This is a genomic window from Streptomyces sp. ADI95-17 (assembly GCF_003846175.1).
Lineage (GTDB): Bacteria > Actinomycetota > Actinomycetes > Streptomycetales > Streptomycetaceae > Streptomyces > Streptomyces sanglieri.
In genome coordinates, this window is the sequence record NZ_ML123046.1 from 944407 (window position 1) to 1059749 (window position 115343).

At 71.8% G+C, this 115343-nt stretch carries 94 protein-coding genes and 6 pseudogenes (1 of these 100 running past the window's edge); 51 read left to right on the forward strand and 49 right to left on the reverse strand.

The window, feature by feature from the left end; genetic code table 11:
• Positions 1-934: beta-ketoacyl-[acyl-carrier-protein] synthase family protein (locus tag EES42_RS18000; protein WP_241196438.1), on the forward strand; the 934-nt coding region annotated here is incomplete at its 5' end.
• Positions 935-1335: 401 nt separating this feature from the next.
• Here the strand turns inward: EES42_RS18000 and EES42_RS18005 are convergent.
• Positions 1336-1944 carry a hypothetical protein gene (locus EES42_RS18005; RefSeq protein WP_206433497.1) on the reverse strand — a complete coding sequence of 203 codons (609 nt, stop codon included), beginning with the start codon at positions 1942-1944 and terminating at the stop codon, positions 1336-1338.
• Positions 1945-2277: 333 nt separating this feature from the next.
• On the opposite strand from EES42_RS18005, the pseudogene EES42_RS18010 reads away from it, so the two are divergent.
• A pseudogene (locus EES42_RS18010) lies at positions 2278-2457 on the forward strand (IS5/IS1182 family transposase); the annotation flags it as partial.
• Between the two features lie 7 nt (positions 2458-2464).
• Here EES42_RS18010 and EES42_RS18015 read toward each other — a convergent pair.
• Positions 2465-3061: a hypothetical protein gene (locus EES42_RS18015; RefSeq protein ID WP_124719205.1), complete on the reverse strand. Its 597-nt coding sequence runs from the start codon at positions 3059-3061 to the stop codon at positions 2465-2467.
• 133 nt (positions 3062-3194) lie between these two features.
• Between EES42_RS18015 and EES42_RS18020 the strand changes: the two genes are divergently transcribed.
• A complete protein-coding gene (locus EES42_RS18020) occupies positions 3195-3383 on the forward strand; it encodes a hypothetical protein (RefSeq protein ID WP_124719206.1) in 189 nt (62 codons plus the stop codon).
• Between the two features lie 593 nt (positions 3384-3976).
• On the opposite strand, the gene EES42_RS18030 is transcribed toward EES42_RS18020, so the two are convergent.
• Together EES42_RS18030 and EES42_RS18040 are read right to left on the reverse strand one after the other, a co-directional pair.
• Positions 3977-4492 carry a hypothetical protein gene (locus tag EES42_RS18030; protein ID WP_124719208.1) on the reverse strand — a complete coding sequence of 172 codons (516 nt, stop codon included), beginning with the start codon at positions 4490-4492 and terminating at the stop codon, positions 3977-3979.
• A 371-nt stretch (positions 4493-4863) separates the two neighbouring features.
• Positions 4864-5316: a MerR family transcriptional regulator gene (locus tag EES42_RS18040; RefSeq protein WP_241196439.1), complete on the reverse strand. Its 453-nt coding sequence runs from the start codon at positions 5314-5316 to the stop codon at positions 4864-4866.
• On the opposite strand from EES42_RS18040, the gene EES42_RS18045 reads away from it, so the two are divergent.
• Entirely contained in the window at positions 5315-5509 is a 195-nt protein-coding gene (locus EES42_RS18045; protein ID WP_124719209.1) for a hypothetical protein, read from the forward strand. The two genes, EES42_RS18040 and EES42_RS18045, sit on opposite strands and share 2 nt — an antisense overlap.
• A gap of 4 nt (positions 5510-5513) precedes the next feature.
• On the opposite strand, the gene EES42_RS18050 is transcribed toward EES42_RS18045, so the two are convergent.
• Positions 5514-6275 (reverse strand): maleylpyruvate isomerase family mycothiol-dependent enzyme, encoded by a 762-nt coding sequence (locus tag EES42_RS18050; protein WP_124719210.1) that lies wholly within the window; start codon positions 6273-6275, stop codon positions 5514-5516.
• Between the two features lie 92 nt (positions 6276-6367).
• Here EES42_RS18050 and EES42_RS18055 point away from each other — a divergent pair.
• From EES42_RS18055 to EES42_RS18065, 3 genes and pseudogenes are all read left to right on the forward strand, one after another.
• Positions 6368-6926 (forward strand): annotated as a pseudogene (locus tag EES42_RS18055) (IS5 family transposase); the annotation flags it as partial.
• A gap of 26 nt (positions 6927-6952) precedes the next feature.
• The gene (locus EES42_RS18060; RefSeq protein ID WP_241196440.1) at positions 6953-7486 is read left to right on the forward strand and encodes a methyltransferase domain-containing protein; all 534 of its coding nucleotides are present in this window, start codon (positions 6953-6955) and stop codon (positions 7484-7486) included.
• Between the two features lie 407 nt (positions 7487-7893).
• Entirely contained in the window at positions 7894-8793 is a 900-nt protein-coding gene (locus EES42_RS18065; RefSeq protein WP_164495259.1) for a peptidoglycan DD-metalloendopeptidase family protein, read from the forward strand.
• Between the two features lie 186 nt (positions 8794-8979).
• On the opposite strand, the gene EES42_RS18070 is transcribed toward EES42_RS18065, so the two are convergent.
• The 11 genes from EES42_RS18070 to EES42_RS18120 all read right to left on the reverse strand — a co-directional run bounded on the left by EES42_RS18070 (position 8980) and on the right by EES42_RS18120 (position 22877).
• Positions 8980-9522, reverse strand: coding sequence for a DapH/DapD/GlmU-related protein (locus EES42_RS18070; RefSeq protein WP_164495260.1), 543 nt, complete (start codon positions 9520-9522; stop codon positions 8980-8982).
• A gap of 170 nt (positions 9523-9692) precedes the next feature.
• On the reverse strand, positions 9693-10676 hold the full coding sequence (locus tag EES42_RS18075) for a LysR family transcriptional regulator (protein ID WP_124719212.1): 984 nt from the start codon (positions 10674-10676) through the stop codon (positions 9693-9695).
• A gap of 98 nt (positions 10677-10774) precedes the next feature.
• Positions 10775-10912, reverse strand: a complete 138-nt coding sequence (locus EES42_RS47600; RefSeq protein WP_323180827.1) for a hypothetical protein — start codon at positions 10910-10912, stop codon at positions 10775-10777.
• Positions 10913-11031: 119 nt separating this feature from the next.
• On the reverse strand, positions 11032-12681 hold the full coding sequence (locus EES42_RS18085; RefSeq protein ID WP_124719214.1) for a bifunctional aspartate transaminase/aspartate 4-decarboxylase: 1650 nt from the start codon (positions 12679-12681) through the stop codon (positions 11032-11034).
• Between the two features lie 144 nt (positions 12682-12825).
• Complete coding sequence (gene aspT, locus EES42_RS18090; RefSeq protein ID WP_124719215.1) at positions 12826-14502, reverse strand: aspartate-alanine antiporter; 1677 nt, start codon at positions 14500-14502, stop codon at positions 12826-12828.
• A gap of 229 nt (positions 14503-14731) precedes the next feature.
• A complete protein-coding gene (locus tag EES42_RS18095) occupies positions 14732-16294 on the reverse strand; it encodes a mucoidy inhibitor MuiA family protein (RefSeq protein ID WP_124719216.1) in 1563 nt (520 codons plus the stop codon).
• Positions 16295-16302: 8 nt separating this feature from the next.
• Positions 16303-18378, reverse strand: coding sequence for a DUF4139 domain-containing protein (locus tag EES42_RS18100; RefSeq protein ID WP_124719217.1), 2076 nt, complete (start codon positions 18376-18378; stop codon positions 16303-16305).
• Positions 18379-18448: 70 nt separating this feature from the next.
• The gene (locus tag EES42_RS18105) at positions 18449-19096 is read right to left on the reverse strand and encodes an isochorismatase family protein (protein ID WP_124719218.1); all 648 of its coding nucleotides are present in this window, start codon (positions 19094-19096) and stop codon (positions 18449-18451) included.
• Between the two features lie 39 nt (positions 19097-19135).
• Entirely contained in the window at positions 19136-20776 is a 1641-nt protein-coding gene (locus tag EES42_RS18110; protein WP_124719219.1) for a (2,3-dihydroxybenzoyl)adenylate synthase, read from the reverse strand.
• Entirely contained in the window at positions 20773-21978 is a 1206-nt protein-coding gene (gene dhbC / locus EES42_RS18115; protein ID WP_124719220.1) for an isochorismate synthase DhbC, read from the reverse strand. The genes EES42_RS18110 and dhbC overlap by 4 nt, the downstream gene beginning before the upstream one ends.
• A gap of 68 nt (positions 21979-22046) precedes the next feature.
• Positions 22047-22877 carry a 2,3-dihydro-2,3-dihydroxybenzoate dehydrogenase gene (locus tag EES42_RS18120; RefSeq protein ID WP_124719221.1) on the reverse strand — a complete coding sequence of 277 codons (831 nt, stop codon included), beginning with the start codon at positions 22875-22877 and terminating at the stop codon, positions 22047-22049.
• Between the two features lie 226 nt (positions 22878-23103).
• Here EES42_RS18120 and EES42_RS18125 point away from each other — a divergent pair, with 226 nt between their 5' ends.
• From EES42_RS18125 to EES42_RS18165, 9 genes are all read left to right on the forward strand, one after another.
• On the forward strand, positions 23104-23283 hold the full coding sequence (locus tag EES42_RS18125) for a hypothetical protein (protein WP_124719222.1): 180 nt from the start codon (positions 23104-23106) through the stop codon (positions 23281-23283).
• The gene (locus EES42_RS18130) at positions 23280-23519 is read left to right on the forward strand and encodes a phosphopantetheine-binding protein (RefSeq protein WP_124719223.1); all 240 of its coding nucleotides are present in this window, start codon (positions 23280-23282) and stop codon (positions 23517-23519) included. The genes EES42_RS18125 and EES42_RS18130 overlap by 4 nt, the downstream gene beginning before the upstream one ends.
• Entirely contained in the window at positions 23516-24367 is an 852-nt protein-coding gene (locus EES42_RS18135) for a siderophore-interacting protein (RefSeq protein WP_124719224.1), read from the forward strand. The genes EES42_RS18130 and EES42_RS18135 overlap by 4 nt, the downstream gene beginning before the upstream one ends.
• A gap of 103 nt (positions 24368-24470) precedes the next feature.
• Positions 24471-25469, forward strand: coding sequence for an ABC transporter substrate-binding protein (locus EES42_RS18140; protein WP_124719225.1), 999 nt, complete (start codon positions 24471-24473; stop codon positions 25467-25469).
• On the forward strand, positions 25466-26488 hold the full coding sequence (locus tag EES42_RS18145) for a FecCD family ABC transporter permease (RefSeq protein WP_124719226.1): 1023 nt from the start codon (positions 25466-25468) through the stop codon (positions 26486-26488). The genes EES42_RS18140 and EES42_RS18145 overlap by 4 nt, the downstream gene beginning before the upstream one ends.
• Before the next feature lie 62 nt (positions 26489-26550).
• A complete protein-coding gene (locus EES42_RS18150) occupies positions 26551-27480 on the forward strand; it encodes a FecCD family ABC transporter permease (RefSeq protein WP_241196464.1) in 930 nt (309 codons plus the stop codon).
• Positions 27477-28262 carry an ABC transporter ATP-binding protein gene (locus EES42_RS18155; RefSeq protein ID WP_124719228.1) on the forward strand — a complete coding sequence of 262 codons (786 nt, stop codon included), beginning with the start codon at positions 27477-27479 and terminating at the stop codon, positions 28260-28262. The genes EES42_RS18150 and EES42_RS18155 overlap by 4 nt, the downstream gene beginning before the upstream one ends.
• A gap of 1 nt (position 28263) precedes the next feature.
• The gene (locus tag EES42_RS18160; protein WP_124719229.1) at positions 28264-38232 is read left to right on the forward strand and encodes a non-ribosomal peptide synthetase; all 9969 of its coding nucleotides are present in this window, start codon (positions 28264-28266) and stop codon (positions 38230-38232) included.
• Positions 38229-39650 carry an MDR family MFS transporter gene (locus EES42_RS18165; protein ID WP_124719230.1) on the forward strand — a complete coding sequence of 474 codons (1422 nt, stop codon included), beginning with the start codon at positions 38229-38231 and terminating at the stop codon, positions 39648-39650. The genes EES42_RS18160 and EES42_RS18165 overlap by 4 nt, the downstream gene beginning before the upstream one ends.
• Positions 39651-39676: 26 nt before the next feature.
• Here EES42_RS18165 and EES42_RS18170 read toward each other — a convergent pair.
• Positions 39677-40597 (reverse strand): annotated as a pseudogene (locus EES42_RS18170) (LysR family transcriptional regulator); the annotation flags it as partial.
• Positions 40598-40709: 112 nt separating this feature from the next.
• Between EES42_RS18170 and EES42_RS18175 the strand changes: the two are divergent.
• The 5 genes and pseudogenes from EES42_RS18175 (at position 40710) to EES42_RS18190 (ending at position 44840) form a co-directional block, all read left to right on the forward strand.
• The gene (locus tag EES42_RS18175; RefSeq protein ID WP_124719231.1) at positions 40710-41276 is read left to right on the forward strand and encodes a YciI family protein; all 567 of its coding nucleotides are present in this window, start codon (positions 40710-40712) and stop codon (positions 41274-41276) included.
• Positions 41277-41365: 89 nt separating this feature from the next.
• Positions 41366-41530: a hypothetical protein gene (locus EES42_RS44755; protein WP_164495261.1), complete on the forward strand. Its 165-nt coding sequence runs from the start codon at positions 41366-41368 to the stop codon at positions 41528-41530.
• Complete coding sequence (locus tag EES42_RS18180; RefSeq protein ID WP_124719232.1) at positions 41530-42555, forward strand: NAD(P)/FAD-dependent oxidoreductase; 1026 nt, start codon at positions 41530-41532, stop codon at positions 42553-42555. Before EES42_RS44755 ends, EES42_RS18180 begins: the two co-directional genes overlap by 1 nt.
• Positions 42556-42608: 53 nt before the next feature.
• Positions 42609-43340, forward strand: a pseudogene (locus EES42_RS18185) (molybdopterin-binding protein); the annotation flags it as partial.
• 294 nt (positions 43341-43634) lie between these two features.
• On the forward strand, positions 43635-44840 hold the full coding sequence (locus EES42_RS18190) for an IS110 family RNA-guided transposase (protein ID WP_124719233.1): 1206 nt from the start codon (positions 43635-43637) through the stop codon (positions 44838-44840).
• A gap of 48 nt (positions 44841-44888) precedes the next feature.
• On the opposite strand, the gene EES42_RS18195 is transcribed toward EES42_RS18190, so the two are convergent.
• Positions 44889-45413: a hypothetical protein gene (locus tag EES42_RS18195; protein ID WP_124719234.1), complete on the reverse strand. Its 525-nt coding sequence runs from the start codon at positions 45411-45413 to the stop codon at positions 44889-44891.
• A gap of 237 nt (positions 45414-45650) precedes the next feature.
• Between EES42_RS18195 and EES42_RS18200 the strand changes: the two genes are divergently transcribed.
• Positions 45651-46286: a DUF1345 domain-containing protein gene (locus EES42_RS18200; RefSeq protein WP_124719235.1), complete on the forward strand. Its 636-nt coding sequence runs from the start codon at positions 45651-45653 to the stop codon at positions 46284-46286.
• Positions 46287-46290: 4 nt separating this feature from the next.
• Here the strand turns inward: EES42_RS18200 and EES42_RS18205 are convergent, their stop codons facing one another.
• Both EES42_RS18205 and EES42_RS18210 read right to left on the reverse strand, forming a co-directional pair.
• A complete protein-coding gene (locus EES42_RS18205; protein WP_346775397.1) occupies positions 46291-47706 on the reverse strand; it encodes an outer membrane protein assembly factor BamB family protein in 1416 nt (471 codons plus the stop codon).
• A gap of 745 nt (positions 47707-48451) precedes the next feature.
• A complete protein-coding gene (locus EES42_RS18210) occupies positions 48452-48922 on the reverse strand; it encodes a GreA/GreB family elongation factor (protein ID WP_124719237.1) in 471 nt (156 codons plus the stop codon).
• A 205-nt stretch (positions 48923-49127) separates the two neighbouring features.
• On the opposite strand from EES42_RS18210, the gene EES42_RS18215 reads away from it, so the two are divergent.
• Positions 49128-49748: an L-threonylcarbamoyladenylate synthase gene (locus EES42_RS18215; protein WP_124719238.1), complete on the forward strand. Its 621-nt coding sequence runs from the start codon at positions 49128-49130 to the stop codon at positions 49746-49748.
• A 189-nt stretch (positions 49749-49937) separates the two neighbouring features.
• On the forward strand, positions 49938-50093 hold the full coding sequence (locus tag EES42_RS44760; protein WP_164495262.1) for a DUF6131 family protein: 156 nt from the start codon (positions 49938-49940) through the stop codon (positions 50091-50093).
• 17 nt (positions 50094-50110) lie between these two features.
• Here EES42_RS44760 and EES42_RS18220 read toward each other — a convergent pair whose 3' ends face one another.
• Complete coding sequence (locus EES42_RS18220; protein WP_241196441.1) at positions 50111-51028, reverse strand: LysR family transcriptional regulator; 918 nt, start codon at positions 51026-51028, stop codon at positions 50111-50113.
• Between the two features lie 185 nt (positions 51029-51213).
• Here EES42_RS18220 and EES42_RS18225 point away from each other — a divergent pair, with 185 nt between their 5' ends.
• A complete protein-coding gene (locus tag EES42_RS18225) occupies positions 51214-52554 on the forward strand; it encodes an MFS transporter (protein ID WP_124719239.1) in 1341 nt (446 codons plus the stop codon).
• A 55-nt stretch (positions 52555-52609) separates the two neighbouring features.
• Entirely contained in the window at positions 52610-54262 is a 1653-nt protein-coding gene (locus EES42_RS18230) for an amidohydrolase (protein ID WP_124719240.1), read from the forward strand.
• Positions 54263-54351: 89 nt separating this feature from the next.
• Here the strand turns inward: EES42_RS18230 and EES42_RS18235 are convergent, their stop codons facing one another.
• Entirely contained in the window at positions 54352-56115 is a 1764-nt protein-coding gene (locus EES42_RS18235) for an aldehyde dehydrogenase family protein (protein ID WP_124719241.1), read from the reverse strand.
• A gap of 194 nt (positions 56116-56309) precedes the next feature.
• Between EES42_RS18235 and EES42_RS18240 the strand changes: the two genes are divergently transcribed.
• Complete coding sequence (locus EES42_RS18240; protein ID WP_124719242.1) at positions 56310-57488, forward strand: PucR family transcriptional regulator; 1179 nt, start codon at positions 56310-56312, stop codon at positions 57486-57488.
• Between the two features lie 36 nt (positions 57489-57524).
• On the opposite strand, the gene EES42_RS18245 is transcribed toward EES42_RS18240, so the two are convergent.
• Positions 57525-57977: a MarR family winged helix-turn-helix transcriptional regulator gene (locus tag EES42_RS18245; RefSeq protein WP_124719243.1), complete on the reverse strand. Its 453-nt coding sequence runs from the start codon at positions 57975-57977 to the stop codon at positions 57525-57527.
• A gap of 112 nt (positions 57978-58089) precedes the next feature.
• Here EES42_RS18245 and EES42_RS18250 point away from each other — a divergent pair, with 112 nt between their 5' ends.
• The gene (locus EES42_RS18250; RefSeq protein WP_124719244.1) at positions 58090-58755 is read left to right on the forward strand and encodes a non-oxidative hydroxyarylic acid decarboxylases subunit B; all 666 of its coding nucleotides are present in this window, start codon (positions 58090-58092) and stop codon (positions 58753-58755) included.
• Positions 58756-58768: 13 nt separating this feature from the next.
• Positions 58769-60280, forward strand: a complete 1512-nt coding sequence (locus tag EES42_RS18255) for a UbiD family decarboxylase (RefSeq protein WP_124719245.1) — start codon at positions 58769-58771, stop codon at positions 60278-60280.
• 384 nt (positions 60281-60664) lie between these two features.
• On the opposite strand, the gene EES42_RS18260 is transcribed toward EES42_RS18255, so the two are convergent.
• Together EES42_RS18260 and EES42_RS18265 are read right to left on the reverse strand one after the other, a co-directional pair.
• The gene (locus tag EES42_RS18260) at positions 60665-61852 is read right to left on the reverse strand and encodes an amidohydrolase (protein ID WP_124719246.1); all 1188 of its coding nucleotides are present in this window, start codon (positions 61850-61852) and stop codon (positions 60665-60667) included.
• A gap of 29 nt (positions 61853-61881) precedes the next feature.
• On the reverse strand, positions 61882-62997 hold the full coding sequence (locus EES42_RS18265; protein WP_206433498.1) for an MFS transporter: 1116 nt from the start codon (positions 62995-62997) through the stop codon (positions 61882-61884).
• Positions 62998-63237: 240 nt separating this feature from the next.
• Between EES42_RS18265 and EES42_RS18270 the strand changes: the two genes are divergently transcribed.
• Positions 63238-63750 carry a nucleoside deaminase gene (locus tag EES42_RS18270; protein ID WP_124719247.1) on the forward strand — a complete coding sequence of 171 codons (513 nt, stop codon included), beginning with the start codon at positions 63238-63240 and terminating at the stop codon, positions 63748-63750.
• Between the two features lie 57 nt (positions 63751-63807).
• Here EES42_RS18270 and EES42_RS18275 read toward each other — a convergent pair whose 3' ends face one another.
• A complete protein-coding gene (locus EES42_RS18275; RefSeq protein ID WP_124719248.1) occupies positions 63808-64212 on the reverse strand; it encodes a DUF5997 family protein in 405 nt (134 codons plus the stop codon).
• Between the two features lie 58 nt (positions 64213-64270).
• Here EES42_RS18275 and EES42_RS18280 point away from each other — a divergent pair, with 58 nt between their 5' ends.
• Positions 64271-65068, forward strand: coding sequence for a LysR family substrate-binding domain-containing protein (locus tag EES42_RS18280; RefSeq protein ID WP_124719249.1), 798 nt, complete (start codon positions 64271-64273; stop codon positions 65066-65068).
• A gap of 80 nt (positions 65069-65148) precedes the next feature.
• Here the strand turns inward: EES42_RS18280 and EES42_RS18285 are convergent, their stop codons facing one another.
• From EES42_RS18285 to EES42_RS18300, 4 genes and pseudogenes are all read right to left on the reverse strand, one after another.
• Complete coding sequence (locus tag EES42_RS18285) at positions 65149-66477, reverse strand: geranylgeranyl reductase family protein (RefSeq protein WP_124719250.1); 1329 nt, start codon at positions 66475-66477, stop codon at positions 65149-65151.
• Between the two features lie 251 nt (positions 66478-66728).
• Positions 66729-67073, reverse strand: a pseudogene (locus EES42_RS18290) (LuxR C-terminal-related transcriptional regulator); the annotation flags it as partial.
• A 6-nt stretch (positions 67074-67079) separates the two neighbouring features.
• A pseudogene (locus tag EES42_RS18295) lies at positions 67080-67364 on the reverse strand (DedA family protein); the annotation flags it as partial.
• Positions 67365-67554: 190 nt separating this feature from the next.
• Positions 67555-68502, reverse strand: a complete 948-nt coding sequence (locus EES42_RS18300; RefSeq protein WP_124719252.1) for a DUF3048 domain-containing protein — start codon at positions 68500-68502, stop codon at positions 67555-67557.
• 712 nt (positions 68503-69214) lie between these two features.
• On the opposite strand from EES42_RS18300, the gene EES42_RS18305 reads away from it, so the two are divergent.
• Positions 69215-70660 (forward strand): helix-turn-helix domain-containing protein, encoded by a 1446-nt coding sequence (locus EES42_RS18305; RefSeq protein WP_124719253.1) that lies wholly within the window; start codon positions 69215-69217, stop codon positions 70658-70660.
• Between the two features lie 60 nt (positions 70661-70720).
• Here the strand turns inward: EES42_RS18305 and EES42_RS18310 are convergent, their stop codons facing one another.
• The 4 genes from EES42_RS18310 to EES42_RS18325 form a co-directional block, all read right to left on the reverse strand.
• Positions 70721-74206 (reverse strand): M28 family peptidase, encoded by a 3486-nt coding sequence (locus EES42_RS18310; protein WP_124719434.1) that lies wholly within the window; start codon positions 74204-74206, stop codon positions 70721-70723.
• 241 nt (positions 74207-74447) lie between these two features.
• Positions 74448-74987 carry a hypothetical protein gene (locus tag EES42_RS18315; protein WP_241196442.1) on the reverse strand — a complete coding sequence of 180 codons (540 nt, stop codon included), beginning with the start codon at positions 74985-74987 and terminating at the stop codon, positions 74448-74450.
• A gap of 195 nt (positions 74988-75182) precedes the next feature.
• Positions 75183-76391, reverse strand: a complete 1209-nt coding sequence (locus EES42_RS18320; RefSeq protein ID WP_241196443.1) for a serine/threonine-protein kinase — start codon at positions 76389-76391, stop codon at positions 75183-75185.
• A gap of 243 nt (positions 76392-76634) precedes the next feature.
• Complete coding sequence (locus EES42_RS18325; RefSeq protein ID WP_124719255.1) at positions 76635-77120, reverse strand: Lrp/AsnC family transcriptional regulator; 486 nt, start codon at positions 77118-77120, stop codon at positions 76635-76637.
• Positions 77121-77349: 229 nt separating this feature from the next.
• Between EES42_RS18325 and EES42_RS18330 the strand changes: the two genes are divergently transcribed.
• The 7 genes from EES42_RS18330 (at position 77350) to EES42_RS18360 (ending at position 85975) form a co-directional block, all read left to right on the forward strand.
• Complete coding sequence (locus tag EES42_RS18330; RefSeq protein ID WP_124719256.1) at positions 77350-78327, forward strand: alpha/beta hydrolase; 978 nt, start codon at positions 77350-77352, stop codon at positions 78325-78327.
• Entirely contained in the window at positions 78320-79549 is a 1230-nt protein-coding gene (locus EES42_RS18335; RefSeq protein WP_124719257.1) for an acyltransferase family protein, read from the forward strand. The genes EES42_RS18330 and EES42_RS18335 overlap by 8 nt, the downstream gene beginning before the upstream one ends.
• 25 nt (positions 79550-79574) lie before the next feature.
• On the forward strand, positions 79575-80909 hold the full coding sequence (locus EES42_RS18340; protein WP_124719258.1) for a sensor histidine kinase: 1335 nt from the start codon (positions 79575-79577) through the stop codon (positions 80907-80909).
• Positions 80906-81577: a response regulator gene (locus EES42_RS18345; protein ID WP_124719259.1), complete on the forward strand. Its 672-nt coding sequence runs from the start codon at positions 80906-80908 to the stop codon at positions 81575-81577. The genes EES42_RS18340 and EES42_RS18345 overlap by 4 nt, the downstream gene beginning before the upstream one ends.
• A gap of 274 nt (positions 81578-81851) precedes the next feature.
• Complete coding sequence (locus EES42_RS18350) at positions 81852-83006, forward strand: glycosyltransferase family 4 protein (RefSeq protein ID WP_124719260.1); 1155 nt, start codon at positions 81852-81854, stop codon at positions 83004-83006.
• Positions 83007-83244: 238 nt separating this feature from the next.
• Positions 83245-84750, forward strand: coding sequence for an FUSC family protein (locus tag EES42_RS18355; RefSeq protein ID WP_124719261.1), 1506 nt, complete (start codon positions 83245-83247; stop codon positions 84748-84750).
• Positions 84751-84889: 139 nt separating this feature from the next.
• Positions 84890-85975 carry a lactonase family protein gene (locus tag EES42_RS18360; protein ID WP_124719262.1) on the forward strand — a complete coding sequence of 362 codons (1086 nt, stop codon included), beginning with the start codon at positions 84890-84892 and terminating at the stop codon, positions 85973-85975.
• Positions 85976-86057: 82 nt separating this feature from the next.
• Here the strand turns inward: EES42_RS18360 and EES42_RS18365 are convergent, their stop codons facing one another.
• Entirely contained in the window at positions 86058-86981 is a 924-nt protein-coding gene (locus tag EES42_RS18365; protein ID WP_124719263.1) for a sirohydrochlorin chelatase, read from the reverse strand.
• Between the two features lie 119 nt (positions 86982-87100).
• A complete protein-coding gene (locus EES42_RS18370; RefSeq protein WP_124719264.1) occupies positions 87101-88177 on the reverse strand; it encodes an N-acetylglucosamine kinase in 1077 nt (358 codons plus the stop codon).
• A 137-nt stretch (positions 88178-88314) separates the two neighbouring features.
• Here EES42_RS18370 and EES42_RS18375 point away from each other — a divergent pair, with 137 nt between their 5' ends.
• Positions 88315-88992 carry a uracil-DNA glycosylase gene (locus EES42_RS18375; protein ID WP_124719265.1) on the forward strand — a complete coding sequence of 226 codons (678 nt, stop codon included), beginning with the start codon at positions 88315-88317 and terminating at the stop codon, positions 88990-88992.
• 108 nt (positions 88993-89100) lie between these two features.
• On the opposite strand, the gene EES42_RS18380 is transcribed toward EES42_RS18375, so the two are convergent.
• Positions 89101-91677 (reverse strand): alpha/beta hydrolase family protein, encoded by a 2577-nt coding sequence (locus tag EES42_RS18380; RefSeq protein WP_241196444.1) that lies wholly within the window; start codon positions 91675-91677, stop codon positions 89101-89103.
• Between the two features lie 456 nt (positions 91678-92133).
• The gene (locus EES42_RS18385; RefSeq protein WP_124719267.1) at positions 92134-93222 is read right to left on the reverse strand and encodes a WD40/YVTN/BNR-like repeat-containing protein; all 1089 of its coding nucleotides are present in this window, start codon (positions 93220-93222) and stop codon (positions 92134-92136) included.
• A 217-nt stretch (positions 93223-93439) separates the two neighbouring features.
• On the opposite strand from EES42_RS18385, the gene EES42_RS18390 reads away from it, so the two are divergent.
• Complete coding sequence (locus EES42_RS18390) at positions 93440-94156, forward strand: cupin domain-containing protein (protein ID WP_124719268.1); 717 nt, start codon at positions 93440-93442, stop codon at positions 94154-94156.
• Here EES42_RS18390 and EES42_RS18395 read toward each other — a convergent pair.
• Positions 94144-94680, reverse strand: coding sequence for a GNAT family N-acetyltransferase (locus tag EES42_RS18395; RefSeq protein WP_124719269.1), 537 nt, complete (start codon positions 94678-94680; stop codon positions 94144-94146). The genes EES42_RS18390 and EES42_RS18395 overlap by 13 nt on opposite strands.
• 170 nt (positions 94681-94850) lie before the next feature.
• On the opposite strand from EES42_RS18395, the gene EES42_RS18400 reads away from it, so the two are divergent.
• Together EES42_RS18400 and EES42_RS18405 are read left to right on the forward strand one after the other, a co-directional pair.
• The gene (locus EES42_RS18400; protein WP_124719270.1) at positions 94851-95240 is read left to right on the forward strand and encodes a hypothetical protein; all 390 of its coding nucleotides are present in this window, start codon (positions 94851-94853) and stop codon (positions 95238-95240) included.
• 71 nt (positions 95241-95311) lie between these two features.
• Complete coding sequence (locus EES42_RS18405; protein ID WP_124719271.1) at positions 95312-96409, forward strand: NADH:flavin oxidoreductase/NADH oxidase; 1098 nt, start codon at positions 95312-95314, stop codon at positions 96407-96409.
• 46 nt (positions 96410-96455) lie between these two features.
• Here the strand turns inward: EES42_RS18405 and EES42_RS18410 are convergent, their stop codons facing one another.
• A complete protein-coding gene (locus EES42_RS18410; protein ID WP_241196445.1) occupies positions 96456-96869 on the reverse strand; it encodes a hypothetical protein in 414 nt (137 codons plus the stop codon).
• A gap of 321 nt (positions 96870-97190) precedes the next feature.
• Here EES42_RS18410 and EES42_RS18415 point away from each other — a divergent pair, with 321 nt between their 5' ends.
• The 5 genes from EES42_RS18415 (at position 97191) to EES42_RS18435 (ending at position 103164) form a co-directional block, all read left to right on the forward strand.
• Positions 97191-98276, forward strand: coding sequence for an ABC transporter substrate-binding protein (locus EES42_RS18415; protein ID WP_124719272.1), 1086 nt, complete (start codon positions 97191-97193; stop codon positions 98274-98276).
• A gap of 173 nt (positions 98277-98449) precedes the next feature.
• Positions 98450-100027: a sugar ABC transporter ATP-binding protein gene (locus EES42_RS18420; protein WP_241196465.1), complete on the forward strand. Its 1578-nt coding sequence runs from the start codon at positions 98450-98452 to the stop codon at positions 100025-100027.
• A gap of 19 nt (positions 100028-100046) precedes the next feature.
• Positions 100047-101021, forward strand: a complete 975-nt coding sequence (locus EES42_RS18425; RefSeq protein WP_124719274.1) for an ABC transporter permease — start codon at positions 100047-100049, stop codon at positions 101019-101021.
• Complete coding sequence (locus EES42_RS18430; RefSeq protein WP_124719275.1) at positions 101018-102079, forward strand: ABC transporter permease; 1062 nt, start codon at positions 101018-101020, stop codon at positions 102077-102079. Before EES42_RS18425 ends, EES42_RS18430 begins: the two co-directional genes overlap by 4 nt.
• Before the next feature lie 53 nt (positions 102080-102132).
• Positions 102133-103164, forward strand: a complete 1032-nt coding sequence (locus EES42_RS18435) for a LacI family DNA-binding transcriptional regulator (protein WP_124719276.1) — start codon at positions 102133-102135, stop codon at positions 103162-103164.
• Here EES42_RS18435 and EES42_RS18440 read toward each other — a convergent pair.
• The gene (locus EES42_RS18440; RefSeq protein ID WP_124719277.1) at positions 103157-106180 is read right to left on the reverse strand and encodes a carbohydrate binding domain-containing protein; all 3024 of its coding nucleotides are present in this window, start codon (positions 106178-106180) and stop codon (positions 103157-103159) included. The two genes, EES42_RS18435 and EES42_RS18440, sit on opposite strands and share 8 nt — an antisense overlap.
• Positions 106181-106496: 316 nt before the next feature.
• Between EES42_RS18440 and EES42_RS18445 the strand changes: the two genes are divergently transcribed.
• Positions 106497-106913: an acyl-CoA thioesterase gene (locus EES42_RS18445; RefSeq protein WP_124719278.1), complete on the forward strand. Its 417-nt coding sequence runs from the start codon at positions 106497-106499 to the stop codon at positions 106911-106913.
• A 145-nt stretch (positions 106914-107058) separates the two neighbouring features.
• Positions 107059-107439, forward strand: coding sequence for an ArsR/SmtB family transcription factor (locus tag EES42_RS18450; protein WP_124719279.1), 381 nt, complete (start codon positions 107059-107061; stop codon positions 107437-107439).
• Positions 107440-107441: 2 nt separating this feature from the next.
• On the opposite strand, the gene EES42_RS18455 is transcribed toward EES42_RS18450, so the two are convergent.
• Both EES42_RS18455 and EES42_RS18460 read right to left on the reverse strand, forming a co-directional pair.
• Positions 107442-108863: an FAD-dependent oxidoreductase gene (locus EES42_RS18455; protein ID WP_124719280.1), complete on the reverse strand. Its 1422-nt coding sequence runs from the start codon at positions 108861-108863 to the stop codon at positions 107442-107444.
• 78 nt (positions 108864-108941) lie between these two features.
• Complete coding sequence (locus EES42_RS18460) at positions 108942-109628, reverse strand: DUF305 domain-containing protein (protein ID WP_124719281.1); 687 nt, start codon at positions 109626-109628, stop codon at positions 108942-108944.
• Positions 109629-109785: 157 nt separating this feature from the next.
• Here EES42_RS18460 and EES42_RS18465 point away from each other — a divergent pair, with 157 nt between their 5' ends.
• Entirely contained in the window at positions 109786-111276 is a 1491-nt protein-coding gene (locus EES42_RS18465) for an LVIVD repeat-containing protein (protein WP_124719282.1), read from the forward strand.
• A gap of 111 nt (positions 111277-111387) precedes the next feature.
• Here EES42_RS18465 and EES42_RS18470 read toward each other — a convergent pair whose 3' ends face one another.
• The 6 genes from EES42_RS18470 to EES42_RS18495 form a co-directional block, all read right to left on the reverse strand.
• Positions 111388-111567 carry a hypothetical protein gene (locus EES42_RS18470; RefSeq protein WP_124719283.1) on the reverse strand — a complete coding sequence of 60 codons (180 nt, stop codon included), beginning with the start codon at positions 111565-111567 and terminating at the stop codon, positions 111388-111390.
• 69 nt (positions 111568-111636) lie between these two features.
• Positions 111637-112338, reverse strand: a complete 702-nt coding sequence (locus tag EES42_RS18475; protein ID WP_124719284.1) for an HAD family hydrolase — start codon at positions 112336-112338, stop codon at positions 111637-111639.
• A gap of 77 nt (positions 112339-112415) precedes the next feature.
• Positions 112416-113114, reverse strand: a complete 699-nt coding sequence (locus tag EES42_RS18480; protein ID WP_124719285.1) for a phosphatase PAP2 family protein — start codon at positions 113112-113114, stop codon at positions 112416-112418.
• A 33-nt stretch (positions 113115-113147) separates the two neighbouring features.
• Positions 113148-114083, reverse strand: coding sequence for a M56 family metallopeptidase (locus EES42_RS18485; protein WP_124719286.1), 936 nt, complete (start codon positions 114081-114083; stop codon positions 113148-113150).
• 86 nt (positions 114084-114169) lie between these two features.
• Complete coding sequence (locus tag EES42_RS18490) at positions 114170-114763, reverse strand: DUF5134 domain-containing protein (protein WP_124719287.1); 594 nt, start codon at positions 114761-114763, stop codon at positions 114170-114172.
• A gap of 139 nt (positions 114764-114902) precedes the next feature.
• Positions 114903-115343 carry the 3' portion of a phosphoenolpyruvate hydrolase family protein gene (locus tag EES42_RS18495; RefSeq protein WP_124719288.1) on the reverse strand. The gene runs 384 nt beyond the window's last position, so the window shows 441 of its 825 coding nt (coding positions 385-825); its start codon lies beyond the right edge, outside the window — the gene reads right to left on this strand; the stop codon is at positions 114903-114905.

The following is a 115343-nucleotide window of genomic DNA, read 5'->3' on the forward strand; positions in this document are numbered from 1 at the left end:
CGAGCCGGTACGGCTCGCCGTCGTCATCGGTACCGGTACCGGTGGTGTCCTCACCACTCTCGGGCAGGACGACATCTTCGAACGCGCCGGGATGCGCCGGATGTCACCGTTCACGGTCCCCATGCTGATGCCCAACGGGCCGGCTGCCCGGGTGAGCATGGACCTCGGTGCGAAGGGAGGAGCCAGGACTCCGGTGAGCGCCTGCGCGTCCGGGGCGGAGGCCCTCGCCCTGGGGCAGGACCTGATCCGCAGCGGCCGGGCGGACGTGGTCGTCGCAGGTGGGGTGGAGGCATGTCTGCATCCCTTCACCATCGCGGCATTCGCCCAGATGAAGGCCCTGTCGACGCAGTCCGTGGACCCGGAGACCGTGTCCCGCCCGTTCGACGTCAAGCGGTCCGGGTTCGTCATGGGCGAGGGCGCGGGGATGATGGTGCTCGAACGCGCCGAGTTCGCCCGGGCCCGTGGAGCACGTGCCTACGGCACGCTGGCCGGCAGCGCTGTGAGTTCGAGCGCGAACCACATCACGGCCTCCGACGCGGACGGTCAGGTCTTCGCCATGGAAATGGCGTTGAGCGACGCCGGACTGGCTCCGACGGACATCGGGCTCGTGCACGCCCATGCCACCTCGACGGAGTCCGGTGACCTGGCGGAGGCCGAGGCGATCGGCCGAGCGATCGGCAGCCACGCCGCGGTGACGGCGACGAAGTCGATGACAGGTCACATGATGGGCGCGTCCGGAGCGGTGGGCGCCATGGCCGCCTTGTTCGCGCTCAGGGACGGCATGGCGCCGGCCACGCGCAACCTCGACGAACTCGACCCGCGCGTGGAACTGGACGTGGTCCGCGGTGAACGGCGCAGCGGTCAGTGGTCCGCCGTGCTGGCCAACTCGTTCGGGTTCGGCGGACACAACGTCGGTCTCGTCTTCACCAAGTGACTGCGAGCCCTTGACCGCCATCCGGACGACTTGGGCCGTCAGACCTGGTGGCTGCCCGGTCCGGCCCAGGGGCGGTGATGCGCCGACTCCCGTTCGGCCGCCGAGACGGCCGCTCTGGTGGTGACGGTCTGCTGCTTGAGAGGCGGCGGCGGATGGGTATGACGGGGCCACAGATTGCCTCTGTTCCGTCGGCCGCAGAGTGTCTCCGCCCCGCCGGCCGCAGGCTGGCCCGTCGCAGCTGGGGCGCCGCCGGTGCCGGCGACGTTCGTACGACCCGCGACCCGCGACCCGCGACCCACGGCCCCCGGTCCTGACACCGCATGGCGATCGTCATGCTCGTCCGACGTGTCGCCCGCTGCTGGGGCAGGCACCCCGCCCGGCCTGCGCGAGCGTGGGATCGGTCACCGTTGGGAATCCGGTGTCTCGCGGTGCGGTTCGATCTCCGGGGTGGGGGAGCCGCCGGGCAGGTGGCTTCGTTGGTGGCTGAGGGTTTGGCCGAGTCGTTCTGCCAGTTGGGGGACGGTTGCCGGGGGCAGATACATCTCGGCGCCTGCGTCGAGCAGACGGCGGACGGGGCCCTGGTAGCTGACTCCGAGTTCGTCGTCCTCGATTTCGGTGACGACGATCCGGGCCGTGGGGAACGCCGACCGCAGGTTGCCGATCAGCTGTGGGCTGACCGGCGGCACCAGCAGGACGTCGGCCGAAGCGGGGGCCGCGTGCATGTCGAGCACGATGTAGTCCGCGCCGAGTTGGTCGGAGAGCGAGGTGCGGGCCGAATCCGACAGTTTCATCGCGGTCACCACGACCGTGACGCCCTTGTCGGTGGCCGACGGCTCCTCATCGGCCGCGCCGGGCGTGACCGGATCGATGACGGTGCCGATGACTACGGTGCCGGCGTCCCCGGTGGCGGCGACGTCGGCACCGGGGACGCCGGAGATCCTCGCGACCGGTTCGCCGTCCCGGGTGATCAGCAGGTCCTCCCCGGGGGCGATGGCGTCGATGCGTGCCATGACGTCCTCGGGCAATCGCGTCGCGTCGATCCCACGCGCGGCGTGTTCGTCAGTCATCGGGTGTGGCACGGGGCATGGGCAGAAGCCCGGTGTGCGGCCCGGGATGCCTGTGGTGGCGGGCCCTCCGGAAAGTGAGCGGTACCGGCCGGCCCGGTCCGATGGGTGCGGTGGACTGAAGGGGAAACGTCCTCACAGCGGCCGATCCTCCCATACCCAACAGGCGATGACCGGGTACTCAGGTGCGGTGATCCTTTCCACGATCCGCGTCAGTTCGCCGGTGACACTTGGCCCGCCGGACCCGAAAGAGCCGTTGTTCCATACCCAGCGTCTCTCGTCGAGCGCACGCGCGCCTGGCAGAAGGCCTTTCGTCGGCTCGCCCGCTGCTACGAGCACCGCCTCACCGTCATCGACGCCGTCTTCGGCCTCGCCGACGCGATCATCACCGTGCGCAGCCTGATCCGGCGGGCATGGACAACCCCTCGCTGGGACGAACGCCCGAACCACCGACCATGATCCGCGCCTATCTCCGTGACGGTGGCCCAAGCCTCTCCCGCTCGGCGTAGTAGAGCCGCCTGTGCATGTCTTCCGGGGCGGGGTCGGCGGACAGTTCGGCGAGGCCCTCACGGGAACTGACAGGAATGGATATGTGCAGTTGCGCGAGCTCTGCGGCCACCTTCGCGAACAGCTCGTCATCGTCGAATGCGATGTCGTACAAGCAAGCTTCGGAGAAGGTCTGCCCGCCCAATTCCCAGTATGTCAACTCCGTGTCGACCTTGATGACCGGAGGTGGCTGCTGGTCCTTCTGCTGCTGCGGGTGCAGCCAGTACCCGTAGAAGTTGCCGTCCTCGTCCTGGGCCACGGCCTTCAGATACCTGGCCATCTGCTCGGACGCCGCACAGTTGGCCATGATGTCAGGATCCACGCGCTCCTTCTCGCTGAGATAGCTGGTGTCGGTCAGCGGGTGTTGGGCACCGGGCTCCAAGATGGTGATGCCGAACTGCTCGAAGGGATGGCCACGTCCCTCCCACTGGGCTGTCGCCAGGAGCCGTACGTCCTCGGGCACGGGACGTCCGCCCAGCCGCTCCTGGGAGAACTCTTTCAACCGCTCGTCAAACACAGATGAACCCTCTCGCTGCCCAGATGACTCCTCAAAGGTTAGGAGGCGCCTCTGACAACCGGTGACCCGCGGCCGGTGACGGTCCAACGGGTGCGGCGCACCAACAGTGAGGGCGCTCGGAGCGCCGAACTCCTTGATCAAGAAACCTGCACCTGTCCTGTCCGACTGTCCCCGCCGGCACGCGCCCATCCGCACGAGCTCCGAGAAAGGCATCGAGTACCTGACGCAGGTGCTCGACGCCCGCAGGGGATCCGACACCACGAGGACGTGGAGCCGCGAGGACCTGGAGCGTTCGCTCGACCTCGCCCGCATCTGCGTGTGACTCGGCGCGGGCGGCTAGCCTCGCTGCATCGCCCGGGGTGGTGAGGGGACGAGGCGACGCCGTGGGATCGGTCGAAGGGGGCGTCCGAACCGGTGGTGCTGCGGAACCGGTTGTGATGGTCGACCGTGGCGCTTCCACGATGGCGGACCACCAGAACTGGCCGCGCTGACGAACTCCTGGCCGACCTGCTGCAATGCCCAGTAGCGCGGCTCGATGGGAGTTTGATTCACCACGAGTCGGCCGATTACGTCGGGAGTCACCACCAGCGTCCCCCACGAACCCGAGTGGTCGCCAGGGTGTGCTCGATGTCGGCCCACACCGCGCTGCCGGGCCCGGCGGACCCGTTGGAGACGGTCCGTTCGGCGTACTTGTCGGCGCAGTTGTCGCTGACCAGCGCTCGGTGATCCGTCGTCGTACCTGGCAGTTCGCCGACGTGGTGGAGTTGTCCGTACAGGCGCCCAGCGACACCATGCCGGTACTCCCGTTCAGCTTCGGCCGGACCAGGCACTGGCCGTCCTTGAGAGCCGCGAACCGATGGACCCCGTCGATGAGCGGGGCGGCATGGGCAGGTTCGCGACCATGCAACGGGCGGTTCAATACTCGTCGGCGAGGCCCTGGAGATCGACGGGCTGAGTTCTGTCGAATGTCACGAGGATTCCGTGGGGGTCCGCCAGCCGGAGTCTGCTCTCGGTGAAGCGGATTGACCAGGTCTGGTCGGCCCACACCGTTGCCTCGGGAGCCGCGATCGGCAACTCGGGAAGGTCCAGCCAGTTCAGCTCGTCGGGTGTGAGCTCGAAGTGCCGTTCACGGAGTCGGGTGCGGCAGTACTCCAGGGCCTGGTCGACGAAGACGCCGAAGCGGCTCACAACGTCGTGAGCGAGCTGGAGGGTGGACTCGTCCGGCGGGGCTGCCGGCTCGATCACCAGACTCACGGCGATCCGGTCCGCGCCTGCCGACTCGGTGAAGCAGCCGGTCCAGCAGGCAAGCGCCGGAGGGCTCTCCGTCCGGCTCAGCGTGAGCCCGGCGACATGCAGGGCAGTGGGCAACTGCGGGTCGAAGCACGGAACTTCAGTGCCCGAGCCTCTCGGTGGTGCGCCGTTCCCGGACATGGACCCAGCTTAGGTCAGGTCCGGCCATGGCGAGGACCGCATACACCTGGTCCCGGAGACGGTGTGCATCGGACGAGGTGCCGCGTGGGGTCGTGTCGGTGCGCCTCCCAAGACGCAGCCAGGGCGTGTATCGGAAGTGGATCTTGAGCGTGAGGTGATCTTGGTTCGTGGCACGTGGAGATCTGACGGATACACGGTGGGCGTTGCTGAAGCCTCTGTTGCCAAAGGGCAAGAAGGTGGGCCGACCGCCGATATGGACGCGGCGGCAGCTGATCGCCGCGATCAACGAGTGGCCGTGACCAGCACACCGCTTTCGCCCACTGACTACGGGCGGCCGACTCGCATCGCTGCGACACGTCGAGCGCATGCGGTCAGGCGGGAAGGCGGACCGCAGCGTCCGTGCCGATGCGATCTGCCACCATCTGCCGGAAATGGGCACACTGGGAGAAGTCCTCGTGGTCGCAGCCGAGGGCACATTCGATCATTCCCAAAGACGCCTGCGCGGCCGCAATACGGGAGCGAAGCATCTCGGCCTCTTCACGCAGGATGTCCCCGCGCTTGGCGGGGTCTGCGGCAGCGACCAGGGAGCGGATGATGCCGAGGGGGAGTCCTGCCTCTTTGGCGCGCAGGATGACGGCGGCGCGTGTGAGGCCGGCGCTCCCATAGCGGCGGCGGCCAGCGTCGTCGCGGGCGGGGGCGAGCAGTCCCGTCGCTTCCCAGTGACGCAGGACGTGCGTAGCCAGACCGAAGCGTTCCGCGAGAGCGCCGATGCCCATCGGCTCGCGCTCACCGCCGACAGGCGTCGTGTGCTTGCTTGACTTCATGCCGACACCAGGAGCACTTTACGGAAAGCCTGGTCGTAGCCATGCCCGCTTCCCGGCCGAGTCGGCAGTGCTGTGGGAGGCGCTCGGGACCGAGCTGTACGAGGCCGTACTGGCCGTCCGCCCCGCGGAGGCGGAGCTGTTCGCGATGTTCACCGACGCGGACGGCATCGAGGCCGTCCGCCGGCGGTATTGACTGGCTACTCCTCGGGCTCCCAGGCGATCAGCTGCTCGAACACCTGCTGGTCGCCCTCGATCTTCAGGTCGCTCAGCGTGCGGCGGCCCCAGACGAAGAGGAGCAGCTGCTCGGCCGTGCCCGTGGCCGAAGCGGAGGCGGGCGCGGAGCCGTCCGTGAGGGGTGCGGGCCAGGCGCCGGTGCCGTCCAGCGCTAGGAGCCAGGAGCGGCCCTCGGTGGCGTGGTAGTGGATGGTGGCGGCCTCGTGCGGCCAGGCCGCCGGGGTGGAGTTGCAGGTGTCGAGAAACTCGGCCACGCCGTCGATCGCGACGTCCGCCGGCATCGGCTGCACGGCGCCTGCGGCGAGCTGGGCGTCGTAGGTGTGCACCAGCAGCTCGTGCACCCGGCGCCGGGCAACGCCCCAGGCATTCGCCGGCGACACGCCGGCGCGCCACCACGCCCAGCACTCGCGCTCCGGGCCGGCCTCGCGCAGCGTACTCAGCAGCAGCTCGTTCGACTCGGCGTACCAGGCGAGCAGCGCGTCGAGCTCGCGCGGCACCTCCGCGACATCCTTGGCCGGCGGAGCCTCGGCCGGGCCCGCGGTGACGATCGCGGCCCACCAGCGCTGGCCCGTACCCAGGTGCTGCACCAGATCGAACAACGTCCACTCGGGGCAGGATGGCACCGGCGCGTCAAGGCTGGGCGCGGCGGCAACCGCACTCCGGAACGCGGCCGACCGCTCGTCGATCAGTTGCAGCAGGGCGGAATACTCAAGACTCTCTGTCACATCGCTTACCTATCACCCCAGCTCAGCCGACTGCACCCTATTTTCCAGGCCGTCAGCTGCGGGACCGGCACGAGGCCGGGGTGCGGGGCCGGCTGCACCAGGTGCTGCTGACCGAGCTGCACGTGCCGGGAAGCCGGACTGGTCCCGGGCGGTGATCGACGGCTCCCACCACCAGGCCCGTCGGGGCGGCCCAAAACCGGGCCGAGCCCGGTCGACCGTGCCCGGCCCGGCTCGAAGCACCACGTCATCACCGACGCCGGCGGCACCCCGCTCGCCATCACCCTGACCGGTGGCAACCGCCACGACATCACCCAGCTGCTGCCCCTGCTCGACGCGATCCCGCGGATCCGCGGAGTGACCGGTCGCCCCCGTCACCGGCCGCGGCAGTTGTTCGCCGACCGAGGCTACGACTTCGACAACTACCGCCGGCCCCTGTGGAAGCGCGGCATCAAGCCGGTCATCGCCCGACGCGGAGTTCCGCGCGGCTCCGGCATGGGCTCGGTCCGCTGGGTGGTCGAGCGGACGAACGCGTGGATCCACGGCTTCCGACGGCTACGAATCCGCTGGGAGATCCGCGACGACATCCACGAGGCGTTCCTGAAGCTCGCCTGCTGTGTGATCACCTACAGGCGAGTCCAGGCATTGTGTTAGTTCCTCCGAGTCGCGGCCCGGTGCTCATGACCAAGGAAACGGATCAGAGAAGCCAGTCGCCGGACGGCCTCATCGCGCTGCTCGATTCGGCCGACCGGAGGCCGGGCGCCAACGAACTGCGGGCCCTGTCCTACGCCTTGCTCGGATCCGGACCCGGAATGGCCGCCGTGGACGTGGGCTGCGGCGCCGGACGGGCCGTTGCCGAGCTGACCGAGCGGGGTGTGAAGGCCGTCGGCGTAGACCCGAGCGAGCGCATGATCGCCATCGCCCGCGGACGCCGGCCCGAGGCAGACTTCCGGATCGCGGGGGCGTACGAACCACCGCTGGCGGACGCCTCGGTGGACGGTTACCGCGCCGACAAGGTGATCTACGAACTGGCCGAACCCGAGCGGGCGTTGACAGAGGCCCGCAGGGTCCTCAGGCATGGAGGGCGGATCGTGCTGCTCGGCCAGGACTGGGAGACCATCATCGTCGACTCCGCCGATCCGGCCCTCACGCCGAGTGATGCCTTGCGCGGAGTCGACGGTAAGAGTGGTCCCCTCTTCCGGCGCAGGTCCTGACGCCCTGGCCGCGGTGGGTATGCGACGTCGCCTCGTGTACGCCTGCCGATCCGATGCTGCTTCGACGCCGTCGAGCAGCCGGCGCATGGCCCCGTGGTGAACGATCCTGTCCGGCATACGACAAGTCCAGGACTCGGACCGAAGGGCGAACTTCGGGCGTCGCCAGGGGGTGACCGCATAGCAGGGGTGAGGAACTCCTGGTGTGGTTCAGCCCTCGCGGAGGGCACATGGGTGTCCCGTACGCGGGCCCTGGAGTACCACTCCCCGCTCTGGCATGCTCGCGTCAAGCAACGCGCGTAGAGCGATCAGGAACTTGAGGAGGACGGGACATGTGCGAGCAGTGCGGTCCGGCCGGCGGTGCGGCGGAAGAACCGGATGGCCTCCGGTCGGCGGGCCCGTCACGCAGAATGCTGCTGGTCGGTGTCGGTGCCGGACTCGGGGTGGCGTTGACGGGCGTACCGGCCCTGACCTCGTCGGCCTGGGCGGCGACGCTCAAGGACGGCCGGTGGTGCAACCCCGCCCGGGGTCACTTCCCCGCAGGCGGTTACTACGGGGCCCCGCGCGGTCCCTACCCGCACGCCGGTCAGGACGTCACCAACTCGACGGGCACGGCCGTCTATGCCGCGGCCGCCGGCACCGTGGTACGTCGCGGCACCGGCGTTCTGTCGGGGCGCACCGGGAACGGCCTGGTCATCGCGCACGGCGGCGGGCGGTACACCTACTACGGGCACCTCAGCGCGTTCCGGGTCCCGCTCAATGCGAAGGTCACCGCAGGGCAGCGCATCGCCGACATGGGTGCCACGGGCCATGTGACCGGCCCCCACCTCCACTTCGAGACCCACAGCGGAGGGTTGGGATCCACGGTCAATCCGGTCTCCTACCTCGCCGCCCGCGGCGTGGACCTGGGGGGTGGCTGGCCGACCATCGGCCCCGGTGCCGTGGGTGCGACGGTGAAGGCCGTCCAGTATCTGATCACCCGGCGCGGCACCACGCTGGTCACCGATGGCAACTACGGCTCGGTGTCGGTCAACGCGGTCAAGCAGTTCCAATCGTCCCGTGGTCTGGTGGCGGACGGTCAGGTCGGACCGAAGACCTGGCCGAGCCTGGTCTACTCGCTCAAGCGGGGCAGCTCCGGAGCGCACGTACGCGGCCTTCAGGTGGTCCTCAACAAGCACAGCGCGGGACTTGCCGTCGACGGTGACTTCGGCGCCGTGACCAACTCCGCCGTCCGTGCCTACCAGAGCGTCAACCGCCTGGCCGTCGACGGGCAGGCAGGCCCCAAGTCCTGGGAGACCCTTGTCGGGTGATGGCCCGACAGTTGCGCATGCGCCGGACGGGGGCGGGCGGGGTGGGGGCATTGTTCCGCCTCGCCCGTCGGCGCAGCCGCATTCCGGCAACTACTGTCCACTATGGCGCTGTTGGCGACGAGAGGTGGCTGTGTGAGGTGATGTGGCTGTGCCGTGACGGTTGGGTCGTTGCTGCGGGCGGGGGCGTCACCACTGGCGGCGTACGGTCGCTTTGCTGCCGGTCACCAGGCTTGCCGGTGGAACGTCATCGGCCACGACCGCGCCGGCGGCGATCACGGCATCACGGCCGATGCTGACACCGGGCAGGATCGTGGCGCCGGCACCGATCCACACGTTCTCCGCCACGTCGATGGGTGCGCCGGTGAGGTACAGCCGTCGCTCCTCGGGATCGACCGGGTGGCCGCTGGTGATGAACGTGACCTTCGGGCCGATCATCACGCGCTGGCCGAGCCGGATGCCGGCGTAGTCCAGGAACGTGCAGTTCTGGTTGATGAACACGCGCTCGGCAAGGTCGAGGTTGAGGCCGTGATCCGTGTAGAAGGGCGGATAGATCGTTACTCTCGGCGGCAGCGGCTTGCCGAGGATCTGCTCGAACAGTTCTGCTTTGCCCGCTTCGTCATCGAAGGGCAGGACGTTGAGGCGGGAGGTGAGCTCGGTGACCTGTAGGACTCTCTCGGCCATGGCCTGGAACTCGTCGCTGTGGATGCGCATGAGACGGTCGCTGGACATGCCGCGACTCCTTCTGGGTGTGCCGGGTGGCTGGGCTGGACTGAGCAGGGCCGGACGGGACCGGATGAGAGCGGGTGGGACTCGCTGGTTGCTGACGGAGGCGGACGTCGGGCAGCCCGGTCGAGTCACCTTCGCCGAGGTCGAGGTCGAGGTCGAGGTCGCATTCGCGGTCAGGGGCGGGGTCGCGGTCCGCGAGCGTTTTCGGTGTTGTCGCCGCCGCGTTGTGGCGTCGTTGCCCAGGACGGGAGCCAGGCCGTGTCGGGGAGTCTTGGCAGGGTTCCGAGGTGGGCGATCACGCCGCGGAGTTCTGGATGCGGATTCGCACTCGGGAGGATGAGCGAGAGCGGGTACGCGAGGATCGGGTCGACGACGGGGATGCGGCGCAGGTCGTGATGGGTCGGCCACATGTACCGGTCGCGTGCCCCGACCAGCGTGGCCACGTCCGTCGACTCCGCGAGGGTGTCCAGGAGCACTTCGTCTCCGAAGTGCGGGCCCGCCGCGTCGATGCGCAGGTCGAAGGCGGTGGCGAGTTGATCGTAGAAATCCGCCCATTCGCTGCCGGGTGCGATACCCGGCACCCAGATCCGGTGCTTGCGCAATTGCGGCGGCGTCAGCCTTCGCGCGGTGGCGAGTGGATGTCTCGGGCCGACGAGAAGCTCCAGCGGGGTGTCGAACGCGTGGATCATCTGCAGGCCGGGCGGCAGCGCGGCCGGGTCGGTGACGGTACGGAACGAGGCATCGATGTCGCCTGCTTCGATGGCGGCGACCGCCACGCGCGGGTCGTTGACTCTGAGGGTCACCACGTCCAGATTGGTTTCGGGATGCGACCGCCAATAGTCGTGCAGAACGACGGCCTGCGCGCTTCGCAGGCCCAGAACATCGATCCGAAGGGCCCGGGAGCCGGGCCTGACCGCGGTGATGGCGCGTTCTACACCTGCGACGATGCTCTGCGCATGGGGGAGAAGAGCCTGACCGTCGAGCGTCAGCTCAACCCCTCGGGCGGTACGTGTGAACAGGCGGACTTCCAGCTCGCGCTCCAGGGAGGCGATCCGCTTGGATACCGCCTGCTGTGTCACGCCCAGCTCGTCGGCCGCATGCTGGAACTGTCCGAGTTCGGCCGCCCGGACGAACGATCGCAACGTGTTGGTGTCCACTGGCCCATCCTAGGTGCGCCCAACCAATCGTTGTGGCTCGCCGGGGATCGGTTGGTTCGCGCTGGGACGGGGCGCCGCGGGCGGCGCCCCGCAAGGCACTACGCGCCCGGATCCCAGGCCAGGAGATGGTCGAAGAGGCGGCGGACGCCGTCGAGCTTGAGGGAATCCATCGGGATACGGCCGTAGAAGGCCAGGACCAGATCACCGGCCGTGCCCCGGGCCGAGGCGTCGGCCATGTCCGGGGCCTCGTCGGCAGTGGCGACGGGGTTGGCGCCGGGCAGGGACAGGCGGGCGGGCCGGGCAGGGGGAGAGGTGGCGGGCCCCGCGGCGACGGTGGTGGCTCAGAAGACGGGGGTCAGGACTCCGACGCCCGCCACTCCTCCGCGTAGTTGTTGAAGATCTCCCGCAGGTGATGCCCGATCTTCAGGTAGTCCAGATCGTCCAGGTTGGCGAGCGAGACGCGGACCGACCACTCCGGGCCCTCGAAGCCGCCCCCGTTGAGCAGCACCACGCCTGTCTGCTGGGCGAGGCGGAACAGTGGGTCGATGGGCTCGTAGTTCTTGTCGAGGAAGGCTGCGAACGATTCGCCGTGTTCGAGTTGGGCCTGTGCCATCAGGTCCAGCTCGATGTAGTAGCCGGCCCGGTGCGGATCGTTGGCGATCTTCATCCGGGCGCCCTCCAGCAGGAGTTGGAGGCGCTGCTGCACGATGGCGCGGATCCGCCGCTTGTAGGCCTGGCCCTCGTCGAGCATGCCGAACAGGGAGAACAGGGAGAGCATGACCTGCTGCGGGAGCGAGAGGCCCGCGGTGTGGTTGAGCGAGACCTGGCGGGAGTCGGCGACCAGCCGGTCGATGAATTTGATCTTCTCCGGTTCCAGGCTCAGCGTTCCGTACCGCCTGCTGAGGCTGTCCTTGTCCGCCTGCGGAAGGGAGGCGATCCGTGCGTCGATGACGTTGTCGTCGTGCAGGCCGATGACGCCCAGTCGCCAGCCCGTGCAGCCGTAGTGCTTCGAGTACGAGTAGACGAGGAGGGTGTTGCGGGGCAGGTCGGCGGCGAGGGACCGGAAGCCGTCCACGAACGTTCCGTACACGTCGTCCGTGACGATGAGCAGGTCCGGGTTCTTCGTCGCGACGATGTCCTTGAGCTGGTCCGTCACCCGTCGGCTGAGGGCCAGGGAAGGCGGGTTGGAGGGGTTGACCAGACAGACCAGCTTGATCTCCGGGTCCGCGAGCTTGTCGATCTCCTCGGCCGGGTAGCGCCACTCGCGCACGCCCACCTCGGCGAACATGTTGGCCTCCACGTACGTCACGTCGAACTCGTACGTGTCCAGCTCGGGGATCTCGATGTACGGGGTGAACACGGGGACCATCAGCGCGATCCTGTCGCCCTTGTGCAGGATCCCGTTCTTCATGAGCGAGTCGAAGATGTAGCACATGGCGGCGGTGCCGCCCTCGGTCGCGAAGTACGAGAAGTCCCCGGCCGGCGGCTCCTTGGCGAACAGCTCGTCCGCGACGTAGCCGCGGACGATCTCCTGGGTGTGGTGCAGGATGCGGTCCGGCACCGGATAGTTGTCGCCGACCGAGCTGTCGGTCAGTTCGTGGACGAAGGCGTCCTTGTCGAAACCGAAGCGCGACACCGCGGACTCGACGCATTTCTGGAGGAGTTCGATGCCGGGAAGGCCCGGGTGCTGCCGTACGAAGGCGTCGAAGCGGTCGCCGGAACCCACCAGCTCCGGCATGCCACCGAGGTTGTCAGCCGTCCACACGCGGCGGGATTCGGTGACTGCGAAGCAGCCGAGCGCGTAGAACGCCTCACGGGGCCCGGTGGCGACCCAGTTCGGGTTGCCGCGGCCCGCGTTGAGCATCTGGACACTCGACTTGTCCTTCTGGCCGGGCCTGTCGGCCTGTGCCTCCTGGGCGAGTCCGATGAAGACGTTCTTCAGCTCGAAGGGGGACAGCCGGGCGTACTGCTGGATCTGCTCGCGGGTCAGGCTCGTCTTGTGCATGGTGTTTTCCTTACGTCCTTGTGTCCGTGAGGGGCGCTCAGTGGTGGAGTAGGCCGATCGCCACGGTGAGGTAGACCAGCAGCTCGGGGTGGGGCTGGAATTTGCTGCGATTCACGAAATCGCCCCCCGGGGCTCTCCGATCTGTCAGGAACCGAGGATGCCGACGAGCACCGGGCCGGTCAGGGGGAGCAGGAAGTTGGAGAGGGCGTAGGTGATGGTGTAGCCGAGCATCGGCACCGACGACTGCGCCACCTGGGTGACGGCGGTGATCGCGGGCGTGGAGCACTGCTGGCCCGCGATGGCGCCGATGAGGAGCGGTTTCTCGATGCGGAGGAGCTTGAGGCCGACGACGAGCGAGATCGTCGCGGGGATCAGCACCATGGCGATCCCGGCGAACGGCAGCAGCGCCCCGTACTCCTTGAGCAGTGGCCAGGCCTGCGGTCCCGACACCAGACCGGTGCAGGCGATGAAGACCGCGAGCCCCATGTCCTTGATGGTGGCGGCGGCCTGCGGCGGGAACGCCCCGAAGGTCTGGCTGCGCGAGCGGAACCAGCCGAAGAGCAGCCCCGAGACGAGACAGCCGCCGCCGGTGCCGAGGGACAGCGGTACGTCGCCGAACTTCACCACGACCTGTCCGAGCAGCGAACCGGCCGCGATGCCGAGCCCGAGGTAGATGAAGTCGGTGGCGTCGTTCCTGACCACGGAGCCGAGCTTCGCGACCAGTTTGTTGAGGCCCGAACGGGCACCCACCAGGGTCAGCACATCACCGCGGTGCACGACCGTGTCACCGTTCGCGGGCAGTTCCTGACCGGTGCGCGTGACGTCGGTGACGTACACGCCGGCCGAGAGGAACTCGGGATTCTCGCGCTGGATCCGGTCGATCGTCTTGCCGTCGTTGGACTTGCGGGTGATCGACACCTGCTCGGTCGCGAGAGGGGAATCGAGGCCGGGGACGCCCGGTGTCTCCGGGCCGATGAGCCGCCCCGCCTCGATGGTCTGCGCGCGCCGGCCGACCACGAGGACCAGGTCGGAGAGGGTGAGCCGGAGATCGGGGGAGGGCGTGAGGACCTTGCTGCCGCGCTTGACGGACTCGATGGTGATCCGCTCGTCGAGGGCGGACTCCAGGTTTCCCACGGTACGGCCGTCGGCGGTGGTCACCAGATACGTACGGCCCACCATGGTCGGCAGTGCGGGGCGCTCGTCCGGTTCCAGGGTGCCGCTGCTGCGGGTGCGCTCCCACAGTTCCCGGGCGGCGTCGCGCAGGTTGATGCGCAGCATCATCGGCATGATCTGGCTGGTGTAGAGGACGATCGTGATCAGGCCGAAGAGGTAGCAGACCGTGTACGCGGTGGCGACGTTGCCCTGGTACTCGGATACCTGCTGGGCGGTCAGACCACTGAGTTTGCCGATGGACTCGGTGGCCGTACCGACGACGGCGGACTCGGTGGCGGCACCGGCCAGGATGCCGGAGGCGGTGCCGACGTCGAGGTCGAACCCCTTGGCGAGGCCGAAGGCGATGCCGAGGGCACAGACCAGTTCGATCCCGCACAGCACGAAGAAGCGCAGGCTCTTCTTGTTGAGGTTGCGGAAGAACTGGGGCCCGGCCATGTAGCCGAGGGCGAAGATGAACAGCGCGAAGAACACGGTCTTCACGTCGTCGGAGACTTGCGCCTTGGTCCAGGCGCCGAGGAGCAGGGAAACGATGAGCGTTCCGCAGATGCCGCCCAGTGTCAGCGGCCCGACACGCAGCTTCCCGAGAAGGTGGCCGAGTGCGAGGCTCGCGAACAGAACGAGCTCGGGGTGGTCCTTGAGTACTCCCACGGCGGCTCAGCGAATCTCATATAAAGAAATATGGGGCATGGCTGGACAATAGGTGACGGTTCGTGGTGCCGCCACGCGACGCCTGCGGCAGTGGTCATCCGGCGGCGAATCGGGCGCAGTTGAGGCGCGCCTGTGCGGGACCGCTGCCGTACGAGGGAAGGTGTTCCGGCGGCCGGGCCCTGTTCACCGTGGGGCCGTCGCCCCGGCCGCCGGCCGCCGGCCGCCGGACTCAGAGCCCGGTGACCTTGGCGCTCGCCGACAGTTCGTAGGCCAGGGTGACCGTGCGGCGGCTGCCGGGCGGGAGGGGGATGTCCCAGCGGGCGATGCCCTCGGTGTCGACCGTGTCGGGGGCCGGGGAGCAGGAGTTCTTGTGCAGCCGGATCTCCACCGCCGAGACCTCGGAGACCGGGATCCGTTCCCGCAGGACGACCACCCGCTCGTCGTGTTCGCCGGGGGCGGAGAACCGGGACAGGTGCAGCCGGATCGTGCGGGTCACCACGGTCCGCTGGGTGATTCCGGTGGAGTCGCGGGACTCCTCGGACTGCCGGACCACCCGGTAGTCGTCGCAACTGCCGAAGGCCAGTTCGGCGGGGGCACCGGGGGCGGTGAAGTCCAGGGTGCCGCGGCCGCTGAATCCGCTGCCGCGGACCAGGTCGACGGGCCCGGCGAGCAGTGCGTGGCCGGACCGGTTGTCGAACCGCACCACCTGGGTGACCAGCGGGGACAACTCCGGTGAGCAGGCGTACTCACTGCGCGCGGCCGTGGTGAACGCGGAGAGCGGCACTCGGTGGGCGCGGCCGTCACCGGGCACCGAGACCGGTGCGGGGGATCGCAGTACGCGCGCCTCGCCGCCGTCGTCCACCCCGGGCAGACCGAGCACGGGTGCCGGGCCGAGGTCCGCGATGTCCTCCTCGCGCAGTTCGACGGCGACCGTGCGGCGCTCCGCCGCGGAGCGGTCCTTGAGCGTCAGCCGGTCCTCGCCCAGCCGTGGCGGATCGGTGGCCAGCGCCGAGCGGGCCGTGGACAGGGTCAGCCGTACGTCCGACCAGTCCTCCCCGGTGCGCTGCCAGACCATCGCGTCGGTCTCCAGCGTCAGCGAGTCCCCGTCGAGCACGGCCCGGTAGGCCGGCCGCCACAGCGCACACGGGGTGAGGTGGCTCAGGCGCAGCCCGACCGGGCCGGCGGCCGCGGTCTCCACGGTCAACTCGACATGGCCGACCAGCTCCGCGGGCTCCTCCTCGGCGAGCTGCATGGCCCGCTCGGCCTCCCCGATTCCGGCCGCGATGTCGGCCAACCTGGCGTCCGCAGCCCGGAGTTGCTCGCTGTATGTGTCGCGCTCCTCGTCCACCCGGTCCAGCTCGCGGGCCCAGCGGTGCTGTTCGGTCTCGCCGGAACCGGCGCCTTCGCCGATCTCCCGCAGCACGTCGGCGGCGAGGCGGCCGAGCAGGTCGAGGCGGGCCTTCAGCCGGTCGCGTCGCCGGCCCAGGGACAGCCGCTCCTCTTCGAGGTCGTGTACGCGGTGACGCAGGGCGGAGTCGTCCTCGGTGGGCGGCAGCGGCGCGCGCGGTGTCCAGCTGCGGACGATCCGTACGTCGAGCACGGTCGCGTGGTGACCGGCGGTCAGTTCGGCATGGAGGGTCCGGTCGACGGCCAGCGCACTGACCGGCCCGAGACGCAGCCGCTGGACTCCGGCTTCCAGGTCGAGCACGACGGAGCGTTCGACGTGGGCGCGGTCCTCCAGGCAGGTGACGGCGGTGACGGGGAGAGCGATCGGCTGCTGGGCCGTGGACATGGTGGGTGTCAGCTCCTGCGGTTGCCGCCGACCAGGGCCTTGCCGGTCGGGATACGGATCTCGTAGCCGCCGTCGAGGGCGGCAGTTGCGCCTGCGGGCAGGTCCAGCCGCCAGACTCGGGTGCCCGGTGCGTGCCGGTCGGGGCCGGTGCCTTCGTCGGGGGCGGTCCAGTCGGCCCGTTCGTCGATCCGGACGTCCGGATCGGCGGTGACCGGAACCCGCTCGCGGACCTCCACGGCGACGGGCCGCGCGAGCCGGTTGGCCAGCTCCACGTGGACGCGGTGGTCGAGCACGGTGGTGTTGTTGCGCAGGCCCGAGGTCGACTCGTTCAGGCTCGTACGGCGGGTGACCCGGATGCCCTCGGCCGCCCCGAGCCCCACCCGGCGGACCCCGCCGGGGGCGAGCGTGGGCAGTGCGGTGGTCAGCAGGAAGTCGTCGTCGACGGTGACCTCCACCGGGCCGGCCAGCAGTGCCTGGTCGGTGGAGTTGGAGAGCGCCAGCGTCGCGTACACGGTCTGATCGACGGACGGCACGCAGAGGTACTCGGTACGCAGACCGACCGGGATCTCGCCGACGGTGACGGTGTGCCAGGTGCCGTCCGACGGGATGTCGGCGCGGGCGGCGGCATCGAAGCGGTGGTCGAAGGAGCCCGCCGACTCCCGGGGCCGCACGGCCCGTCCGGGCAACGGCAGCGCGGCCACCGCTTCGGCGCGGCGGCGGTACTCGGCCGCCAACGGGTCGAAGGGCGAGCCGAGGAACAGCCGGCCCCTGCGACCGCCCGACTCCTCGGGGCCGCACAGGACGAGGCCGGCGTAGTCGAGCTCGGCGCCGCTCGGCTGCGGCGGACCGGCCGCCGGCGCCGGGGGCGGTGGTGGCACGGCCCCGGCGGGAGCCGCGGGCATCATGGCGCCGGGCGCACCCGCGAAGGGGCCGCCGGTGCGCTGCCTGGCGGCCGGTTGCGCCCAGGGCTGTGGTGCGGGGGCGGGCATCCCGCCCCCGAAGGGCTCCGGGGAAGCGCCTCCGGGCGCCGGGAGCGCGCCCGGCGGGGCTCCGTAGCCCTGCGGTGGCGGGGGAGGCGGCGGTGGCAGAGCGGGCTCGGATGCGGCAGCCGCGACGACGTAGTCGCCCCCGCGAGGCGAGGGCGCGGCGGCCGGGGCCGGGCCGGGTCCCGCCGAGTCGAACCCGGAGAACAGATCGACGAGCCCGGCCGGGGGCTCGCGCCAGCCGGAGGGCGCGGGGGCCGACTGACTGCGTCCGATCCGGATCGAACGCAGCCTCGGCAGGTCGGTGCGGCGCCGGAGATCGGCTGTGGCCAGGGCGATGCGTACGCCGGTCCAGTCCTCGCCGGTCCGCTGGGCGACCGAGGCGCGTAGCACCAGACGGCCACTGCCGTCGCCCTGACGGTGTGCGAGTCGGTAGGCCGGTACCCAGACGGCGCCCGGGACCCCGTATTCCAGCTCCAGTTCCACTTCCGTGTCGCCGGTGCCGTCGAGGGCCAGTACCGCGCAGACCGTGGTCTCCACGTGCGCCGACGGCGCGTCGGTGGAGGCACGGGCGAGCCTGTCGGCGACGCTGTTCAGCTCGTGCTCGACATTGCGCAGCGCCTCCTCCAGCTCGACGAGACGCTTGTGCAGCCCCGCCAGCCGCTCGTCGACGAAGTCGGCGAGTTCCAGCCAGGCGTCGACCGGGGTGCGGCGGTGCGGGTCGTCGCGCTTGCGGGGAGGCGGTACGGGCTGCAGGGCCCTGACCTCCTCGATCAGGCTCAGCTGCCGGTCCCGCCGTCCCCGCGCGGCCGCGTGCTCGTCGCGCAGCCGCTCCGCCTCGCGCCGCAGCTCGTCGGGCGCACGGGTACCGGCAGGCTCGGCCTCGACCTCGACGCGGGCCCCGGTGACGCGTACTCCTGAGGCGCCGAGTACCCGGGCCCGCAGCGAGCCCGGGTCCAGCGAACGGGGCAGTCCTGTCACCCGCACCCGGCCGTCGGGCGACACGCTGCCCCGGGCCAGGCGCCTGCAGATCGCGCCCTGCGCGTACACCACGACCGAATCGAGGGTCGACCCCCAACGCCGTGTCGACTCATCCGTCATGTGCTCCGCCCCCCGCCGTGTCCATGCTGAGCGCAGCTTACGCCCGGGGGTTCCGCGCGTCCGCGTCACCTCAGGCGGACGGCGACCGGTCCTCTTCGAGGACGGCTCGGGTGCTCGTGACCACGGCGCATTTGCCCGCCGCCCAGCGCAGGGCCATCGCGTGGTCCCCGGCGGAGAAGTCGGCCACCGCGTCGGCCACCACGAAGGCCTGGATGTCCTGCATCCAGGCGTCGCACGCGGTCATGAGGACGCCGATGTGGGCGTAGACACCGGTGACGACGATCTGGTCGCGGCCCTGTTCGCGGAGGCGTTCCAGGAGGTCGGTGCGGACGAAGCCGCTGTACTTCCACTTGGTGAGCACCGCGTCGCCCTCGTCGGGCGCGACGGCTTCCGCGATGGCGGCGGCGTGCGGGTCGGCCGGCAGGCCCGGGCCCCAGAAGTCCTGTTGCAGTCCGCGCTCGTCCGGGCTCTGGCCGCCCGGCTGCGCGGTGTAGAGCACCGGCATGCCGAGTCGGGCCGCCGTCCTCTTCAACTCCGCGACGTTCGAGAGAAGTTCGGGAATCGGGGCGGACGAGCGGTCGTAGGCCGACAGGAAGTAGTTCTGCAGATCGTGGACGAGGAGCACCGCGCGTGACGGGTCGACGGTCCACCCGACCCGGTTGGCGGGCAGCTCGTCGGCGGTCGGCATGGGGTACGGGGCGATGGCGGGCAGTGCCATGTTGCGGGGATTCCGTTCAGGGGAGGAGAGTCCGGCGGGTCAGGCCGGGGTGGACGCGGATGTGCCGCGGGCCGCGGCGGTCCGCAGGGCCTTCTTGGAGATCTTTCCGACGCCGGTCCGCGGGAACGTGTCCACGAACTCGACGCGGTCCGGCACCTTGTACGCGGCCAGATCCCGTTCCCGTACGAACCGCTTGATGTCCACCGGCTTCAGCGGACCCGCGCCCGGGCGCAGGATCACGTACGCGCAGGTGCGTTCGCCCAGGTACGGGTCGGGCTCGGCCACCACGTTGGCGTCGTGGACGAAGGGGTGGGCGAGGATGTGGTTCTCCACCTCCTCGGCGGCGATCTTCTCGCCGCCCCGGTTGATCTGGTCCTTGGCTCGGCCCTCGACGACGATGTGGCCGCTCGGGGCGACCCGGACGACATCGCCCGTGCGGTAGAAGCCGTCCTCGGTGAACGAACGGGCGTTGTGTTCCGGTGCCCGCCAGTAGCCGCGGATCGTGTACGGGCCGCGCGTCAGCAGATGGCCCGTTTCGCCCGGTGCGACCTCCTGGTCCTCGTCGTCGACGACCAGGATCTCGTCGTCCGGCGAGATGGGCCGCCCCTGGGTGGTGACGATCACCTCGACCGGGTCGTCCAGCCGGGTGTAGTTGACCAGGCCCTCGGCCATGCCGAAGACCTGCTGCAGGGTGCAGCCGAGCGCCGGCCGGACCCGCCGTGCCGCCTCCTCGCTGAACTTGGCGCCACCCACCAACAGGACGTCCAGGCTGCTGAGGTCGTGTGCGGTGGCCGTGGCCGCCTGGGTCCACAGCAGGGCCAGCGGGGGGACCAGTCCGGTGAGGGTGACCCGCTCCCGTTCGATCAGCGGGAAGGCCACCTCGGGGGAGGGCTGCGGGCACAGCACCACGCGGCCGCCGGCGTAGAACGTGCCGAGTGAACCGGGGGAGGACAGCGGGAAGTTGTGGGCCGCGGGCAGCGCGCAGAGGTAGACGCTGTTCTCGTCGACGCCGCAGATCTCGTTGGAGCCGCGGAGCGAGTAGATGTAGTCGTCGTGGGTGCGCGGAATGAGTTTCGGTACGCCGGTGCTGCCGCCGGACAGCTGGAGGAAGGCCAGGTCGTCCGGGCGCGGAGCACCGTGTCCGACCGGCTCCTCCGCCACGTCGGCCAGCGCCTCGAACTCGCCCGGCTCTCCGCGGGCGACGAACACATGGCGCAGCTCGGGGGCACCGGCCCGGGTGCGTGCCGCCAGTTCGCGGTAGTCGTAGCCGCCGTGTTCCGCGGCCACGACGTACGCGACCGCCTCGGTGAACTCGCAGAAGTACGAGATCTCCGTCTCGCGGTGGGCCGGGAGGGCGAAGACGGGCAGCGCGCCGATCCGGAACAGTGCGAAGACGACCTCGAAGAACTCCGCGACATTGGGCAGTTGGACCACCACCCGGTCGCCCTTGGTGATGTTCCGGGCGAGGAGACCGGCCGCCAGCCGGTCGGCGCGCCGGTCCAGCTCCGCGTAGCTCCACCGGATTTCCGCGGCGGGGTCGACCACGGCGATCCGGTCCGGGTGCGCCTCGGCGCGTTCCCGGAGCATGGAGCCGAACGTCTCGCCGCGCCACCAGCCCGCGGCCCGGTACCGCTCGGCGAAGTCGGACGGCCAGGTGGGTGCGTCGTCGTGCGGGCTCACAGCTCGGCCCCCACGGCGCTGAGGAAGGTGCGGAACTTGGCGGCCGTCTCGGCGGTCTCCGCCTCGGGCACCGACGCCGCCACGATGCCGGCGCCCGCGTAGAGCCGCAGTGTGCGTTCCTCGGCCTCGGCACAGCGGATCGTGACGACCCACTCGCCGTCGCCCCGGGCGTCGCCCCAGCCCACCATCCCGGTGAAGTAGCCGCGGTCGAAGGGCTCGGTCTCCGCGATGACCCGGCGGGCCGTCGTGGTGGGGGTGCCGCACACGGCGGGGGTGGGATGCAGGGCGCAGGCGAGGGTCAGGGCCGAGATGTCGGGGGAGGCGAGCGTGCCGGTGACCGTGGTGGACAGGTGCCACATGGTGGCGGTGCGGATCAGGGTCGGCCGGGCCGGGACGGTCAGCTCCGTGCAGTGCGGGGCCAGGGCCTGGTGGACGGCGTCCACGACGACCGCGTGCTCGTGCAGGTCCTTCGCGGACTCCAGCAGCGCGGCGGCGCGGCGGACGTCCTCGGCGAGGTCGGTGCTGCGCGGGGTGGACCCGGCGAGCGGATTGGCGATCACCTGCTTTCCCTGCCGGGAGACCAGCAGTTCCGGGCTGGCGCCGATGAGGGTGCGCCCGGGCCCGGTGGGCAGGGCGAAGGTGTGGCCGGCGGGGTCGCGGCGGGCCAGGCGCTGGAGCATCCCGGGCAGGTCCAGCGGGGCGGCGGAGGTGAGTTCGAGGGTGCGGGCGAGCACCACCTTGCTGAACTCCCCGCGCCACATGCGTTCCACGGCCGCGGCGACACCCGCTCCGTAGACCCCGGGTTCGGGTACCGGGCGTATCCGCCAGTGAGCCGAGCCGGTCATCTCGGCGGGCAGCGCGATCAGTGGATCGGAGGCGAGCGGGGGAGCGATGCGCAGTGCCGCCGGCACGCTCAGGGCGGCCGGTGCCTCGTGGTCGAACGGGATGGCGCCGATGACCACGGGCGATTCCTGCCCGGCCGCGCCGGCCTCGGCCAGGGTGGCGTTCACCCGTTCGTCCAACGGTCTTGCGTCGTGCGGTACTTGGCGCGCGGCACCGTGGGCCAGCAGGGTGCGGCCGGGGGTGGCGAGGAAGTGGTCGCCCGGAGTGTAGGAGTCCAGGAGCGAGGTGGCGGCGCCTACGGCCGGGTGGGCCGGATCGGCCGGGGGCAGGTGCGTGGCGACCTGGGAAGCCGTCGACACGGTGACTCCATTCTGGAAGGTTCTGCCGGTGGGGGGTCGAGAGAGCTTGCGGATGGGCTGACGGTGGGTCAGCGAAGGGTCGCGCCGCCGTCGACGTACAGCTCCTGCATGGTGATGTGGCGGGCGCGGTCCGAGGCCAGGAACGCGACGGCGTCGGCGATGTCCTCGGGGGCGGCGATCCGGCCCAGCGGGATGCCGGTGCGGTAGGTGGCCGGGTCTCCGTCGATGACCCGCTGCTCGGCGTCGGGGTCGGTCCACAGGGCGCGTTGCATCGCCGTGTCGGTGGATCCGGGTGCGACGACGTTGCACCGTACGCCGCTGCGGGCGAGTTCGAGGCCCAGGCATTTGGTGAACATGACCGCCGCGGCCTTCGACGCGGCGTATGCGGCCATTCCGGTACGAGGGATCCCGGCGGCGTTGGAACCGACGGTGATGACGCAGCCGTTGCCCCGGCCGGCCATCAGTGGTGCGACGGCCCGCGAGGTGTGGAGGACGCCGTCGGTGTTCACGGCGAAGGTCTCCGACCAGTCCTCGTCGGAGAGTTTGGTGGCGGGGCCGTTGCGCAGGACGCCCGCGACGTTCACGAGTACGTCGATGGGGCCGAGCCGGCTCTCGACGCGGGTCACGGTGTGTTCCACCGAGGGCCGGTCGGCGACGTCCATGACGTACGGCTCCATCCGGCCCGTCGACCGTTCGCTCCCCGGTTTCTCCGCCCGCCGCCGGTTCCACCGTGCGGCCAGGGCGTCTATGCCGTCCTGTGCGCGGTCGGTGGCGGCCACCCGGGCGCCGAGGGTGGCGAACAGCTCGGCGACAGCCGCCCCGATGCCTTGTGCGGCACCGGTCACCAGGACAGTACGGCCGTCGAACTCGCCATTTCTGCCCGGTATGTGCTCAGGCATGAGCAACCTCCGTTCGGGAAACTTAGGTAAGGGTAACCTAAGTCAAATTCGGCGAAGGGGGTGCGGGGTGAGGGGGTACGGCGACGTGACGGGCCCTTGCGCGAGGGGGAGTTGGGGCGCGGGTGCCAGGTGCGGCCCGGGGCCCCGTTCCGTGATCGGCGCCTGTGGGTTAGGTTAGCCTTGCCTGAGTTTGGAGCGGGTCGCCGGAGTTCCGGAGTGACTCGTCATGGACCGTGGCGAACCGGCCCGCATCGCCGCCCAGGCTGCCGGTGCGGTCGCCGGCCTTTCCCGTGAACGCCCCGACCAGGCGTGCGCGGACGTCGCCCCGTGCCGTGGCGTCGTACCCATCACCGCCGACGCGCCGACCGCGCTGCCGGCGTCCATTCCCGCAGGAGCAACCCGATGAATCAGACCTTGTCCCCCGAACGCGTCCGCGCGGATGTCGCGGAACTGCTCGACTGCGACCCCGCGGGGATCGCGCCCGAGGAGAACCTTGTCGACCTCGGCCTGGACTCGGTGCGGATCATGGTGCTGGTCGACCGCTGGCGGGCCGCGGGGGCGGCCGCGCTGGAGTTCGCCGACCTGGCCGAGCAGCCCGAACTGGGGCACTGGACGGAGCTGCTGACGGGTGGTGCCGCATGAGCCGCGTCGACCACCGGCACCGGCACCTGGAGCGGATCGCGGAGGTCCGGTCGGGTCGTCACGCCGAGAAGGTGGGCTACCCGATCGGTATCCGGGCGACCGAGGTGGTACGCACCGCCATGGTCGGCTCCGGTCTGCTGCGGGTGACCCTGGGCGGTCCGGGCGCCGAGGGCTTCGAGGCCCACGCGCCGGACGAACACGTGAAACTGCTCTTCCCGGATCCGGACGGCTCGCTGCGGCTGCCCGAGCGCAACGGGCTGATGCTGAGCTGGCCGCGACCGGCGTCCATCTCGCGGGAGTACACCGTGCGCCGTTACGACCCGGTCGCGGGCGAGATCGACATCGACATCGCCCCGCACGCCGGTGGCCTCGCCTCGGAGTGGGCGCACGGGGTCCGGCCCGGCGACATCATGCACCTCGCGGGGCCGCCCGGCGGGATGATCGTCCCGCACGCCTATGACCGCTATCTGCTCGCGGGTGACATCACGGCCCTGCCCGCGATCGCGCGCCGGCTGGAGGAGCTGCCCCGCAGTGCGAAGGGCTGGGCGTTCGTCGAAGTCGCCGACGCCACACAGGAGATCGAGCTGTCAGCGCCCGAGGGTGTCGAGGTGCGCTGGCTGCACCGCGGCGACCTGCTGGCCGGTACCGGCGACGCGCTGGCGCGGGCCGTGACCGCGGTGCGGGTGCCCGAGGGGGAGCGGGTGTACGTGTGGGCCGCCGGTGAGGCGGGGCAGATCAAACCGCTGCGCCGCTGGGTCCGCGACGAGCTGTGGCTGGAGAGGGCCGACAGCGACATCACCGGTTACTGGAAGTGCGGCGTCGCCGACTTCGACGAGGACGACCACTGATCGACCGGCCGGACAGGGGGGTGGCGTGGGCGCCGCTCCCTGGTTGTCCTGCCCAAAGGCCATCAACTAAGGTTAGCCTTACCTAAATAGCAAGGAGCGTTTCATGTCCATACGCAGATCGTCCGGCCTGGTCGGAGCCGCTTCGCTGGCCCTGATCCTGACCGGCTGCGGGTTCTCCTCGGAGAGCGGGTCGGACTCCTCGGACAAGGGCGGGACCCGGGTGTTCGCCGCGGACAACGGCAAGATCACCATCCCGGCCGCCCCGAAGCGTGTGGTGGCCACCGGCTATGCCGTGCCCGCCCTCATCGAGGCCGATGCACCGCTGGTCGGAATCTCGTCGTGGAAGCGCGGCGAACCGATGATGTCCAAGGAGGACCTGGCCGAGTACAAGAAGCTTCCCAAGGTGGCGGGGGAGCTGGCGACCGAGACCAACTACGAGGCCATCGCCGAGGCCGATCCCGATCTGATCGTCATCGGTGTCCCCGCCCCGGTGCTCGGCGACATCGACGTCAAGCGGCTGGAGGGCATCGCCCCCGTCGTGGCGATCGGTCCGACCGTGCCGTCCGCATGGCGCGAGCTGTCCCGCAAGCAGTCCGACGCCGCGGGCGCGCTCAAGCAGTTCGACGCCGCGAAGAACACGTACGAGGACAAGGCCGCGGAGCTGGCCAAGAAGTACAAGGACGTGCTGCCGCAGCTCAAGCTGGGCCACGTCGGCTCGTACGGTGACGCCGCCAAGGGCACCTTCCAGCGCGAGTTCAACGGTTCGTGGGGCACCAACATCGCCGAGGACATCGGCGCGGAGTACTACGGCAAGGTCAAGAAGGCCGGCCCCGGTTCGCAGTCGGTCAGTGAGTACCCGTCCATCGAGGAGCTCCCGGCCGCCTTCCGCGAGGCCGATGTCATGACCTACTCGGTCAACGCCGACGGCAGCGTTCCCAAGTCCGTGCAGTACGTCCTGGACTCGAAGCTCTGGAAGAACCTGCCCGCGGTCAAGGCGGGGAAGGCCTTCCCGCTCCGCTACACCGAGGCCGCGACCTACGGTGAGGCCGTCGTGACCCTGGACGCGATCGACAAGTCGCTCGCTCCGCTGCTGAACCGGTGACCGCCGCGGGCCGCGCGCCCCGGGCGTCGGTAACAGGGCGGGCCGGACCACAGATCGGCCTGCTCCTCGGCGGACTGCTGCTGCTGACAGTGATCGCCGTGCTGAGCATGGGCGTCGGGGCCCGCCACATTCCGCCCGCCGAGGTCGTGCGGGCATTGTTCGACCACCAGGGCACCGACGACCACGTGATCGTGCGTGACGTCCGGTTGCCGCGCGCGCTGCTGGCCATCGCGGTGGGTGCCGCGCTCGCGGTGGCCGGCGCGCTGATCCAGACGCTGGCCCGCAACCCGCTGGCCGAGCCCGGCATCCTCGGCGTCACCGCGGGCGCCGGGTTCGCCGTCACCGTGGGCTCGGCGCTCGGCCTGGCCACCGGCCAGGCGGGCGAACTGGGCTTCGCGATCACCGGATCCGTGCTCGCGTCTCTGCTGGTCGCCGCGGTCGGGCAGCGCTCACCACTGCGCCTGGTGCTCACCGGTGTGGCACTGACCGCGGTGCTGGGCGGCGTCGCGCTGGGGATGCGGCTGATGCTCCCGGACGCCTTCGACACGTACCGGTTCTGGTCGGTCGGGTCGCTGGCGGGCCGCGAACAGGCACCGCTGGCACTGCCGTTGGCCGCGATCGCCGTGTCCCTGCTCGGCGCGCTGCTGCTGAGCCGGGCACTCAACGCCCTGACCCTGGGCGCGAACGTGGCACACACACTGGGTGCCGGCGTGGGCTGGGTACGGGCCGCGACGCTGGTGCTGATCACCGTGCTCAGCGGGGCGGCCACGGCGGTGGCCGGGCCGATCCTGTTCGTCGGGCTGATCGTGCCGCACCTGGTCCGCAGGCCGGCCGGGGGCTCGGTGCCCTGGATGATTCTCTACACGATGGTGCTCGGCCCGATCCTGCTGCTGGTCGCCGACATCGGATCGCGGGTGCTGCTGCCCACCGGTGAGGTGCCGGTGGCCATCGTGACCGCGTTCCTCGGCGGCCCCATGCTGATCTGGGCCGTACGCCGCTACGGGGCGGGATCGCTGTGACCACACTCGGACCGAGGGCCGAACGCCGCACCGTCGTGCTCTGCGCGGTACTGGTGGCCCTGATGCTGGGCCTGGGCCTGCTGGGGCTGTGTTACGGGGCGTCATGGTCCAGCCCCGGCAAGGTGTTCGCCGCCCTGACCGGTGCGGACCACTCCGTGGTGATCCGCGACTGGCGGCTGCCACGCGTGCTGGCCGGACTGGTCTTCGGCGCCGCGCTCGGTGCGGCGGGGGCGATCTTCCAGAACCTCACCCGCAACCCGATGGGCAGCCCGGACGTCATCGGCCTCGACGCCGGCGCCTACACCGGCGCCCTGGTCGCCCTCACCGTACTGTCCGGCACCTCCGCGCAGCTCGCCGCCGGATCGGTGCTCGGCGGGCTGGCCGTCGCGGCCGCCATCTACCTGCTGTCGTTCGAACGGGGCTTCTCCGGACTGCGGTTGGTGGTCATCGGCATCGCGTTCAACGCGATGGTGACCGCGATCAACTCCTGGATCGTGCTGCGCGCCGAGCTGGAGGTGGCGATCGCCGCCGTCGGCTGGAGCGCGGGCTCGCTCAACGGAGTGGGCTGGGCCGACCTCGGGATCCCGTTCACGGTGATCGCCGTACTGCTGGCCCTGATGGCCTCGCGGGCGCACGCCATGCACCAGGCAGCGCTCGGCGACGCGGTCGCGGTGACCACCGGCGTCGGGATCAACAGGCTGCGGCTGCTCATGGTGCTGGTCGGCGTCGGCTGCACGGCCACGGTGACCGCGGTGGCCGGCCCGATCGCGTTCATCGCCCTGGCCGCACCCCAGATCGGCCGCAGACTCGCGGGCGCCGCCGGAGTGCCGCTGCTCCCGGCCGCCCTGACCGGGGCGGTACTGCTCCTGGCCGCCGACCTGATCGCCCAGATGCTGCTGGCGCCCGTCGCACTGCCCGTCGGTGTGGTGAGCACCGCGATCGGCGGCTGCTACCTGATCTGGCTGCTGACCAAGGAGGTGAGGCGCGCGTGACCGCACGCCTGACGGCGCGGGACATAACCCTGCGCTACGGAGACCGGGTCGTTTCCACCCGGCTGAGCATCGACATCCCCGACGGCGCGTTCACCGCCATCGTCGGCCCCAACGCCTGCGGGAAGTCGACCCTGTTGAGCGCGCTGGTCCGGCTGCTGCGCCCGGACTCCGGGCAGGTGGAGTTCGACGGCCGCGAGGTCGGCCGCTACGCCACCAAGGCACTGGCCAAACAACTCGGCTTCCTGCCGCAGGACCCGCTGGCACCCGACGACATCAGGGTCCGGCAACTCGTGGCCCGGGGACGGTTCCCGCACCAGTCGATGCTGGCCCTGTGGTCGCCGGGCGACGAGGAGGCCGTCGACGGGGCGATGGCCGCCGCCGGCGTCGGCGACCTGGCCGACCGTCCCGTGCAGGAGCTGTCCGGCGGACAGCGCCAGCGGGTGTGGATGGCCATGGTGCTTGCCCAGCAGACGCCCCACCTGCTGCTCGACGAACCGACGTCCTTCCTCGACATCACCCACCAGTACCAACTGCTCGGCCTGCTGGCCAGGCTGCGCGACCAGGGCCGCACGGTGGTCGCCGTCCTGCACGACATCAACCAGGCCTGCCGGTTCGCCGATCACCTGATCGCCATGAAGGACGGCCGCGTGGTAGCCGAGGGCGACCCCGGGGACATCGTGGACGCCGCGCTGATCAAGGACGTGTTCGACCTGCCGAGTGTCATCGTCCCCGACCCGGTGACCGGCACACCGATGGTCGTTCCCACACTGCTAGGAGAGTAAGTTGAGCACCGCAAGCGCCTCCTCGGACGGCCTGCTCGCCCTGACCAGCGCCCAGTCGGGCATCTGGAACGCGCAGCGCCTCGAACCCGACTCGCCGTACTACCTGGTCGGCGACGTGGTGGAGATATCCGGCAGTGAGCCGGTCGACGCGGACGCGCTGGCGGAGGCGGTCCGGGCGACCACCGAAGAGGCCGAGACCCTGCGGCTGCGGGTGTACGACACCCCGGACGGGCCGCGCCAGGCGGTGAGCGAGGAGCCGGTCCGGCTGCCCGAGGTGGTCGACGTCAGCGGCGCGGCCGATCCCGCCGCCGCGGCCCAGGCACTCGTCGAGGCCGAGCGCGAGCGGGCCGCCGAGGCCTGCCGGGGGATGGTCGACCGGGCGCTGTACGCACGTACCGTCATCAAGCTGTCCGACCACGAGGTCTGGTACACCCAGCTCGGCCACCACCTGGTCTTCGACGGCTACACCGCATCGATGCTCGCCCGCCGCACCGCCGCCCGCTACACCGCACTGGTGTCCGGCACCGAACCACCGCGGTCCGTCTTCGGCCGGTTCGCCGACCTCGTCGCCGCCGACCGGGCCTACCGGGACAGCGAGCGGTGCGCCGAGGACCGCGCGTACTGGGTCGAGCGGTTCACCCCGCTGCCCGACCTCGCCGACCCCGGCACCGCCGCCTCGTTGCCGGACCGCACCCTGACCGCCCGCGCCGTCGTCGGCCCCGAGGAGACGGCCCGGCTGCGCGCCTTCGCCGACCGGGCCGGTGTCACCTGGGGCGAGGCGCTGATCGCCGGCTACGCCGCCTTCCTGCACCGCATGCTGGGCCGCACCGATGTGGTGTTCGCACTGCCGCTGATGTGCCGGGCCGGCTCGGCCGAACTGCGCACCCCCGCCATGGCGGTCAACGTACTGCCGCTGCGGGTGACCGTGCGCGCCGGGGACGACCTCGTGGAGCTGAGCCGGCGGGTCGCCACCGCCATGCGCGAGATGCGCGACCACCAGCGCTACCGGGGCGAGGACCTGCCCAGGGACCTCGCGGCGCCCGGCGCGGGCGCGCTGCTGCACGGGCGCGGGATCAACCTCAAGGCGTTCGACCTGGCGCTCGACTTCGCCGGGGCCGCCGGTGTGATGCGCAACGTCGCGGGCGGCCCGCCGGAGGACATGGGCCTCAGCGTCCTGCCGACCCGTGACGGCGGGCTGCTGCTCGGCTTCGAGGTCGACGCCCGGTCCAAGGACCAGGCCGCCGTCGACCACCTGCTCTCCGGGCTGCGGGCGCTGCTGTCCGGGCTGACCGACGGCCTGCCCGTCGGGCGGATCGCCCTGATCGACGACGTGGAGCGGCTGCTCGCCGACTGGTGCCCGCCCGCGCTGCCCGGCACCCCGGTGGACGTGCCGGCCGCCTTCGACGCGATGGCCGCCGCCGGCCCCGGCCACACCGCCCTGGTCTGCGGCGACGACCGGCTGTCCGCAGCCGAACTGGCCGGTCGGGTGCACCGGTTGGCCCGTGCCCTTCGGGCCCGCGGGATCGGCGCCGACGACGTCGTGGCGCTGGCGCTGCCGCGCTCGGCCGACTCGGTGATCGCCCTGCTGGCCGTGCTGGACGCGGGCGCCGCGTTCCTGCCGCTGGACGCCGCGTACCCGCCCGAGCGGCTGCGCGAGCTGATCGACGACACCCGCCCCGCGCTCGTACTGACCGCCGGCGCGGTCGACGGACTGCCCTGGACCACCCTGCTCGGCGAGGCTGCCGGGCTGTCCGGCGAACCCCTGACCACCGACGAACTGGCCGCGCCCCGGCACCCCGAGCACCTCGCCTACGTCATCCACACCTCCGGATCGACCGGCCGCCCCAAGGGCGTACTCGGCCGGGTCGGCGGACTGGCCGCGCTGCTGCACCACCAGCGGTCCACCGTCGTCGCGGAGGCCGAACGGGCCGCGGGCAGGCGGCTGCGCGCCGCACACACCTACTCCTTCGCCTTCGACTCCGCCTTCGACCACCTGGTGTGGCTGCTGTGCGGACACGAACTGCACGTCTACGACACCGAGACCGCCCGCGACGCCGACGCCCTGCTCGCCGCGTACGCCCGCGACGGCATCGACATCGTGGACACCACGCCGTCGATGGCCTCGCCACTGATCGACGGCGGCCTGCTGGAGCTGCGGCCCACCCTGCTGGTCCTCGGCGGGGAAGCCACCCCGCCCGCGCTGTGGCGACGGGTCGCCGGATCGGGGATCACCGCGCGCAACATCTACGGACCGACCGAGGCGACCGTGGACAGCACCACCGCACGGATCGAGGGCGACGAGCCGACGATCGGCCACCCGCTCGCCGGCACCCGGATCCACCTGCTGGACAGCGCGCTGCAGCCGGTGCCGCACGGCACGGCCGGCGAACTGTACCTGGCCGGACCGCACTTGGCCCGCGGCTACCTCGGCAGGCCCGGAGCGACCGCGGAGCGCTTCGTCGCCGACCCGTTCGGCGCGCCGGGCGAGAGGATGTACCGCACCGGCGACCTGGCCCGCTGGGTGCCGGGCCGGGGCCTGGAGTACCGGGGCCGGGGCGACGGACAGATCAAGATCCGCGGCCACCGGGTGGAGACCGGCGAGGTGGAGACGGCGCTCGCCGCCGTGCCCGGAGTCACCGCGGCGGCCGCCGCGGTGCGGTCGTCCAGGCTGGTCGGTTACGTCGTGTCCGCCTCGGTCACCGGGGACGAGGCACGTGCCCACCTGGCCGAGCGGCTGCCCGAACACATGGTGCCCGCGGCGGTCGTGGTGCTGGGCCGGCTCCCGGTCACGCCCAACGGCAAGCTCGATCGCGCCGCCCTGCCCGCGCCCGCGCTGCACAGCGGCGGCCGGGAGCCGGGCACCGAGCGGGAGCGGCTGCTGTGCGCGGTCCTCGCGGAGGCGCTCGACGTCGAACGGGTCGGTGTGGACGACGACTTCTACGCGCTGGGCGGGGACAGCATCACCGCGATCACCGTCAGCAGCAGACTGCGGGCGGCGGGCCTCGGACTGCGGCCCCGGGACCTCCTGGCGCGCCGCAGCTTCGCCGCCCTGGCAGCCTCCGCCGAGCTGCTGGCACAGTCACCCGAGCCGGTGGACGAACCTTCCGGACCGGTGCCCGCCCCGCCGATCGTGCGCGGACTGCTCGACCCGCACCCCGACGTGGACGTCGTCGCCGGATACGCGCAGTGGACCGCCCTGCACGTCGACGGACTCGGCCGCGACGACCTGGTCACCGGCGTACAGGCCGTGCTCGACCACCACGACGCGCTGCGGCTGCGGGCCGGCGACGGCCTGGACGTACTGCCCCGCGGCCTGGTGCGGGCCGTCGTCGACGAGGTGCACGGCGGGGGCGTGACCGCCCTGGCCCGGCGGCTGGCGGGCGAACTCGACCCGCGCTCCGGCGACCTGCTGCGCACGGCCCTGCTCCGTACCGGCGACGACACGCCCGACCGGCTGGTCGTCGTCGTGCACCATCTCGCCGTGGACGGCGTGTCCTGGCGCATCCTGCTGCCCGACCTGCACACCGCCTGCACCGGCGGCACGCTCGAACCCGTCGGGGCGTCCTGGCGGCGGCACGCCGTACTCCTCGCCGACCAGGGGGAGTCCGGCGCGCGGCGCGGCGAACTCGACCACTGGCGGACCGCGCTCGACTCCGCGACCCGGCTGGGCGCCCGACCGCTGGACCGGACGCGCGACAAGGTGTCGACCGCCCACCGCTCGGTCACCGTGGCCTCGGCCGAGGCCACCGAGGCGCTGCTGACCACCCTGCCCGCGGCGTACCGCGCCGGGGTCGACGAGGTGCTGCTGGCCGCTCTGGTGCTGGCCCTGCGCGGCTGGGGTCTGCGCGACGACGCGGTGACCGTGTCGATGGAGGGCCACGGCCGCGAACACCTCGATCTGGGCCGTACCGTCGGCTGGTTCACCAGCGAGTACCCGGTGCGTGTGCCCGCCTCCGACGACGTCGGGCGGACACTGCGGGCCGCCAAGGAGGCCCGGCGCGCCGTCCCCGACGGCGGTGTCGGATACGGCGTGCTGCGCCACCTCGACCCGGAGGCCGGCCGTGAACTCGCGGCCACCCCGCCGCCGGACGTGCTGCTCAACTACCTGGGCCGGTTCACCCCCCTGCCCGGAACGGGATGGCGCCTGCCGGAGCAGGACGCCTTCTCGGTGATCGAGCCCGGCGCCAAGGCCCTGGAACAGGTGCTGGCACTCAACTGCTTCGTCCACGAGGAGGGTGCGCCCCGGCTCGCCGTCGAGTGGACCGCCGCGACCGGTGTGCTCGGCCCCGAAGCCGTCTCCGCCCTCCAGCAGTCCTGGGCCGCGGCGCTGGACGCGCTGGCCGCGTACGCGCTCCACACCGAGGGCGGGCTCACCCCCTCGGACCTCCCGCTGGCCGGACTCGACCAGGCCGCCATCGACACCCTGGAACGCACCGGGCACATCGCCGACGTACTGCCCGCCACCCCCCTTCAGGTCGGGCTGTCCTTCCACACCCTGGTCCGCGACGGCCACGACACCGACGTCTACGTGGTCCAGGCGGTGACCACCCTGGTCGGCGAACTGGAACCGGACCGGATGGCCGAGGCCGCACACGAACTGCTGCGCCGCCACCCCGCCCTGCGGGTCTACCTGGGCACCGCCGGAGACACCGTGGTGCAGGTGATCCCCGCCGAAGTCGCCCTGGACTGGCGGGAGGACGACCGGTTCCCCGAAACGGCCCGCGCCGATCTGGAGCGCCCGTTCGACCCGGCCCGGCCGCCGCTGATCCGCTTCCTGCTCTCCCGGGTCGGGCCCGCCGAGCACAAGCTGGTGATCACCAACCACCACGCCCTGCTCGACGGCTGGTCGATGCCGCTGGTCGGCCGCACCCTGCTCGCCGTCTACGCCGAACTGGGCGGCGGCCCCGTCGCACCCACCGCCCCACCGCTGTCAGAGTACTTCCGGTGGCTGGCGGGCCGCGACCGGGAGGCATCACTCACCGCATGGCGGGACGCGCTGGCGGGCGTCGACGGCGCGACCCGGCTGGCACCCGCGAGCACCGCCACCGCCGTCGAGCGCCCCGCCCGTGAGACCGTCGGGCTGGGCCGCGAGTTCAGCGACCGGCTGCGCACGTTCGCCCGCGAACACGGCGTCACCCTGACCACGGTGTTCCAGACCGCCTGGGGCCTGCTGCTGGGCAGGCTCACCGGCCGCCGCGACGTGGTGTTCGGCTGCCCGGTGTCCGGGCGGCCCGCCGAGGTCGACGGCGTGGAGTCGATGATCGGACAGCTCGGCACCACCATCCCGGTGCGCGTACGGCACACCCAGGACGCGACCGCGCTGGACCTCATGGCACAGGTGCACGCCGAGAGCGTCGTACTGGCCGAGCACCACCATGTCGGCCTGCCCGAGATCCAGCGGGCGGCCGGCGTCGGCGAACTGTTCGACACGATGCTGGTCATGGAGAACTTCCCGCTCTCCAGCCGGAAGCGCACCCCGCTCGCCCCCGGGCTCGACCTGGCCGGAGTGGACATCACCGACGCCACGCACTACGCGCTGACCGTCATCGTGATCCCGGACGAGGAGATCACCATCGGCCTCGGCCACCAGCCGGGCGCCTTCACCGGGGCGACCGTGCGCGCCTACGGCCGCTGGCTGCACAACCTGCTGCGGGAGATCGTCGACGACCCGGCACGGCCCGCGCTCCGGCTGCCCGCCCTCGACCCCGACGAGCGGGCACGGATGCTGCGTACCGGCACCGCCGCCGTCCCCGCCAGGAACCGCGGCCACTGGCTCGACGAGTTCGCCGCCCAGGTGGCGCGCAGGCCCGACGCCGAGGCCCTGGTCTGCCGCGAACGCAGCCTGAGCTACGCGGAGTTGGACCGCGAGGCCAATCGCCTCGCCCAGGCACTGATCGCGCGCGGGGTGCGGCCCCAGGACCCGGTCGCGGTCCTGCTCGGCCGCGACATCGAGATGACCGTGGCCCTGTTCGCCGTCGCCAGGGCGGGTGCGGTGTACGTGCCGATGGACACGAGCTACCCGCGGGACCGGCTGGCCTACATGTTCGACGACATCGCACCGGCCGCGGTCGTGTCGACCGGCGCCGAACTGCCCGTCGAGCGCGACATCCCCGTCCTGCGCCTCGACGACCCGGCCACCCTCGCGTCCGCACCGGACGCCGACCCGGCCGAGGCACGCCGGCGGCTCACCGAGGACGCCCTCGCGTACGTCATCTACACCTCCGGAACCACCGGACGCCCCAAGGGAGTCGGGGTCACCCACCGCGGCGTGCCCGACCTGATCGCGCTGCAGGAGGAGGTCGTCGGGGTCACCGAGCACGACCGGTACCTGCACTTCGCGTCGACCGGCTTCGACGTCGCGTTCTGGCAGACCATGGTGCCGCTGCTCTCCGGCGGTACGTCCGTGATCGCGCCCGAGGAGGTGCGCGTACCCGGCGACGAACTGCTCGACTACATCGTCGAGCACCGGGTGACCGGGGTGAACCTGCTCCCGTCGTTCCTGGCCGCGATGCCCGACGACCGCACCGTCGACCCCGATGTGTTCTTCGTCGTCGGCGCCGAACGGCTCGACCCCGAGCTGGCACGGCGCTGGGGCGCGGGCCGCAGGGCGCTCTTCAACGCCTACGGGCCGACCGAGGTCACCATCAACTCCACGACCTGGCACTACGACCCGGACGACGAGGGACCGCTGCCGATCGGCCGCCCCGACCCCAACGTCCGCGCGTACGTCCTCGACGGCGGGCTCCAGCCGGCCGGCGTCGGCGTGACCGGCGAGCTGTACCTCGCCGGGCCGAGCCTGGCCCGCGGCTACCTCGGCCGCCCCGGCCTGACCGCCGCCGCGTTCGTGGCCGACCCGTTCGGCCCGCCGGGCGACCGGATGTACCGCACGGGCGACCTGGTGCGGTGGCGGCCGGACGGACAACTGGTCTTCCTCGGCCGCGCCGACCACCAGGTCAAGGTCCGCGGCTTCCGGGTCGAGCTCGGCGAGATCGAGTCCGCGCTGACCGGTCACCCCGAGGTGCGCGCCTGCGCCGTGATCATGCGGGAGGGCAGGCTCGTCGGCTACGTCGTCCCGACCGACGGCGCCCACCCGGACACCGCGCGACTGCGCGAGTACCTGGCCGGCGAACTGCCCGACCACATGGTGCCCCCGGCGCTGGTGCCGATCGACCGGCTGCCGCTGAGCCCCAGCGGCAAACTCGACTCCGCCGCGCTGCCGGCCCCCGAGACCGTCGCCGCCGCGCGGCGCGAACCCGCCACCGACGCAGAGGCGCTGCTGCTCGATGTGTTCCGGGACATCCTGGGCACCGACGCGATCGGCCCCGACGACGACTTCTTCGCCATCGGCGGCGACAGCATCGTGTCGCTGCAAGTGGTGTCGCGGGCCCGGCGCCGCGGGCTCGGCCTGAGCGCGCGGGACGTGTTCGAGGGAGCGACCGTCGCCGGGATCGCGGCACGGGCCCGCACCCTCGACGCCGGCGAGGCACCGGCCGTCGGGGACGCACCGCTGACCCCCGTCATGCGGGACCTGCTGCGCCGGGCGGGGGCCGCCGCGGACGGCTTCTGCCAGTGGGTGGAGATCTGCGTCCCGCCGGGCGGCGACGCCACGACCTGGCAGACGGTGCTCGACGCACTGCTCGCCCGGCACGACGTACTGCGGGCCCACCTGGCCGGCGACGTGCTGCGCATCCCGCCGGCCGGCTCGGTGACCGGCGCCGGGGTACTGACGTGCGTACGGGCTTCGGACGACCTGCGGGGCCCGGTGGACGCCGCGATCGCCGACGCCCAGGACGCGATGGACCCGCGCACCGGTCCGTTGCTGCGCGCGGTGTGGGTGGACGCCGGACCGGACCGGCCGGGCCGGCTCGTCCTGATCGCCCACCACCTGATCGTCGACGGTGTGTCCTGGCGCGTCCTGCTGGACGACCTGGAGCACGCGTACTCCGGTGGCTCACTGACCCGGCACGGGCAGTCCTTCCTCGGCTGGGCGCGTTCGCTGCGCGAAGCCGACCGGCGGCCCGAACTGCCGCACTGGCGGCGGATGAACACCACCCCGGCCCCGGCCGGCCGCCCCCTGGACCCCGCCCGGGACACCGTGGCCACCGCCACGCACCACGAGATCCGGCTCGACGCCGACTCGACCCGCGCCCTGATCACGACCCTGCCGGCCGCGTACCGCACCACACCCGACGCCGTGCTGCTGACGGCACTCGCCAGGGCGGTACGGGACTGGCGCGGGACCTCCGAAACGCTGGTCGCACTGGAGAGCCACGGCCGCCCGCGCCAGGTCGACCTGTCCCAGACCGTCGGCTGGTTCACCGCCGTACACCCCGTACGGCTCGATGCGGAGGACGACGTGCGGGCGGTCGCGGACCGGCTGCGCGCACAGCGCGACGGCCTCGGCCACGGCATCCTCACGTCCGCGGGGCTCCTGGACCCGGTGGCACCGGAGATCGCCTGGAACTACCTCGGCCGCTACCCCGGCGCCCCGGACCGGGAAACGCCCTGGCAGACACCCCCGGACGCCGACCCGCTCGGCTCGGGCGGCTCCGACGCGATGCCGCTGCCGTACGGCCTGATGGTCAACGCCCTGGTACGCGACGACCTGCTCGGGGTCCGGATCACCTGGCCGTCCGCGCTGTACACCGCCGCCGAGGCCGAGGACCTGGCCGAGAAGCTGCGGGCCGCGCTGCTGCGGGTCGCCGCCGCACCGGAGACCGGGGCACTCGACCACGGCCGCCCGGTCGCCGACGTACAGCCGCTGACCCCGTTGCAGGAGGTGATGCTGCGGCACTCGCGCACCGAGCGCCCCGACCCGTACACCGTGCAGTCGGCGTTCACCCTCGCCGGCCCGCTCGACACCGACGCCCTGCGCGCCGCGGGCGCCGACCTGCTGGACCGTCACCCGAACCTGGGCGCCGTCTTCCCCGCCGGTCTGGCCGTGATCCCCGCCTCGCCCCGGCCGGACTTCCGCGTGGTCGACGGGGCGGCCGACGAGGCGCTGGCTGCCGACCTCGCCGAACCGTTCGACCTCACCCGGGGCCCGCTGCTGCGCCTGACCGTGATCCGGCGCGGAACCGAGCGCGCCGACCTGGTCCTGACCAGCCATCATGTGCTCTCCGACGGCTGGTCGGCCCCGCGCATCCTCACCGAACTGTTCGCGTTCTACACGGCGAGGGTCCGCGGCGAGGCCCCCGGCCTGCCCGCCCCCGTGCCGTTCGCCGACTACCTGAACTGGTGCGCCGACCACGAGCCCGACCTCGGCGCCTGGGCGGCCGAACTGGACGGCCTGCCCGAGGGCGACTACCTGGGCACCGGCGAACCCGGACCGGCCTGGCAGGAACCCGAGGTCATCGAGTTCGACGCGGCACTGGTGGCCGGGCTCACCGGCCTCGCCGCCCGGCGCGGCCTGACCCGTAACACCCTGGTGCAGGGCGCCTGGGCAGTGTTGCTCGCACGGCGGTCCGGCCACACGGACGTCTGCTTCGGCGCCATGGTCTCCAGCCGTCCCCCGGAGCTGGAAGGCGTGGAGGAGATCATCGGGCTGCTGGCCAACACCGTGCCGGTACGGGCACGGCTCGACGGCACGCTCGCCGAGACGCTCACCGACCTGCAGTCCCGGCAGCGCTCACTGGTCGAGCACCACCACGTGGCCCTGTCCGACCTGGAACGGCTGACCGGGCGGCGCCGGCTCTTCGACAGCCTGGTGGTGTTCGAGAACTACCCGGTCGACCCGGACCGCCTCCGTGAACCCGCCCCCGGGCTCACGGTCCTCGCGACCCGTTTCCGCGAGGCCACCCACCACCCGGTGACCCTGACCGTCATGCCGGACGGGGACGGCTGGACCGGCGTGCTCGCCCACCGGGCCGGGGCGGCCGTCGACGGGCTCGCCGAGGAACTGCTCGACCTGCTCCGTTCCCTGGACAAGCACCTGGACGACGACGTGCTCGACCTCCTGGAGAACCGATGAGCGGGAACACTGCGCCGAAGGACGGGACCGTCGCGCCGCCGGACGGGCAGGTGGACCGGCAGCTGCTGCGGGTCGCGTTCATCCTGGTGCTCGGCACCTTCATGGCGACGCTGGACGCCACGATCGTCAGCGTCGGCATCGACAGCCTGAGCGAGGAGTTCGACGCCTCCGTCGCCGGGATCCAGTGGGTGACCACCGGGTACCTGCTGGCCGTCGTCGCCGCCGTGCCCGCGTCCGGCTGGCTGGCCGACCGGTTCGGCGGCCGGCGGACCTGGGTCGCCGCCGTGGGGGTGTTCCTGCTCGGCTCGGTGCTGTGCGCGACGGCCTGGTCGGTGACCAGCCTGGTCGTGTTCCGGGTGATCCAGGGCCTCGGCGGCGGGCTGCTGCCGGCGACCGGGCAGGCGCTGCTGGCCCGCGTCGCGGGCCCCACCCGCACCGGGCGGGTTATCAGCGTCGTCGCCATCGTCCCGCTGCTGTCCCCGGTGTTCGGCCCGCTTGTCGGCGGCTCGATCCTCGGCGTGGCGCCCTGGCCCTGGCTGTTCCTGGTCAATCTGCCGATCGGGGTGGCCGCGGCCCTGCTCGCCCGCCGCCATGTGCCCGAGGTGCCGCCGTCGACGCGGCGGGCGGGCTTCGACCTGCGCGGCGCCCTGCTGCTCTCGCCGGGCCTGGCCGTGCTGGTGTTCGGGCTGACCGAGGTCGCCCACCACCGCACCGTACCGGCCGTGTTCGGTGTGTCGGCGGGGCTGGCGATGCTGGCCGGATTCACCGTGCACGGGCTGCGGACCCGCGGCACACCGCTGGTCGACCCCCGGCTGTTCGCCCGGCCGCCCTTCGGCGCCGCCGCCGTCGCCCTGCTCGTCCTGGGCGCGTCGGTCTTCGGCACGACCTTCCTGCTGCCGCTGTACTTCCAGACCGGCCGCGGAATGCCGGCATGGCAGGCCGGGCTGCTGCTCGCCCCCCAGGGGCTGGGCGCGGCGGCCGGGTCGGTACTGGTCAACCGGACCATCGACAAGGTCGCGCCGCGGACCCTGGTCGTCACCGGCATCGTGCTGATCCTCACCGGAACGGTGCCGTTCACCCAGCTCGGCCACGGGCTCCCGGACGCCGTGATCGCCTCGGCGCTGGTGGTACGCGGCTTCGGGATGGCCATGGTCGGCGCGCCCGTGATGAACATCGTCTACAGCCGCATCGAGCCCGCGCAGCTCCCGCGTGCCTCCGGAGCGCTCAACCTGCTCAACACGGTGGGCGGTTCGGTCGGCACCGCCGCCCTCGCCGTGGTCCTGCAGAACCGGCTGTCCGCCCGCGGCCCGGACATCTCCGCTGCGTTCGGCGACACCTTCTGGTGGGTGCTCGCCTTCTGTCTGGTCGCCGCCGCCGGGGCCACCCGGCTGCCCCGGACCGAGGCCAGGAAGCCATGAGCCGCGAGCAGCCGCCTACCGCTGTGATCCGGGGCCGCAGGGAGGTGCTCCACAGCGGCGGCCACATCGGTGCGGCGGGCGACCTCCGTGAGCGCGCGGGCCATGACGGAGCCCGGCTCCCGGGCGTTGGTCACCAGCCCGACCCGGACCGTCCGCGCGGGCTCGGTCATCGGCACCGCCCGCATGCCGTACGGCACCCCGAAGACATGGAGCCAGGTGTGCGGCACGATGCTGGCCCACCGGCCCGTCCTGACGTGCGCGAAGAGCGCCGCCACGGAATCCGTCTCGACCCGGGGCGACGGCCGCACCCCGGCCTCGGCGAACAGCTCGTCCAGCACCCGGCGCCCCTGCATGGCCCCGGTCAGCAGACAGAGCGGCAGCCGCGACGCCTCCGCCCAGGTCGCCGTCGTCCGGTGGGCGAGCCCGTCGGCGGCATCGGTCGGCAGCACGTACCGCTCCTCGTACAGCGGGACCGACCGGAAGGCGTCGGAAAGCCCCTTGTGCAGGTAGGTGACCCCGGCGTCGATCTCGAAGTTCTGCAACTGCCGGAGGATCTCCTCCGACCGCAGGTCCGCCATGACCTCCACGGTGACCAGCGGATGAGCCGCACAGAACGGGCCGGTCAGCTGGGCGACGGCGCCGGACGAGGTCGGCACCGAGCCGATCCGCAGCCGGCCGCTCAGCCCGGTTCGCAGCGCGCCGACCTCGCTGCGGAGCGCGTCACGGTCGGCGAGGATCCGCTGCGCCCACACCACGATGCGCTCACCCTCGGGCGTGAGGCCCTCGTTCTTGCGGCCGCGACGGACCAGCGGTACGTCCAGCTCCTCCTCGAACTTGCGGATAGCTTCCGAGAGCGCGGGCTGGGACACGTAGCAGGCCTGGGCGGCACGGGCGAAATGACGCTCCCGGGAGAGGGCCACCAGATACTCGAGTTGACGGAACAGCACCCCATGGGCGTACCGGACCGCCCGGCGGAGCGCCAATCGACGCCTCGGCGGGGGCGGACGGCGGCACGACGGCCGCCGGGGCCCGTCCGGAGCGCTCCGGTACCGTCTCGGCATGACTTTCTACGTTCACGCGCAGGACAAGCCGGGAGTCGCCGACCAGCTGATGGAGTTCTCCGAGGAGCACTGGTCCTACATGGACCGGTTCGACGACCGGCTGATACTCCGCGGCCCCACCCTGTCCGACGACGGAGAAGAGCACACGGGCAGTGTGCACGTCGTCGACCTCGCAGACCGCGCCGCCGCGGAGCGGTTCGCGACCGAGGAGCCGTTCTGGAGGGCCGGCCTCTACCAGGAGTTCACGGCCGATCCGGTGGTGGTGCTGCTGCGCCGCGAGCCGGCGGCGGATGCCCCGTACACACTCGTCACCGCCCGGTGGGCCCCGCGCCCCCGCATCCCGGGCGACGCCGAGCAGTGGCTGCCGGGCGCGGAGCCGGACGGCCGACTGAGCTTCGTGGCCGTCCTGGTCGACGACGACCAGGAGAGCACCACGGGCGTGGCCGCGGCCGTGCGGGCGCTCCCGGACGAGGCGCGGAGCCTGGTCCAGCCATTGGCGGACCGGCTCGCCGGCGGCCCCACGCCGCTCACGGCCCGGCGCTGGCAGCGCGGCGGACGCAACTGAGGGTCCGCGGCGAAGGCGGAACCTGCTCGCGGTGTTCAACGTTCCTTCCGTGTCGCCCAGGCAGAAGGAAGCAGAAGGGAAGAGGCTTCATGGCCATACCCGCGGTCGTCGCGGGCCAGGTGAGTTCGGCCCGGCTCCACGGTGAGCCGGCGCCCGGTGCCGCCCGCCCCGTGCTCCTCGGCCACACGGCCGCCCGCGCCGCGTGCCGGCCAGCAGGCCGCCTCACCCGCACCCGGCGGGAGGCCCGTCGGTGATGCGTGTCGCCGTGGTCGGCTCCGGTGTGCTGGGAGCGGCGGTGGCGGACGAGCTCGTTCGCCGCGGTCTGTCCGTCGTGGTCTGCACGGCGGAGGAGTCCCGGCCGCCGGTGACGGATGTGGCGTTCGGCTGGCTCAACTCGCACGGATCGGCGGCCGAGCCGCCGTCGGGCGCGCGCGACCGGGACGAGCTCGCGCGGTCGCTCGGCGCGCTGCGCGACGCGACGGCGACACCGCCGTTGCGCGGCGTCATCACCTGGAACGGCGCCGTGAGCTGGGCATCGACCGCAGCCGCGACGGCTCGGTTCGCCGAGCGGTCGGGTCCCGGCCTCGCGACCGTCGAGCCGGAGGATCTGCGACAGATCCTTCCCGGCCTGCGGGTACCGCCACCGGTCGTCGCGTACGCGAGTGACGAGGGCATGGTCGAGCCGGACGCCCTGCGACACGGGTTCCTCGCCCGCGCGCGGGCCGGCGGGGCCACCGTCGTCGCCGTCCGGGTGGATCGCGTCCGGGCCCGGCGGGCAGGCGGCTACGAGCTGCGGGGCACCGGAGAGGCACTTGTCGTCGACCGGATCGTGCTCGCCTGCGGGACGGGCCTGCCCGCCCTCGCGGAGCAGCTCGGCGAGGACATCGAAGTGCCCGGTGTCCCGGCCGCGCGCTTCACCTTCTCCGCGCCGGAACTACGCCTGGACCGGGTGGTGTCCACACCGGATTTCGAGATCCGGCCGTCCGCCCGGCACGGCTTCGTCGGAGCTGAGGACGTGGTCCCCGGCGAGACGGAGACGGCGACCCGGGCGCGGGTGGGTGAGTCCCTGGGCGCGGTGAGGGAGGCGTTCGGGCTGCCGCGGGAACCGGTGCTGGGAGACGTGACCGTAGGGCTCCGCCCGATACCGCCGGGCGACGGCGTGCTCTGCGTACCACTGGCGAGTGCTCCGGGGGTTCTCGCCCTGGCCGCGCATCCCGGGGTGACGCTGTCGGCCTCGCTGGCGCTGCGTGCGGCCGAACAACTCATGGGACCGCAGTAGCAGTTCGCCACTCCGGGAGGATGCTGCCCGGTGGCGGGGCTTCAGCTCACCGGCTGGGCCTGGCGGCCGCCGCCGGGTACGACCGGCTGGCCGTGCACCGTCGCCCCGTCGTCGAACTGCTCGTCCTCGGCGACGAGTTGCTGGAGACCGGCCTGCCCCGGGACAGCCGGGTGCGCGACGCGCTCGGCCCGCTCCTGTACCCGTGGCTGCGCGGCTGCGGCGCGGATGTGACCGGACGCCGCCCGGTGTCGGACGACTTCGGACTGCTGCGGGCTGCCGTACGCGACTCCCGTGCCGATGTCGTCGTCACCACCGGCAGCACCGCCGCCGGACCGGTGGACTTCCTGCACGACGTCCTTCGCGAGGCGGGCGCCCGGCTGCTGGTCGACTCCGTCGCCGTACGCCCCGGCCACCCCATGCTGCTTGCCGAACTGCCACCGACCACCGACGGCCGGAGCCGCCGACTGGTCGGCCTGCCCGGCAACCCCCTGGCCGCCGTGGCCGGAGCGGTGACCCTGGCCGCACCGCTGCTGCGACGCCTCGGCGGACACCCGGACCCGGACCCGGAGCCGCTGCGCACGGTCGCCGCCGAGGCACTGCCCGGGCATCCACGGGACACCCGGCTGCTGCCGGTGCGCCGCACGGGGCACCGGGTGGCGCCGCTCCCGTTCGACGGACCGGCGATGCTGCGCGGGCTGGCCTGCGCCGACGGCCTCGCGGTGGTCCCGCCCGGCGGGGTGATCGCCGGAACCCACGTCGAGGTCGTGGAAGCCGCCGGACCGTGACCGCACACCCAGGAACCACCACCGTCCACCCGAGGAAGCGAGCAAACACAGCCATGGAAACACCTCCTTACCTTGTTGGCGGGTTGATTCCGGTCCTTCGTACGATCGGGAGACCCAGGGGCCTGGGTGTGGCTGAAAGCGCTCATGCCGAACGTGTGGCTTTGACTGATAGGCCGCCCAGTGCCCCGCGACGACACGGCCACTCATTGGGATGAGCGAACAAAGATCGCTTCGTAAGGACACGTCGGCGTGGTCGTCTGCAGGGCCATCAACCGATCGACGAGGGAGGCTCGGGTGCCCGAGCTCTGGGCGGGGACGGATGCCGGCAAGGCCGCGCATCACTGCACGGTGATCGACACGGACGGGACGAAGGTGCTCTCGCGCCGAGTACCGAACAACGAGGCTGAGCTGCTGGAGCTGATAGGCGACGTCCTCGCACTGGCTGAGGATGAGCCGGTGACTTGGGCCGTTGACCTGAACGCGGGCGGAGCCGCCCTGCTGATCGCATTGCTCACCAGTCATGGCCAACGGCTTCTCTATATCCCTGGCCGCACCGTTCACCACGCCTCCCGCAGCTACCGAGGCGACGGCAAGACCGATGCCAAGGACGCCTACGTCATCGCCGACCAGGCACGGATGCGCCGTGACCTGCAGCCTTTGCAGGACTGGGACGAGATTGCGGTGGACCTGAAGATCCTCACCGCTCGCCGCTATGACCTGGCAGCCGACCGCACCCGGGCCATCAACCGACTGCGGGCCCAGCTGCTGGAGTACTTCCCCGCTCTGGAGAGGGCGTTCGACTACGCCGCATCCAAGGGTGCCCTCGTCCTGCTGACCGGCTACCAGACGCCGGCGGCCCTGCGCCGGATCGGTACGAACCGGCTGTCGTGCTGGTTGAAGAACCGCAAGGTGCGTGGCACCCAGGCCCTGGCGGACGCAGCCGTCGCCGCGGCACAGGCCCAGCACACAGCTGTCGTCGGGGAGACCACAGCTGCAGCTGTGGTCCGCACCCTGGCCAAGGCCGTGCTGGCGCTGGACGAGGAGATCACCGGCATCGACCTGCAGATCGCGGCCCGCTTCCGTGAACATCGCGACGCGGAAGTGATCGTCAGCATGCCCGGAATGGGCCCGTTGCTGGGGGCGGAGTTCATCGCCTGCACCGGCGGGGACATGGACGCCTTCGGCAGTGCGGGGCGCCTCGCCGGAGTCGCCGGTCTCGCACCGGTCCCACGGGACTCAGGCCGGATCAGCGGCAACATGCGTCGACCACACCGCTACCACCGCCGGCTCTTGCGTGTGTTCTACCTCTCCGCCCAGATCGCCGCGCGCTTCTGCCCCACGTCCAAGGCCTTCTACGACCGCAAGCGAGCCGAGGGCAAGAGCCACAAACAGGCGATCCTCGCCCTCGCCCGCCGACGCCTCGACGTGCTGTGGGCCCTCATACGCGATCAGCGAACTTTTGAAGCCCAGCCACCTCAGCGCGGTCTCGCCGTGGGCTGATCCCTGTTGTCTTGGGAGGTCACGTGCTGCCTGCTGCCGCGGTGCGTCTCAGTTCCTGATGAGAGGCTCGTAAGGGCAACCCTCCGGCGTGAAGATGAGGACGAAGTTCTCTCCCACCCGAACAGCCGCCTTCCGCAAGCGAGCCAGGACGTCTGCTTGGTCCGGAAGGTCGAGGCCGAGGGCTGCGGCGGCACGCTCTCTTCGGGCCACGAGGTCCGGCATGTCCTCCAGGTACTCGGCCGCGAGTTCGCGACTCTCCTCGTCTGTGAACGCTTGGCAGTCGCGCCACCACGGGGCGACCAGCAGCAGCCGCAGGAGCTCGGGCAGGCCGATCGCAACCAGAGCCGCACCTCCTTCGGAGTCGGCATAAAGGATTGGACGTTCCTCGCCGCCTTCACCGCAGAAGAAGTACGTGCCCCCAGCGCCGTCGCCGGCGAAACCCTCGAGCGCGGCGCCCGAGGCTAGGTGGACTTCCTCGACATGGTCGCCTCGGTCCAGGTCGAAGTCACCCGGCCAAGCGAGAAAACGGGCAGCTTCGTCCTGTTCGCGGACGGCAGAGATCAACGAGTCCATGGGCCGCACCTTACGGCTCGCTGGTTGACAAGAATCATTGGGAATCCTTGCCGGGCAGGCTAAGCAGCCCGACAGGCCCCCGCCACTCGGGGCGCGTCCACGGAGCGCCGCCGGGCTGCACCGCGGTGCCCGCGCGGATAGCGTGGGACGCACCCCGCCCGCCCCGTTCACCGAGGGCGGCATCCCGGCAGGGCACGGTGATCCACCGAGCCATCAAGGTGGTCACCCTTGACGTCCATGAACCGTCTGCCGGCCTTCTCCGCCGTCCCCCGGCTCATCGCCTCGGTGGTCGCCGGGGCGGTGATCGGTGCGGTCACCGGCGTACTGGCCAACGGGCCGCTGGGCATCCTCGCCGGGATCGCGGCGGCGGAGACGATCTTCGTCGTGGCGGGCTGGATCGCGCTGTGGCCCATGGACGCGGACACCACCCACCGCAACGTCCGGCGCGAGGAGTTCCGCCCCGTCCTCGAAGAGCTGGTCGTCGTGGCGGCCGCCGTGTGCGGGCTGCTCGGCATCGTGGTGATGCTGCTGGTCGGCCACTCGGACCTGGGCCACGCCGCGGCCGCGACGGCACTGTGCGGCGTGTTCATGGCCTGGGCGTCGCTCCACCTCATGTACGCCACCCGCTACGCGTACCTCTACTACCTCCCCTCCGAGGGCGGGATCGACTTCAACTCGCAGGACCGGCCGAAGTACGTCGACTTCCTCTACTTCAGCTACAACCTCGGGATGACCTACCAGGTCTCCGACACCGACGTCTCCAGTTCCACGATCCGTGCGATCGCCCTCCGGCACTGCCTGCTGTCCTACGTGTTCGGCGCCAGCATCCTGGCCACCACGATCAACCTCGTCACCGGAATCGTCACCGGCTGACCCCTCACGGCTTCGCGGGGGCGAAGGACAGCATGCGGGCCTCGTGCTCGCTGTCGGAGCCGTTCACGCCCGACGGAGTGATGACGATCCGGCCGTTCACGTACGCCAGGTTCCCGGCGAACATCCTGGACTCCGTGGACCGGGCCGGTGCCGGGTGGCGCATCACCGTCCTCTCCGTGTCCGCGCCGCCCTTGCCGATGCGCAGGACGCCGCCCGGCCGGGTCGTCGAGGCCGCCTCGTAGACGAACGCGGACGTGCCGCCCGCCCCGCGCAGGGGATAGAGGCTGCTGTCCGCGGACTTCACACCCCAGAGGAGCTTCCCCGTGCCCAGGTCGTAGCCGCCGACCCGGTCGGTGCCTCCCAGGAAGACGGTGTTCCTGCCGACGGCGGTCCCGGCGCAGGACTGGAGGTGGGTGTCCGAACTGTCCTTGTCGGAACAGAACTTGAACCCCTTCGGCCTGGCGTCGATGGTCGTACGGACTCTTCCTCCGGCCCCCAGGGAGACGACCCGCCAGTTGTCGGTGCGGTCCTCGTTGTGGAAGGTGGTGAGGACGACCGGGTCGGCGGAGAGCACCTTGCCGACCTTCCAGCCCGTCCGGGTCCGGTACCGCCAGCGAACCTTGCCGGTGCGCGGATCGATCTCCCGGACCTGGCTGTAGCTCCGGGCACCGTCGACGCTGATCGCGCAGTCGGAGCTCACCAGGAGACGACTGCCGCCCGCCACCCGGTCGGGGTAGCACTTCGCGGAGGTCTCCATGGGAATGTCGTAGAGCTTGCTCCCGTCCTCGACCCGGTACGCGGCGGCCCGCATGCTCTGGACGATCGCGAGAGTGCCGCCGCTGATGGCGCTGTGCACGATGATCGTGTCGTCCATGGCCCCGGTCTCGGTGAGCACCTTGTGCCAGCCGGCCCTTCCGGTCCGCAGATCGATCATCTGGAGTTGGTTGCACCGGTTGCCGCTCCGGGCGTTGCTGCTCTTGTGGACCACGACGACCTTGCCGTCAGGGGTCGGGTCGGCCGGGGTCTCGCAGACCGGTGCGGGCAAGGACACGCTCCACGCCTCGGCCCCGTCGGACAGCCGGTAGGCGGTGACCTTCTTGTGCATGGCCTGGACGACGGTGTCGCCGACGATCCACAGGTCGTAGAGCTTGATATTGCGTCCGGGCAGATCGGTCCGGTCGTCGACGATCCACCCGGTCGCGTCCTCCGGCTTGCGCCCCGCGTTGATCTCCTCCGTCGTCGGTATCCGCTTCCACTTGGGTGTGGGGGTCGGGGAGGGCCGGGGAGCGGTCCGTGTCGCGGAGGGGCCGGGGGACTTCTCCGCCACGGGGGCGGCGGTGCTGTCCTGCCGGCCGCCGCGCACGACGTACACCACCGTGCCCGTCACCAGGAGCAGCAGCACGACGACCGTCGCGATCACCGGCCCCCTGCCGAAGCGCCCGCGAGACGGTGGCCCCGGCGGGTTGGGTCCCCCCGAGGCGTACGGGTTGTCCGGAACCGGCTGTTGCGGTGGGTGTGGCCGGTACCAGGGCTGGGGCTGGCGTGACATCGGGCTTCCCTTCCTGACGCGCTCCCGCGCGCTCTCCGCGTTCCCCCCGCAGCAAACGTCGCGACCGGTACTCGCGATTGGCCATCGCGGTCGGTCGTCGCGGTCGACGGAGCCCTCGGGTGTGGACGACCGGCGGGTTTCCCGATGATCCGCAGTCATTCAGCCATAGTTACCGCGCCGTAGTCACGTGACCGGGGGATTTGGGACGAGTTCACCTCATGGCCTCCACGCGTCCCTTCCGGCACGTGACACGAACGCGCCGCCATGAGGACGGGCCGGCCCCGCGCTGGGAAAGGGCCGGAAGGCGGCCATGGACAGGAAACGCAGCGGAATGACACCCATGCACCGCCACAACGCCCCGAGGCGCCTGAGTAGTTGGCCGGTACGCCCGTCACCACCACGGCCCGCACCACGCCGGCCACCCGGACCGACGCACCGCCCACGGGACCGGCGGCGCTTCAGGCCTGCCCGGGCAATGCCATGGTCGTCCGGATGCTCCGTCCGGCAGGCCACCCCCGGGCCCAGGAGCCGCTCCCGTACGCCGCCACGGCCAGGTGTTCCGACCTGGGAGGCTGTGGACGGGTGGTGTCGCGCGCGCCGCTCCGGACGAACTGGTCTAGGCGCTCGCGTCGCCCACCGACAGCACGACAGCGGTCGTACGTCCCCCGGGTGCGTCATACGTGACGGTCTCGCCGGCGCGACGGCCGAGCAGCGCGCTGCCGAGCGGGCTGTCGGCGGTGACCAGCGTCAGGTCCAGTGCCTCGGGGAACTCGCTGATCCGGATGGTCGTCTCCGTGGCGTCCGCGAACCGCACCGTCACCGTGCTGCCCACGCCGACCTTGTCGGTCGAGGGCGGCCCCGCGGCATCCGCCTCGCGGAGCCGGCCGTCGATCTCGGCGATACGGGTGTCCAGATGGTCGAGATCCGTGCCGCGCTGCAACTCGTCGGCCTCGTCCGCCCGGTCGCCCACCTGCTCCCCGCCGCGCAGCGTGGCGGCGACGGTGGCGCGTTCGGTGCGCAGGTCGGCGAGCTCCTGTTCCAGGGCCCTGCGAGCGGCAGTGCTCATGGGTTCGGGTCCACCGTTCATTCCTGCTCCCGTCGCGTGGGCTCCACGGTCCAGCGCCGCAGGCTCGCCATCAGAGACATTCGTAAGATATCAGGCATATCGGCACGTCGTGGTGGTGAGTCCGGCGCTGTGGAGGTGGGCCGGGAGCCGCCCGCCGCTCACCCGATACGGCGGTGTTCGCCTCTGGGCGAGGGACGGATACCGGACAGCCCGTAGACTCCCGCGAATGGCGAAGTACTTCGACGTGCACCCCGAGAATCCTCAGCGGCGCACCATCAGCAGCGTTGCCGACAGCATCCGGTCCGGGGCGCTCGTCGCGTATCCGACGGACTCCTGCTACGCACTGGGATGCCAACTCGGCAGCCGTGACGGCATCGGCCGGATCCGCTCGATCCGGAACCTCGACGACCGTCACCACTTCACGCTCGTCTGCCAGAACTTCGCCCAGCTGGGTCAGTTCGTGCAGGTCGACAACGATGTGTTCCGTGCGATCAAGGCGGCGACGCCCGGCAGCTACACCTTCATCCTCCCCGCGACGAAAGAGGTGCCGCGCCAGCTGCTGCACCCGAAGAAGAAGACGGTCGGCGTCCGGATCCCCGACCATGTGGTCACCCAGGCGCTGCTCGCCGAACTCGGGGAACCGCTCCTGTCCAGCACCCTGCTGCTGCCCGACGAGGACGAGCCGATGACACAGGGCTGGGAGATCAAGGAACGGCTCGACCATGTGGTGGACGCCGTGCTCGACTCGGGCGACTGCGGCACCGAGCCGACCACGGTCATCGACTTCTCCAGCGGCGAACCCGAGATCGTCCGCCGGGGCGCCGGTGACGTCACGCGGTTCGAGTAGCCGCGTCCGCCGTACACCGCACCGGCTCCGCGGACGCCTCGTCGTAGCGCTTCAGCACCAGGCGTGCCACGTCGGGGTGCGCACCGAGCGGCGCCGAGACGAAGCAGCCCCCGGCCTCCTCCCCGCGCCGGTGGAAAGTCCACGGGGCCGGGGGAGATACTGGGAGGAATCGCACGATTGGAGGGCGTCATGATCGTCCTCGGTGTCATTCTGCTGGTCATCGGCCTGGTCGCCGGAATCTCGATCCTGTGGACCATCGGTGTCGTGCTCGTCGTGATCGGGGCCATCCTGTGGATCCTCGGCGCCGCCGGGCACGCGGTCGGCGGCCGACGACACTACTGGTAGCGCCGCCGCTCCGGCCGTCACAGCCCCGGGAACCGGCGCATGCGGATCTCGCAGTAGCCGCGCAGGCCGTCGACCAGGGCGCGGATGGCGGGGCGGGCGTAATGGGAGGCGTCCCACCCCGCGTACAGGGGGACCGTCAGAGGGCCGTCCGGGGTGTGCACGATCAACTCGGACAGGCCGAAGCGGGCGTCGTCGGTGACCAGACAGACTCCGCGCCCCGCCGCGGCGAGCGCCTGCGCGAAGGGCGAGGACCCGGTCTCCGACACGGCGGCGAATCCCAGCCCCGCCCGGCTGACCGCCTCGTCCACGACCAGCCGCGCCACGTTGGCACGGGTCATCAGGATCAGCGGTTCGGTGACCAGCTCGGCCAGATCGATCGTGGCCCGCCCGGCCCAGGGGTGCCCGGCGGGAACCTGGGCGATGACGGGCGTACGGCCCAGGAACGCGGATTCCAGCGGGGCCGGGGCGGGACCGGTGGAGATGCCGAGGTCGGCGTCGCTGCGCGCCAGCGTGTCGAAGACCCGGCTGGGGTCCTCCTGGATGGCGTCGCGCAGCGTGGGCCCCGCGCTGCCGCCGCCGGCCATGAAGGGGGCCAGGAGGTAGGCGACGGTGGACGGGGCGGTGACCACCGTGAGCGCCGCCTGCTCGCCCTGCCCCACGGCGGACATCGTCTCGGCGGCCTGCTCGGCCCGGCGCACCAGGTCCTGGGCGATGGGACGGAAGCGGCGGCCGGCCGCGTTCAGGGTCAGCGAGCCCGGGCGGCGGGTGAACAGGGAAACCCCCAAGTCCTTCTCCAGGGCGCTCAGCTGGCGTGACAGGGAGGGCTGGGCGATATGCACCTGGCGGGCCGCGGCGGTGACCGAATCGGCCTCCGCGACGGCGAGGAAGTAACGCAGCACCCGCAGTTCCATGGCCGCCTCCCGAAGCCTCGACATCTTCCATGCCTTGAAGGTATGGGAATCGTAGCAATCAAGTATTAGACGCTATGGGTGATCGAATCCCAGACTGTGGCTGTCCAGCTCACCGTCCCGGCTCCTTCGCCCAAGGGCTCCCCACCGTCCGGTCCTCCCGCACCGTCCGGCCCCTCGCCGAAGGCTCCGCGCCCGCCGGAGGCCCACCCATGAATGTCCGACTTCCCGACGCCGCCGAAGCGCGGGGCACCCGTGCTTCGAGCCAGGCCCGCCGAGCGGGTCTCGCCTCGTTCGTCGGCACCACCATCGAGTGGTACGACTTCTACATCTACGGAACGGCGTCCGCGCTCGTCTTCGGAAAGCTGTTCTTCCCCGACGTGTCGCCCGCCGCCGGGGTGCTCGCCTCCTTCGCGACGTTCTGGGTCGGCTTCCTCGCCCGCCCCATCGGCGGGATCGTCTTCGGGCACCTGGGCGACCGCATGGGCCGCAAGGGCACCCTGGTCACCACGCTGCTCATGATGGGCGCCGCCACCTTCCTGGTCGGAGTGCTCCCCACCCACGCGCAGAACGGCGTCGCAGCACCCTTCCTGCTGGCGCTGCTGCGCGCCGTCCAGGGCATCGCGGTGGGCGGCGAATGGGGCGGCGCGGTTCTGATGGCGTCCGAGAGCGCCCCCAAGGGCCGGGGCTCCCGCTTCGCGATGCTGGTCCAGCAGGGCTCCCCGGCCGGGGCGATCCTGGCCACCCTGGTCTTCCTCACGGCCGGCACCCTGGACGACGCCGCCTTCGCCTCATGGGGCTGGCGCGTGCCGTTCCTGCTGTCCGGGCTGCTCGTCGTGGTCGGACTGGTGATCCGTCTGAAGGTCGAGGAGTCGGAGGACTTCGAGCGGGTCAAGGAGAGCGGCGACGTGGTGAAGCTCCCGATCGCCGAGGTGCTGCGCACCGACTGGCGCACCGTCCTGCTGGGCATCGGCGCCTCGATCATGGGCATCTCCGCCGCGTACTTCACCAACACCTTCGTGCTCTCCTGGACCACGAACGAGCTGCACATGAACCGGCAGACGATGCTGTACGTCCTGCTCGCGCTCTCCGTGGTGCAGTTCCTGTGGCAGCCGCTGGCCGCGCTGATCTCCGAGCGGGTCGGCGAGGCCCGGTTCATGGTGTGCTCGCTGCTCGCCAATGTCGTCGTCGCCGTCCCGATGTTCCTGCTGATCAACACGGCGCGCCCGGTCCTGGTGTTCTGCGGCATCGCGCTCGCCATGATCAGCGGCTCGGGGTACTACGCCGTCCTGGCTGGATTCCTCGCCCGGGCCTTCCCCTCCCGGGTCCGCTACACCGGCATCTCGCTCTCGTACCAGCTGTGCTCGACCCTCATCGGCGGCACGACCCCGCTGGTGGCCCAGGCACTGCTGACATCCGGCGGCGGCTCGATCTGGCCCGTGGTCGCGTTCTACGCGGCCCTGCTGCTGGTCACCACGGCGTGCGTCGCCGTGCTCGCCCGCTTCATGGACCGGCGCACACCGAGCGCGCCGCCCGTCCCGGCGACCGCCTGACGACACCCGTCCCGTCACCGCCCCATCCCCCCGTAACACCCAAGGAGTTGACCCCGTGCGCCTCGACGCCGTGTTCCACAACGGACGATTCGCCACCCTCGACCCGGACCGCCCCGAGGCCCACACCATCGGCGTACTGGGCGGCCGGATCGCGGCTCTCGACGAGGAGCTGGCGGGGTGCACCGCCGACACCGTCGTCGACCTCGGCGGAGCGCACGCCGTGCCCGGCTTCAACGACGCCCACCACCACCTCAGCCTGGTCGGCAAGGGGCGGCGCGAGCTCGACGTCTCGTACACCGCGGCGCCCACCCTCGACGCGCTGTACCGGGCCGTGGCCGAGCGGGCCGCGACGCTGCCCGCCGACGCCTGGGTGCTGGGCGCGGGCTACGACCAGAACAAGACCGGCGCCCATCCGACCGCCGAAGCGCTCGACCGGGCCGCCGGGGGCCGTCCGGTCTGGCTGGTGCACACCTCGCACCACATGGCCGTCGCCGGCACGGCGGCGTTCGCGCGGGCCGGCTTCACCGACCTCGCCGCGGTGCCCGACGTCCCCGGCGGTCATGTCGTGCGGGACGCGTCCGGGCGGGCGGAGGGACTGCTCCAGGAGACCGCGATGCAACTGGTCGAGCGGGTGCTGCGGCCGGAGCCCGCCGAGGAGTGGACCGCCAACATCGCCGAGGGAGCACGGGCCGCCCTCGCGGTCGGACTCACCAGCGTGACCGAGCCGGGCATCGGCGTTGTCGACGGCATCGGCAACGGCCCCGCCGACCTCGATGCCTACCTGCGGGTCCGGGAGAGCGGCCGGCTCGGCGTCCGGATGACGCTCATGCCGTACATCACCGCACTGCACGACTGCGGCGTCTTCGAGCCGGACACCACCTGGTACGGCCTCGACCTCGGTCTGCGCACCGGCTTCGGCGACGAGTGGCTGCGCATCGGACCGACGAAGATGATGTCCGACGGCTCGCTGATCGGCCGCTCCGCGGCGATGTGCTGCGACTACCACGACACCCCCGGCAACAGCGGTCTGCTCCAGCACGAGCCCGAGCAGATCCGCCGCTACATCGTCGAGGCGCACCGCTGCGGCTGGCAGATCGCCACACACGCCATCGGGGACGCCGCACTGGACGTCGTCCTCGACGCGTACGAGGAGGCGCAGCGGCTGCGTCCGCGCGCCGATGTGCGCCACCGGGTCGAGCACGCCGCGGTGACCAGCGATGCCCAGGTCGCCCGGATCGCGGCGCTCGGCCTGATCCCGGTGCCGCAGGGCCGGTTCCTCTCGGAGATCGGTGACGGCCTCCTGGCGGCGCTGGGCCCCGAACGGTCCCGGCTGGCCTACCGGATGCGGTCGTTCCTCGACGCGGGGCTGGTGCTGCCCGGCTCGTCGGACGCCCCCGTGGTCGCCTCGGACCCGCTGCTGAGCATCCACGACATGGTGAACCGGACGACCGCCTCGGGCGCGCCGATCGGTCCGCACGAGGCGGTGACGGCGCGGGAGGCGCTGACCGCGTACACGATCGGCTCGGCCCACGCCGTCCACGAGGAGCACATCAAGGGGACCCTCGCCCGGGGCATGCTCGCCGACTTCGCGGTGCTCAGCGACGATCTGCTGGGCGTCGCCCCGGAACGCATCACGCAGCTGACGGTGGGGGCGACCGTGGTCGGCGGGCGGGTCGCCCACGACACCGGAGCGCTCAAGGTCTCCTGAGCGCACGCCCCGCAGCGGGAGCGGAGTCCGGCGGCGCCGGTTCCGCACGGTGCCGGTCCCGCCGCGACACGGTGCCGGTCCCGCCGGACTCAGGCCCGGAAGGCCGCGGCGAACACGGCCGGCATCCGTGCCCAGGACGGCCGCTGCGCCAGCCGGGTCAGCCGACGGCCGGTCAGGGCGGCGCTGCGCGCGGTGACGAACCACGGCGGCTTCGGGAACAGCGTCGGCTCGCCTCCCACGACCGACCTCGGGAAGGGGCGGAACGGTCCCCGGACGACGGTGCGCTCCGGCGCGTCGATCAGCAGGGCGTTGTGCACCACCCCGATCCCGCTCTGGGCATCGGCGACGGTGTGGCCGGGGAAGGCGCCCCAGGGCGCCGTCGCGGTGAGGAATCCGAGCGCCGTCCAGGCGTTCACGGCGACCGTTCCGTACCGCAGCTCCGCCACCGCACGGTCCAGTGCCCCGCCCAGGCGCTTCGAGGTGACCGGGTCGATCACGATGTTCGCCCCGAGGGTGCCGAAGAGGTCCCGGTTGGCGTGTTCGACGGCCCGGTCGAGGAACTCGGCGCCCGCGCCGGGCAGGGTGAGCACACCGAGCACGGGGGCGAAGTACTCGGTCGTCCCCACCTCCGCCGCGCTGTCGTCGCCGCCGAACTCGATCAGCAGCCGCGAGCCCTCCGGGCCCTGCCACTCGGCACCGGGATGGCTGCGGGCAGCGTCGGCCAGCCGGTCCGCGCTGCCCGGATACCAGGCGGGCCGGGCCGGGGCCGTCCGCAGGGCGTCCCGCAGATGCCCGAGGAAGGCCTCGCGCTGCGGCCAGTCGCCACTGACCACGACCACCTGCGAGGCGATGCAGTTGTGACCGCTGTTGTGCAGCCGCTGGGTCGCGATGTGCTCGGCCTGGTAGCGCAGATCGGCGGCGCTCCAGGTGCCCGGGACCACGATCACCGGGGAGACGCCGCCGAGTTCGCTGGTCATCGGCTTGCCGAGCAGCGGGGTGCCGGCGGCCTTGCGGGCCCGGCCCTCCTCACCCGGACCGAAGGCGACGACGTCATGGGTGGCGAGACTGCCGGTGATGTGGACGTGCGCGACGTCCGGATGGTGGGCGAGCCGGCCGCCCACGTCGCCGCCGCCGGTCACGATGCGCAGCACACCGTGGTCGACGAGCGGGGCGAGCGCGCGCCGGTAGACCGGTTCGAGATCGCCCATCACCGGATTGAGCTTCAGCACGACGACCCGGTTGTGCGCGACCAGTTCGTACAGCACGTCGAGCGGCGCGATGGAGGTGATGTTGCCGGCGCCGAGCACCAGACCGATGCCCGTGGTGCGCTCGGGGTGCAGCGCGCCGAGACCCGCCCGGCGCCGCACGGTGTCCGCGTCGACCCGGGGCGGCATCCACACCTCGGCGCTGAAGCCATTCATGAGCAGCCGGTCCCGCACGGTGAGCGGAAGGACCGGTACGGTCACCCGGCCGCCCGGCGCCCGCCCGAACTTCGCGCCGTCCAGCGGGCCGTGGCCCGAAGCGATCGCCCGGAGCGTGCGGGCGAGCGCGTCCAGGGAGGTCAGCAGCGCGTACGGGCCGGAGAGCCACTCCTCGCCGACGAGCGGCGAGTCGTCCGGCAGCAGCTTGATCCGACTCGCGACCCGTACCCAGTTCTCCGCCTCGGCCGAAACCGTGGCATGGACCCGGGTCAGCAGGGCGCCCCGGTCGGCCAGGGACGTCGCCGCCCAACGCCTCTCACCCTCCGCGAGTTCGGCCAGCAGCGTGTCGAGTGCGGGCGCCTCCCCGGGCGCCTCCCCGGGCGCCTCCCCGGGCGTCGTACCGGTGCTGCCTTCGGGTGCTGCGGCAGTCATGGTGCTCTCCCTCGATCGCGACCGCACGGACGGGATCCGTGTTGCGGAGTTGGTTCGTTGCACAAGGTCTCTCCGGACAACACCAAGATGACGGACATCCAGGCGCCCCACCATGGGCGGGCACCGCGAGATCCGCCGAACCACACTGTGCCACCGCACAATTCGAACGACGGGCGGGCGGGTACGGTTACGGCATGCGCGACACCACGGGCTGCGGCCCCGTCTTCGCCGAGATCCTCGCCTCCGTCGGTGAACTCACCGATGTGACCGTCCGGAAGATCGCCGCGGACGAGTCCTGCTACACCGAGAGCCCGCTCCCTCCCGCCCTGCTCCGCGACCTCGTGCACGCCAACATCGAGGCCCTCCTGCGCAAGGAGACCGGCGGCCGGGACGTCTGCGAGGAGACGGCCCGGCGGGCCGGGCGGATCAAGGCCGAGCACGGCGTCCCGCTCCCGGCGCTGCTGCACGCCTTCCGGCTCGGCGGCATGGAGATCTGGGAGTGGGCGATCGCCCGCGCCACGACCGGCGAACAGGCCGACGCGCTGCTGCGCCGCTCCACACACTTCTGGGCCGTGCTGGACCGCTGCTCCACGGCCGCCACCGAGGCCTACCGCGAGGTCGCCGACGACCGGGAACGCCAGGAGCAGGTGGCACGAAGGGTCACACTGCTCCGCGTCTTCGACGGATCCGACGACGTCCGGTTCGGCAGCGCCGCGGGTGTCCAACGGGCCCTGGGACTGCCGGAACGGGCTTCGTTCCACGTCGTGGCCGGCGAACTGGGACGCAACGGCGAGGACCCGCTCCCCGGGGTCGCCGCCCGGCTGGCCGACGCCGACGTGGCGTCCGTGTGGACCACCGAGCTGGGCGAGCGGCTGGGCCTGGTCGCCCCGGCCGGCGAGGCCGGGACCGCCGTGGTGCTCAGGACCGTGCGGCAGGCGGCGACCGGCCGGGTGGGCGTGAGCCGGCCGTTCGGCACGCTCGCCGCCGCGCCGGAAGCGGTACGCCAGGCACGGATAGCCCTGGAGTGCGTGGCCCCGGCGGGGGCCGGCGTCCACCGCTACGGCAGCGCCCCGATCGACGCCCTGGTCGCCGCCCACGCCGAGTCCGCCGCCGAGCTGGGCGCGAACGTGCTCGGTCCGCTGCTGTCCGGTGAGGGCGGTGACGGGGCCCTGCTCGACACCCTGGACGCGTGGTTCGCCGCGGACGGCTCGACCGCCGGGGCTGCACGCCGGCTGCACTGCCACCGCAACACGGTGCTGTACCGGATCGCCCGCATCACGGAGCTGACCGGCCGCGCTCCGACCCGTCCGGTCGACGCCGCCGAGCTCTACGTCGCCCTGCGGGCGCACCGGCTGTCCGGCGAAGCCGGGTAGCCCCCGGCGCGCCGATCAAGCGTGGCGGCGGCGCCGTCACCGCTCCCGCCGCTGCGCCGCGCGCCGCAACAGGCCGAGGAACTGCTCCCGTTCCCCCGGCGAGAACGGCGACAGCATCTCCTCGTTCACCGCCACGACCGCGGGCGCGAGCCCGACAGCCAGTTCCCGGCCGCTACCGGTGATGCGCACCAGCTTGCGGCGCCGGTCCTTCTCGTCCTGGGCCAGCTCCACCAGCCCGCGCCGGCGCAGTCGGTCCAGGAGCGGGGCGGTGGTCGACTTGTCGAGATGGGCCAGCGAGCCGAGCGTGCCCTGATCCATGTCGCCATGGGTGTGCAGCAGGGTCAGGACAGTGAATTGAGGGCCCGTCAGGTCCTGGTCCACCCGCTCGTACCAGAGCCGGGTGTGCGCCTGGTTCAGCTGCCGGGCCAGTGGGCCGACTCCGCTGATGGCGTCGGGCCGAACGCCCGGGTCCTCGTTCTCCTGCGACATCGCCCGCTGCCTCCGCCGAGTTGATTATGACGTACACGTACTTTACCGTGAGGGTCAGTAGGGCGTGTACGGAATAACTGTGCGTGACGTCCGTGAACGGAAGGACGGTGCGATGAAGCTCGTGGTCGCCATGACAGGTGCCACCGGCGCGCCCATCGGGGTGCGCCTGCTGGAGGCGTTGAAGGAACTGGACGTCGAGACGCATCTGGTCGTCAGCCGCTGGGCGCGGACCACGCTGGCGCAGGAGACGACGTACTCGCTGCGCGAGGTGGCGGCGCTCGCGTCGGTGTGCCACAGCCCGGACGACCAGGGCGCCGCCATCTCCAGCGGATCGTTCCGGACCGACGGCATGGTGGTCGTGCCGTGCAGCATGAAGACGCTGGCCTCCATCCGCACCGGCCAGGGGGAGGGGCTGATCGGCCGGGCCGCGGACGTGGTGCTCAAGGAGCGGCGCCGGCTCGTCCTGGTGGCCCGGGAGACCCCGCTGTCGGCCGTGCATCTGGAGAACATGCTGGACCTGACGCGGATGGGCGCGGTGATCATGCCGCCGGTCCCGGCGTTCTACAACCGGCCCCGCGGCATCGACGACATCGTCGAGCACATCGTGGCCCGCGTCCTCGACCAGTTCGACCTCGAACTCTCCACCGCCCGGCGGTGGCAGGGGCTCGGAGCGGCTGCCGCGGATCGCCTGGCCCACCGCGCCCGGCACGCACCGAACGGCGAACCCCGCCACTCCGCCCGGCCCGTGGAGCGGCCGGAACACCCCACCGCACTCTGAGAAAGGCCCTGTCATGACCCAACGAGGCAGCGCGCTCAACTTCCGTGACTTCGTCGAGAATCTGCTCGCCACGGGCGACGCCGTCGACATCCGCGAACCGGTCAGCCCCCTGCTGGAGGCCGCGGCCATCACCCGGCGCGTCTACGAGACGAACAGCCCCGCCCCGCTGTTCAGCAATCTGACCGGCACCGAGGCGGGCTTCCGCATACTCGGCGCGCCGGCCGGCCTGAGCGGCACCGGCGGCAACATCCACGGCAGGCTCGCGGCTCACTGCGGCCTCCCCGCCGGCACCGCCCCGCGCGAGCTGCTGGAGCACCTCATCGCCGCCATGCACGCCGAACCCGTCGCCCCGCGTGTGGTGGAGACCGGCCCCTGCAAGGAGAACGTCCTCACCGGAGACGATGTCGACCTGGAGCGCTTCCCCGTTCCGCTGCTGCACGAGCACGACGGCGGCCGCTACCTCGGGACCTACGGCTACCACGTGGTGCGTACCCCCGACGGACGGTGGACCAGCTGGTCGATCAGCCGCACCATGCTGCACGGGCGCACCACCCTGGTCGGCCCGGCCATGGCCCAGCAGCACCTCGGCATGATCCACGCCATGTGGCGCGACCGGGGCCTGCCCACACCGTGGGCCATGGTGCTCGGTGCCCCGCCCGCCGCCCTGGCCGCCGCGGGCATGCCACTGCCCGCCGAGGTGAACGAGGACGGCTACGTCGGGGCTCTCGCGGGCAGTCCGGTCGAGGTGGTCCGCACCGAACTGCACGACCTGCACGTCCCGGCCAACTCCGAGATAGTCCTGGAGGGCTGGATCAGCCCGGACGAGACCGCTCCCGAGGGACCGATGGGGGAGTACCACGGGTACGCCTTCGCCGAGAGCAAGCCTCAGCCCGTCTTCCACGTCGAAGCGATGACCTTCCGCGACGACCCCATCCTGCCGATCTGCGTGGCGGGCCTGCCCCCGGAGGAGAACCACACCATCTGGGGCACCATGATCTCCGCCGTCAGCCTGGACCTGCTGCGTGCCAGTGGTCTGCCCGTCGACCTGGCCTGGTGCTCCTACGAAGCAGCGACCTGCTGGATCGTCGTGTCCATCGACATCCGGCGGCTGGCGCGGAGCGGGATGAACGAGAAGGAACTGGCCGACGCGGTGGCCGAGGTCCTGTTCGGCTCCCACACCGGATGGCTGGTGCCCAAGGTCCTGCTGGTGGCGGACGACATCGACATCACCGATATCGACCAGGTGGTGTGGGCCATGGCGACCCGCCACCACCCCGGCACCGGCACCTACTGCTATCCGCAGGCCCCGGGCATCCCGATGGTCCCCTACCTCACCCCCGAGGAGGTACGGACCGGCCACGGCGGCAAGTCCGTCACCAGCTGCCTGCTGCCCGAGCAGTTCGAGGGCGTCACCAAGGGCGTCACGGCATCCTTCCGGCACTCGTTCCCCGACCGCGTCCGCAGCCGGGTGGAGGAGAACTGGACCGCCTACGGCTTCGCCGAAGGGGCGCTCCCGCCCTGCTGAGCGCCGTGCCCGCGTATGTACCACCGATCCGTCCCCGACCGACCGGGCCCGCGTTTCGGGATGCCGTTCCCGGCGAGTGATCGCCCCGCCCTTCGTCGGCCCCGGCCCGCCCCATGCTCCTGGGTTCCGTCGCCGGAGTGCTCTGTGCCCGCTACGACCGGGTCCGGCTGCTCATGATCGCCTGCCTGTGGGCGCCGGGCGCGGTCGTCGTGGTGGCGGTGCCGCTGACGCTCGCGGTCCGGGTGCCCCGACCGCTCGGGTGCGGCGTGCGGCTGCCGTGGCGCGGCCGGGGCGTGCGGGGGACGCCCCGGCCGCACCGGCGTACGGGGACGGCCGCGGCGGGACGTGTCAGCCGGCGTCCGGACCTGTCCTCAACGACCGTTATCAGACCCGGAGTTCGCCGTCCTGGACCACCACTTGCCCACCGGCGACCACCAGTTGCCGGCGCGGCGAGCGGACCAGGGCGTCCTGGACGTTCTCGGCGTCCAGCAGCACGATGTCCGCCCGCGCCCCCGCGACGATGTCGTGGGCGTCGCGGTGCACGAAGCCCGCCGCCCGCGTGGAGGCCAGCTCCACCGCGTAGGCCAGCTCCTCGTCGGTGCGCAGACCGTGCAGCCGGGCGAAGTTGAGCGCGACGCGAAGGATGTCGCCGTCACCGTACGGCGACCACAGGTCCCGGATCCCGTCGGTGCCGAGGCCGATCCCGACACCGCGGTCCCGCATCCCGCGCCAGGGCAGCGGCGCGGTGCGGACCGGCGCCACGGTCGCCCAGGAGACACCGGCCTCCTCGCAGGCTTCGAGCACTCGCTGCTGCCGGTCCGCGGGAAGCTCGCCCAGGGCGAAGCCGTGCGAGACCGTCACCTTGCCCCGCAACCCCAGGCTCAGGGTGCGCTGGGCGATGAGCTCGATCTGGAAGGCGCCGAGCTCACCACCGTCGTGCAGATGGATGTCGAGCCCGACACCGCGCCGCTCCGCGATGCCGAAGAGGCCGTCGAGCTGCGCGACCGGGTCGCGGTCGATCGAAGCGGGGTCGAGGCCGCCGATGGCGGTCGCCCCCGCCTCGGCCGCCCTGTCGAGGAGGTCCAGCACGCCGGGACGGCGCATCACACCGTCCTGCGGGAACGCGACGATCTCCACCTCGATCGCGCCGCCGAACCCGGCGACCGCCTCGCGGACCACCTCGATACCGCGCAGCCCGACGCCGAGGTCGACGTCCACATGGCTGCGTACCGCCGTCGTGCCGTGCCGGAGGAACTCGCGCAGCACGGCGGTGGTCGAGGACGGGCTCGGGATACCGAGCCCGTCCCGCTCCGCGCGTTCGTGGGAGATGCGCCCCTGGGTCGTGGCCTCGCCGCCGTAGGAGACCCACGGCTGCCCCCACCAGCTCTTGTCGAGATGGGCGTGCGCGTTGATGAAGCCGGGCAGGGCGAGGAGACCGTCGCCGTCGAGGCGAGCACCCTCGCCGCCCGCCGTTCCGGCGGGCACCACGGAGAGGATCTCGGCGCCGGACAGCACGATGTCCACGGGCGCCGCACCCCAGGGGCGGACGTTCGTCAATATCACATGAGCCATGAAGTAATGGTATACCAAACGGCTCGACGTCAGTCGGTCGGCCGACGGGTGACGGTGCCGCGCCGGGCCGTGAAGGCGAGCGGCAGTGTGGCCAGGGAGAGCGCGGCCATGACCATGAGCGCCACGGAGAACGAGGCCCCCGTCGCCAGATATCCGACGAGGAGGGCGCCCAGTCCCGTACCGGCGTCGAACCCGACGTTCCACACGGCGCTCGCGATCCCGCTGGACCGGTTGTCGACAGCGGCGAAGGCGTCGACCAGGGTCAGGTTCTGCAGCCCGCCGTAGCTGACCCCGACCAGGGCCATCCCGGCCAGCAGCGGGACCGGGGCCGTCGTCCCCGGTGTGGCCACCGCCCAGGCCGTCAGGATGAGCCCGGCCGTCGTGACGATCACCAGCGGCCGGCGGAACGGCCCCGTCCCGTACCGGTCGGCCAGCGCACCGAACCGCCAGCGGGAGAAGGCCGCCGTCCCCGTCAGGAGCAGCAGTCCGGCCAGTGTCGCGGTGGGGTCGCCGCTCATCTGCGGGGCGAAGGTGATCAGGGCGCCACCCGCGGTGGTGACCCCGAGCAGAAGCAGCATCGGCCGCAGCAACGGAAGGTACGCGGCCCGCTTGTCCCGCACGGCGTCCTGGCGGGGTGCGTCCTCGGACCCGGCCGGGCGGGCATCCAGCCGGCGGGCCAGCCGGAGTGCGGGAGCCACGCCGATCAGGGGCAGCGCGCCGATGGCGAACACGACCCCGAAGCCGAGGTTCTGCGCGGCCCAGGGCGCCGTCGACACCAGGATGAACTGCGGCCCGGCGATCGCCAGACCGTACGCACCGATCGCCTGCCCGCGCCGCGCGGGCTCGACGAGTTCGGCGACGGCACCGGCGCCGCAGACCGTGAGCACCCCGAACCCGAGTCCGCGCACCGCGGCGAGGGCGAGCACCACGCCGAGCTGCGCGGTCAGCAGATGCAGGAGCGGGGGAACGCCGAGCAGGACCATCCCGCAGGCCAGCGTGGTGCGCCAGCCGAGGCGTCGTATCGCCGTCGGGACCAGGGACTGGGCGAGCACGGTGCAGAGCATCAGGACGGCGTTGACCGAACCGGCGCCGGCGGCATCGGCCCCGCCGTGCACGGCCCAGAGCGGCGCGGTCGGCAGCAGCACCGGGTATGCCCGCGAAGCCCGTCGCCGTCAGGAGCAGCAGCGCGGGCATACCCGGTGCGTTCCAGACCGTTTCCCGCGCGGCGCTGTTCGCCGGTGCGTTCCTCACTGGCTCGTGCCTCCGTGGCGCCGTCGGCGGACCGGCTGTCGCGGCCGGCCGGCATGCGAAGGAGGGCCGCGACGGGGCCGCCCACCGTGACGTGAATGGTATACCGAATATGGCTCGGCTGTTAGCCTGGTGCCATGAGCACAGTGAACGAGCCGCAGTCTGTCACAGAGGGGGACCGCGAGTTCCTCCGCCGTTGCGTCGACCTCGCGCGCGAGGCGCTCACGGCCGGCGACGAGCCGTTCGGCTCGCTCCTCGTGGACGAGCACGGCACGGTCCGCTTCGAGGACCGCAACCGGGTCCGGGGCGGCGACGCGACCCGCCACCCGGAGTTCGAGATCGCGCGCTGGGCGGCCGAGAACCTGTCTCCGCAGGAGCGGCGCACCAGCGTCGTCTACACCTCCGGCGAGCACTGCCCGATGTGCAGTGCGGCCCACGCCTGGGTGGGCCTGGGCCGCATCGTGTACGCGTCGGGCTGCGACCAACTCGTCGCGTGGCGCCGGAGCTGGGGCTTCGACGCGGGGCCGGTCGCGGCCCTGCCGATCAACGCCGTCGCTCCCGGTGTCCCGGTGGCGGGACCCGATCCTTCACTCGCCGAAGAGGTCCGCGCGCTGCACGCCCGGATGCTGGGCGTGGCCACCGACGGCTGAGGGCTTCCCCGCCTGCCCCGCATCAGGGGCGGGCGGCTTCGCCCGGGACGGGCTTCCTCAGGAACGTGCCTCGTCGGCCCGGTCCTCGCGGGCCGCGTTCTTCTCCTTGATCCGCACCGCTTCCTTGCGGACCTCGGCCTGGGTGGTGCGCTCCTGCCGGAGCCAGTCGGGGTCCTCCTTCTTCAGCGCCTCGATCTGCTCCGTCGTGAGGGCCTCGGTGACTCCGCCACGGGCGAGACCCGAGATCGAGACACCGAGCTTCGCGGCGACCACCGGCCGGGGGTGCGGGCCGTTGCGTCGCAGTTCCTGCAGCCACTCGGGCGGATCGGTCTGCAGTGCGTTCAGCTCGGTGCGCGAGACGACACCCTCCTGGAACTCGGCGGGAGTGGCCTCTAGGTACACACCCAGCTTCTTTGCCGCGGTCGCGGGCTTCATCGTCTGGGCGGTCTTGTGCGACGTCATACGGACAAGGGTATCGAGCATGTGCGCTACCTCTGACCAGGGCCGGTAACCTGGCGGAGTGACAAGCTCGGAAGAAACCCCTTCGTTCCGGCTCGCGTACGTCCCGGGGGTGACACCCGGAAAGTGGGTGCGGATCTGGAACGAGCGGCTGCCCGGCGTCCCGCTGACCCTCGTGGGGGTGTCGGCCGCCGAGGCGTCCGACGCGCTGCGGGGGCGTGCGGCCGACGCCGGCCTCGTACGGCTGCCGATCGACCGGACGGCCCTCAGCGCCATCCCGCTCTATGCCGAGACGACCGTGGTCGTGATCCCGAAGGACCACATCATGGCGGCCGTGGACGAGGTCCCGGCCGCGGATCTGGCCGACGACATCGTGCTGCACCCCCTCGACGACGTCCTCGACTGGCAGGACCGCCCGGGGCGGCCGGCCAACGAGCGTCCCGCCACCACGGCGGACGCCGTCGAGCTGGTGGCGGCGGGAGTCGGGCTGCTCGTCGTACCGCAGTCGCTCGCCCGTCTCCACCACCGCAAGGACCTCACGTACCGGCCGGTGCCGGACGCCCCCGAATCGCGCGTCGCGCTGTCGTGGCTGGAGGACGAGACCACCGACCTGGTGGAGGAGTTCATCGGCATCGTCCGGGGCCGCACCGTCAACAGCACGCGGGGCCGCCCCAAGACCCCGCCCCAGCCGAAGGACAAGCGCGCCGAAACGGGCGGTGCCGGCCGGAAGCCCGCAGCGGGCAGGACGGCCGGCAAATCAGGTGGGAAGCCGGGCGGGAAGGCGGGCGGCAAGAACCCGCGGAGCGGTTCGGCCGGGGCCAAGGCCGCCAAGCGCGGCAAACCCCGCCGACGCCCCTGAGACGTGCCCGCGGCCTTCTCGTACAGCCCTTCTGCCCCCGTGCGCGGGCAGAAGGGTTCGCCGCGCGGACCGGGCCCGGCTCAGCGCCTGCGCCGCACCTTCGGTTCCGGGACGAGACGCACGACGCCGTTGAGCAGATGGTCGACCAAGTCGTGCGAGGGCTTGTCGGTGAGATTGGTGAGCAGCCGGGCCAGGGTGTTGAGCAGGAACGGCGACCCCATGACGTAACGGTTGAGGACCGGCTGGAAACCGGAGCGGCTGAAGATCAGATCGGCCGCCGTGTTGCCGAGGCGGTAGTAGCGCCCCCAGCGGCGGTTCATCTCGACCGGGTAGCCGTGCAGCACCTGCTCGCGCCTCGGCCCACGGGGCAGGGCGAGGGCCAGGGCCGCGGTCTCGGCGGCGACCTCACCGGCCTCCATGGCCTGGCCGATCCCCTCTCCGTTCCAGGGGCTGATCATGCCGCCTGAGTCGCCGACGAGCAGGAGCCCGCGGGTGTAGAGGGGATGGCGGTTGAAGCCCAGCGGAAGGGCGGCGCTGCGGACCGGGCCCTCCGCGTTCTCCTCGCGCAGCCCCCAGGCCTCGGGGGTACGGGCCAGCCACTCGTCCAGCGTGGCGCGCAGGTCCGCCTTTCCGTGCCGGCGGTGCGGCAGCGCGCCGAGGCCGACGTTGACCCGGCCGTCGCCCATGGGGAAGATCCAGCCGTACCCGGGCAGGTAGTGATCGCTCCCGGGGAACCGGAGATCGGCCCACAGCTCCAGATACTCCTCCGCGGAGCGCTCGGGGCTGCGGTAGTAGCGGCGGGCGGCTGTCGCGATCTGCCGGTTCCTGTCCCGCTGGAGACCCATGGCGAGGGCGAGACGGGCGGAGGCGCCGTCGGCGGCGATCACGATCGGCGCGTGGAAGGTCAGGGGTTCCTTCGCCGCGGTCGTCGCCGTGACACCGGTGATGCGGCCGGCCCGGTCGGTCAGTGGCTCGGTCACCTTCACACCGCTGCGCAGCCGCGCTCCGGCGGCGACGGCGTGCCGGGCGAGGATGTCGTCGAAGTCGTGCCGGCTGCGCGAGAGACCGAAGTCCGGGTAACGGCCGAGCGCGGGCCAGTCGATGTGCACCTGATGCTCCCCGGCCACCCAGCGCATGCCGCGTGAACGGGTCCACCCCGGAGCCTTGATGTCGACACCCATCCTGATGAGCTGGTGCACCGCACGCGGCGTCAGACCGTCCCCGCACACCTTCTCGCGGGGGAAGTGCGACTTCTCCAGCAGCAGGACATCGACGCCCGCCCTGGCGAGGTGGAAGGCCGCCGCGGATCCCGCGGGCCCCGCCCCCACCACGATCACCTGGGCTTCCTCGTCCGGGCCGTGGCCGGACCGGGCGTTGGACCCGGACCGCTCTGGCGTCGTTTCCCGCATCGGGAACCCCTTCCTGGAGCCGGTGCCGTACCGGGACGGCAGTCATCCGCTTCATCATCGATCAAGGACGGCCGGTGTGTGACCCGGTCCGGAAATCCGGCACCCTCATGAGGGAACCTCAAGACGCGGACCGTCCGAAACCACGGCAACTCACCCTCGCCGGTCGACAACTCGGGTGAAAGGGGCGGACAGCGCTCCGGTGAGGGCGTCGCCCGGCGGAACCGATCCACGGCGTCCGGCCGCAGGCTCCGCTACGACTCCAGATAGCGCAGCACCGCGAGCACCCGTCTGCTGTAGCCGGTGGTGCGCGGCAGATCCAGCTTCTCGAAGACCGAGTTGAGGTTCTTCTCGACCGAACTGAGCGAGAGGTGCAGCTGCTGCGCGATGGCCGCGTTGCTGCGGCCCTGCGCCAGCTCCTGCAGCACGGTGCGCTCCCGGGGAGTCAGCCTGGCCAACGGGTCGGCATGCGTGGTCCGCACCACCAACTGCCGTACGACCTCCGCGTCGATGGACGCCCCGCCCGCGTGGATCCGCTCCAGCGACTCCAGGAACTCGTCGACCTGCGCGACCCGGTCCTTGAGCAGATAGCCGACCCGCTAGTGCATCCGCTCGCGGCCGAAGAGCATGCCGATCCAGTACAGAGCCACCGCCCCCACCACCGAACCCAGCGTGGTCCAGAACAGCGCGGAGGCCAGACCGATGACACCCTGCCCCGCCGCGAACCCGGTCAGCGGGAGAATGACCTCGCTGGGCAGCGGCGGAAAGAGGTTCTCCAGGGCGATGGCGAGGCCTGCACCCGGACCTCCCATGGTGTCGACGAGGCCGGCCGCCCAGCCGGCGACACCGCCCGCGGGTTCCTGGGGAAGACCGAGAATGACGAGATCCATGAACTGACTCCTGGCCGTTGTGGTGAGGCACGAGAAGTCCGCCGCGCCTCACCGGCAACGCTAGGAACCGGCGACCGGCGCCGGTACGAGGATTGCCGCCGCACCGGATACGGTTCTCCGCACCCGACACCCTCCGGTTTCCCGTAACCGTGGTTTCACGGCGACGAGTCGGCCGGACCCGCCGGTCGTGTCACTTCGATGCGAAGACGATCCAGACCTGGCCCGGGGCGAACGTCATCCGCTCGCCGTCCCGCGTGGTGAAGGAGGTCGCCGCATCGTCCGCCGGGCGTGACCACTCGGCGTCGTACTCCTTGCCGTCGCGCAGCACCACGGCGGAGCCCGAACCCACCGTCTCGGTGTACGGGGACTTGCTGCCCCACCGGTCCTGATACAGCGAGGGGCGCACCGTCACGTACTGCACCACCACATCGGCCGCGGCGAGCCGGGTCCCGTCCGCCGTACGGGCCGGGGCGCCGTCCATGGAGACGAGCCACCGGCTCCGCTCGGCCGACCAGGTGAACGAGAAGCGCGCGGCCGGATAGCGCACCGTGCGAGCGGCGACGGCCTTGCCGCCCGGCACGGCGGCGGCGAATCGCAGCCCGATGTCCTCGGCGGCGTTCACACCGGTGGCGGTGTGCGAGGCGCGCGCGGGGCGCAGATAGAGGTTGTGGGGCGCGGCGCGGTCACTGCTCCGGAAGTACGCGTCCGGGTCCGTCTCGGGGGTCAGCGGGTCCAGCGGGGCCGCCGCGATGGCCGGAAGGAGCTTGGACTGGGCCCCGGAGAAGGCGAGCGTCGGCCGGTCGAACTGGCGGAGCAGCTCCAGGTCCGTCTCCCGGGCGCTGCGCACCGGGCCGACCACGCCCGGCAGCCGGGACGAATAGGCGGCGAGCATACGGCTGAGACCGGCCTCGACCTGCTCCACATAGACGATGCCGGCTTTGTCGAGCCCGGTCTGCGGGCGGGCGGGACCGACGTTGTCGATCTTCACGGCGAGCACATGGGCGCGCGATCCGGCAGGCTCGGAGCTGCTCGGTGCGGAAGTCGTTCCGCCGCCCTGGCAGCCCGCCAGCGCGGCGACCAGCAGTGCCAGCGCGACCGCAGAGGCGGCGCCCGGTCTCCGCGTACCGAATGAGTGCATGACGGCCGCCCTTCCGAGTCGGCCGACGCGACGCCTCCGGCTGCGGCCGCTCGCCGCGACGGTCCCTGCCCATCATCACGCAGAAGAGCGCTCCAGGGGTGCCCACCGGACCGGGCGGGCGGTGCTCGGCGACCTGGGGCGAGGTGCCGGGCCCTGAGCTCAGTACGGCAACGGACGGCCCGACGGGGTCCGCAGATCGAGGGGCGGCGGGCGGGACGGAATCTGCGGTCGTCGGACGATCCTGATGCGGCCCATTGCCACCACCCCCCTGTCGGTTCCCGTCATATGCCCGGCGCGCGACCCGTTCATGCGGCCCCCGCGGGAATCTTCCGGCCATTGGCTTCGCCTGGCCGGAACAACCGGCACCGACCGCCGTGGGGCTGCTCGGGCTCACCGGGATCAACGAGGCGGGGCGCCGTCCGGGTGAACACCCCGGGCATGCTGAACGCCGGCCCGCAGGGCCCCCGGTGGCCGCAGCGATCCGCGGCGCCCTCACCCACCGCAACCGTGACGGCCCGAGGCCATCCGGTGGACCGGACCCGGGTGGCCGGGCGGCCCCTTCCGACCGGCCGTCCGGGCAAGGGAGTTGCGCGGTGGCGCCGTCTTCCCGCCGCACAGGGGACAGCGCCACCGCGCGCTCGCTATCCTTCCCGGCTATGAGCCATGAGCATGGCACAGGTGGGGAATCCGGTGGGGCTCCGAGGAGTTCCGGGTGACCGAGGGCATGGGCCCGGCGCCCGATGCCCGTACCGCGGAGGCATGGCGAGCCTTCGGCACCCGGCTTCGCCAGTGGCGCAGGCGCGCCGGGCTCACCCAGGCCCAGGTGGGGGCCCGCGTCGGCTACGACCACACCGCCATCAGCAAACTGGAGCACGGCACCCGCAGGACCCCGCTGCCGCTGGCCCGCAGGCTGGACGAGCTGATGACGGCGGGCGGCGCCCTGCTCGCCGCCTGCGAGGCGGCCGAGGCCGAGGGAGCGGGCCGCGCGGGCGAGGACGGCGTGGGAACACTCCCCCCGCCGGCCCCCGCACGACAGGGCCCGCTGCCCGGGGAACCCGCGGGCGGCACCCTGCTCGCGATGCTGCCGCCGGACACCGTCCTGCCCAGCAGGCTGCCCAGCTACGGGCTGATGTGCCCGGTGCACGGCCGGGAAGGCTGCACCGTCCCGGTGCTCGCCGATGTCATCGCCCTGCACTCCGCCTTCTGCTCGCTCGGCCCGGCCGACGCCTCGCACCCCGCACTGGACATCGACACGGTGCACGCCCTGACGGCGCTCCTGGCCGTCTGCCTGCGGGCCGACGAGGAGCGTGCCTGGCCCGGGGCGACCGCGGTGGTCGAGCGGACCCTGCACGCGATGCTCCGCTGGATGGCCCTGCCCGCGGCACCCCACCAAGGTCAACTCGCGCCCCTGGCTGCCGAGTACGCGCAGTCCGCCGGCTGCCTGCGACTGCTGTGGGGCCGCAACGCGACGGCGATGGCCTGGCTCGACCGCTCGCTGGTCTGGGCCCAGCTGGCGGGTCATGTCGGAACGGAGGTGGCCGCGCTCAGCGACATGAGCACCCTGGCCAGGCTGGAGGGCGACGGCCCGTCGGCCCTCGCCTACGGGGGCGCGATCCGGCAGGCCGCCGCAGGCCGGTACTGGGCGGGCGCGATGAGCGATCTGTACCTGGCGCGCGGCCACGCCGTACGGGGCGACGCCCGGCAGACACTGGCCCACATCGACCGCGCCTGGTCGCAGCTGGACCGGGTCGGCGAACAGGACGAGACGGAGGCGCCCTGGCTTTCCGTCGCCTCCGTGCGCCTGCGGGTGGAGTCCGGCGCAGCCGGGGCGCTGCGGGACCTGGCGGCGGCGACCGGGGACCGCCGCCTGGCGCTGCGCGCGGTGGGCGCCGCCCGCTCCGCGCTCGGTCTGCTCCCGCCGGGCATGCACTCGGCACGGATGCTGTTCCAGATACGGATGGCGGACGCCCATGCCTGCGCCCAGGACTCGCAGGCGGCGATCGCCATCGCCGGTCCGGTCCTGGACACCACCGAGGTCACCGCGTCGACGCTGCTCGGGCAGGAACTCCGGGGCCTGCACACCCGGTTGGCGGCCCGGCACGACAACCGGCCGGAGACCGACGACTTCACCCGCAGGCTGGCGGCCGTCGTCCGGTGACGCGCCGGAGGCGGGACGTGTGTGCGCACGCCCCGCCCCGGATGGTGAACGCCCGTGGAATCAGCTCGCGTTGAGCGTCACGTCGTCCACGACGAAGCTGGTCTGCAGATAGGCGTCCTCACTGCTGGTGAATCCGAGGGTGACCGTCTGGCCGGCGAACGCACCGACGTCGAAGGTCTTCTGGGCGTAGGAACCGGCGGCGTCCACGTTGGAGTACGTCGCGAGCGTCTTGGTCCCCAGCTTCACGGTGAACGTGTCGTACGCGGTCGGGTCGCCCGCCGACTCGTCCGTGTCGGTCCGCAGATAGAACGACAGCTTGTACGCCGAGCAGCCCGACGGAACGGTCAGCGACTGCGAGGCGGTGTCCGAGTGCGTGGAACCCCAGCCCCCGAACCAGGCCGTGTACGCGCCCGTGTGGGCCGGCCGCTCCGACGTCCGGTTGTTGATCACACCGTCCGACTGGGTCCACGGGGCGACGCCGTCCTCGAATCCGCCGTTGGCGACGACCTGCTTGGCCTGGCAGGTGCTGCCGCCGCCACCGACGACGAGCGAGTACGTGGTCGTGTGGGTGGCCTTGCCGGTGCCGGTGACCGTGATGGTGTACGTGCCCGCCGCGGCCTGGGCCCCGGCGGAGACGGTCATCGTCGAGGAGGAGCCCGACTGCACGGACGCCGGGGCGAACGAGACGGTGACGCCGCTCGGCGCGCCGGAGGCCGTCAGCTGCACGGACTGCGCGGAGCCGCCGGTGGTCGCCGTGGACACCGTGGCGGTGACCGAGGCGCCCGGCTGGACATTGCCGGAGACCGGCTTCACCGAGACGGAGAAGTCGTCGGCGGGCGCGGTGCTGCCGACCGCGGTCTTCCACACGGTGTACGCGACCCCGTCGGCGCTGCGGTCGAGCGCGGTCGCGTTGATGTTGGCCGTGGTGTCACAGGACGAGTGGTAGCAGGAGTCGTAGGAACGGCCCGCCGTGCCGCCCCACTTGGCGGCCTGCGCCGACGTCTTGGTGTCGCTGGCGCCGGTCGCGTACCCGGAGGTGGGGATGCCACCCTGCTGGAAGGAGTAGTCGTCGGACCGTCCCTGGCCCTCGATGTTCTCCTCCGGCGAGAGGTTCAGCGAGTCCCAGTACTCCTTCATCGGCGCCGAGGCGGCCGAGTTGAGGTTGTTGATGAAGTAGCCGCCGTTGGTCGAGGCCACCATGTCGAAGTTGTAGTACGCCTTGATGGTGCTGCGCTGGGCCGAACCGAGCTGGCCGACGTAGTACTCGGAGCCCTCCATCCCCTGCTCCTCGCCGTTCCACCAGGCGAAGCGGACGTGCTTGGTCATGGTCGGGTTGCGCTGGGCCAGCGCGAGGGCGTTCTCCAGCAGGGTGGCCGAGCCCGAACCGTTGTCGTTGATGCCGGGACCGGCCGAGACGCCGTCCAGGTGGGCGCCGAACATGATCGTCTGGTCGGACGGGCCGCCCGGCCAGTCGGCGATCAGATTGTTGCCGCGGTAGGAGCAGCTGGTGCAGGTCTGCTCGCTGACGGTGTAGCCGGCGGCCTGCAGCTTGCTCTTCACATAGGCGACGGAGGCCGTGTAACCGGCGCTGCCGGCCCGGCGGTTGCCGCCGTTCTGGGTGGCGATGGTGTTCAGCTGTGTGAGGTGCGCCTGCACGTTGGCGACGCTGATGTCCGGTGCGCTGCCGCCCGGATTGCCGCCCCCGTTGTCGACGGTCAGGGTGTACTGCGCGGTGTGGCTCTGGGTGCCGTCACCCTTCACCGTGAAGGTGTACGCGCCGGGCGTGGCGTTCGAGGACGCCGACACGGTCATCGTCGAGGAGGCCCCGGCCTGCACCGACGACGGGCTGAAGGCCGCGGTGACACCGCTCGGCAGGCCGCTCGCCGTCAGGGCGACCGACTGCGCGCTCCCGGAGCTGACCGCGGTCCGCACCGTGGCCGTCACCGAACTGCCCGGCTTCACCGAGCCCGACCCCGGGTCCAGCGACATGGTGAAGTCGTTGTTGCCGCCGGCGGTGCAGGTCGGGTCGCCGCTCTGCGCGGGGACACTGATGGCGTCCCAGGCGGCCTTGGTCCGGTCGAAGAGCACACAGCCGGGGTCGAGGTTCTTCGCGGCGGTCAGTGTCGCCGTGCGGTAGCGCTTGTACGTCATCCCGCTCGTCTTCAGCAGCATGCCGCCGTAGAAGACCTTGCCGGCGCTCTGGATGCCGACGCCGGTGACCGAGGAGCTGTTGCAGGTGGGGCTGGACGGCTTGCCGCCGCCCGGGTTCGAGCCCTCGGCCAGCAGGTAGAACCAGTGGTTGAGCGGACCGGCCGCCGCGTGCTCCTCGGTGTTGGGTATTGAGGAGCTGTAGCAGTTCGGGTCACCGATCTGGCCCGGGTTGTACATGATCCGGATCGGCCCGTCACCGACCAGATCGATCTTCTCGCCGACGGTGTAGTCGGGGTCGTCGTACGGCGCCGGCTCATTGGTGTACGCCTCGGTCAGGGCGCCCATGATGTCGCCGGTGGCCTCGCCGAGGCCGGACTCGTTGTTGGCGCCGCCGGGCGTGTACTGGTCGATGCCGTGGCCGAACTCATGGCCCACCACGTCGATCGCGCCGATCCACTGATTGGCGTTGTTGTGGCCGATGGAGACCGACGAGCCGTCCCAGTAGGCGTTGACGTCGTTCAGCCCGACCTCGACCGGCCAGCTGCCGCCGTTGCCGTTGTGCCCGTTGCGGCCCAGCCAGTCCTTGAGCATGTTCCACTCGTGCTGCGCCGCCCACATGACATCGACGCAGCCGGTCTCCTTGCTGGAGGCGTTGCCGGTGCCCCAGGAGTCGCTCGACTTGGTGAAGACACTGCCCGTGCTGTAGTCGGCGCAGCTCAGACCGGGCCGGTTGGGGTCGCGCAGCGAGTAGCTGCCGCCCGAGGCGGTGGTGTCGATGGCCAGCGGTGACGGGCCGTTCCACTGGCTGTTGCCGGTGCCCGCCTTGACGTCGTCGTAGCTGTCGATCACCTTGCCGGTGCCCGCGTCGACGAAGACGTGCAGCCGGCTGGGGGCCTTGGCGGTGCGCCCGGTGAGCACCGTCTCCCACGCCAGCCGGGAGGACTTGTCCGTGGCCCGGACCACGAGCCGGCGCGATTCCACCCGCTTCACCGTGCGGAGCTTCTTGCGGGCGGTGGTCTCGGCCGCCTTCGCGGAGACGGTGGGCGCGGTCGGCACGTTGATCCGCCGCGACACCGCGGACTGGGTGCCGCGGACCCGGCCCTCGGAGTCGGCCACCACGACGGCGTCCCCGCCGACGACCGGCAGGCCGCGGTAGGTGCGCTGGTACGCGACGGAGTACATGCCCTTGACCCATGGGGTCACCATCTGGCGCTCGTACCGCTCCTCGGGCCCCTTCGCCAGGGTGTCGAGACCACTGGCGACCGCCCGGTCGGCCGCCGACACGGCGGCCGAGAGCGCGGAGGGGGCGGGCGGGGACGGTTCGGCGGACGCCGGCTGCCCGCCGGTGACGACCAGCATTGCGGCGAGGACGGCCAGGGTCGTCCCGGCCGTCAACGGTCTGAGTTTCATCGAGGCTCCTTGACTCGGGGGGCCTCGATCACGGGCAGCCGCGTACGGTGCGCACGTGCCCCGGCCGTCGCCGGCCGCCCGCGCCCCTGGTGTCCGTGATCGAGCGACCGAACACTCACACGTCGTCATGGACTCGTCAACGAACTGCGAAGGACGCGGGGAGACTTGGCAAGTTTGGTCAAGCCGCGCTGGTGGGATCGCACAACACCGGTGACGGGCGGGGCGGTCACTCCAGCCCGGAGGCCGTGAACACCGCCCGCGCGTGTCTGCGGTCGATCCGGTCGGCCAGCTGCCGCAGCGCCGTCACCCCGCACCGCAGCGTCCCGCGCTCCACGCAGCCGCGCACGTCCTCGTCCAGCCGGTGCCACAGCGCAGGGTTCGCGAGGAACACCTCCGGGTCGACCTCGACCCGGTGGCCGTCGGCATCCCGGAGCACCAGCCGCTGGGCGATCCCGTCCGACCAACGCGCCGACACCAGCCGGTCGGTGCACACGGTCCGCTCGTGCAGCAGTCCCCGCGACGAGAGCCATCCGGCACCCGCGCGGACCCGTGGCGGCACCAGGACCGCGCACAGCAGGGCGGCGAGCCCCGTCCACAACAGGGCGCGCGGCCAGGTGAGATGGCGGGCCGCCGCGTCGACGGCCAGCAGCAGCCCGAGGAGTGCGACGGCGCAGTGGACCGCGAAGCGCAGATCCGCGGCCCAGCCGTGGTCGTGGGCGGTCATGCCGGGGGGAGACGGCCACCGCAGGCCGATGTGGCGTTGCATGACAGCGACGCTAGACAGCCGGCCGGCCCGTACGCGCTGCGTTGACGAACCGCTGATGCCGGGGCGCGGGGTCCTGACGGGTGCTTGACGCGAGGTCGCGGTGCGGGGGCGGGCCGGCGACCGGCTGTTCCGGGCGGGCCCGAACGGCCGGGAGGCCAGGCCGAGGAGAGCCCGCGTCAGCCCGGCCCTGCGGAGTCAGTCCTCCTCGTCCTCCTCCTGGTCCCCGGCCGGCGGCAGCGGTGCGGAGGAGCCGGACTGTTCGGGCCCGGTGGTCGCGGTCGAGCCGGTGTCCGGGGTGTCGGCCGAGCCGGAGTCGGGGGAGAACAGGGCCATCCCCAGATACACGGCCGCGATGAAGGCGACCGTACCGGCGACGGCGCTCGCCACCCTGGGCCTGCGCCGGATCGCCTCCCGGGCGCCGGTGCGCCGCCGGACGGGCGCGGTCCGCTCCGCCGGGCGACGTCTGCGGCCGCCGGACTGCGGCAGCCGGTACGTCGCCGGGCCCTGGCCCTGCTCGGCGGAGCCGTGCGCGGGGGAGGGTGCCGCGGTGCGGGGAAGGCCCGGGCCGGCCGGGGCGGGGATGTGCGGAACGCCCGGTGCCGCAGGGGGAGGGGCGGGCGCGTACATCGGCAGCGGCTCCGGCTGTCCCCGCCAGGCATCGCTCTGGAACCACTCGGCGACCTGCTGGGCGCTCGGCCGGTCCTCGGGCTGCTTCGCGAGCAGCCCCAGCAGATAGGAGTCGAAGGCCGGAGACAGGTCGACGCCCCGCTGGCGGAGCGGCACCGGTGCCGTGTCGACATGTTGATAGAGCGTGGCGGTCGCCGTGTCCGAACGGAACGGCGGGTCGCCCAGCAGGAGTTGGTAGATCACGCAGCCGAGGGAGTACATGTCGGACGCCGCACCGGCCGTACGGCCGAGCGCGCGCTCCGGGGCGAGATAGAGGCTGGTGCCGACGATCTGTCCCGTGGTGGTCAGCGCGGCGGAGGGGTCGTCGACGAACTGGGCGATGCCGAAGTCGCCGATCTTGACCGACCCTTCGGCGTCCAGCATCAGGTTCCCGGGCTTGATGTCCCGGTGCACGATGCCCTGACGGTGGGCGGCGGCCAGCCCCGCGGCCGCCTGACCGGCGATCCGGGCGACCTGGCCGGCGCCCAGCCGCTCCTCGGCGGAGAGCAGATCGCCCAGGCTCCTGCCCTCGACGAGCTCCATCACGAGGTAGAAGCGGTCCTCCCAGGCCCCGAAGTCGAACACCGCCACCAGATGCGGGTGGCTCAGCCGGGCCGCGGTCTGCGCCTCCAGCCGGAACCGGGCGGTGGCCGACTCGTCCGCGCGGTCGCCGAGCAGCAACTTCACGGCGACCGCTCTGCCGAGGACTTCGTCCGAGGCACGCCACACCTCACCCATGCCGCCACGGCCGATGGGGGAAACCAACCGGTACCGACCAGCTACCAGCACTGTGCACCAATCTCGAATTGTGGGCCGCTTCTGCTGCCACGGCGGCGACCCGACGGGGTCGGGGCGAGGTGGGGGGCGCGCGGCAAGATCAGGATATCGGGCCGCCGGACCTCGCCGACCCGTGGAGCGCTTCCGTCCGCTCCGGGCGGCCGAACGGCCGGGTGTCCGGCGCCCGGAGCGGCCTTGCGCCGGTCAGTTCCGGCCGCCGGCCGCCGTACGGCCGACCGATTCGACCAGCGGCAGCAGCCGGTGCGGCACCCGTTCCCGCAGCGCCACCTCGGTACGCGTCCTGACCACCCCGGGCAACTGGATCAGCCGCTGGATCACATCCTCCAGGTGCCCGTTGTCCCGGGCCACCACCCGCGCCAGCAGATCCCCGCCGCCGGTCGTCGAGAACGCCTCGACGATCTCCGGCACCCCGGCGAGCGCCTCGCCCACCTCGTCGAGATGCCCCTGGGTGACTTCGAGATGGACGAAGGCCAGCACCGGGTGACCCAGGGCGGCGGGGGACAGGACCGGCCCGGTGCCGGTGATCACACCGTCCCGCTCCAGCCGGTCGAGCCGGGCCTGGAGGGTGCCCCGGGCGATGGCGAGGACGCGCGCGTACTCGCGGACGCTGGTACGCGGCTGCTCGATGAGCAACCGGAGGATACGGGTGTCGAGGGCGTCCACCGCCATGATCCACCGGCCTCCTTCTGGTACGACGATCAGGGCTGCGACTGTACCAACGGCACAGCGAGGGCCCGCCACCGAGAGCTGCTCCCCGCCCCGGCCCGCGTGTCATACCTGTAGTCCCTGAGAGCTACGGAACAGGTTCACACCCCGGTTGGACGCCGACTACGGAGCGCTGTTCATAGCTTCTGTACCTGAGCGACACAGCCACCAGGTACGGGAGGAACAACCCGCCATGCCGTCCCATCCGCGCAGATCCCGGCTGCGCCGCGGCCTGCTCGCCGCACTGGTGGCCGCCTCGGTGGCCGTCCCCGTCTCGGGCGCGGCGACCCCGGCGGCCGTACCGGCACCCGCCCCGGCCGCCCACGGGCCGCTGCGCACCGCGGCGCCCGAGGCCCTGGCCGAGCGGTACGCCGCGACGCGGGCCGACATCGGCGCGGCCGAGCGGGCGGCGGCCCGCCACGGCGACCGCAAGCGGGCCGCCGCGCTGCACGAACTGGCCGGCCCCGGCCGCCGCTTCCTCACCTTCGACGGCCGGGACGGCGGCCGCTCCGTCGAGGTCGTCGGCGATCTGTCCCACGCGGAACGCATCGCCGTGCTGGTCCCCGGAGCCGGCATCGACATCGACCACTACTGGCGGCTGCGCAACGGTGCCCGTGCCCTGCACAAGGAGCTCGGCGGGCGCTCGGCCGTGGTCGCCTGGCTCGGATACCGCACGCCGACCACGGTGAGTCCCACCTCGATCACCTCGGCCCGCGCCATCGAGGCCGCCCCCGAACTGGCCCGATTCAGCAGGGAGCTGACACGTCTGAGGCCCGCCGCCCGGACCACCCTGCTCTGCCACTCCTACGGTTCCGTCGTCTGCGCGCGGGCCGCGCACGGACTGCGCGTCTCCGGCATCGTCCTGTACGGCAGCCCGGGCACCGGCTACCGGAACGCCGCCGCCCTGCACACCCCCGCCACCGTCTGGGCGGGCCGCGCCGGCGGCGACTGGATCGCCGGCGTACCTCACATCGAACTCCGGCTGCCCTTCGCCGACATCGGGTTCGGCACGGACCCGGTCTCGCCCGGGTTCGGCGCCGAACCCTTCGCGGCGGGCTCCGGCGGGCACAGCGACTACCTGAAGACCGGTTCCGAACCGCTGAGGAACATCGCCCGGATCGTGGCGGGGACGGCCGGATCCGCAGAGCCCACGGGAGAGCGACATGCGTGACTTCGTCCGGCGGATCGAATCCGCCACCCCCGCCGACCGCGACCGGGCCGTCGACGCACTGCGCGGCATCGCCATCCTCGGCGTCGTCCTCGGCCACTGGCTGGTCACCGCGCTCGTCGTCGACAGCGGCACCGTGCACGGGGCGAGCCCGCTCCGGTACCTGCCCGGACTCACACCGGCCTCCTGGCTGTTCCAGACCCTCGCGGTCTTCTTCCTGGTCGGCGGACTCGTCGGCGCGAAGAGCCACGCCTGCGCCCGCTCCAGGGGCGAGAGTTACGGCCGGTGGCTCCGCGCCCGGATGAGCCGGCTGCTGCGCCCGCTGGCCGTGGTGCCGGTCGTCTGGACCGTGGCGGCCTGCGCGATGCTCGCCTCCGGCGTGGACCAGGACACCGTGCGGGCACTGTGCAAGCTGGTGTGGTCCCCGCTCTGGTTCCTCGTGGTCTTCGCGGCGCTGACGGCGGCGACCCCGCTTGTGGCGAAGCTCCATCCGCTGTGGCCGTTCGCCGTCGTACTGGTCGTCGACCTCTACCGGTTCGGCCTGGACGCGCCCGGCAGCTTCGCCGCGGTCAACGTAGCGGCCGGCTGGCTGGTGCCGTACTGCCTGGGCGCCGCCTGGTCCCGGGGCGAACTGTCCGGCCGCCGGACCGGCTGGACACTGCTGCTCGGCGGCGCGGCGGCCACCGCCGCACTCGTCCTGTGGGCCGGATACCCCGCGACCATGGTCGGTGTCCCCGGCGTGGCCGTCTCCAATCTCGACCCGCCGACCCTCGCCGTGGTCACCTTCGGCCTGGCGCAGTGCGGGGCGGCACTGCTGCTGATGGGCCCGCTGCGCCGGGCGCTGCGACGCCCCGCGCTCTGGGCGGTGGTAGCGACATTGAACCTCTCGGCAATGACGGTGTTCCTGTGGCACCAGACGGCGATGATCGCGGTCACCGCGACCGGCCTGTGGGTGGGCGGGACGCTGCCGGGTCTGCACACCGTGCCCGACCGACCCGGCTGGGTGCTGGCCCGGCTGGCCTGGCTGCCGGCGTTCGCCGCGGCGCTGCTGATCTGCCGGCTGGCGTTTCGCGGTTACGAACGGCAGCGGCCGGCGCGGACGAAGAGCCTGGTCGTCCGCGAGGGACGCCCAGTCCGACCGGTGGCGGCGCGGCGTGCCCAGGGCCCGTCCTGGAGCCTCCTGCCCGGAGGGGCCAGGCATGATCCGAACGAAAGGCCCGAATAAGGTGCGAGCTGTGAATCCGGGGGACATGACGAAGCGTACGGCGCGGGCTCTGCGGGCATGGCCCGGCATCCTGCGCAAGGACCTCCTGACACTGGCGGCCGATCCGAACGGGCAGGCGGGGCAGCCGCGCTGGCTGGAATGGCGGCCGGTGATCATGGTGCCGCTGGTGATGCTCGCGGTGGGGGTGCTCATCGCCGGCACCAACCAGTACGCCTTCGGTTTCGGGATGGGCATCCAGCTCGGCATCCTGTTCGCGGGGATCCAGTCGGTGGCGTGCGTCGTCGCTCTGTACCGGCCGGTGCCGGCCTGGTGGGCGTCGATGATCGGCACGGTGATGGTCACCCCGTTCGCCGCGAACGCCGGTCTGGGGGAGCCGTTCCCGTGGAGCGGGGCGTACCCCTGGAGCGGGGTCGGGATCGCGATGCAGGCCGGGGTGCTGTTCCTGCTCGCGCTGCGGGTGCGTCCCCGGATCGCCGTCGAGACCCTGACGATCACCTTGCTGCTGGGGCTCGCCTGCGGGGCGAGCACGCCGTGGCGCAGCGCCCACGACATCCGCCTCGCGATCGCCGCCCTCGTTCTCACCGTGGTGGTGGCGGGCGCCCTGCGCGGCCTCGTGGTGGTCCGTACGAAGCTGGTCGTGCAGGAGGAGCTCACCGCCGAGGAGCGTTCCAGGCGCACCCTGCTGGAGGAACGCAACCGCATCGCACGCGAGTTGCACGATGTGGTCGCCCACCACATGTCGGTCATCTCCATCCAGGCGCAGGTCGTTCCGCACCTGGTCGAGAACCCGTCCGACGAGCTGCGGGAGAACGCCGAGGGCATCCGCCGCAACGCGGTCGACGCGCTCACCGAACTGCGCCGGGTGCTCGGCGTACTGCGCTCCGAGGACCCCTTGCCGCAGGCCGCGCGGCACGCCCCGCAGCCCACGCTGGACCGGGTGGACGAACTGGTCGGCAACGCGCGTGGCGCCGGTGTCGAGGTCACCGCCGAGACCACCGGGGAGCCGCGTCCGCTGTCGCCGGGCGTCGAGCTGTCGGCGTTCCGCATCGTGCAGGAGGCGCTCAGCAACGCGATGCGGCACGCACCGGGGGCCCGGGTGCGGGTGGAGATCCGCCACCGGGTCTCCGGGGTCACGGTACGGGTCACCAACACCGCGCCGGACCGCCCCGCCCCGCCCACCACGGGCGCCGGCCACGGCCTGCTCGGCATGCGTGAGCGCGCCGCGATGCTGGGCGGCGAACTCGTCACCGGGCCGACTCCCGACGGCGGCTACGAGGTCACTGCGATACTGCCCGCACCGCCCACCGCGGAGCCCGCCGGTTCCGCCGCTCCCGCCGACCCAGCCGAGGACTCCCGATGACGGCCATCCGCGTACTGATCGCCGACGACCAGATGATGGTCCGGCAGGGCTTCACGGTGCTGCTGAACGCCGAGCCCGGTATCGAGGTCGTCGGCCAGGCGGTGGACGGTGCCGACGCCGTGGAGAAGGTGGCCGAACTCGCCCCGGACGTCGTCCTGATGGACATCCGCATGCCCCGGCTCGGTGGCATCGAGGCCACACGCGTCATCACCGGGGCCGACGGCGCCACGGTGAAGGTCCTCGTCCTGACCACCTTCGATCTCGACGAGTACGTCTACGAGGCGCTGCGCGCGGGCGCGTCCGGATTCCTCCTGAAGGACGCCTCCGCCGCCGAACTCGCCCACGCGGTAAGGGTGGTGGCGGAGGGCGAGGCGCTTCTCGCCCCCAACATCACCAAGCGGCTGATCGCCGAGTTCGCCCGGGTGAGCGCCGGTCCACGAGCGCCGCTCAAGGACCGTACCGGCGAGCTGACGGAACGTGAGACCGAGGTCCTGGCCCTGATCGCACAGGGCCTGTCCAACACCGAGATCGCCGCGCGTCTCGTGGTCGCCGAACAGACCGTGAAGTCCCATGTGGGCCGGATCCTGGCCAAGCTGGGTCTGCGCGACCGGACCCAGGCCGCGGTCCACGCCTTCGAAACGGGCCTGGTGCGCCCGTCCGGTTACTGAGCCGGCCGGCGCGACACAACCGCCACAACGCGACTCGCGCAACACGACCCGCGCAACGCAACGCAGCGCACACCCACGGCGTCCGTGCACGCCGTTCGCTCCGGCATGCCCGAATGACGGCAGGAGCGCCACAACCCAGGGGCGTACGACCCGGGACCACCGAGCGGCCGTGGGCCGCCCGGCGGGTCGTCGTGCCCCGCGACCCACGGCGACGAGCTGTTCGCCGTACACGGTCCGACCGATTCCGTCCACGACCGAAGGAACCGAAAAGTCCATGGGCTCCACCCTCGTCATCACCAATGACTTCCCGCCGCGTCAGGGCGGCATCGAGACCTTCGTGCACGCGATGGCCACCCGGGTGCCGGACGACGACGTGGTCGTCTACACCTCGCACGAGCCGGGCGACACCGCCTACGACGCGAGCCTGCCGTTCCCCGTCGTACGGGATGCCGCCCGCACACTGCTGCCCACCGGCCGGGTCACCCGCAGGGCCGTCGAGATCGCCGGGGCCCACGGCTGCGACCGGGTCTGGTTCGGCGCCGCCGCTCCGCTGGCACTGATGGCACCGGCCCTGCGGCGCAGCGGCGTACGGCGCATCGTGGCGACCACCCACGGCCACGAGATCTGGTGGGCCAGGACCCCCGGTGCGCGCGGGCTGATGCGCCGGATAGGCAATGGCGTCGACGTGGTCACGTATCTGGGCCAGTACACCCGCGCCCGGATCGAGCCCGCGCTCGGCCCGCGTGCCCGCATGAGCCGGCTGGTTCCCGGGGTCGACGCCGAGGTGTACCGGCCCCGCGCCGACGCCGGACCCGACCCGCTCACCGAACTCGCCCTGCACGGCAAGCGCGTCATCCTCTGCGTGGCCAGGCTCGTCCCCCGCAAGGGCCAGGACACACTCATCCGGGCCCTGCCGCTGATCCGGAGCCAGGTGCCCGACGCCGAGCTGGTGGTGGTCGGCCGGGGGCCCGACGAGGCCCGGCTGCGCAAACTGGCGGCGCGGCACGGCCAGGGAGCGGTCCACTTCGCGGGCGGCGTCTCGCACACCGACACCCCGCCCTACTACGCCGCGGCGGACGTCTTCGCGATGCCGTGCCGCACCCGGCGGGCCGGTCTGGAGGCGGAAGGGCTCGGGATCGTGTTCCTGGAGGCGGCGGCGAGCGGTCTGCCGGTGGTCGTCGGTGACTCGGGCGGCGCCCCGGACACCGTCCTCGACGGCAGGACCGGCCGGGTCGTGGACGGCACCGATCCCGCGGCCGTCGCCGAGGTGCTGACCGGGATACTTCTGGACCCCGACCGCGCGGCGATGGGCGCCGCGGGCCGTGAATGGGTCCGGGAGTCCTGGTCCTGGGACGCGTCGGCCCGCCGTCTGACAGACCTTCTGACCCCTGCCGAGGAGGCCACGCCGGTGCGGCCGGGCGAGGAGTAGCGATCCGTGCGGGGGCGGTGCGGTCACCTGCGGGGGTTCCGGCAGGCCGCCGGTCCGTTGGCTTACTGATGGCGCACCGCCCCCGGAAATGAATGTGCCAATGGCCCAGTGGAGCCTGCCCGGCTTGAGCCAAGGGCCGCAGGGATGCTGTGATGTACCCGTCGATGGCGCTGCGGATCTCCGCGGCGCCTTTTTCATGCCGGTGTGCAGGGCCGGCGCACGGAAGCGGGAGCGTTTGGTGCTGAAGAGGATGTTCGTCGCCCCGGACCCGGGCCGGCTGAGGCTGCGCAGCAGCGTCCGGGCCGTCCTCGGCATCGGACTCGCCGTCGCGGTGTGCGGCCTGGCCGGCCACTCCCTCGTCGCGGCCGTCACCGGCGGCCTCGCCGCGCTGCTGGCCCTGTTCACGGTGCTGGACACCACGGTGCGGGGGCAGGCGGTCACCACCGCCCTGCTGCCCGTCGCCGGTTTCCCCGTGCTCGCCCTCGCCGCGGCTCTGCACGACCACCCGGTGGCCCGGGACGTGGCGTTCCTCGCGGTCATCGGCGCGGGTGTGTACGCCCGGCGATGGGGGCCGCGCGGCCACTCGCTCGGTGTGTTCGCCTTCATGGCCTTCTTCACCACGCAGTTCCTCCACACGCTGCCCGGTCAGCTGCCCGAGCTGTACTCCGCGGTCGCCCTCTCGCTGCTCGTCTCGTCGGCCGTCCGCTTCGGGCTGTGGTGCTACGAACGACGGCAGCCCGCCGCCGTCGTGATCGCCCCGGTGACCGGCACCGGGCTGGGCCGGGCGACCACCCGACAGGCGGTCCAGGCGACCGCGGGCGCGGCCTTCGCGCTGATGGCGGGTCTCGTCCTGTCCGAAGAGCGCTGGTACTGGGCGGTGGGCGCCACATGGTGGGTCTTCGTGAACACCGCCTCGCGGGGCGAGACACTGGTCCGCGGCTTCCGCCGGATCCTGGGCACACTGGTCGGCGTACCCATCGGTCTGGCCGCCGTCGTCCCGCTGCACGGAGCGCCCGTGCCCACCGCGTTCGTCGTCGCGGCCGGAGTCTTCGGGATCTTCTACACCGCCGCGGTCTCCTACACCTGGATGGTCTTCTCGGTGACGGTGATGGCCGGGGCGCTGTACGGGCTCCTCGGCGTACTGGACCCCGCCCTGCTCGTGCTGCGACTGACGGAGACCGGTGTGGGCGCGCTCGGCGCGATGCTCGCGGTGCTGCTCGTGCTGCCGATCACCACGCACGCCACCACCGACGCCTGGATACAGCGGGCCCTGCGCTGTGTGCACGCCTGCACCGCGGAGGCCGCCGCACGGCTCTCGGGGTCCCCGACCGCCGATCCCGCACCCCGGATCGCCGAACTGGAGGCGCTGCTCGGCCGGGTACGGATGTCCCTGGCCCCGCTGGTCCACCCGCTCAGCCCGCTGCGCGCCCGCAAGGCCCGCGCCGGGCAGGTGCTCGCCCTGCTGGACGCATGCGCACGCGAGGTGCGCGGACTGGCCTCCGTCGCGGCGGACCCGGAGGCGTCCCACGACGCCCGCCTCGCCGCCGCCTGCTGGCGGGTCGAGGCGTCCGTGGAGGCGCTGACCACCCCCGATCCGCAACTCCGGGCGGGCGTTCCGGGCATCCCGCCGCACGCGGCCGCGGCCGGGCCCGCGCTCGCCCATCTGCACGGCCTGGAGCGGGCGCTCGCCGACCTCGCCGCACCACTGCACAGCGACCCGCGGGCACCGCTGATCGGTGTGTGAAGCGTCCCCGGACGTGTTCCCCCGAGTGGCCCCGGCAGCCGAGGCACTGGTCTGGACCTCATGGCCGACTGCTACCGTCGCCCCGGAAGATCACGACGGCACGGGCCGTCGTGATCGGTCGGCTGAGAGGGGCATTGCGGTGACGGACAGTGCGACGGGCGGCGACGACGGCGCGGTACGGGCATTCATCGGCTCGTTCACCTCGGCGGGCGGACGGGGAATCACCGTCGCCGCCGTGGACCGGGAGACCGGGGCGCTGACTGTCCTCGGCACCACGGACACGGTTCCCGACCCTTCATTTCTCGCCCTGGGCCACGGTCCGGGGCCGGGTGGCGGCGCGCTCTACGCGGTCAGCGAGACCGAGCCCGGTGCGGCAGCCGCCCTGGACGTCACCGGCGACGTGCCGCAGCCGCTCGGCGGCATCCGGCCGGTGGACGGCGACGGCCCGACCCATCTCGCGCTCGCGGGCGGCCATCTGCTCACCGCCAACTACAACTCCGGCAGCGTGAGCGTCCTGCCCGTGCTCGCGGACGGTTCCCTCGGCCCGGTCGCCTCCGTGTCCCGGCACGAGGGCAGCGGCCCCGACGCCGACCGGCAGCGGGGCCCGCACGCCCACCAGGTGCTCCCGGACCCGTCGGGGAACTGGGTGCTCAGCGTGGACCTCGGGACCGACTCCGTACGGATCTGCGCGCTCGACACGACGACCGGGGCGCTGCGGCCGCACGGCGAGACGGCCCTGCGGCCGGGCACCGGCCCGCGCCACCTGGCCTTCCACCCCGCGGGGGGCCACGCCTACGTCCTGAACGAACTCGAACCGACCGTCACCACGTGCCGGTGGAACGCCGCCGCGGGCGTCCTGGAGCCGGTGGGGGAGACCGCCGTGCTGCCGGCGCCGCCGGCGGAGGGCGACGAGCCGGCGACGTACCCCTCCGAGGTGGTCGTCTCGCACGACGGCCGGTTCCTCTGGACCGCCAACCGGGGGCACGACACCATCTCGGTCCTGGCGCTCGACGCGACCGGCGAGCAGGCGACCCTGGTCACGACCGTGGACTGCGGCGGGCACTGGCCCCGCGACCTCGCGCTCGACCCGGCGGGCCGCCGGCTGTACGCGGCCAACGAGCGGTCCGGCGACGTCAGCTGGTTCGACATCGACCCGGAGACGGGCATCCCGCGCCGCGCGGGCTCGCTGGCCGCCCCCGCCGTGTCCTGCGTGATCTTCGGCTGATTCCGCGCCGTGCACAGCACGATCGCCGTACGGGCCCGGAGAACCGGGCCCGTACGGCGAATCGTGGCGCGTCGCGCCGGGGTCAGTGCGCCTGGGCGCCCTGCGGCGCGACGGGCGTGATGCCGAGCGTCGTCATGTACATCGACAGCACGAGCTTGCCGATCGCCGGGTAGGCGCCGAGCGGCTCGGCCGTCGCGCAACCGGCCTCCTTCGCGGCGGCGTCCAGCAGCCCCTCGGCCACCTCCGGGCCCACCAGGTACGGGGCCACCGCGAGCTGCACCGAGCCGGAGCCGGTGAGCTGCTCGGCGATCGACGCGACGGAACCCTCGACGTCGAGCGCCGCGGCCATCACCGGAACCGCGAGCCGGGCGGCCAGCAGCATGCCGGTGATCCCGGCGGCCTGCACGGCCTCGTCGCCGCCCACCGTGGCCAGCACGATGCCGTCGGCGGCCGTGGCCACCGTGAAGAGCCTGGCGCGGTCGGCGCGGGCCAGACCGGCCTCGGAGAGCCGCACGTGCAGCGCCTCGGCGAGCAGCGGGTGCGGGCCGAGCACATCGGTCAGCTCGACCTGCGTACCGCTGTCCATCACGGCCTGTCGTATCCGCCGGATCAGGGCGCTGTCCGGCCCCGCGAGCAGCGGCACGACGACAGCGGACGGCCCCTCGGGCTCGGCGACCTCACGGCCCGCGGCCTGCGCCTGCTCGTAGCGCGCGACGCGCTCGGCGGCGCAGTAGGTCAGTACGGCGGAGAGCGTCGGGTACTCGGCATCGTCGCCGTCGAGGTAGCCGATCCGGGCGTTGAGGCCGGGCAGCTCGGAACGGGCGATGCTGATCACCTCTTCGGCCAGACTGCGCGTGGCCGAGGAGGGGGTACCGGGAACGGCGAGAACGAGCGCGGCAGCGCCCTCGGGTGCGACCACGGGCTCCGGGCGGCGGTGCCGTCCGGACTGGCGAGGTCGCGGCATTCGTACAGGCAGGCCGGAAGCGGGCCCAGTGGGGGTGCTCATGGCGCCGCATGCTACTGGTTTTGGGTGCGGCCCTGTTCGGGGAGGGCCCGGACAGGCGTTATCTGTCCGCTTTTATCCGATGAGCGGCTTACTGGTTGACTGTCCCGCTCTGTCACCACCTACTCGGGCTTGTGCCCAGGCCCTTCACCAGGCACCCACAGCAGCGTCGGGTGGCGGGGCAGCCGCAGATCCCCGGTCGCCAGCGCTTGCGCGATGGACAGCGCACCGGTCAATGGATCACCCGAACCGGGGACCGCACGTGCCTGCGGAAGCTGCCGGGCCAACTCCTCGCGCAGGGGTACGAGCAGCGGATCGCCCATCCGGAACAGGCCGCCCGTCAGCGCCACTTCGCACGGCTCACCGTCGGCCCCCGCCGCCGGGCACACCGCCGCGGCGGCCTCCGCGACATGTGCCGCGGCCTCGCGCAGAATGCCCGCGGCGACCGGATCGTGCCCGGCGCACGCGGCGACCTCGGGCGCGAACGAGGCCAGCACGGCAGGCCGGTCGGTACGCGGATAGAGCAGTCCGGGCAGCTCCGGCGCCGGTCCGAACACCGCCTCCAGCCTCGACAGCAGAGCCGCGGAGCCGCCGCGGCGACCGTCATGGGCGCGCATGGCCGCATCGAGCCCGGCCCGGCCGATCCATGCCCCGCCGCCGCTGTCGCCCAGCAGATGCCCCCAGCCGTCGGCCCGCCGCCAGCTCGTCAGGTCCGTACCCAGCGCGATCATGCCCGTGCCGGCCGCGACGACCGCCCCCGGACGCTGACCGACCGCCCCCGCGTACGCGGTGACCGCGTCGGCGGCCAGCGCCAGTCGCCGCACCCCGAGCGCGTCCTCCAGGGCCGACGGCAGCTCCGCGCGCAGCCGGCCGCCGAGCGTCGCCATACCGGCCGCGCCGATCGCCACGGCCTCGATTCCGGCGCCGTTCTCGCCGCCGCACCGCTCCAGCAGCCCGCGGGCGGCGGGCAGCAGTTGTTCCAGCAGATGGCCCGCGTCGATTCCGCCCGCTCCGGTACGCACCGGAGCGGCGCAGGCCACCGTCTCCAAGGGGATGGCCAGGCCGACGGCGCCCAGTGCCACGCGCAGCCCCGAACCGCCCGAGTCCACGCCGAGCACGTACGGCCCCGACGCGGCAGGCGCCCCGCCCGGACGCGCACCGGCGCCGGTGCTTTCCGGCGATCGCCGCGGTGAACTCATGGGCCGACTCCAGGGAGGAAGACGAATGACGGCGGCAGCCTATCCCCCGTACCGCGAGAACGAGCCGGGGGATGGGGAGTTCGGCGGCTCGGACCGGGTACGGGCCGGGACCGTTTACGCCGGTAGAGTGACGTTCTGTGGCACCACGACCGTTGAATGAAGTAGTCGAGCCCGGCTGGGCCGAGGCACTCGCACCCGTTGCCGGACGCATCGCCGAGATGGGCGATTTCCTGCGCGCGGAGGTGGCGGCAGGACGCACCTATCTGCCGGCCGGAGCGAATGTTCTGCGCGCGTTCCAGCAGCCCTTCGACGACGTACGCGTCCTGATCGTCGGTCAGGACCCCTACCCGACACCCGGAATGGCGATGGGGCTGAGCTTCTCCGTGGCCCCCGAGGTTCCCCAGGTGCCCGGCAGCCTGGAGAACATCTTCCGGGAACTCCACACGGACCTGGGGCTTCCGCGCCCGTCGAACGGCGACCTGACGCCCTGGACGCGGCAGGGCGTACTGCTGCTGAACAGGGCTCTCACCACGGCGCCCCGCAAACCGGGCGCGCACCGCGGCAAGGGCTGGGAAGAGGTGACCGAACAGGCCATCCGGGCCCTGGCCGCACGCGGCAAGCCACTGGTGTCCGTGCTGTGGGGGCGTGACGCCCGCAACCTGCGGCCGTTCCTCGACAACTACCCGGCGATCGAGTCCGCGCACCCCTCGCCCATGTCGGCGGACCGCGGCTTCTTCGGCTCGCGCCCGTTCAGCCGCACCAATGAACTCCTGCTGCGCCAGGGGGCCCAGCCGGTCGACTGGCAGCTTCCCTGACAGGCATGACGCGGACCGGGCGCTCGCTTCGCCGGCCCCCGCGGTGGCACCGGCCCCTTCACGGAGTCGGTGCCACATCCCACTAGGTCATGCGCCGGGCGTCCCGGTTCACGGTGCGTCGCGCACCGTGCCGGTGAACACCGGCCCCTCCTGCGGCTCCCAGGAATCGTCGTAGGTCATCAGCTGCATCCGCAGCGATTCCTCGGGCTCCTTCAGCCCGTCGCGGACCGTGGGCACGGCCACCTCGGTACTCAGCTTCCCGGCGGGCACGAAGGCAGGCAGGAACGACGGCTCGGACACCTTGGACAGCGGCCGGGCCGGGTCGGGCGACTCGTCGAACGTTTCCTTCAGCCATGTTCCGTCGACGTCCAGGGTGGACAGCTCCGGCCCCGCGCCGACCGGCTGGATCTCGAAACCGGCGGAGTCGATGTCGACATCGGCGACCGCGGAGAGCGAAATCCTCCAGCGCAGGCTCTGCCCCTCGGTGACCCGGTCCGCGACCGGCTTCACCTCGACCGTGGGCATCGGATCGTCGTTCTGTACGGTCAGACCGCCCAGGTGGGAGCCGACGACCGCGCCGCGGACCGCCTTGACGAACACACTGTGCGTGATGTCGTAGCCGAAGCGGGTGTTGCCCCGCACCTCGACCGGCACATCGATGTCATGGCTGCCCGGACGCACCGTCACCGTCCGGTAGACGGGCTCGGCCTCGCCCGGATCGGAGACGAACAGCCGGACCCGACCGCTGCCGTGCCCGGAGACCCGCACCGGAACGCGGTAGGTCCGGACCCCCGAATCGCCTTCCGAGACCTTCAGGTGGCCGATGTCCACGCGCGGCAGCGAGGCCGCCCGGACCGCGGGTGTTCCGGGCCGCCAGCCCCAGGCGTCGACCAGCCAGGCCTGCCCCGAACCGCTTCGCGGGGTCAGCTCCAGGCTCTTCACGTGCTTCAGGTCCACCTTGCTCCGCACGGAGGCGGAGAGCGGTACGCGGATCTCGCGCCCCCAGTAGGAGGCGGTCCGGTCGCTGCCCGGCAGGCCGTCGATCCGGGCGCCGCCCAGCGTCGCCCGCCGGCCCGAGGTGTCGGTGAGAGCGATGTCCAGCCGGGTGCCGGTGGTGTTGGGCGGCACGATCACCCGGAGCGCCAGCGAATCGGCACCCGCCACGGAGACCGCACGTGCGGGACGGATCCTGACCGCTCCGCCCGGCTTCGACCAGCGCATCGCGACCGCGTGACGGCCGGGCTCCCGCGGGGTCTCCCACATGGCGAAGTGCGGGGAGACTGCGTCCCCCTCGGGCGGCAGACAGGCGCGGCCCGGGTCGGTGTCCACCTGCGCGCACACCCGGCCGCCCGTCACGGCCGTCGAGGTGTCCGGCAGGAACGCGGGCGTGCGCTTCCCGCCGACCGCGTGGGTCAGCACCCGGGCCGGACCGGCCGAGGGCGCGCGCCGGTCCGAACCGTCCAGCAGCGGGCGTACGCGGTCGTCACCCGCGACGAACAGCCGGGCCGCGGCGGCGATGTACGTGGCCCCGGCCCGCTGCTGCGAAGTGGCGGTGAGGCGGGCCTTCTTGCCCGGCGAACACACCGGGTCCGGGGTGTCGTCGTCCCAGAAGTCGTCGTCGGCGGGCGCCTCCGCCTGCCCCGGCGTCCATTCGCTGTTGAAGAAGTTGTGGTTGGCGCCGACCATGTAGACCGCGCTGTGCAGTGCGGCGCCACGGCTGACGCCTCGGGTGCCGTCGACGTAGATCTGGCCCTGGAGGTCGGACACATCGCCGTCGCAGCCCGGCAGGACGGTCATGGACGGTACGTCGGGAACCGGGTTCTGACCGAAGACGGTCGGGCCGATCAGGACGGTGCCGCGAATGTGCCAGCGCACCGGGCCCCGGTAGCCGTCCTGGTCCGCGGGCGGCCGGGAGAGGCTGTCGAGCGCGGCCCGGTTGACGCCCTCGCCGCCCCGGGAGTGGCCGACGAGCAGCACCCTGGACATGTCGGCGGGCGGTGCGGCACGCACGGCCGCGGGCGCAGCGGACCGGTGGGTGGCCCAGTCCGCCCAGCGGGCCAGGTGCAGCCGCACCAGGGACGAGCGCGCCTGGGCGCCGCCGTCGTCGGCGGCATCGTCCTGCCCGTTGATCCCGTTGGCCGAGATGGACACCGTGACATACCCCTGGGAGGCCAGGAGCTTCTGGTCACGCAGATAGCCGCGATGGCTCGGCACCGGCCGGGTGCCCGCCTCGCAGGGCCAGGACATGCCCTGATCGCCCTTGGCGTTGAAACACGTGTAGTGACGGCCGTGCAGGAACAGCGCGAGCGGCCGCCGCCCCGGTGCGCCGGCCGGCGACACCACCGCGGCGCGCATCTCCACCGGGGCGCTGAACCCGGGCAGCCGCACCGACTTCAGGGTGTACTCGCCGCTGACGGTCCGGTACTTGCCCGGTACGCCGGGATCGACCGGGTTCGCGGGCAGGGGAGCCGTCGGCTTCGCGGCCTCGGCGGCGCGCCGGGCGTCCGGGGCCCGTCGGGCTCCGGACTCGTCGAGACGCCGTCCGCCCGCCAGCGCCTTGAGGCCGGTCACGGGTCCGAGGCGTACGCCGTCGAGCTTCATCCGGAACGTACGCCGGTCCTGCGCGGCGACCGGCCGGCCCAGGAGCCGCTCCCCGGTGTAGAACTCGACTCGGGCATCACCCATGGGCACCGGGTCGGGCGAGGTCCAGACGAGTTCCCGCCCGGCTCCCGTTCCGGTGATCCGCCAGTCCGCAGGGAGCCGGCCGTCCGGCTCGCCCCGCGATATGGAGGATATGAATTCGGCGGATCGCTGCGGGTGTGCCGGTTGCGGCGACGCGCGCGCCAGTTCCGGCCATCCCATGGTCAGGGTGAGTACCGCCAGTGCGGCGGTAACCGTGCGCGAGACACGGATCAAGGTGGTCCTCCTGGTCATCGGCCTTCTCGAACTCCCCAGAGATCCCTGGGGCCCCCGCTCCCGGAGGACGGAGAGCGAAGCCCGGGGGTTGCCTCAGAACGCGTCATATGGCGCGGAACTGCTGCTTCGGTGAATCGAGTTGGACCGATGACCGGCAAGAACCGGTCAGCCCGCGGCACAGGGCCGGCCGGGGCGCGGACGACCGGGCGCGCCCGTTGCCGGAGGTCAGCCGTCGATCACCGCCGCCCGCACGCACAGGACGTCCGGCAGATGCGAGGCGAGCTGCTGCCAGCTGTCCCCGTCGTCCGCGCTCGCGTACAGCTCGCCGTTGCGGTTGCCGAAATAGACCCCGGCCGGGTCGGCATCGTCCGTACAGAGCGCGTCGCGCAGCACCGTGCCGTAGTGCGTCTCCTCGGGCAGGCCCGTCGACAGCGGCTCCCAGGTGCGGCCCGCGTCGCCGGTACGGAACACCCGGCAGCGATGTTCGGCGGGCACCCGGTCGGCATCGGCGTTGATCGGGAAGATGTACGCCGTGTCCGCGCGGTGCGGGTGCGCTGCCGCGGCGAAACCGAAGTCCGACGGCAGGCCCCGGCCGATGTCGGTCCAGCTGTCCCCGGAGTCGTCGCTGCGGAACACTCCCCAGTGGTTCTGGAGATAGAGCCGGTCGGGATCGACCGCGTCCCTCGCCACCTTGTGGACGCACTGGCCGAACTCCGGATCCGGGTCGGGGAGGAAGACCGCGGACACGCCCTTGTTCGACGGGGCCCAGCTCGCGCCGCCGTCCTTGGTGCGGAACACTCCGGCCGTGGAGACCGCGACGGTCACGGCACGGGCGTCCCTCGGGTCCGTCAGGACGGTGTGCAGCCCCTCACCGCCTCCGCCGGGCACCCATTTCGAACGCGTCGGATGCTCCCACAGCGGGCGGACCAGCTCGAACGACTCCCCGCGGTCCTCGGATCGGAACAGCGCGGCGGGCTCGGTCCCCGCGTACACGACGTCGGGTGCCTCGGGGCCCGCCGGGTGCAGCTGCCAGACCCGCTCCAGCGACGCCTCGGTGAATGGGGGGAACTTCACCGCCGGTTGTCGTGGCTCGACCCAGGTGCTGCCCAGATCGTCCGAGTGGAAGACCGAGGGGCCCCAGTGCGCGCTGTCGCCGCCGGCCAGGAGCCGTGGGACCCGCCCGCGGGTGTCGATGGCGATCGAATAGACCGCCTGGGCATTGAAATGCGGGCCGTCGAACTCCCACGTGCCGCCGCGCCTGCGGCCGATGAAGAGTCCCTTGCGGGTGCCCACGGTGAGCAGTACGTCGGTCATGGCCGAACCTCCCGAAACGCCGTTGTGTCGGATATCGGCCAGTCTGCACCCGACCACTGACAGTGGCTCGCAGGGCAGCCCCTGACACCCGGGCACTGTTGCATTCGAGGCCGGTGCGGGTACGGTTCAGCAGGCGTGGAAAGCGCTTGCCGAGCTGTATGGGAATTCCGCGCGAACCCCCGATGCCGCCTCAGCGCGGAGAGACCGAGGAGCAGCTGTGCCGACCTTCGAAGGGCTGCCCGGCGCCGTGGCCGTGTCCCACTTGCGGGTGTACGACTGGCCCGCCGCGGACGGCCTGCGCGGCGGGACGCCCCACCTCCACCTCACCTGCTCGGAGGGGTACGTGGTGGTCGGCGGCACGGGCTCGGTGCAGACCCTCACCGCCTCGGGATTCCGGCAGACGCCACTGGCGCCGGGCGCGCTGGTGTGGTTCACACCGGGCACCATCCACCGGCTCGTCAACGAGGACGGGCTGCGCATCGTCGTCCTCATGGAGAACAGCGGGCTGCCGGAGGCGGGCGACGCCGTGCTCACCCTGCCGCCGGACCGCCTGGCGGACCCCGAGGTCTACCGGGCGTCGGTCGCGCTGCCCACGGACGGCTCGGAATCGGATCAGGAGCGGGCCGCCCGCGCCCGCCGCGATCTCGCCATGGAGGGCTTCCTCGCCCTGCGCCGGGCCACCGAGGCGGGCGACCCCGAGCCGCTCGCCGCATTCCACCGGGCCGCCGCCGCGCTCGTACGCCCGAAAGCCGAGGACTGGCGCGGGCGCTGGGAGCGAGGGGCCGCCGCCGCCTCCGAGGTGACCGGTGCCCAGCTCGATGCCGTGGCGCGCGGTGACGGCGACCACCTGGCCGACGCCTGCGTGCACGCCGAACAGCCCTCCGCGTACGGAAAGTTCGGCATGTGCGGCCGCCTGGACGTCTACCGGGGCTGACCGGCCCCGTCGGCGCCGGACGCGGCGGAGCGGGTCAGGACCCGGGTCGTGCTCCCGTCGTCCTCCACCCTGTCCCGGACATGCCGGAAACCGATCCGGCCCAGCAGCGCCAGTGACGCGGCGTTGTCGGCGGCCACCGTGGCGTGCACCTCGGTGAGCCCGAGCATGTCGAGTCCGTACCCGGTCAGCGCCTGCGCGATCTCGGTGCCGAATCCCTGCCCCCACGCGGTGGCGGCCAGGGCGTAGACGATCTCGTGGCCGCCCACGTCCGTGGACGGCTTGATCTCCGCGTGGCCGACGAACCGGCCCTCGTGCCGGACCGCCCAGACATCGAACAGGCCCTGCGCGTAGACCTTGCTGAAGACCCGTCCGAACAGCGCGCGGTCCTCGGCCTCGCTCTGCGTCCCTTCTCCCATCCAGCGGGAGACCAGGGGGTCCTGGAAGAGCGCGACGAAGTCCTCCTCGTCGCCCGGCGTGTAGGGCGCCAGGTGCAGGCGTGCGGTGTGCAGGGCAGCGGTGGTCATGGCCGGTGACGGTACGCAGGCCCCCGGGCGGCCGCAACGCAATAGTCACAGGCCACGGGCCGGGGCGCCCGCGTTGTCGGTGGCGGCCCGTACCGTCGGAGCCATGGAGCCGGTGACGTCGCCGACCGGGCGGAGGAAACGGCCGGCCCGGCGAAAGGGAGCGTGGAGTGATGACGAGCGGGATCGAGGACGCCGAGGGGCGTGCGGCAACCCTGGCGGTAAACCCCGTCGGAGCGCGGGTCGGGATCAGTGCGGGAACGCCCTCGGGCGACCTGTCGCTGATCTGCACCCCCGCCCGCGCGCGGGAGCTGGCGGCGGCGCTCGCCCTCGCGGCGGACGAGGCAGACAGCGCGCGGACGGCGGAACCCGTCACCGTAAAGGCGAGCGAACTGCGCCGAGGGGACGTGCGGGACGGTGACCGGGCCATGACGGTGGACGACGTGAGGGTGGACGGCGCCACCGTCCATGTCACCTGGAAGTCGGGTGCCGGTCGCAGTTGGACCCAGGGCTATGACGCGGACGCCGACATCACGATCCGGGTTGTACGAGAGGTGTCGTAATTTGACGGGTGCCGTACTACGAGATGTATCGTACTAATGATCCTTCCGTACCCGTCGAAACGGAGTCCTCCGTGAGTGCCCTCTTCGAGCCCTACACCCTGCGGTCGCTCGTCATTCCCAACCGGGTCTGGATGGCGCCCATGTGCCAGTACTGCGCCGCACCGGACGGGCCGGAGCAGGGCGTGGCGACCGACTGGCACTTCGCCCATCTCGCGGCGCGCGCCATCGGGGGTACCGGGCTCATCCTCACCGAGGCGACGGCCGTCAGCCCCGAGGGCCGGATCAGCCCCGGCGACCTCGGCATCTGGAACGACACCCAGGTCGCCGCCCTCCGCCGGATCACGGCATTCATCAAGGGGCAGGGGGCCGTCGCCGGCATCCAGCTCGCCCACGCCGGGCGCAAGGCCTCCACGGCGGCCCCCTGGCTGGGCGGCGCCCCGGTCGGGCCGGAGGCGCACGGCTGGACGCCCGTCGCCCCCAGCCCGCTGCCGTTCGACGACGGCCACCCCGTGCCGCACGAGCTGACCGTGGACGGGATCCGGGACGTCGTCGACCGGTTCCGCGAGGCCGCGCGCCGCGCCGTCGACGCCGGGTTCCAGGTCGCCGAGGTGCACGGCGCCCACGGATACCTCATCGGACAGTTCCTCTCCCCGCACAGCAACCACCGCACCGACGAGTACGGCGGCAGCTTCGAGAACCGCACCCGCCTCGCCCTGGAGGTCGTCGACGCGGTACGCGAGGTCTGGCCGCAGGAACTGCCCGTCTTCTTCCGGATCTCCGCGACGGACTGGCTCACGGAGAACGACGAGGACGACCGCGAGGGCTGGACCGCCGACGAGACAGTACGGCTGGCCGCGCTGCTCCAGGCCCATGGGGTCGACCTGCTGGACGTCTCCAGCGGCGGGAACGCCCCGCGCGCCCGCATCGAGACCGGGCCGGGGTACCAGGTTCCCTTCGCCGAGCGGGTCAGGGCCGAGACCACGCTGCCGGTCGCGGCGGTTGGCCTGATCACCGAGCCGCAGCAGGCCGAGAAGATCATCACCGAGGGGCGGGCCGACGCCGTCCTCCTCGGGCGCGAACTGCTGCGCAGCCCGTCGTGGGCCCAGGCGGCGGCCCGCGAACTGGGCGGTGAACTCCGCACGCCCGAGCAGTACCACCGCGCGGTCTGAGAACCCGCACCGCCCCGGCCCGGTCGGCCCCGCACGGCGCGCGGCGTCACGGGGTCCCGGGCCGGGGCCGTCCGCCGCGAACGCGACCCCTCCCGTGGCGGGCGCGGAGCCGGGCGCGGACGAAGGGGCCCGTCGCGAGAGTGAAGAGGGTGAAGGCGGCGAGGCGCCACAGGCCCGGACGCTCGGACACGTCGACATGCTGGATGCCGTACGCCGCATACCAGTTGGCCGCCAGATCGGTCACCATCACCACGCACATGAGGTCCACACCGGCCCGCCGCCCGCGCAGCAGGAGCAGGGCCGCCGCCGAGGCGAGGAATGCGAGCGAGGACCAGTACAGGTTCAGCCAGTCGGGGGCCCAGCCGTAGGGGTGCAGACCGTCGCGGAGAAGGTCGGCGAGGTGTGAGGCGATACCCACGAGGACCAGGACCGCGGCGTACGGCATCGCTGGCGCGACCACCCACCGAGGTGTGTGTCCGGTCCATCCCTTCGTGCGTCCGGTCCATACCCTCATGCACCCGATCGTCGCAGGACGGGGATGTCGAGGCATCGGTGGGGTGGCCGGACCGGTGCCCTTCTCCCCTTCCCCGCAAGGGAGTTCGGCTTCTCGTGACGCGATCACGGCCCTGCGCAGAAACAACTCGACGACGTCTTGCCGCTCGTGTCGCACCGCCTATATAACGTTGTAAACCGAGCCGCCCGGCGGCTGATGCATCGTCAAGCCATGCCCCGACGGCCCGCCGACGAGCGTGTCGTCCTCCCGTCAAGGAGCCTCCCGCGCATGATGATCCAGCATCGATCCCGTACCCTCGCCGCGGCCTGTCTCCTCGCCGCCACCACCATGCTGGCCGCCTCCGGCTGCGCCAAGTCGGAGACCCCGGACAACGCGGGCGACGACAGCAGTCAGGCCGCACAGGCAGCCAAGTCCCCCGAGAGCAGCTCGGGTCCGGGCTGCTCGCTCCGGACGTACGGTGCGCCGAAGCTGGATCTGAAGAACGCGGTCGTCGGCTTCTCGCAGTCGGAGAAGGAAGCCAACCCGTTCCGTATCGCCGAGACCCGGTCCATCAAGGACGAGGCCGAGAAGATCGGCGTGAAGAAGCTGCTCACCACCAATGCGCAGTCCCAGCTCTCCAAGCAGATCAGCGACATCCAGGACATGCTGTCCCAGGGTGCCCAGTTCCTGATCGTCGCCCCGCTGAACTCCGACGGTCTGGAGCCCGCGTTCAGGGCGGCAGCGGCCAAGAAGGTCCCGGTGCTCACCATCGACCGCAAGGTCAACTCCACCGCCTGCAAGGACTATGTGGCCTTCCTCGGTTCCGACTTCGTGGAGCAGGGCAAGCGCGCGGCGGACGCGATGATCAAGGCGACCGGTGGCAAGGGCGAGGTCGCCATCCTCCTCGGCGCGTCCGGCAACAACGTCACCACCGACCGCACCAAGGGCTTTGTCGACCAGGTCGAGGCCCAGGCGCCCGGCCTGCGGATCGTCGCCCGGCAGACCGGTGAGTTCGCCCGCGACAAGGGCCAGCAGGTCATGGAGCAGCTGATCCAGTCCAAGCCCGACATCAGCGCCGTCTACGCGGAGAACGACGAGATGGGGCTCGGTGCCGTCACCGCTCTGAAGGCCGCGGGCAAGAAGCCCGGCAAGGACGTCAAGATCGTCTCCGTGGACGGCACCCGGAACGCCGTGCAGGCCCTGGTCAACGGGGAGTACAACGCCGTCATCGAGTCGAACCCGCGCTTCGGGCCGCTCGCCTTCGCGACCGCCCAGAAGTTCTACGGCGGCGAGGAGATCCCGGAGAACGTCATCATCTCCGACCGGGCGTACGACGAGTCCAACGCCAAGGCCTCGCTCGGCGGGGCGTACTGACCGTATTTCCGCCGCACCCCCGGAACAGCGGAAGGCCGAGACCACTCATGGCACCACCGGAAGCAGTCCCGCAGCAGGAGCAGGAGCAAAAGCAGGTGCCGGAGCAGGTTCGGCAGTCGGCGCCGGCCGCCGTCCTCGAAGCCCGCTCGGTGAGCAAGCGGTTCCCGGGCGTCATGGCCCTCGACGACGTGTCGTTCTCCCTGCGTGCCGGGGAGACCCATGCCCTGGTGGGGGAGAACGGCGCCGGGAAATCCACCTTGATCAAGGTCCTCACCGGTGTCCACCGGCCGGACGGGGGCGAGCTGCGGCTGGGTGGACAACCCGTACGGTTCGCCCGGCCGTTCGAGGCCCAGCAGGCCGGAATCTCCACGATCCACCAGGAGGTGAACCTCGTCCCGCTGATGAGCGTGGCGCGCAACATCTTCCTCGGCCGTGAGCCCAAGAACCGCATCGGACTCATCGACTTCGCCCGGATGCACGGCGAGGCCACCGAACTGCTCGACGGCTTCGGCATCCGCGTCGACCCCCGGAAGCCGCTGCACACACTCGGCATCGGCACCCAGCAGATGGTCGCCCTGGCCCGCGCCGTCTCGGTCGACGCCCAGGTCGTCATCATGGACGAACCCACTTCCTCGCTGGAGCCGCGCGAGGTCGAGACCCTCTTCCGGATCATCGGAAACCTGCGCTGCCAGGGCATCGCCGTCCTCTACGTGAGCCACCGCATGGACGAGCTCTACCGGATCTGCGACCGCGTCACCGTGCTCCGCGACGGCCGCCACATCCACACCGGCGACCTCGCCGGCCTCGGTCGCGTGCGGCTCGTCTCGATGATGCTCGGCCGCGACCTGTCCGAGGCCCGCCGCACCGGTCTCACCCGCTTCGACGGCGATGGACGCGGCGATGGACACGGCGATGGACGCGGCGATGGACACGGCGAGGAGCGCGACGAAGGAAACGACGTGGCAGGTACGCCGGAACGCACCCCGGCACTCACCGCGACACGACTCAACCGGCGCCACCAACTCCACGACATATCCCTGTCGTTGTACGGCGGCGAGGTCCTCGGCCTGGGCGGCCTCCTGGGGTCCGGCCGCAGCGAGACGGCGAAGGTCCTGGCCGGTGCGCTGAGCCTCGACTCCGGTGAACTCACCGTCGGTGGCCGGACGTTGCGCAGAATGGGCTCGGCCGGCGCCATCCGCGCCGGGATCAGTCTGCTGCCCGAGGACCGCAAGGCCGAAGGCATCGTGCCCGGCCTCTCCGTGCGCGAGAACATCGTGCTGGCCGCCATGCCCAGGCTCTCCCGCTTCGGTGTGGTCTCCCGCCGCAAGCAGGACCGCGTCGTCGACATCTTCATGCGACGGCTGCGGATCAAGGCGTCGAGCCCCGAACAACCGGTCGGCGAACTCTCCGGAGGCAATCAGCAGAAGGTCCTCCTCGCCCGCTGGCTCTGCCTGGAGCCCAAGGTGCTGCTGCTGGACGAGCCGACCCGGGGCATCGACGTCGGCGCCAAGGCCGAGGTCCAGAGCCTCATCGACGACCTCGCCCGCGAGGGCCTCGCCGTCCTGCTCATCTCCTCCGACATCGAGGAACTCATCGAGGGCGCCGACCGCGTCGTCGTCCTGCGCGGCGGCTCGGTGGCGGGCGAACTGGAGGGCGACGCGGTGACCGAGAGCCGGCTGCTCGAAGCGCTCGCCGACCACTCACCGGCCCCCACCGGAAAGGCCCCGGCCGGCCAGGAGGACCCCCGATGACCGCCCAGGAGGACCCCGGATGACCGCGCAGGCCACCCTCCCCGCACCCCCAGGACCCCTGGCCCGGCTGCGCGACCCCGCCTGGTACCAGGAGTACGGGGTGTACGTCGCCGTGGCAGCGGTGCTCGCCTTCAACGCCCTGTTCACCGAGCACTTCATGACCGCCGACAATCTGCGCACCCAGCTCGTCCAGGTCGCCCCCGTCGTCATCGTCGCCCTGGGCATGGCCCTGGTCATCGGCACCGAGGGCATCGACCTGTCCGTGGGCTCGACGATGGCGCTCGCCACCGCACTTCTGCCGCTCTACCTCGGGTACGGGCTGGTGCCCGCGCTCCTCGTCGCGCTGCTCGCCGGAGCGGTCGTGGGGGCGGTCAACGGCACCCTGGTCTCGCTCGTCGGGCTCCAGCCGATCGTCGCGACCCTCGCCCTCTTCGTCGGCGGCCGCGGCCTCGCCCTCGTCATGGCCGACGGACAGCTCAAGCAGATCGTCAACCCGGACCTGCTCGCCCTCGGCACCGGCTCCTGCCTCGGCGTCCCGACGGTCGTGCTGATCGCCGCGATCCTCGCCGCGGCCGTCGCCCTCCTCGTCCGGCGCACCACCTTCGGCCGCATGATCGTCGCCGTCGGCGGCAACCGCTCCGCCGCCGCCCTCGCGGGACTGCCGGTACGGCGCGTGCTCACCGGCGTGTACGTGCTCTGCGGCGTACTGGCCGCCCTGGCCGGCATCCTCGCCACCGCAAGACTCACCGCCAGTGACCCCTCCTCGCTCGGCACCCTCATGGAACTCTCCGCCATCACGGCGGTCGTGGTCGGCGGCACCTCCCTCGACGGCGGTTCCGTCCGGGTGCTCGGCACCGTGGCGGGCGCCCTGCTGATGCAGCTGCTGCGCGCCACGCTCGTCAAGCACGACCTGCCCGACTCCACCGCACAGATCGCCCAGGCGGCCATCATCATCGCCGCCGTCTACGTCGCCCGGGAGCGTAGGTCCCGATGAACGAAACCACACCCGTGGCCGTGGCCCAGGTCCCCCCGCCCCGCAAGCGCCCCGCGGTGCGCGGAGACGGCGCACCGCACCGGGGAGCCGGGCACCGTCCCGCGCCCGCACGGCGGCTCCTCGAACTCCTCCGGAGCCAGGGCGTCCTGGCCGTCCTGCTGGCCGTCGTGACCACCGCGTCGTTCGTCTACCCGACGTTCGCCACCCTGGACAACGCCCGCGGCGTGACCGTGCAGGCGTCGTTCCTCGCCGTGGTCGCCCTCGGCATGACCCTGGTCATCATCACCGGCGGGATCGACCTGTCCGTCGGCTCCGTCTTCGCCCTCGGCGGTGTGCTCGCCGCCTGGGCCTCGCAATGGGGCGTCCTGCCCGCGCTGCTCGCACCGCTCCTGGTCTGCGGTGCGATCGGTCTGCTCAACGGCTTCCTGATCGCCCGTGCCGCGATGGCCCCCTTCATCGTCACCCTCGCGACCCTGCTCGCGGCGCGCGGCCTGCTGCTCGCCGTCACCGACGAGGGCGCCACCACCTACCTCGTCCCCAAGGGTTCCGCCTTCGCCGGGCTCGGACAGGGCAGCGTATGGGGCTTCGGCCATCCGGTCCTGATCGCGCTGGTGCTGTTCGGCGCCGGCGGACTGCTGTTGCAGCGCACCTCGTCCGGACAGACTCTCTTCGCCGTCGGCGGCAGCAGTGACGCGGCCACCCTGATGGGCCTGCCCGTCGCCCGTACGAAGCTTCTGGTCTACACGCTCAGCGGGCTGCTCGCCGGACTCGCCGGCGCGTTGAACGCGGCCAGGCTCTCCTCCGGCGTCACCATCGTCGGCGTCGGCATGGAACTCGACGCGATCTCCGCCGTCGTCATCGGCGGCACCCTCCTCGCCGGCGGTGCCGGATCGATCAGCGGCACCCTCTGGGGCGTCCTGCTGCTGGCCGTCATCCAGAACCTCATCAACCAGATCGGCTCGCTGAACTCCTCGTACCAGTCGGTGGTCAGCGGCGGGTTCCTTATCGTTGTCGTCGTGGCCCAGCGCTGTCTGGCGCGCGGCCGCAGAGCCGGCTGAGCCGAGCCGACCCACCGCGCCCGAGTGCGCATCGAACAGAGTCAGGGAGTGCCGTGGGCGTCAGCCTCAAGGACGTTGCGCAACGGGCGGGCGTGTCCATCAAGACCGTGTCGAACGTGGTGAACAACTATCAGCACGTCACACCGCAGATGCGCGCCAAGGTGCAGCAGGCCATCGATGAACTCGGCTACCGGCCGAACCTCACCGCACGCCATCTGCGCAAGGGCCGCACCGGCATCATCGCGCTCGCCGTGCCCGAGTTCGGCAACCCGTACTTCGCGGAGCTCGCGGGCGCGGTCGTCGACGCGGCCGCCCGGCACGACTACACCGTCCTGGTCGACCACACCGGCGGCCTCCGCGAGAAGGAACTCCTGGTCAGCCAGGGCTTCCGGTCCCATGTGATCGACGGACTCATCCTGAGCCCGATCCATCTGGAGACCGAGGACCTGATGGCGCGTAACGAGACCGCGCCCCTGGTCCTGCTCGGCGAGCGGGAGTACGAGGCCCCCTACGACCACATCGCCATCGACAACGTGGCCGCCTCCCGCGACGCCGTACGCCATCTCATCGACCGCGGTCACCGCCGGATCGCCTTCCTCGGCTCCCGCACCGGACGCGAACGCCAGCCCGCTCATCTGCGGCTGCGCGGCTGGCGCGAGGAACTCGCCGCGTCCGGCATCGAGCCCGACGAGTCGCTGATCGTGGTCACCGACGGCTACGGACGCGAGGACGGCGCGAGGGCGATGGCCGCTCTCCTGGACCGGGGAGAGCGGCCCGACGCGGTGTTCGCGTACAACGACCTCATCGCCATCGGCGCCATGCGCACCCTCGCCTCGCGCGGGCTCCGCATCCCCGAGGACGTCGCCGTGGTCGGCTTCGACGACATCGAGGAGAGCCTGTACGGGGCGACCACGCTCACGACGGTCGCCCCGGACAAGGAGGCCATCGCACGGCTCGCCGTCGACAGCCTCGTCGAACGGCTTTCGGGCAGTCCGGTGCCCGAACCCCGACGGCCCCGCCCCGGCTACCGGCTCGTCGTCCGAGAGTCCACCGGCCCCGACCGGGATACGGACCCGGCTAGTTGAGGTACGGACCCGGCGCGCCGATCCTGCCGGGTGCCGCGTTCTTCCCGCCCAGGTCGAGGACGTAGACGCGCAGATTTCCCTTGCCGGGCGCGCCGACCGAGAGCTTGCCGTCCGACACGACCCGGGTGTCCCCGGTGACGGCGTCCCTGTACGTGCCGTTGGGGATCCCGGCGTAGTCGGCGGCGCCGGTGACGGTCACCAGCGCGAAGCTGTCGGTCCCGCTCGCGGTGTCGGTGTAGCGGCGTTTGTACGCCATCGAGCCGGTGATGCCCTCGGTGGAGTACTGGCCCATCTGGAGCGCCGGCACGGCCCGCCGGATCTCGTTGAGCCGTTGCAGATGCTTCACCAGTGGTTTGTCGAGCGTACGGGCGACCTCGCCGGTGGCCGAGGAGACCTTGCCGAAGTCGGACGCCTCGACCGTGCCGGCGAGATGGCCGCCGTAGTAGGCGCGCCCGGTGGTCGCCAGCGGGCAACTGGGCCCGCAGTCGATCTTCTTGCCCGCCTGGAACTCGATCTCGGAGCCGTAGTACAGCGTAGGGATGCCGCGGAACGTCCACATCAGCGACATGTTCTCGGCCCACGCGTCGGTCCCGCCCGCGTAACGCTCACTGCTCTTGTTGGGCCCGTAGTCGTGACTGTCGACGTAGACGACGTTGTAGGTGGCGTCGTTGTAACTGTCGTCGGAATCCTTGCCGTTGCTGTACGCGTTGTTGGCGTCACCGAAGTTCATGTGCATCCGCATGTCGATGACGTTCATGCCGGAGAACCGGCTGTGGTCCGGGGTGTGGTACGTGTTCCCGTCCAGGAAGGCGTTGGTGGAGACCGGCTGGGATCCGGTGCCCAGCTGCTCCTCGTAGTCGTACATCTCCAGCGCGGCCGCGGCGTCGTCGGCGGCGTACTCCTTGCGTTCCTTCCAGGTGAAGAACTGCGCGGAGTGATTGACCGAGCCCCGGTTCCACTTGTCGTTCACAAAGGCTCCGACCTCGCCGAAGACGAAGAAGTTCTTCGCCGCCTCCGCGCCGAACCGCGAGGTGACACGCTCCTGGATGGCCGGCAGGAAGCGGTGGTTCCAGGTGGTGCGCGGAATGTGGACGGCGGTGTCGATCCGGAAACCGTCGACACCCATGTCGATGTACTTGTCGTAGGCGCCGATCAGATAGTTCTGCACGGGCGCGCTCTCGGTATCGAAGTCGGCCAGGTCCTCGTGCAGCCAGCAGCTGCGGGAGTCCTCGCCCTCCCAGTTCCCGAGCCAGCAGTTGTGGTAGTAAGCCTTGGGGAACATGCCCGAAGTCGGGCTGGGCCACTGGCAGTTGTACAGCCTGTAGCCCTCGGGCGAGGTCTTGCCGGTGGGCTTGCCCCAGTCCAGACAGGTGTTGCCGGACGGCTCGGCGGTGGACCAGAGATCGCCGTTGTAGTACGACTTCCCGGACTTGGGCTCGACGCTGACGCCGTCGTACTCGAAGCCCTCGTTCCTCTCGTCGTAGTACCAGCTCCACTGGTCGTCCCGGACCCCGTACACCGTCGGTGTGAACAGGCCCTTGGCGCCCCAGCGCGAGGAGTGGTTGTAGACGACGTCCTGGTAGATCTTCATGCCCTTGGCGTGGGCCGCGTTGATCAGGTCCTGGTACGAGGCGCCCGCGGACTCCAGCCGGCCGTCGACCTTGTAGAAGTCGTAGCCGTGATAGCCGTGGTAGTCGTAGTCGGACCGGTTCAGCACGACCGGGGTGATCCAGATCGCGGAGAAGCCCAGGCCCTTGATGTAGTCGAGCTTGTTCACCAGCCCCTTGAAGTCGCCGCGGAACATGGGGTCGTCGTTGGCCGCGTTGCCGGACTTCACATGCTGGCTGCCGCCCCGGTTGTTGGAACTGTCGCCGTCCTCGAACCGGGCGGTGAGCACGAAGTAGATCGGATCCTTGCGCGGGTCGGTGCCCAGTGGTTTCCCGGCGGCCGGGGTGGCGGGCTTCTCCCCGGTGGTGGCGGTGGCGGCGGCCGACGCCGCGGAGACGTTGCCTGCCGCGTCCACGGCCTTCACCGTGTAGGTGTAGGCGGTCCGCTCCTCCAGGTTCGCGTCGGAGTGGACCGTGGAGGAGACGTCGGTGACCGTCGTGCCCCTGGTGCCGCCGGTCCGGGTCACCTGGTACTTGGTGACGCCGCGGTCGTCGGTGGACGGGTCCCAGGTCAGCACGACCGACACGCCGTCGGCTTCTGCCTTCACCTTCGCCGGAGCGGTCGGTGCCTGGGTGTCGGCCGGTTCGGCGGCACACGGGTCGTCGGCCCCGGAGGTGACGACCCTGTCCTCGACCGTGGAGACACCCGCCCGGATCGTGTAGTCGCTGCCGTTGTTGTTGTCCCAGACCCCGTTGCCGTTGTTGAACGCGGCCCGCATGGAGGTGGCGCCGCCGAGGTCGACGGACCGCTTCATCCAGCCCGTGCACGCCGCCGCCATGCCCACGCCCGGCACGGCGGTCCACGATCCGCCGGCCGGCTGATAGTGGATGTTGGCGGTGGACCAGCCGACGGTGGTCGTCGAGTAGTAGACCGAAGCGGTGTTGGTCTCCGTGCCGGTGGGGGAGGGCGAAGGGCCGGTGCCGCTGTCGGCGCACGGGTCGCTGTGGGCCACGACCCCGTCCTTGACGGTGATGTCGCCGGTGCCCAGCGCGTAGTTCTTCCCGGCGTTGTTGTCCCAGGTCCCAGAGCCGTTGTTGAAGGTCGCGGCCAGCCCGGACGCACTGCCCAGGCTCACGGTCCTCTTCACCCAGTCGGTGCAGGCGGCCTCCATCCGTACCCCGGGCACGGTCGTCCACGAGCCGCCGTCGGGTGCGTAATGCAGGTCGTACGCCGACCAGTTCCTGGTCTTCGTGTAGTAGAAGACCGTCGCGGTGTTCTCCGTCGCCGCGGCGGGGGAGGCGGACGGAGTGGCGGTCTCCGGTACTGCGGTGAGGAGTCCCAGAAGCCCGGCGGCCGCCACGGCTGCCGCCGCCGGGCGTCTCAGCAGGGTGCGTGCGGTGCGTCTCATTCGTGTCTCCAGGGGAGGGCCACGGCCGACAGGCCGCGGCAGCCGACAGCGCAGGCGCTCGATGACTACCTGCGAGGTCCCGCCGGAGAACCCGGACGCGCCTCGGGGTTCGGGCGAGCAGTCCATTCCGACCGCTCCGAGGAGCAATATCTGCCGGAATTTTGCTGCAATCTCTTGCGGTGAGGAAGTTACCTGGGCATGACAGATGCGTAAAGGGGTGCTGCACGGGCGGTGGTGCGGGTGTGGGAAGTGATGCGGGTGTGAGTGGTGGTGCGGATGTGGGAATGGCGGAATGCGCCCCGGGGTTGGGACGTTCATGACCTTCTCTGTTGACGTGACCGTCCGGGGCTATGAGCTCGACACCCAGGGACACCTGAACCAGGCCGTCTATCTCCAGTACGCCGAGCACGCCCGCTGGGAGCTCCTGCGCGCCGCCGGTCTGCCGCAGGACAAACTGCTGGCCAGTGGCGTCGGGCCGGTCGCACTGGAGGTGACGGTGAAGTTCCTGCAGGAGCTCCGGGGCGGCGACCGGGTGCGGGTGACCTGCCGGTTCATGTACGGCGAGGGGAAGACGTTCACGGTCGCGCAGCAGATCCTCAAGGAGGACGGCACCGTCGCGGCGGAGGTCACGGGCGTGGCGGGGATGCTCGACCTGACCGCCCGCAGGCTGATCGCCGATCCGGCCGGACACCTCGCGGCACTCGCCGACGATCCGGAGCTGCTCAAGGGGTGACGGGCTGCGGCCGGCCGCCGGCGGCCGGTCCGGCACATAGCGAAGTTCGACGTACAGAGCCGGAACTCTTCGAAGCGCAGAGCCAGAACTTCGACGAGTCTCGTATTATGGAGGATCCGAGCAAGCCCAGGAAAGTGGAGCCGACGTGACCCCCGCCAGCGCCCCTGCCGTCAGCACCGCCGAGGCGGGTGGTCGCGTCCTGGACCACCCCGCGCGGGACGAGATCCGCATCGAGGGAGTGCTCCACGCACTCTCCGACCCGATGCGGCTGCGCATCGTCCGTGAGCTGGCCGCCGCCGAAGCCGAACTCAGCTGCTCCTGCTTCGAACTGCCGGTCTCCAAATCCACTTCCACGCACCACTTCCGGGTGCTGCGCGAGAGCGGGATCGTCCAGCAGATCTACCGGGGCACGGCCAAGATGAACGGGCTGCGGCGGGACGACCTGGAGGCACTGTTCCCCGGGCTCCTCGGCAGCGTCCTCGACGCGGCGAACCGGCAGGTCCGACGCGTCGGCGAGGACCGGTAGCCTCACGCCCCGGCCGGGCCGCCGCTCCGTGCGGCGCTCAGCAGCCCCGCCCAGTCCGGGATCTTCACCCGCTCCCGGCCCAGCGACCGGCCGAGCGCCGCCTCCGCACGCTCGATGGACAGCCAGCCGTCCCACTCCACCGGACTCAGCCCGTACGCCCGCAGCGCGGCCACCGGGTCGGTGGATGCCGATCGGCGCCCGGCGAGCAGCGGGGCGTCGTCGAGCAGCGAAGCCACCGTCTCCTTCGCACACGACCGGTTCGAGCCGATCACCCCGGTCGGCCCCCGCTTGATCCACCCGGCCACGTACTCCCCGGGCGACGGCACCCCGTCCCGCAGCACCCGCCCCGCCAGATGCGGCACCGTCCCGCGCACCGGGTCGAAGGGCAGCCCGGGCAACGGGATCCCCCGGTAGCCGACCGCCCGCAGCACGAGCCCGGCGCCGATGTCCTCGTACGTACCGGCGTCCCGCACACCCCCGCTGCCGTCCGGCACGGTCCGGGCGAACCGCACCCCGGCCACCCGGCCGTCCCGCTCCAGCAGTTCCACGGGGCGCAGGAAGAACCGCAGGCGGACGGTGCGCACCGGAGGCCCGCCGGGACCCGCGCCCTCGCGGCCGGCCGCGGCCCATCCACGCAGCACCTCGACATTGCGCCGCGCCGCCGCCGTCGGAGGCGGCACGTTCGGCGGTGAGGACACGGTGGGGCTCAGGTGGGTGGACGGATCGGCGTACGCCGGATCGAGGGAGAGCTCCGCCTCGTCCACCACGACCCGGACCCGCGGCAGACCGCCCAGCTCGCGCAACTCCTTGGTGGTGAACCTGGCCTGTGACGGTCCGCGTCTGCCCGCCATGTGGATCTCGCGCACCCGGCTGCCGCTCAGCGTGCCCAGCGCACCGTGCGGTACGTCGGTGGGGCGCAGGTCCTGTGCGTTCCGCGCGAGAATCCGCGTCACGTCCACCGCCACATTGCCGGCCCCGATCACCACGACCGAACGGGCCCGCAGTGCGAAGCCGTCGGCCGCCGCGTCGGGATGCGCGCTGTACCAGGAGACGAACTCGGTGGCGGAGAAACTGCCGGGCAGCTCCTCGCCGGGGATGCCGAGCGGCCGGTCGGTCGCGGCCCCGACGCAGTAGACCACCGCGTCGTAGAGCTCGCCGAGCCGCTCGGGCGGAATCCCGTCACTGCCCACCGCGACGTTCCCGAGGAAGGTTGTCCGCTCGTGCTCCAGCACGGTCCGCAGGCTGTTCTGCAGTGACTTGATCTTCTCGTGGTCCGGGGCGACGCCGTAACGCACCAGGCCGTACGGGCAGGGGAGCCGGTCCAGCACATGGACCCGGACATCGGGCACCCGGTCCTGTGCGACCAGGGCCTGGGCGGTGTAGACCCCGCTGGGACCGGAGCCGACGACGGCGACGCGGAGCACGGCGCACCCCTTCCCGGAGGTTGCCTCCAGCATCGCACCGGCGGGCGGAAGGGGGGAGAGGCGCGCCGGGCGCCGCCGTCAGGACGACATCGTGCGCATCCTGTTGATCTCCACCGTCTGCTGCGCGACGACGTCCCCGGCCATCTCCTCGATCTGCACGTTGTTCCCCTCCGCGAGCACCTCGGTGGCCATCGTGATCGCCCCCTGGTGGTGGGTGATCATCAACTTCAGGAAGAGCTTGTCGAAGGCCGAGCCGTCGGCCTCGCGCAACTGCTTCAGCTGCGCCTCGGTCGCCATCCCGGGCATGGCGGAGTGGTCGTGGGCCGATTCGCGCTTCGCTCCGCCGTTGTGTGTGAGCCAGCCCTCCATGGCGCCGATCTCCGGCTTCTGGCTCGCGGTGATGCGCTCGGCGAGCCTTTTGACCGAGGAGGAGCCGGAACGCGACGGTACGAGCCCGGTCAACTCCAGTGCCTGGGCGTGGTGTCGGATCATCATCCGGGCATAGCGGTAGTCGGCCGAGTTGGGGGTGCCATCCCCGGCGGCCTTCGCGGCCTCCTCGGCGGAGAGGGTCCGTGCGGGCTCGCCCGGCTTCCCGGGAGCCACCACCGAAGGCCCCCCGCCCGCCTGCGACTTCGTACGGCTGTCACCGTCTCCCGCTTCGCACGCGGCGAGGGCGAGGGCGGCCGAGACGACTGCCGCGAAGAGAGCCGATCTGCGTACACGCATGGTCTGACGGCGGATCAACAAGGGGACCTCCATGGCCATATGGGGTGGCTGCGACCGTCCTAACACGCTTCCGCACGGCAGCGATCAGAAACTTTCATTACGTCTCTGTTGCCATCTGTTGGGATCACCATGGCAAGGACGATACTGCCGAGGTCCGTGAACCGTTCAACTACGTTCGGATGCATGGGAGGACGCAGTGATTTCGTTGCACACGAGCCCGGTGCGGCGCAGACGCCTGGGCGTGGCGACGGCAGCCGCAGGCCTGCTGGCCACGTTGCTGATGGCCGGACCCGCGGCCGCGACGCCCGACCCCGGTGACCGGGGAGCGGCCCGGACGGGCGTCTCCGCCGCCCAGGAGGCCGAGGCCGAGGCCGCCATCAGGAACGGCGAGATACCCGGCGTGGACGAGATCGTCCACAGCTCCAACATCACCCACCTGGCCAACGTCCCGAAGGACGCGCTCAAGGGCACCAATACGGACCTGGCCTTCCAGGGGAGGTACGCCTTCGCCGGAAACTACGACGGCTTCCGGATCTTCGACATCAGCGACCCCAGGTCCCCGAGGACGGTCTCGCAGGTCCTGTGCCCCGGCTCGCAGAACGACATCTCGGTCTCGGGCAACCTGCTCTTCCTGTCCACCGACTCCTCGCGCAGCGACAACTCCTGCACCAGCACCACCCAGCCCGCCACGGAGAAGTCCTCCTGGGAGGGCATGAAGGTCTTCGACATCAGCGACAAGCGCAACCCGAAGTACGTCGCCGCCGTCGAGACCGCGTGCGGATCGCACACCCACACACTGGTCCCCGAGCGCAAGAACGTGTACGTGTACGTCTCCTCGTACTCGCCGAGCGCGACGTTCCCCGACTGCCAGCCGCCGCACGACGGGATCTCCGTCATCAAGGTGCCGCGCAACGCGCCCGAGAAGGCCGCGGTCGTGAACTTCCCGGTGCTCTTCCCGGACGGCGGCAACCCGGGGGCTCCGGACAACCCGGGTGTCTCCAGGACCACCGGCTGCCACGACATCACCGTGCTGCCCTCGAAGGACCTGGCCGCCGGTGCCTGTATGGGCGACGGCCTGCTGTTCTCCATCAAGGACCCGGAGAACCCGAAGATCATCGACCGGGTGCAGGACAACGTGAACTTCGCGTTCTGGCACTCGGCGACGTTCAACCAGACCACGGACAAGGTCGTCTTCACCGATGAGCTGGGCGGCGGTGGCGCGGCCACCTGCAACGAGGAGATCGGCCCGAAGCGCGGTGCCAACGGCATCTACGACATCGTCGGCAGGGGCGACCACCGCAAGCTGGTCTTCCGCAGCTACTTCAAGATCGACCGCCCGCAGGCCGACACCGAGGTCTGCGTCGCCCACAACGGCTCGATCATCCCGGTCAAGGGCCGCGACCTGATGGTCCAGGCCTGGTACCAGGGCGGAGTGTCGGTGTGGGACTTCACCGACTCGTCGAAGCCGAAGGAGATCGGCTACTTCGAGCGCGGCCCGGTCACCACCGACGCCGTCACCACGGCCGGCCCCTGGTCGGCGTACTACTACAACGGCTACATCTACTCCAACGACATCGCCAAGGGCTTCGACGTCCTGAAGCTCGACGACCGGCGGACCGACCCGGCGAAACGGGTACGGCTGGACGAGCTCAATGTCCAGACCCAGCCGGAGTACTTCGGCCGCTGACCGGCCGGAAACTCCACCCGGCCGGATCCACCGTGAACGCAAGGCGTCCCGCAGGGCGGATTCCCAGCCCTGCGGGACGTCCGCGAGCCCCGCGGGGCAGGGGTCCGCGCGTCAGGCGGCGGACCTGGCGCCGCCGCTCGTCGCCGCGGCCCACTCCACCAGCAGACGCTGGTACTGCTCCTCGTCCTCCGGGGACAGGCAGCCGCCCGAGCGCTGCCACAGGTCACGGATCTCTTTGTTCACCACGGCGGCGGTGCGCGTGGAATCGGAGGAGCACGGAGAACGGGACATGCATACAGGCTAAGGCCCCGATGTGACAATCAGACCCATTGGGCGTCAGGGACATCTCTCACATGTCTGTCAGGCAACGCCCGGCACCAGTCCGAGCGTCCGCAGTCCGTCGGGCCGTTCGGACACCGGCAGATGGTGCACGAACCGCACGTCACAGCCCAGTGCGCCGGCCCCGCCGTCCGCGTTCCGGTCGTCGCCGACCATCACCACATCCGCCGGATCCAGCCCCAGATTTGTGCAGGCCGTGTGGAAGATCCGTGTGTCCGGCTTCTGGACGCCGTGCTCGTACGACAGCACATAGTCATCGATCAGGGGGTCCAGGCCGTGTGCTCGGAAGACCGGCCGCAGGTCCCAGCCGATGTTGCTGACCACGCCGGTCCGGACGCCGCTGTCGCGCAGTGCGCCGAGCACCTCCGCCGCGTCCGGGTACGGCTGCCAGGCGGCCGGTGTGCGATGCCGCTCGTACAGCGCGTCGTACAGCCCGGGATCCGGCAGCGCCACCTGCCGGGCCAGCCCGGTGTACGCCTCCCGGTGCAGTTCCGCGCTCTCGTCACGGGTGGCCCACGCGGCGGAGAGCCGGGCGGGGACCTGCCGGGGGAGCGGGCCGCCCGGCAGCGCCCCGGCGGCCTCCAGCTCACCCGCGTACCGCTCGAAGTCGGCCCCGCCCACCGTCACCCCCTGCTCGGCGAGGACCGCGCGCAGCCAGGACCGGACGGACTCGATACGGAAGAGAGTCCCGGAGAAGTCGAAGAGCACACCTTTGATCTGCATGGCTGCGATCCTCCCCGGCACGGGGCGGCGCGACAAGACCGGCCGCCCCGGGCCGGGGCGGCCGGGACTCGGCGGGCTCAGGAGCGGCCGGGCGCGCGAAGCCCGCCGCGCCGCTCGTACCGGGCGAATCCGGCGATCGCGAAGCCGACCAGGGCCGCTCCCAGCAGCCAGCCGCCCAGTACGTCGCTCAGCCAGTGCACGCCCAGGTAGAGGCGGGTCGCGCCCACCCCGACGACCGAGACGCACGCCACCACCAGCGCCGTCCGCCACAGCCGGGGCCCGGCCCCGTGCCGGTGCAGCAGCCAGAGCAGCAGACCGCAGCTCACCGTCGCCGTCATCGCGTGACCGGAGGGGAACGCCGCGTAATGGGCGGAGTCCACCGGGTCGGGCCACTGCGGCCGCTCCCGGCCCACCGCGGACTTCAGCCCCTGCTGCACCACGGTGCCCAGCGCGCTCGTCGCCGCCACCCACACCGCGAGCAGCCGCTCCCCGCGCCACCACAGCGCCACCACCGCCACCGCGATCAGGGCGCGCATGGTCCACGGATCCCAGGCCCAGTCGGTCAGGATCCGGTTGGCATGGACCAGGCCGGGTTCGGTCACCGCCCTGCGATGCAGGGCGTTCGCGACCGTGCGGTCCAGCGTCATCAGCGGTGACCAGCGCACGGCGACGAGAACCAGCACGACCAGTGCGAGAAGCGCGCAGACCGCCCCCGTCCCGAAAGGGGTGACACGGGCAGACGTACGGACCGGCGGGGAGAGCTGCGTGGACGGCATGGGGCGATCTTCGCGGAAGGCCGGCGGCCCTGGCTATCGCAGCGCGCTGAGTCCCGGAACGAAGGCCACCAGAAGCGGGACCACCGGCACCATCGCGGCCGCCGCGGTCAGCCGGAGCCGACGGCCCGCGGTGAGCCGGTCAGCCGGGGTCAGCAACCGGTTCACCCGCAGCGGCAGCTGTGCGTCCGGCGCCGGGCAGGGGCCGAACACGCCCCGGTCCTCGTTGAGTTCCACCAGAGCCAGGGCGATCGTCAGTCGTCCGAAACGCTTCGACGCCACATCGTCCGCGGCCAGTTCGACCAGCCGGTGCATCTCGTCGCGGAACGCCGCGAACACCGGCACCTGCGGAAAGCCGGTCGCCAGGGCGCCGGAACAGTGCAGCAGCCAGTCGTGCCGTGCGTTCGCGTGCCCCTGCTCGTGGGCCAGCACCGCATCGAGCTGACGGCCTTTCAGGCGCCTGAGCGCCGTGGTGGTGATGACCAGTTGAGGCGCGGCGCCCGGCAGCCACCAGGCATCCGGACGCTCTCCCTCCAGCACGACGAGACGGCCGCTGCCGGGCTTCTCGCCGGGCATCAGCGGGGCCCGCACCAGCAGTTCGGCGCGCCGCTGCCTGCGCCGCACCTGCGCCCGGTGGATCTCCCGGGTCAGCATCACCGCCGACCACACCCCGCCCAGCGCCAGCAGTACGGCCATGGCGGCGGACCACCGGCCGTGCCCGCCCAGCGCGTACGCCTCCACCACCGCGTGCGGCGCCGGGGCGAACACATGCCCGCGCACCGCCTGCCAGGCGGCGGCCGCGCTGAACGTCATGGAGAGCGCGAAGGAGAGCAGCACGCCGGCCACCACGCACTGCCACACCCACAGCGCCACGACGGGCTCGCGCTCCGGCCACCGGGCCCTGGCCATCAGCCGCGGGGTCAGGACGGCGGCCAGTGCACCGAGCAGCAGCAGTGCGAGGGAGACCAACATGACGCCAGCCTATGAGGGGCGCGGTACCCACGGGTATGGCCTTGCACGGCAAGTGACGCAGACCACGGTTTGACCGGCCGGCCGGCTCACAGGGTGAGCAGCATCGCGAACATGGCCATCCCCATCGTCAGCCGGCAGGCGAGCGCCAGCTCGGGGCGCGTACCCCAGGTGGTCCCGGCGAGGCCACCGCCCGCCGGGACGGGGGCGGCGGCCACCGGTATCAGCCGGGCCCCCGACCGCAGCACGTACACCGCGTAGTAGGCCAGCAGCAGTCCGGTCAGCAGGGGGACGCCCCCGGCCGTCGCCGCGGCCCCGTGACCCATGTGGCCGCCGTGCCCGCCGGATGCCGACCCGCCGCCCGGCGCCATCGTCAGGGCCATGTAGAACATCGCCGAGGACCCCACCAGATGGTGCAGATGGTGACTGCCGCGCCGGGCGAACCACAGCGCGCGCAACGAGGCCACCCCGAACAGCGCCGCGTACACCGCCCATCCCCACGCGGGAGGTGTCACGACGGCCGCCGGCACCGCCATGGCGGCCATGCCGAAGCCCATCAGCGCCTCCGCGCGTGCCGTCCTGCGCCCCTCCCCGGTCTCGCTGCGGGTGCGCAGCAGGCAGTACGCACCCGTCGTCGCGCACAACGCCATCAGCAGCCAGCCCGACATCGCCGATCCGTGCACAGCGCACCTCCCCCTGGCCGTACGACGCGGTCCCCCTTGGTCGATGCCCGGGGGAGGACCGCCGTACGCGGCGCACTGAAGTGCAAGGGGAGCGCGCGGAGGGAGCGTTCCCGCCGCGCGCTGTGCTTCCGTGCCCTTGTCAGCCGAGCGTGAGGGACTTGAAAGCGCGTGCCTGCTCGGTGATGGCGCGCTCCGTGGGCAGCCGTTCCATGGACGAGGCGCCGAAGAAGCCGGCGATCCCGGAGGTGTGCTCCAGGACGTAGCGGGCGTCCTCCGGTTCGGCGATCGGGCCGCCGTGACAGAGCACGATGATGCCGGGATTGACGCGCTTCGCGGCGTCGTGCATCTCCTGCACGGCGGTGGCGGCCTGATCGAGGGTGAGCGCGGTCGAGGCGCCGATGGAACCCTTGGTGGTCAGCCCGACGTGCGGCACGAGGACATCGGCACCCGCCCGCGCCATCTCGGCGGCCTGCTCGGGGTCGAACACATAGGGCGCGGTCAGCAGATCGCGCTCGTGGGCCTGGCGGATCATGTCGATCTCCAGACCGAAGCCCATGCCGGTCTCTTCGAGGTTCTCGCG

Excerpts from the sequence above, each read along its gene's own strand:
- EES42_RS18005 (WP_206433497.1), bottom strand. The coding sequence starts at position 1,944 with ATGGCACGCATCGACGCCATCGCCCCCGGGGAGGACCTGCTGATCACC.
- EES42_RS18030 (WP_124719208.1), bottom strand. The coding sequence starts at position 4,492 with ATGTCCGGGAACGGCGCACCACCGAGAGGCTCGGGCACTGAAGTTCCG.
- EES42_RS18045 (WP_124719209.1), top strand. The coding sequence starts at position 5,315 with ATGCCGACACCAGGAGCACTTTACGGAAAGCCTGGTCGTAGCCATGCC.
- EES42_RS18040 (WP_241196439.1), bottom strand. The coding sequence starts at position 5,316 with ATGAAGTCAAGCAAGCACACGACGCCTGTCGGCGGTGAGCGCGAGCCG.
- EES42_RS18060 (WP_241196440.1), top strand. The coding sequence starts at position 6,953 with ATGACCAAGGAAACGGATCAGAGAAGCCAGTCGCCGGACGGCCTCATC.
- EES42_RS18065 (WP_164495259.1), top strand. The coding sequence starts at position 7,894 with ATGCTGCTGGTCGGTGTCGGTGCCGGACTCGGGGTGGCGTTGACGGGC.
- EES42_RS18070 (WP_164495260.1), bottom strand. The coding sequence starts at position 9,522 with ATGTCCAGCGACCGTCTCATGCGCATCCACAGCGACGAGTTCCAGGCC.
- EES42_RS47600 (WP_323180827.1), bottom strand. The coding sequence starts at position 10,912 with ATGGCCGACGCCTCGGCCCGGGGCACGGCCGGTGATCTGGTCCTGGCC.
- EES42_RS18085 (WP_124719214.1), bottom strand. The coding sequence starts at position 12,681 with ATGCACAAGACGAGCCTGACCCGCGAGCAGATCCAGCAGTACGCCCGG.
- EES42_RS18095 (WP_124719216.1), bottom strand. The coding sequence starts at position 16,294 with ATGTCCACGGCCCAGCAGCCGATCGCTCTCCCCGTCACCGCCGTCACC.
- EES42_RS18100 (WP_124719217.1), bottom strand. The coding sequence starts at position 18,378 with ATGACGGATGAGTCGACACGGCGTTGGGGGTCGACCCTCGATTCGGTC.
- EES42_RS18105 (WP_124719218.1), bottom strand. The coding sequence starts at position 19,096 with ATGGCACTGCCCGCCATCGCCCCGTACCCCATGCCGACCGCCGACGAG.
- EES42_RS18120 (WP_124719221.1), bottom strand. The coding sequence starts at position 22,877 with ATGCCTGAGCACATACCGGGCAGAAATGGCGAGTTCGACGGCCGTACT.
- EES42_RS18125 (WP_124719222.1), top strand. The coding sequence starts at position 23,104 with ATGGACCGTGGCGAACCGGCCCGCATCGCCGCCCAGGCTGCCGGTGCG.
- EES42_RS18130 (WP_124719223.1), top strand. The coding sequence starts at position 23,280 with ATGAATCAGACCTTGTCCCCCGAACGCGTCCGCGCGGATGTCGCGGAA.
- EES42_RS18135 (WP_124719224.1), top strand. The coding sequence starts at position 23,516 with ATGAGCCGCGTCGACCACCGGCACCGGCACCTGGAGCGGATCGCGGAG.
- EES42_RS18140 (WP_124719225.1), top strand. The coding sequence starts at position 24,471 with ATGTCCATACGCAGATCGTCCGGCCTGGTCGGAGCCGCTTCGCTGGCC.
- EES42_RS18150 (WP_241196464.1), top strand. The coding sequence starts at position 26,551 with ATGCTGGGCCTGGGCCTGCTGGGGCTGTGTTACGGGGCGTCATGGTCC.
- EES42_RS18165 (WP_124719230.1), top strand. The coding sequence starts at position 38,229 with ATGAGCGGGAACACTGCGCCGAAGGACGGGACCGTCGCGCCGCCGGAC.
- EES42_RS18175 (WP_124719231.1), top strand. The coding sequence starts at position 40,710 with ATGACTTTCTACGTTCACGCGCAGGACAAGCCGGGAGTCGCCGACCAG.
- EES42_RS44755 (WP_164495261.1), top strand. The coding sequence starts at position 41,366 with ATGGCCATACCCGCGGTCGTCGCGGGCCAGGTGAGTTCGGCCCGGCTC.
- EES42_RS18180 (WP_124719232.1), top strand. The coding sequence starts at position 41,530 with ATGCGTGTCGCCGTGGTCGGCTCCGGTGTGCTGGGAGCGGCGGTGGCG.
- EES42_RS18195 (WP_124719234.1), bottom strand. The coding sequence starts at position 45,413 with ATGGACTCGTTGATCTCTGCCGTCCGCGAACAGGACGAAGCTGCCCGT.
- EES42_RS18200 (WP_124719235.1), top strand. The coding sequence starts at position 45,651 with ATGAACCGTCTGCCGGCCTTCTCCGCCGTCCCCCGGCTCATCGCCTCG.
- EES42_RS18210 (WP_124719237.1), bottom strand. The coding sequence starts at position 48,922 with ATGAACGGTGGACCCGAACCCATGAGCACTGCCGCTCGCAGGGCCCTG.
- EES42_RS18215 (WP_124719238.1), top strand. The coding sequence starts at position 49,128 with ATGGCGAAGTACTTCGACGTGCACCCCGAGAATCCTCAGCGGCGCACC.
- EES42_RS44760 (WP_164495262.1), top strand. The coding sequence starts at position 49,938 with ATGATCGTCCTCGGTGTCATTCTGCTGGTCATCGGCCTGGTCGCCGGA.
- EES42_RS18220 (WP_241196441.1), bottom strand. The coding sequence starts at position 51,028 with ATGTCGAGGCTTCGGGAGGCGGCCATGGAACTGCGGGTGCTGCGTTAC.
- EES42_RS18225 (WP_124719239.1), top strand. The coding sequence starts at position 51,214 with ATGAATGTCCGACTTCCCGACGCCGCCGAAGCGCGGGGCACCCGTGCT.
- EES42_RS18235 (WP_124719241.1), bottom strand. The coding sequence starts at position 56,115 with ATGACTGCCGCAGCACCCGAAGGCAGCACCGGTACGACGCCCGGGGAG.
- EES42_RS18240 (WP_124719242.1), top strand. The coding sequence starts at position 56,310 with ATGCGCGACACCACGGGCTGCGGCCCCGTCTTCGCCGAGATCCTCGCC.
- EES42_RS18245 (WP_124719243.1), bottom strand. The coding sequence starts at position 57,977 with ATGTCGCAGGAGAACGAGGACCCGGGCGTTCGGCCCGACGCCATCAGC.
- EES42_RS18250 (WP_124719244.1), top strand. The coding sequence starts at position 58,090 with ATGAAGCTCGTGGTCGCCATGACAGGTGCCACCGGCGCGCCCATCGGG.
- EES42_RS18255 (WP_124719245.1), top strand. The coding sequence starts at position 58,769 with ATGACCCAACGAGGCAGCGCGCTCAACTTCCGTGACTTCGTCGAGAAT.
- EES42_RS18260 (WP_124719246.1), bottom strand. The coding sequence starts at position 61,852 with ATGGCTCATGTGATATTGACGAACGTCCGCCCCTGGGGTGCGGCGCCC.
- EES42_RS18270 (WP_124719247.1), top strand. The coding sequence starts at position 63,238 with ATGAGCACAGTGAACGAGCCGCAGTCTGTCACAGAGGGGGACCGCGAG.
- EES42_RS18275 (WP_124719248.1), bottom strand. The coding sequence starts at position 64,212 with ATGACGTCGCACAAGACCGCCCAGACGATGAAGCCCGCGACCGCGGCA.
- EES42_RS18285 (WP_124719250.1), bottom strand. The coding sequence starts at position 66,477 with ATGCGGGAAACGACGCCAGAGCGGTCCGGGTCCAACGCCCGGTCCGGC.
- EES42_RS18300 (WP_124719252.1), bottom strand. The coding sequence starts at position 68,502 with ATGCACTCATTCGGTACGCGGAGACCGGGCGCCGCCTCTGCGGTCGCG.
- EES42_RS18315 (WP_241196442.1), bottom strand. The coding sequence starts at position 74,987 with ATGCAACGCCACATCGGCCTGCGGTGGCCGTCTCCCCCCGGCATGACC.
- EES42_RS18320 (WP_241196443.1), bottom strand. The coding sequence starts at position 76,391 with ATGGGTGAGGTGTGGCGTGCCTCGGACGAAGTCCTCGGCAGAGCGGTC.
- EES42_RS18325 (WP_124719255.1), bottom strand. The coding sequence starts at position 77,120 with ATGGCGGTGGACGCCCTCGACACCCGTATCCTCCGGTTGCTCATCGAG.
- EES42_RS18330 (WP_124719256.1), top strand. The coding sequence starts at position 77,350 with ATGCCGTCCCATCCGCGCAGATCCCGGCTGCGCCGCGGCCTGCTCGCC.
- EES42_RS18335 (WP_124719257.1), top strand. The coding sequence starts at position 78,320 with ATGCGTGACTTCGTCCGGCGGATCGAATCCGCCACCCCCGCCGACCGC.
- EES42_RS18340 (WP_124719258.1), top strand. The coding sequence starts at position 79,575 with ATGACGAAGCGTACGGCGCGGGCTCTGCGGGCATGGCCCGGCATCCTG.
- EES42_RS18345 (WP_124719259.1), top strand. The coding sequence starts at position 80,906 with ATGACGGCCATCCGCGTACTGATCGCCGACGACCAGATGATGGTCCGG.
- EES42_RS18350 (WP_124719260.1), top strand. The coding sequence starts at position 81,852 with ATGGGCTCCACCCTCGTCATCACCAATGACTTCCCGCCGCGTCAGGGC.
- EES42_RS18365 (WP_124719263.1), bottom strand. The coding sequence starts at position 86,981 with ATGAGCACCCCCACTGGGCCCGCTTCCGGCCTGCCTGTACGAATGCCG.
- EES42_RS18370 (WP_124719264.1), bottom strand. The coding sequence starts at position 88,177 with ATGAGTTCACCGCGGCGATCGCCGGAAAGCACCGGCGCCGGTGCGCGT.
- EES42_RS18380 (WP_241196444.1), bottom strand. The coding sequence starts at position 91,677 with ATGGGTGATGCCCGAGTCGAGTTCTACACCGGGGAGCGGCTCCTGGGC.
- EES42_RS18385 (WP_124719267.1), bottom strand. The coding sequence starts at position 93,222 with ATGACCGACGTACTGCTCACCGTGGGCACCCGCAAGGGACTCTTCATC.
- EES42_RS18395 (WP_124719269.1), bottom strand. The coding sequence starts at position 94,680 with ATGACCACCGCTGCCCTGCACACCGCACGCCTGCACCTGGCGCCCTAC.
- EES42_RS18400 (WP_124719270.1), top strand. The coding sequence starts at position 94,851 with ATGACGAGCGGGATCGAGGACGCCGAGGGGCGTGCGGCAACCCTGGCG.
- EES42_RS18415 (WP_124719272.1), top strand. The coding sequence starts at position 97,191 with ATGATGATCCAGCATCGATCCCGTACCCTCGCCGCGGCCTGTCTCCTC.
- EES42_RS18420 (WP_241196465.1), top strand. The coding sequence starts at position 98,450 with ATGGCCCTCGACGACGTGTCGTTCTCCCTGCGTGCCGGGGAGACCCAT.
- EES42_RS18425 (WP_124719274.1), top strand. The coding sequence starts at position 100,047 with ATGACCGCGCAGGCCACCCTCCCCGCACCCCCAGGACCCCTGGCCCGG.
- EES42_RS18430 (WP_124719275.1), top strand. The coding sequence starts at position 101,018 with ATGAACGAAACCACACCCGTGGCCGTGGCCCAGGTCCCCCCGCCCCGC.
- EES42_RS18440 (WP_124719277.1), bottom strand. The coding sequence starts at position 106,180 with ATGAGACGCACCGCACGCACCCTGCTGAGACGCCCGGCGGCGGCAGCC.
- EES42_RS18445 (WP_124719278.1), top strand. The coding sequence starts at position 106,497 with ATGACCTTCTCTGTTGACGTGACCGTCCGGGGCTATGAGCTCGACACC.
- EES42_RS18460 (WP_124719281.1), bottom strand. The coding sequence starts at position 109,628 with ATGGCCATGGAGGTCCCCTTGTTGATCCGCCGTCAGACCATGCGTGTA.
- EES42_RS18470 (WP_124719283.1), bottom strand. The coding sequence starts at position 111,567 with ATGTCCCGTTCTCCGTGCTCCTCCGATTCCACGCGCACCGCCGCCGTG.
- EES42_RS18475 (WP_124719284.1), bottom strand. The coding sequence starts at position 112,338 with ATGCAGATCAAAGGTGTGCTCTTCGACTTCTCCGGGACTCTCTTCCGT.
- EES42_RS18480 (WP_124719285.1), bottom strand. The coding sequence starts at position 113,114 with ATGCCGTCCACGCAGCTCTCCCCGCCGGTCCGTACGTCTGCCCGTGTC.
- EES42_RS18485 (WP_124719286.1), bottom strand. The coding sequence starts at position 114,083 with ATGTTGGTCTCCCTCGCACTGCTGCTGCTCGGTGCACTGGCCGCCGTC.